The organism is Sphaerisporangium cinnabarinum (assembly GCF_055567015.1).
The window spans coordinates 55,280-170,622 of sequence record NZ_JBVHRG010000009.1 but is presented as its reverse complement, the minus strand read 5'-3'; the positions used below and the strand labels follow the sequence as shown (position 1 = coordinate 170,622).

General features: G+C 72.7%; 89 protein-coding genes and 2 tRNA genes. 40 read left to right on the top strand and 51 right to left on the bottom strand.

Going from position 1 to position 115,343, the window contains the following annotated elements; all coding sequences use genetic code 11:
- Window positions 1–102 precede the first annotated feature (102 nt).
- The 7 genes from ACZ4MO_RS14190 to pknB all read left to right on the top strand — a co-directional run bounded on the left by ACZ4MO_RS14190 (window position 103) and on the right by pknB (window position 9,744).
- Window positions 103–810, top strand: coding sequence for an FHA domain-containing protein (locus tag ACZ4MO_RS14190; protein WP_021480387.1), 708 nt, complete (start codon window positions 103–105; stop codon window positions 808–810).
- Window positions 811–820: 10 nt separating this feature from the next.
- Entirely contained in the window at window positions 821–1,324 is a 504-nt protein-coding gene (locus tag ACZ4MO_RS14185; protein WP_175009407.1) for an FHA domain-containing protein FhaB/FipA, read from the top strand.
- A gap of 6 nt (window positions 1,325–1,330) precedes the next feature.
- Window positions 1,331–2,758: a Stp1/IreP family PP2C-type Ser/Thr phosphatase gene (locus ACZ4MO_RS14180; protein ID WP_108050900.1), complete on the top strand. Its 1,428-nt coding sequence runs from the start codon at window positions 1,331–1,333 to the stop codon at window positions 2,756–2,758.
- On the top strand, window positions 2,758–4,398 hold the full coding sequence (locus ACZ4MO_RS14175; protein WP_175009408.1) for an FtsW/RodA/SpoVE family cell cycle protein: 1,641 nt from the start codon (window positions 2,758–2,760) through the stop codon (window positions 4,396–4,398). Before ACZ4MO_RS14180 ends, ACZ4MO_RS14175 begins: the two co-directional genes overlap by 1 nt.
- Window positions 4,395–5,861 carry a penicillin-binding transpeptidase domain-containing protein gene (locus ACZ4MO_RS14170; protein WP_175009409.1) on the top strand — a complete coding sequence of 489 codons (1,467 nt, stop codon included), beginning with the start codon at window positions 4,395–4,397 and terminating at the stop codon, window positions 5,859–5,861. The genes ACZ4MO_RS14175 and ACZ4MO_RS14170 overlap by 4 nt, the downstream gene beginning before the upstream one ends.
- Window positions 5,858–7,555 carry a protein kinase domain-containing protein gene (locus tag ACZ4MO_RS14165; protein ID WP_175009410.1) on the top strand — a complete coding sequence of 566 codons (1,698 nt, stop codon included), beginning with the start codon at window positions 5,858–5,860 and terminating at the stop codon, window positions 7,553–7,555. The genes ACZ4MO_RS14170 and ACZ4MO_RS14165 overlap by 4 nt, the downstream gene beginning before the upstream one ends.
- A gap of 113 nt (window positions 7,556–7,668) precedes the next feature.
- Window positions 7,669–9,744, top strand: a complete 2,076-nt coding sequence (pknB, locus tag ACZ4MO_RS14160) for a Stk1 family PASTA domain-containing Ser/Thr kinase (protein WP_499279096.1) — start codon at window positions 7,669–7,671, stop codon at window positions 9,742–9,744.
- A gap of 116 nt (window positions 9,745–9,860) precedes the next feature.
- Here pknB and ACZ4MO_RS14155 read toward each other — a convergent pair whose 3' ends face one another.
- From ACZ4MO_RS14155 to ACZ4MO_RS14140, 4 genes are read right to left on the bottom strand one after another with little or no spacing between them, the layout of a single operon-like run.
- The gene (locus tag ACZ4MO_RS14155; RefSeq protein ID WP_175009412.1) at window positions 9,861–10,520 is read right to left on the bottom strand and encodes an aminodeoxychorismate/anthranilate synthase component II; all 660 of its coding nucleotides are present in this window, start codon (window positions 10,518–10,520) and stop codon (window positions 9,861–9,863) included.
- Window positions 10,517–10,711 (bottom strand): hypothetical protein, encoded by a 195-nt coding sequence (locus ACZ4MO_RS14150; RefSeq protein ID WP_175009413.1) that lies wholly within the window; start codon window positions 10,709–10,711, stop codon window positions 10,517–10,519. Before ACZ4MO_RS14150 ends, ACZ4MO_RS14155 begins: the two co-directional genes overlap by 4 nt.
- Complete coding sequence (locus ACZ4MO_RS14145; protein ID WP_175009414.1) at window positions 10,711–11,490, bottom strand: class E sortase; 780 nt, start codon at window positions 11,488–11,490, stop codon at window positions 10,711–10,713. Before ACZ4MO_RS14145 ends, ACZ4MO_RS14150 begins: the two co-directional genes overlap by 1 nt.
- Complete coding sequence (locus ACZ4MO_RS14140) at window positions 11,487–12,287, bottom strand: DUF881 domain-containing protein (RefSeq protein ID WP_255437305.1); 801 nt, start codon at window positions 12,285–12,287, stop codon at window positions 11,487–11,489. The genes ACZ4MO_RS14145 and ACZ4MO_RS14140 overlap by 4 nt, the downstream gene beginning before the upstream one ends.
- A gap of 333 nt (window positions 12,288–12,620) precedes the next feature.
- Between ACZ4MO_RS14140 and ACZ4MO_RS14135 the strand changes: the two genes are divergently transcribed.
- A complete protein-coding gene (locus ACZ4MO_RS14135; protein WP_074804014.1) occupies window positions 12,621–12,872 on the top strand; it encodes a cell division protein CrgA in 252 nt (83 codons plus the stop codon).
- A gap of 107 nt (window positions 12,873–12,979) precedes the next feature.
- Here ACZ4MO_RS14135 and ACZ4MO_RS14130 read toward each other — a convergent pair whose 3' ends face one another.
- A complete protein-coding gene (locus ACZ4MO_RS14130; protein WP_342779596.1) occupies window positions 12,980–13,789 on the bottom strand; it encodes a rhomboid family intramembrane serine protease in 810 nt (269 codons plus the stop codon).
- Window positions 13,790–13,896: 107 nt separating this feature from the next.
- The gene (locus ACZ4MO_RS14125; protein WP_499279092.1) at window positions 13,897–14,445 is read right to left on the bottom strand and encodes a peptidylprolyl isomerase; all 549 of its coding nucleotides are present in this window, start codon (window positions 14,443–14,445) and stop codon (window positions 13,897–13,899) included.
- 131 nt (window positions 14,446–14,576) lie between these two features.
- On the opposite strand from ACZ4MO_RS14125, the gene ACZ4MO_RS14120 reads away from it, so the two are divergent.
- The gene (locus ACZ4MO_RS14120; RefSeq protein ID WP_175009416.1) at window positions 14,577–15,743 is read left to right on the top strand and encodes a hypothetical protein; all 1,167 of its coding nucleotides are present in this window, start codon (window positions 14,577–14,579) and stop codon (window positions 15,741–15,743) included.
- 209 nt (window positions 15,744–15,952) lie between these two features.
- Here ACZ4MO_RS14120 and ACZ4MO_RS14115 read toward each other — a convergent pair.
- From ACZ4MO_RS14115 to gyrB, 6 genes are all read right to left on the bottom strand, one after another.
- Window positions 15,953–16,028: transfer RNA gene (locus ACZ4MO_RS14115), tRNA-Ala, on the bottom strand.
- Between the two features lie 38 nt (window positions 16,029–16,066).
- On the bottom strand, window positions 16,067–16,186 hold the full coding sequence (locus tag ACZ4MO_RS14110) for a DLW-39 family protein (RefSeq protein WP_021483216.1): 120 nt from the start codon (window positions 16,184–16,186) through the stop codon (window positions 16,067–16,069).
- A gap of 27 nt (window positions 16,187–16,213) precedes the next feature.
- Window positions 16,214–16,287: transfer RNA gene (locus ACZ4MO_RS14105), tRNA-Ile, on the bottom strand.
- Between the two features lie 128 nt (window positions 16,288–16,415).
- Entirely contained in the window at window positions 16,416–17,426 is a 1,011-nt protein-coding gene (locus ACZ4MO_RS14100) for a DUF3566 domain-containing protein (RefSeq protein ID WP_255437306.1), read from the bottom strand.
- Window positions 17,423–19,990 (bottom strand): DNA gyrase subunit A, encoded by a 2,568-nt coding sequence (gene gyrA, locus ACZ4MO_RS14095; RefSeq protein WP_499279127.1) that lies wholly within the window; start codon window positions 19,988–19,990, stop codon window positions 17,423–17,425. The genes ACZ4MO_RS14100 and gyrA overlap by 4 nt, the downstream gene beginning before the upstream one ends.
- A 255-nt stretch (window positions 19,991–20,245) precedes the next feature.
- A complete protein-coding gene (gyrB, locus tag ACZ4MO_RS14090) occupies window positions 20,246–22,309 on the bottom strand; it encodes a DNA topoisomerase (ATP-hydrolyzing) subunit B (RefSeq protein WP_255437315.1) in 2,064 nt (687 codons plus the stop codon).
- A 619-nt stretch (window positions 22,310–22,928) separates the two neighbouring features.
- Between gyrB and ACZ4MO_RS14085 the strand changes: the two genes are divergently transcribed.
- A complete protein-coding gene (locus ACZ4MO_RS14085) occupies window positions 22,929–24,416 on the top strand; it encodes a hypothetical protein (protein WP_175009419.1) in 1,488 nt (495 codons plus the stop codon).
- Between the two features lie 104 nt (window positions 24,417–24,520).
- Here ACZ4MO_RS14085 and ACZ4MO_RS14080 read toward each other — a convergent pair whose 3' ends face one another.
- The 5 genes from ACZ4MO_RS14080 to dnaA form a co-directional block, all read right to left on the bottom strand.
- Window positions 24,521–25,141, bottom strand: coding sequence for a DciA family protein (locus ACZ4MO_RS14080; RefSeq protein ID WP_342779597.1), 621 nt, complete (start codon window positions 25,139–25,141; stop codon window positions 24,521–24,523).
- Window positions 25,128–26,432 (bottom strand): DNA replication/repair protein RecF, encoded by a 1,305-nt coding sequence (gene recF / locus ACZ4MO_RS14075; protein ID WP_175009420.1) that lies wholly within the window; start codon window positions 26,430–26,432, stop codon window positions 25,128–25,130. Before recF ends, ACZ4MO_RS14080 begins: the two co-directional genes overlap by 14 nt.
- A 37-nt stretch (window positions 26,433–26,469) precedes the next feature.
- Window positions 26,470–27,408 carry a phosphogluconate dehydrogenase (NAD(+)-dependent, decarboxylating) gene (gene gnd, locus ACZ4MO_RS14070; RefSeq protein ID WP_175009421.1) on the bottom strand — a complete coding sequence of 313 codons (939 nt, stop codon included), beginning with the start codon at window positions 27,406–27,408 and terminating at the stop codon, window positions 26,470–26,472.
- A 53-nt stretch (window positions 27,409–27,461) separates the two neighbouring features.
- A complete protein-coding gene (dnaN, locus tag ACZ4MO_RS14065; protein ID WP_175009422.1) occupies window positions 27,462–28,592 on the bottom strand; it encodes a DNA polymerase III subunit beta in 1,131 nt (376 codons plus the stop codon).
- Between the two features lie 1,291 nt (window positions 28,593–29,883).
- Window positions 29,884–31,305, bottom strand: coding sequence for a chromosomal replication initiator protein DnaA (gene dnaA, locus ACZ4MO_RS14060; RefSeq protein ID WP_074803999.1), 1,422 nt, complete (start codon window positions 31,303–31,305; stop codon window positions 29,884–29,886).
- 541 nt (window positions 31,306–31,846) lie between these two features.
- Between dnaA and rpmH the strand changes: the two genes are divergently transcribed.
- The 8 genes from rpmH (at window position 31,847) to ACZ4MO_RS14020 (ending at window position 38,023) form a co-directional block, all read left to right on the top strand.
- Window positions 31,847–31,984, top strand: coding sequence for a 50S ribosomal protein L34 (gene rpmH / locus ACZ4MO_RS14055; RefSeq protein ID WP_034225701.1), 138 nt, complete (start codon window positions 31,847–31,849; stop codon window positions 31,982–31,984).
- Between the two features lie 6 nt (window positions 31,985–31,990).
- Window positions 31,991–32,359: a ribonuclease P protein component gene (gene rnpA, locus ACZ4MO_RS14050; protein ID WP_175009423.1), complete on the top strand. Its 369-nt coding sequence runs from the start codon at window positions 31,991–31,993 to the stop codon at window positions 32,357–32,359.
- On the top strand, window positions 32,356–32,691 hold the full coding sequence (gene yidD, locus ACZ4MO_RS14045; RefSeq protein WP_175009424.1) for a membrane protein insertion efficiency factor YidD: 336 nt from the start codon (window positions 32,356–32,358) through the stop codon (window positions 32,689–32,691). Before rnpA ends, yidD begins: the two co-directional genes overlap by 4 nt.
- 61 nt (window positions 32,692–32,752) lie before the next feature.
- Window positions 32,753–33,844, top strand: a complete 1,092-nt coding sequence (gene yidC, locus ACZ4MO_RS14040; RefSeq protein WP_175009425.1) for a membrane protein insertase YidC — start codon at window positions 32,753–32,755, stop codon at window positions 33,842–33,844.
- Between the two features lie 39 nt (window positions 33,845–33,883).
- Window positions 33,884–34,411: a R3H domain-containing nucleic acid-binding protein gene (locus ACZ4MO_RS14035; protein WP_175009426.1), complete on the top strand. Its 528-nt coding sequence runs from the start codon at window positions 33,884–33,886 to the stop codon at window positions 34,409–34,411.
- A gap of 326 nt (window positions 34,412–34,737) precedes the next feature.
- Window positions 34,738–35,400 (top strand): 16S rRNA (guanine(527)-N(7))-methyltransferase RsmG, encoded by a 663-nt coding sequence (gene rsmG / locus ACZ4MO_RS14030; protein ID WP_175009427.1) that lies wholly within the window; start codon window positions 34,738–34,740, stop codon window positions 35,398–35,400.
- A 227-nt stretch (window positions 35,401–35,627) separates the two neighbouring features.
- Entirely contained in the window at window positions 35,628–36,689 is a 1,062-nt protein-coding gene (locus ACZ4MO_RS14025) for a ParA family protein (protein ID WP_255437317.1), read from the top strand.
- 464 nt (window positions 36,690–37,153) lie between these two features.
- Entirely contained in the window at window positions 37,154–38,023 is an 870-nt protein-coding gene (locus ACZ4MO_RS14020; protein WP_499279125.1) for a ParB/RepB/Spo0J family partition protein, read from the top strand.
- 2,681 nt (window positions 38,024–40,704) lie between these two features.
- On the opposite strand, the gene ACZ4MO_RS14015 is transcribed toward ACZ4MO_RS14020, so the two are convergent.
- The 8 genes from ACZ4MO_RS14015 to ACZ4MO_RS13980 all read right to left on the bottom strand — a co-directional run bounded on the left by ACZ4MO_RS14015 (window position 40,705) and on the right by ACZ4MO_RS13980 (window position 51,980).
- Window positions 40,705–41,625 carry a D-alanine--D-alanine ligase family protein gene (locus ACZ4MO_RS14015; protein WP_255437318.1) on the bottom strand — a complete coding sequence of 307 codons (921 nt, stop codon included), beginning with the start codon at window positions 41,623–41,625 and terminating at the stop codon, window positions 40,705–40,707.
- A 203-nt stretch (window positions 41,626–41,828) separates the two neighbouring features.
- Complete coding sequence (locus ACZ4MO_RS14010; RefSeq protein WP_499279124.1) at window positions 41,829–43,160, bottom strand: aminotransferase-like domain-containing protein; 1,332 nt, start codon at window positions 43,158–43,160, stop codon at window positions 41,829–41,831.
- A gap of 131 nt (window positions 43,161–43,291) precedes the next feature.
- The gene (gene trxA, locus ACZ4MO_RS14005; RefSeq protein ID WP_175009432.1) at window positions 43,292–43,624 is read right to left on the bottom strand and encodes a thioredoxin; all 333 of its coding nucleotides are present in this window, start codon (window positions 43,622–43,624) and stop codon (window positions 43,292–43,294) included.
- Between the two features lie 40 nt (window positions 43,625–43,664).
- Window positions 43,665–44,693, bottom strand: coding sequence for a thioredoxin-disulfide reductase (trxB, locus tag ACZ4MO_RS14000; protein ID WP_175009433.1), 1,029 nt, complete (start codon window positions 44,691–44,693; stop codon window positions 43,665–43,667).
- A gap of 339 nt (window positions 44,694–45,032) precedes the next feature.
- A complete protein-coding gene (locus ACZ4MO_RS13995; protein WP_255437307.1) occupies window positions 45,033–46,892 on the bottom strand; it encodes a protein kinase family protein in 1,860 nt (619 codons plus the stop codon).
- A gap of 107 nt (window positions 46,893–46,999) precedes the next feature.
- Complete coding sequence (gene murJ, locus ACZ4MO_RS13990; RefSeq protein WP_342779599.1) at window positions 47,000–48,922, bottom strand: murein biosynthesis integral membrane protein MurJ; 1,923 nt, start codon at window positions 48,920–48,922, stop codon at window positions 47,000–47,002.
- On the bottom strand, window positions 48,919–51,264 hold the full coding sequence (locus ACZ4MO_RS13985) for a DUF6049 family protein (RefSeq protein ID WP_175009435.1): 2,346 nt from the start codon (window positions 51,262–51,264) through the stop codon (window positions 48,919–48,921). The genes murJ and ACZ4MO_RS13985 overlap by 4 nt, the downstream gene beginning before the upstream one ends.
- Window positions 51,261–51,980 carry an NUDIX hydrolase gene (locus ACZ4MO_RS13980; protein ID WP_175009436.1) on the bottom strand — a complete coding sequence of 240 codons (720 nt, stop codon included), beginning with the start codon at window positions 51,978–51,980 and terminating at the stop codon, window positions 51,261–51,263. Before ACZ4MO_RS13980 ends, ACZ4MO_RS13985 begins: the two co-directional genes overlap by 4 nt.
- 83 nt (window positions 51,981–52,063) lie before the next feature.
- Here ACZ4MO_RS13980 and ACZ4MO_RS13975 point away from each other — a divergent pair, with 83 nt between their 5' ends.
- A complete protein-coding gene (locus ACZ4MO_RS13975; protein WP_186810461.1) occupies window positions 52,064–53,587 on the top strand; it encodes a CCA tRNA nucleotidyltransferase in 1,524 nt (507 codons plus the stop codon).
- A 131-nt stretch (window positions 53,588–53,718) separates the two neighbouring features.
- Here the strand turns inward: ACZ4MO_RS13975 and ACZ4MO_RS13970 are convergent, their stop codons facing one another.
- From ACZ4MO_RS13970 to ACZ4MO_RS13955, 4 genes are all read right to left on the bottom strand, one after another.
- Entirely contained in the window at window positions 53,719–55,266 is a 1,548-nt protein-coding gene (locus ACZ4MO_RS13970; RefSeq protein ID WP_255437308.1) for an MDR family MFS transporter, read from the bottom strand.
- A 328-nt stretch (window positions 55,267–55,594) separates the two neighbouring features.
- The gene (locus ACZ4MO_RS13965) at window positions 55,595–56,926 is read right to left on the bottom strand and encodes an MFS transporter (RefSeq protein WP_175009438.1); all 1,332 of its coding nucleotides are present in this window, start codon (window positions 56,924–56,926) and stop codon (window positions 55,595–55,597) included.
- A gap of 212 nt (window positions 56,927–57,138) precedes the next feature.
- Window positions 57,139–58,230, bottom strand: coding sequence for an inositol-3-phosphate synthase (locus ACZ4MO_RS13960; RefSeq protein ID WP_021482832.1), 1,092 nt, complete (start codon window positions 58,228–58,230; stop codon window positions 57,139–57,141).
- A complete protein-coding gene (locus tag ACZ4MO_RS13955; RefSeq protein ID WP_021482833.1) occupies window positions 58,227–58,922 on the bottom strand; it encodes a PadR family transcriptional regulator in 696 nt (231 codons plus the stop codon). The genes ACZ4MO_RS13960 and ACZ4MO_RS13955 overlap by 4 nt, the downstream gene beginning before the upstream one ends.
- 414 nt (window positions 58,923–59,336) lie before the next feature.
- Between ACZ4MO_RS13955 and ACZ4MO_RS13950 the strand changes: the two genes are divergently transcribed.
- The 5 genes from ACZ4MO_RS13950 to rplI all read left to right on the top strand — a co-directional run bounded on the left by ACZ4MO_RS13950 (window position 59,337) and on the right by rplI (window position 63,697).
- Entirely contained in the window at window positions 59,337–61,748 is a 2,412-nt protein-coding gene (locus ACZ4MO_RS13950) for a transglycosylase domain-containing protein (protein WP_175009439.1), read from the top strand.
- A gap of 154 nt (window positions 61,749–61,902) precedes the next feature.
- Window positions 61,903–62,193: a 30S ribosomal protein S6 gene (gene rpsF / locus ACZ4MO_RS13945; RefSeq protein WP_009863694.1), complete on the top strand. Its 291-nt coding sequence runs from the start codon at window positions 61,903–61,905 to the stop codon at window positions 62,191–62,193.
- Window positions 62,194–62,348: 155 nt separating this feature from the next.
- Window positions 62,349–62,894 carry a single-stranded DNA-binding protein gene (locus ACZ4MO_RS13940; RefSeq protein ID WP_021481583.1) on the top strand — a complete coding sequence of 182 codons (546 nt, stop codon included), beginning with the start codon at window positions 62,349–62,351 and terminating at the stop codon, window positions 62,892–62,894.
- A 101-nt stretch (window positions 62,895–62,995) separates the two neighbouring features.
- A complete protein-coding gene (gene rpsR, locus ACZ4MO_RS13935) occupies window positions 62,996–63,232 on the top strand; it encodes a 30S ribosomal protein S18 (protein ID WP_021481584.1) in 237 nt (78 codons plus the stop codon).
- An 18-nt stretch (window positions 63,233–63,250) separates the two neighbouring features.
- Window positions 63,251–63,697: a 50S ribosomal protein L9 gene (rplI, locus tag ACZ4MO_RS13930; RefSeq protein WP_047230914.1), complete on the top strand. Its 447-nt coding sequence runs from the start codon at window positions 63,251–63,253 to the stop codon at window positions 63,695–63,697.
- An 83-nt stretch (window positions 63,698–63,780) separates the two neighbouring features.
- Here rplI and ACZ4MO_RS13925 read toward each other — a convergent pair whose 3' ends face one another.
- On the bottom strand, window positions 63,781–65,211 hold the full coding sequence (locus ACZ4MO_RS13925) for an MATE family efflux transporter (protein WP_175009440.1): 1,431 nt from the start codon (window positions 65,209–65,211) through the stop codon (window positions 63,781–63,783).
- Between the two features lie 337 nt (window positions 65,212–65,548).
- Between ACZ4MO_RS13925 and dnaB the strand changes: the two genes are divergently transcribed.
- Complete coding sequence (dnaB, locus tag ACZ4MO_RS13920; protein WP_175009441.1) at window positions 65,549–69,040, top strand: replicative DNA helicase; 3,492 nt, start codon at window positions 65,549–65,551, stop codon at window positions 69,038–69,040.
- Between the two features lie 283 nt (window positions 69,041–69,323).
- On the opposite strand, the gene kduI is transcribed toward dnaB, so the two are convergent.
- The 9 genes from kduI to ACZ4MO_RS13875 form a co-directional block, all read right to left on the bottom strand.
- On the bottom strand, window positions 69,324–70,160 hold the full coding sequence (gene kduI, locus ACZ4MO_RS13915) for a 5-dehydro-4-deoxy-D-glucuronate isomerase (RefSeq protein ID WP_175009442.1): 837 nt from the start codon (window positions 70,158–70,160) through the stop codon (window positions 69,324–69,326).
- Between the two features lie 79 nt (window positions 70,161–70,239).
- Window positions 70,240–71,004, bottom strand: coding sequence for a 2-dehydro-3-deoxy-D-gluconate 5-dehydrogenase KduD (kduD, locus tag ACZ4MO_RS13910; protein ID WP_209829313.1), 765 nt, complete (start codon window positions 71,002–71,004; stop codon window positions 70,240–70,242).
- Complete coding sequence (locus tag ACZ4MO_RS13905; protein WP_255437309.1) at window positions 71,001–71,909, bottom strand: fumarylacetoacetate hydrolase family protein; 909 nt, start codon at window positions 71,907–71,909, stop codon at window positions 71,001–71,003. The genes kduD and ACZ4MO_RS13905 overlap by 4 nt, the downstream gene beginning before the upstream one ends.
- On the bottom strand, window positions 71,906–73,081 hold the full coding sequence (locus ACZ4MO_RS13900) for a glycoside hydrolase family 88 protein (protein WP_175009444.1): 1,176 nt from the start codon (window positions 73,079–73,081) through the stop codon (window positions 71,906–71,908). The genes ACZ4MO_RS13905 and ACZ4MO_RS13900 overlap by 4 nt, the downstream gene beginning before the upstream one ends.
- Window positions 73,082–73,134: 53 nt before the next feature.
- Window positions 73,135–73,887 carry a DUF624 domain-containing protein gene (locus tag ACZ4MO_RS13895; protein ID WP_175009445.1) on the bottom strand — a complete coding sequence of 251 codons (753 nt, stop codon included), beginning with the start codon at window positions 73,885–73,887 and terminating at the stop codon, window positions 73,135–73,137.
- Window positions 73,888–73,891: 4 nt separating this feature from the next.
- A complete protein-coding gene (locus ACZ4MO_RS13890; RefSeq protein WP_175009446.1) occupies window positions 73,892–74,791 on the bottom strand; it encodes an ABC transporter permease subunit in 900 nt (299 codons plus the stop codon).
- Window positions 74,791–75,738 carry an ABC transporter permease subunit gene (locus ACZ4MO_RS13885; RefSeq protein WP_175009447.1) on the bottom strand — a complete coding sequence of 316 codons (948 nt, stop codon included), beginning with the start codon at window positions 75,736–75,738 and terminating at the stop codon, window positions 74,791–74,793. The genes ACZ4MO_RS13890 and ACZ4MO_RS13885 overlap by 1 nt, the downstream gene beginning before the upstream one ends.
- A 77-nt stretch (window positions 75,739–75,815) precedes the next feature.
- On the bottom strand, window positions 75,816–77,132 hold the full coding sequence (locus ACZ4MO_RS13880; protein WP_175009448.1) for an extracellular solute-binding protein: 1,317 nt from the start codon (window positions 77,130–77,132) through the stop codon (window positions 75,816–75,818).
- 87 nt (window positions 77,133–77,219) lie between these two features.
- Entirely contained in the window at window positions 77,220–79,169 is a 1,950-nt protein-coding gene (locus ACZ4MO_RS13875; protein ID WP_175009449.1) for a DUF2264 domain-containing protein, read from the bottom strand.
- Window positions 79,170–79,432: 263 nt separating this feature from the next.
- Between ACZ4MO_RS13875 and ACZ4MO_RS13870 the strand changes: the two genes are divergently transcribed.
- Together ACZ4MO_RS13870 and ACZ4MO_RS13865 are read left to right on the top strand one after the other, a co-directional pair.
- Entirely contained in the window at window positions 79,433–81,475 is a 2,043-nt protein-coding gene (locus ACZ4MO_RS13870; RefSeq protein WP_175009450.1) for a heparinase II/III domain-containing protein, read from the top strand.
- Window positions 81,472–82,569 (top strand): substrate-binding domain-containing protein, encoded by a 1,098-nt coding sequence (locus tag ACZ4MO_RS13865; RefSeq protein WP_255437310.1) that lies wholly within the window; start codon window positions 81,472–81,474, stop codon window positions 82,567–82,569. The genes ACZ4MO_RS13870 and ACZ4MO_RS13865 overlap by 4 nt, the downstream gene beginning before the upstream one ends.
- Window positions 82,570–82,704: 135 nt before the next feature.
- Here the strand turns inward: ACZ4MO_RS13865 and ACZ4MO_RS13860 are convergent, their stop codons facing one another.
- From ACZ4MO_RS13860 to ACZ4MO_RS13850, 3 genes are all read right to left on the bottom strand, one after another.
- Complete coding sequence (locus ACZ4MO_RS13860) at window positions 82,705–86,583, bottom strand: hypothetical protein (protein WP_186810462.1); 3,879 nt, start codon at window positions 86,581–86,583, stop codon at window positions 82,705–82,707.
- A 94-nt stretch (window positions 86,584–86,677) separates the two neighbouring features.
- Window positions 86,678–89,119: a discoidin domain-containing protein gene (locus ACZ4MO_RS13855; RefSeq protein WP_175009451.1), complete on the bottom strand. Its 2,442-nt coding sequence runs from the start codon at window positions 89,117–89,119 to the stop codon at window positions 86,678–86,680.
- A gap of 465 nt (window positions 89,120–89,584) precedes the next feature.
- Entirely contained in the window at window positions 89,585–90,457 is an 873-nt protein-coding gene (locus ACZ4MO_RS13850; protein ID WP_175009452.1) for an oxidoreductase, read from the bottom strand.
- A 134-nt stretch (window positions 90,458–90,591) separates the two neighbouring features.
- On the opposite strand from ACZ4MO_RS13850, the gene ACZ4MO_RS13845 reads away from it, so the two are divergent.
- Together ACZ4MO_RS13845 and ACZ4MO_RS13840 are read left to right on the top strand one after the other, a co-directional pair.
- The gene (locus ACZ4MO_RS13845) at window positions 90,592–91,017 is read left to right on the top strand and encodes a winged helix-turn-helix transcriptional regulator (RefSeq protein WP_175009453.1); all 426 of its coding nucleotides are present in this window, start codon (window positions 90,592–90,594) and stop codon (window positions 91,015–91,017) included.
- A gap of 118 nt (window positions 91,018–91,135) precedes the next feature.
- Window positions 91,136–93,091 (top strand): glucoamylase family protein, encoded by a 1,956-nt coding sequence (locus ACZ4MO_RS13840; protein WP_175009454.1) that lies wholly within the window; start codon window positions 91,136–91,138, stop codon window positions 93,089–93,091.
- Window positions 93,092–93,128: 37 nt separating this feature from the next.
- Here ACZ4MO_RS13840 and ACZ4MO_RS13835 read toward each other — a convergent pair whose 3' ends face one another.
- From ACZ4MO_RS13835 to ACZ4MO_RS13825, 3 genes are read right to left on the bottom strand one after another with little or no spacing between them, the layout of a single operon-like run.
- The gene (locus ACZ4MO_RS13835) at window positions 93,129–94,145 is read right to left on the bottom strand and encodes a substrate-binding domain-containing protein (protein ID WP_175009455.1); all 1,017 of its coding nucleotides are present in this window, start codon (window positions 94,143–94,145) and stop codon (window positions 93,129–93,131) included.
- Window positions 94,142–94,801 carry a hypothetical protein gene (locus ACZ4MO_RS13830; protein WP_175009456.1) on the bottom strand — a complete coding sequence of 220 codons (660 nt, stop codon included), beginning with the start codon at window positions 94,799–94,801 and terminating at the stop codon, window positions 94,142–94,144. Before ACZ4MO_RS13830 ends, ACZ4MO_RS13835 begins: the two co-directional genes overlap by 4 nt.
- Complete coding sequence (locus ACZ4MO_RS13825; RefSeq protein ID WP_167405690.1) at window positions 94,798–95,748, bottom strand: sugar-binding transcriptional regulator; 951 nt, start codon at window positions 95,746–95,748, stop codon at window positions 94,798–94,800. The genes ACZ4MO_RS13830 and ACZ4MO_RS13825 overlap by 4 nt, the downstream gene beginning before the upstream one ends.
- A gap of 151 nt (window positions 95,749–95,899) precedes the next feature.
- Here ACZ4MO_RS13825 and ACZ4MO_RS13820 point away from each other — a divergent pair, with 151 nt between their 5' ends.
- From ACZ4MO_RS13820 to ACZ4MO_RS13795, 6 genes are read left to right on the top strand one after another with little or no spacing between them, the layout of a single operon-like run.
- Window positions 95,900–96,904, top strand: a complete 1,005-nt coding sequence (locus ACZ4MO_RS13820; protein ID WP_175009457.1) for an ABC transporter permease subunit — start codon at window positions 95,900–95,902, stop codon at window positions 96,902–96,904.
- 23 nt (window positions 96,905–96,927) lie between these two features.
- On the top strand, window positions 96,928–97,938 hold the full coding sequence (locus ACZ4MO_RS13815) for a substrate-binding domain-containing protein (RefSeq protein ID WP_074803940.1): 1,011 nt from the start codon (window positions 96,928–96,930) through the stop codon (window positions 97,936–97,938).
- Window position 97,939: 1 nt separating this feature from the next.
- The gene (locus tag ACZ4MO_RS13810) at window positions 97,940–99,499 is read left to right on the top strand and encodes an ATP-binding cassette domain-containing protein (protein WP_175009458.1); all 1,560 of its coding nucleotides are present in this window, start codon (window positions 97,940–97,942) and stop codon (window positions 99,497–99,499) included.
- Between the two features lie 32 nt (window positions 99,500–99,531).
- Window positions 99,532–100,191, top strand: coding sequence for a KpsF/GutQ family sugar-phosphate isomerase (locus ACZ4MO_RS13805; protein WP_074803937.1), 660 nt, complete (start codon window positions 99,532–99,534; stop codon window positions 100,189–100,191).
- Window positions 100,192–100,193: 2 nt separating this feature from the next.
- The gene (locus tag ACZ4MO_RS13800) at window positions 100,194–101,669 is read left to right on the top strand and encodes an FGGY family carbohydrate kinase (RefSeq protein ID WP_175009459.1); all 1,476 of its coding nucleotides are present in this window, start codon (window positions 100,194–100,196) and stop codon (window positions 101,667–101,669) included.
- 22 nt (window positions 101,670–101,691) lie between these two features.
- Window positions 101,692–102,339 (top strand): transaldolase family protein, encoded by a 648-nt coding sequence (locus ACZ4MO_RS13795; RefSeq protein ID WP_175009460.1) that lies wholly within the window; start codon window positions 101,692–101,694, stop codon window positions 102,337–102,339.
- A gap of 96 nt (window positions 102,340–102,435) precedes the next feature.
- On the opposite strand, the gene ACZ4MO_RS13790 is transcribed toward ACZ4MO_RS13795, so the two are convergent.
- From ACZ4MO_RS13790 to ACZ4MO_RS13775, 4 genes are read right to left on the bottom strand one after another with little or no spacing between them, the layout of a single operon-like run.
- The gene (locus ACZ4MO_RS13790; protein WP_499279080.1) at window positions 102,436–103,605 is read right to left on the bottom strand and encodes a glycoside hydrolase family 1 protein; all 1,170 of its coding nucleotides are present in this window, start codon (window positions 103,603–103,605) and stop codon (window positions 102,436–102,438) included.
- A gap of 23 nt (window positions 103,606–103,628) precedes the next feature.
- Window positions 103,629–104,522, bottom strand: a complete 894-nt coding sequence (locus ACZ4MO_RS13785) for an ABC transporter permease subunit (protein ID WP_175009461.1) — start codon at window positions 104,520–104,522, stop codon at window positions 103,629–103,631.
- A 1-nt stretch (window position 104,523) separates the two neighbouring features.
- Window positions 104,524–105,447, bottom strand: a complete 924-nt coding sequence (locus tag ACZ4MO_RS13780) for a carbohydrate ABC transporter permease (protein WP_021481814.1) — start codon at window positions 105,445–105,447, stop codon at window positions 104,524–104,526.
- Between the two features lie 15 nt (window positions 105,448–105,462).
- Window positions 105,463–106,752: an extracellular solute-binding protein gene (locus ACZ4MO_RS13775; protein WP_074803927.1), complete on the bottom strand. Its 1,290-nt coding sequence runs from the start codon at window positions 106,750–106,752 to the stop codon at window positions 105,463–105,465.
- A gap of 141 nt (window positions 106,753–106,893) precedes the next feature.
- Here ACZ4MO_RS13775 and ACZ4MO_RS13770 point away from each other — a divergent pair, with 141 nt between their 5' ends.
- From ACZ4MO_RS13770 to ACZ4MO_RS13755, 4 genes are all read left to right on the top strand, one after another.
- Window positions 106,894–107,631, top strand: a complete 738-nt coding sequence (locus ACZ4MO_RS13770; protein ID WP_175009462.1) for a TetR family transcriptional regulator — start codon at window positions 106,894–106,896, stop codon at window positions 107,629–107,631.
- Window positions 107,628–111,059 carry a GH36-type glycosyl hydrolase domain-containing protein gene (locus ACZ4MO_RS13765; RefSeq protein WP_175009463.1) on the top strand — a complete coding sequence of 1,144 codons (3,432 nt, stop codon included), beginning with the start codon at window positions 107,628–107,630 and terminating at the stop codon, window positions 111,057–111,059. The genes ACZ4MO_RS13770 and ACZ4MO_RS13765 overlap by 4 nt, the downstream gene beginning before the upstream one ends.
- Window positions 111,060–111,191: 132 nt before the next feature.
- Window positions 111,192–112,151 carry an ATP-binding cassette domain-containing protein gene (locus ACZ4MO_RS13760; RefSeq protein ID WP_175009464.1) on the top strand — a complete coding sequence of 320 codons (960 nt, stop codon included), beginning with the start codon at window positions 111,192–111,194 and terminating at the stop codon, window positions 112,149–112,151.
- Window positions 112,148–112,963, top strand: coding sequence for an ABC transporter permease (locus ACZ4MO_RS13755; RefSeq protein WP_175009465.1), 816 nt, complete (start codon window positions 112,148–112,150; stop codon window positions 112,961–112,963). Before ACZ4MO_RS13760 ends, ACZ4MO_RS13755 begins: the two co-directional genes overlap by 4 nt.
- Here the strand turns inward: ACZ4MO_RS13755 and ACZ4MO_RS13750 are convergent.
- Window positions 112,960–114,045, bottom strand: a complete 1,086-nt coding sequence (locus tag ACZ4MO_RS13750) for a 3-keto-alpha-glucoside-1,2-lyase-like domain-containing protein (RefSeq protein WP_175009466.1) — start codon at window positions 114,043–114,045, stop codon at window positions 112,960–112,962. The two genes, ACZ4MO_RS13755 and ACZ4MO_RS13750, sit on opposite strands and share 4 nt — an antisense overlap.
- 90 nt (window positions 114,046–114,135) lie before the next feature.
- Here ACZ4MO_RS13750 and ACZ4MO_RS13745 point away from each other — a divergent pair, with 90 nt between their 5' ends.
- A complete protein-coding gene (locus ACZ4MO_RS13745; protein ID WP_175009467.1) occupies window positions 114,136–114,789 on the top strand; it encodes an FCD domain-containing protein in 654 nt (217 codons plus the stop codon).
- Window positions 114,790–114,850: 61 nt separating this feature from the next.
- On the opposite strand, the gene ACZ4MO_RS13740 is transcribed toward ACZ4MO_RS13745, so the two are convergent.
- Entirely contained in the window at window positions 114,851–115,282 is a 432-nt protein-coding gene (locus ACZ4MO_RS13740; RefSeq protein ID WP_114553709.1) for a hypothetical protein, read from the bottom strand.
- Between the last annotated feature and the right edge of the window lie 61 nt (window positions 115,283–115,343).

Sequence of the window (115,343 nt, the reverse complement as noted above, 5' to 3'; positions counted from 1 at the left end):
GCGGGTGCGCGCGGGGGGCCACCGGAGAGAGGGCGCCGGCAGAGCAGACGAGATCCGCGCGGCGCGAGCCGCGGCACGAGCGAGCACGAGGGAGGAGGTGGCATGGGAGTCCTGGACCGCTTCGAGAAGGGCGTCGAGCGGGTCGTGAACAACGCCTTCGCCAAGGTGGGACGCAGCGAGGTCAAGCCCGTCGAGCTCGCGAGCGCGCTGCGGCGCGAGGTCGACGACCGCGCCGCCGTCGTCGACCGCGAGCGCACGGTCGTGCCCAACGAGTTCACCATCGAGCTGTCGGTGGACGACTTCGGCCAGGTCGAGGGGTGGGGCGCGGAGACCCTCGCCGACGAGCTGGCGTCGAACGTCACCCAGTACGCCGCGTCGCAGCACTACGCGTTCGTCGGGCCCGTGAGCGTGAGCTTCGAGCAGAACGACACGCTCGACGTCGGCCGCTTCCAGCTCCGCTCGGCGAGCGTGCGCGGCAACGTCGCACCCGCCACGACGGCGTCCCCGAGCACGCGCCACCCGCTCGTCGACATCGACGGGCAGCGCTACCTGCTCACCGGCCCGGTCACGGTGATCGGCCGCGGCTCGGAGGCCGACATCGTCGTCGACGACCCGGGCGTCTCGCGGCGCCACCTGGAGATCCGGGTGACCCCGGAGGGCGTGATCGCGACGGACCTCGGCTCCACGAACGGCCTGTTCGTCGAGGGGCACCAGGTGCCGGCAGCGACGCTGCTCGACGGGAACTCCCTGACGATCGGCCGGACCCGCATCATGTTCTGGACCGGCGCGTCCGACAACGAGGAGTGGTGATCCGGCCCGCATGACCGATCTCACGTTCACCCTGCTCCGGCTGGGCTACCTGGTGCTGCTCTGGGTGTTCGTGCTCTCCGCGATCGGCGTGCTGCGTCGGGACCTGTACGGCACGAAGATCACGCCGCGCCGCGGCAAGAAGGGCGGTCCCGCACCCGCCGCCCGCCCGACGTCGGGCCCCACCCCGGCCGCGCCGGAGCCCTCGCGGCCCGTCGCGCCCGCGGGCCCGTCGCGGCTCGTCGTCACCGCCGGCCCGCTGACCGGCACGACGATCCCGCTCACGACGTCGTCGATCCTCATCGGCCGCGCGCCGAGCTGCACGCTCGTCCTCGACGACGACTACTCGTCGTCGCGCCACGCCCGCATCTTCCCGCAGCACGGGTCCTGGTTCGTCGAGGACCTCGGCTCCACGAACGGCACCTACGTCGAGGACCAGCGGATCGCCCAGGTCACCCCCCTGGGCCCGGGGACGCGGGTGCGGATCGGTCAGTCCGTCGTCGAGCTGCAGAGGTAGCCCGCAGTGAACATCGCCCTGCGCTACGCCGCGCGCTCCGACGTCGGGCTCGTGCGCTCCAACAACCAGGACTCCGGCTACGCGGGCCCGCACCTGCTCGTCGTCGCGGACGGCATGGGCGGCCACGCGGGGGGCGACGTCGCCTCCTCCATCGCGATCGCCGCGCTCGCGCCGCTCGACGGCGAGTCGCACGGCCCGGACGACGCGCTGGCCGAGCTCGAGCGCTCGATCGACCACGCCCGTCAGGACCTCGTGGACCGCAGCGTGACCGACCCGGAGCTGGTCGGCATGGGCACGACCGTCACCGCGATCCTGCGCGCGGGCAACAAGCTCGCCATGGCGCACCTCGGCGACTCGCGCGCCTACCTGCTGCGCGACGGCGAGCTGAACCAGGTCACGACGGACCACACGTTCGTGCAGCACCTCGTCGACACGGGGCGCATCTCGGCGGACGAGGCGGAGACCCACCCCCAGCGCAACGTCGTCATGCGCGTGCTGGGCGATTTCGACATCGACCTCACGCCGGACATGTCCGTCCGCGAGGCGAAGCCGGGCGACCGGTGGCTCCTGTGCTCGGACGGCCTCTCGGGCTTCGTCAGCCAGGAGACCATCGCGCAGACGCTCACCGAGACGGACGACGTCGACGCGTGCGCCGACCACCTGCTCCAGCTCGCGCTGCGCGCGGGCAGCACGGACAACGTGACGGTCGTCGTCGCGGACGTCGTGGACGTCGACGCCCTGCCCGACGGCGGGGCGCCCGGCACGGGCGCGCAGGTCGTGGGGTCCGCGGCGATCGACCGCGACGCCCCGACGTCGGCAGCGGACGGCCCGGCGGCCCGCGCGGCCGCGCTCATGGCGAGCACCAAGGCGACCGCACCGACCGAGGAGCCGGACGCCGACGCGCCGGACGAGGACGGTGCGGAGGCCCGGACCGCCGTCGAGGGCTCCGGCGACGACGAGGACGACGTGCGCCCCGGTCGCGCCCCCCGGCGCTGGATCACCGTGGTCGCGATCCTGCTCGTGGTCGCGGGCCTGGGTGCCGCCGGCTGGGCGGGGTACCGCTGGACGCAGTCGCAGTACTACGTGGGCGTCGCCGACGGCCAGGTCGCGGTGTTCCGCGGCATCCCCGAGAACGCGGGCCCGGTCACGCTGTCGACCCCGATCGAGCTCACGGGCACGCGCGTCGACGACCTGCCGGGCTACGTCGTCGACCGCCTGGAGACCACGATCCCCGCGGAGTCGCTCGAGGACGCCCGCGCCCGCGCGGAGCGGCTGGTCGCCGAGGCCGCGGAGGACACCACCGAGACCCCCGCGACCGACGGCTCGACCGACACGCCGGACGGGACCACGGACGGCGCGGCGACGGGGACCCCGGAGGCCGACGCGCCGAGCGTGACCCCGGCGCCCGCCGACGGCGCCGGCTCGGGGGCCTGATGGCCACGGTGGAGACCACCGAGGTGCGCCCCGGCCGGGGTGCGGAGCTCGGTCTGCTCGTCCTCGCGCTCGCGCTGGGCATCGGGGCGTACGCGCTCGTGGGTCTGCAGCTCACGGGCGAGCTCCCGGGCCGCTTCTACGTGTACAGCATCGGGACGGTGGTGCTCGCGGGCGCCGCGCACGTGCTGCTGCGCTTCAAGGCGCCGTACGCGGACCCGGTGATCCTGCCGATCGCCGTCGCGCTCAACGGCATCGGCCTCGCCATGATCTTCCGCCTCGACCTGGGCTCGCAGGTCACGGGCGGCACCCAGGACCTCGCGCCGCGCCAGCTCCAGTGGACGGCGCTCGGCATCCTCTGCGCGTTCGCCCTCGTCTGGTTCCTGCGCGACCACCGCACCCTGCGCCGCTACACGTACACCGCGATGATCGCGGGCATCGTGCTCGTCGCGCTGCCGCTCGTCCCGGGCCTGGGCACCCGCATCAACGGCGCCCAGATCTGGATCAACCTGTTCGGCTTCTCGCTCCAGCCGGCCGAGTTCGCCAAGGTCGCGTTCGCGATCTTCTTCGCGGGGTACCTCGTGACGAACCGCGACACGCTCGCGCTCGCCGGCCCCCGCGTGCTCGGCCTCCAGCTCCCGCGCCTGCGCGACCTCGGGCCGATCATCATCGTCTGGCTCGTCTCGCTCGCGATCCTCGTGTTCGAGCGCGACCTCGGGACCTCGCTCCTGTTCTTCGGCCTGTTCGTCGCGATGCTCTACATCGCGACCGAGCGCGTGAGCTGGGTCGTCATCGGTCTGCTCCTCATCGCGGTCGGCGCGGTGCTGGCAGCCTCGACGTTCGGGCACGTGCAGGCGCGCGTCGACGTGTGGCTGCACCCGTTCGACCCGGAGATCTTCGGCCGCAGCCCGGGTGGCTCGGGCCAGCTCGTGGGCGGCCTGTTCTCGCTCGGCAACGGCGGGCTCTTCGGCACGGGCTGGGGCGCCGGCTACCCGCGCACGGTCCCGTACGCGTTCTCCGACTTCATCTACGCGTCGCTCGGCGAGGAGCTCGGGCTCACGGGCCTCATCGGCATCCTGCTCGCCTACCTCGTCCTCGTGGAGCGCGGCCTGCGCACCGCGATCGGCGTGCGCGACGGGTTCGGCAAGCTGCTCGCGGGCGGGCTCGCGTTCGTCATGGCGTGGCAGCTCTTCGTCGTGGTCGGCGGGATCACGCGGATCATCCCGCTCACCGGCCTGACCATGCCGTTCGTCGCCCAGGGCGGGTCGTCGCTCCTCGCGAACTGGCTCGTCGTCGGGCTGCTGCTGCGCATCTCCGACGACGCGCGCCGCCCCTCCTCCCTGCCCGTGCGCGGGCAGGTCGCGCCCGGCGGCGCGCGCAGCCGCACCGACTCGGACCCGGTCGCGGTCGTGGGCGGCGGCGCGGCCGTGGGCGCCCTGCCCGACGACGCACCCACCACGGTCGGCGCGCCCACCGTCCCCGGTCCCGCCACCGGCCCCACGCGCGCGACGACGGGCGTCCAGCCCGCGGTCGGCCGCACCGGGGAGGTCTCCGACCACCCCGACGACCTGCGCACGGAGGTCGTCCGCCGGCCGGACGCCGCCACCGAGACCGACCGCGACCCCTGGGGAGGAGCCCGGTGAACGTCCCCCTGCGTCGCGTCGCGACCGTCGTCCTCGTGATGTTCCTCGCGCTCATGGTGTCGACGACGTACATCCAGTTCGTCCAGGCCGACTCGCTCAACAACGACTCGCGCAACGCCCGCACCATCTACCGCGAGTACAACAAGTTCCGCGGCCCGATCGTCGTCGCGGGCGACGCCATCGCGTCCTCGACCCCGGTGGACGACGCGTTCGGCTTCCAGCGCCAGTACTCGAACGGCCCGCTCTACGCGCCCGTCTCGGGCTTCCTGTCGCTCACCAACGGGCGCACGGAGATCGAGGACAAGGAGAACGACTACCTCAACGGCGAGGCGAGCTCGCTGTGGCTCGACCGCCTGAGCGCGCTCTTCACCGGGCAGCAGCCGCAGGGCGCGTCCGTCGAGCTGACGATCGACCCGGCGGCCCAGCAGGCCGCGTGGGACGCGCTGGGCGACCAGCGCGGCGCCGTCGTCGCGATCGAGCCGAAGACGGGCCGCGTCCTCGCGCTCGTGTCCAAGCCCAGCTACGACCCGAACGAGCTCGCGACGCACGACACCGCCCTCGCGCGCCAGCGCTACCAGGAGCTGCTCAACGCCGAGGGCAACCCGATGTCGAACCGGGCTATCCGCGGCAACACGTACCCGCCGGGCTCGACGTTCAAGATCGTCACCTCGGCCGCGGCGCTCGAGAGCGGGCAGTACACGGCCGACACCGTGATCCCGGCGCCGGACGAGCTGCCGTACCCCCAGTCGACGCAGACGATGAAGAACTTCGGCGGCACGCGCTGCTCGCCCACGGGCGAGATGACCCTCGCGGACGCGCTGCGCATCTCGTGCAACACCGCGTTCGGCGACCTCGCCATGACCCTCGGCGAGGACGCGATGCGCGACCAGGCCGAGGACTTCGGCTTCGACGCCTCGCTCGAGATCCCCATGGACGTCACGCCGAGCCGCTTCCCCGCCGAGGGCACGCCGGGCGCGGACGCCGCCGGGATCGCGCGCGCCGGCATCGGCCAGGGCGAGGTCAAGGTCACGCCGCTCCAGATGGCGATGGTCGCCGCCGCGATCGCGAACGACGGCGTGCAGATGGCCCCGTACACGGTGGCGACGATCCGCAACCCCGACCTCGACGTCGTCCGGCAGTCGGAGCCGCGCCGTCTGCGCACCTCGGTCTCCCCGTCGACGGCGGAGCAGCTCACCCAGATGATGGTGGGCGTCGTGCAGAACGGCTCCGGCAAGTCGGCGCAGATCCCGGGCGTGCAGGTCGCGGGCAAGACGGGCACCGCCGAGACGGGCGGCGAGGCCGCTCCGCACGCGTGGTTCACGAGCTTCGCCCCCGCCGACGACCCCCAGGTCGCGGTCGCGGTCATCGTCGAGAACGGCGGCTCGATGGGCAACGAGGCGACGGGCGGCGCGATCGCCGCGCCGATCGCCCGCGCCGTCATGGAGGCGGTGTTGAACGGATGAAGCCGGTCCGGGGGCTGACGCTCGGCAACCGCTACCGCCTGGTGCGGCGCATCGCCGTCGGCGGCATGGGCGAGGTGTGGGTCGCGGCCGACGACGCGCTCGGCCGCGAGGTCGCGGTCAAGGTCCTGCGGAGCGAGTACGCGGGCAACGAGGACTTCCTCAACCGCCTGCGCACCGAGGCCCGCAACAGCGCGGCGCTCTCGCACCCCAACATCGCGCAGATGTACGACTACGGCGAGACCAACGGCTCCGGGTACCTCGTCATGGAGCTCGTCGTGGGCGAGCCCATGGCGGACCTGCTGGAGCGCGAGCCGGTGCTCCCGCCCGCGCGGCTCCTCCCGATCCTCGCGCAGACCGCCCGCGCGCTGCACGCCGCCCACCTGTCCGGCGTCGTGCACCGGGACGTCAAGCCGGGCAACATCCTCATCGACCGCTCCGGCACGGTGAAGATCACCGACTTCGGGGTCTCCCTCGCGGCCAACCAGGTCCCGATGACGGCGACGGGCATGGTCATGGGCACGGCCCAGTACCTGTCGCCCGAGCAGGCGGTCGGCCAGGCCGCGACCGGGGCCTCGGACATCTACGCGCTCGGCATCGTCGCGTACGAGTCGATCGCGGGGAACCGGCCGTTCACGGGGTCCACGCCGGTCGACATCGCGGTCGCGCACGTCAACGAGCCGGTGCCGCCGCTGCCCACGTCGGTCGACCCGGAGCTCGGCGAGCTCGTCATGGTCATGCTCGCCAAGGACCCGCTGGCGCGGCCTCACCCGGCCGACGCGCTCGCGCGCGTCTTCGAGGGCATCGGCGCGCGTCTCGCGAGCGACCCCTGGTCCGCCCGCACAGGGGCGCCCGCCCCGACGCGACGCGCGCGCCGGGCCCGCACCACCGCCGACGACGTCCCCGCGCCCGAGCCGGACCCGGCACCCGTCATCACCCCGCTCGTCATCCCGGCCGCGGTGCGCGACCCGCACGCGCCCGACCCGACGAGCCCGTGGGTCGCCCCCGCGCCGCGCCGTGCCGCGCACGCCGCGGCGGCGGGGGAGACGGCGGACGTGCCGCCGCCGTCGGCCGGCACCCCGCCCGGGCCGCCCGACGACGACGCGACCCACGTCCGGCCGCTCGGCCGGCACGGCGGGACGGTCCCGGCGACCGCCGAGCCCGTCCCCCCGGCACCGCCCGCCCCGGACGACGCCGCACCCGGCCCCGCCCTCCCGTGGGAACGCCCCGTCCCCGCCGCCCCGGCGGACGACCCGGGGGCTCCGCGGTCGTACCCGCCGCGTCGCGAGATGCACGGCCCGACGCGCTCCTCACGACGACCGCAGCCCACCCGCGCGGGCACACGCCCTGCCGGTGCGCCCGGGCGTCCGGCGAGCCCGACGCACGCCGAGCCCGTCGCCCCCGCGACCCGCGCCGAGGCGCGCCGTCAGTCGCAGTCGGCACCCGTACCCTCACGCTCCGCGGGACGCCGCACGTCGACCACGACGGGCCGCCGCCTGGGTGGCCTGCCCAACGGCCTGACCTGGCCCCTCGTCGCCCTCCTGGGTCTCCTGCTCGTGCTGGTGATCGCGACGATCGCCACGCTCGGGGACCGGGACGGCGACGGCGGCGACACCGCCCCCGTGCGGGGCGCGGAGACCTCCGTCGAGGTCGTCGCGTCCGACGCCGAGAGGCTCCCCGGACGGGTGACATCGTGACGACATCGTGCTGTTCCCTGCGTGACCGCAGGGCCCCGGGTGGGATGATTGCGCCAGCTGTGCCACGGGCGGACGCGCCCGCGGCTCCGACGACACCGAAGGACGAATGAGTGGTGGACAACGCTCCCCGAGTGCTTGCCGGGCGCTACCAGGTCGGTGAGCTCATCGGCCGTGGTGGCATGGCCGAGGTGCACATCGGCCACGACAACCGCCTCGGTCGTACCGTCGCGATCAAGATCCTGCGCTCCGACCTCGCGCGCGACCCGTCGTTCCTCGCACGCTTCCGGCGCGAGGCGCAGGCGGCGGCGTCGCTGAACCACCCGGCCATCGTCGCGGTCTACGACACGGGCGAGGACGTGCACGAGGACGCCACCGGGAACTCGGTGCACGTCCCGTTCATCGTCATGGAGTACGTCGAGGGCCACACCGTGCGGGACATCCTGCGCGACGGCCAGGCCGTGCCCATCGACGAGGCCGTGGAGATCACCGCGGGCGTCCTGGCGGCGCTCGAGTACTCGCACCACGCCGGGATCGTCCACCGCGACATCAAGCCCGCCAACGTCATGATCACGCCGACCGGCGCCGTGAAGGTCATGGACTTCGGCATCGCCCGCGCGGTGGCCGACTCCGCAGCCACCATGACGCAGACGCAGGCCGTCATCGGCACCGCCCAGTACCTCTCCCCGGAGCAGGCGCGCGGCGAGACGGTCGACGCGCGCTCCGACCTGTACTCGACCGGCTGCCTGCTCTACGAGCTGCTCACGGGGCGCCCGCCGTTCATCGGCGACTCGCCCGTCGCGGTCGCCTACCAGCACGTGCGCGAGGCGCCCGCCACGCCGAGCGCGATCGCTCCCGACGTGCCCGAGGTGCTCGACCGCATCACGCTCAAGGCGCTCGCCAAGGACCGCACCGCGCGGTACTCGAGCGCAGCCGAGTTCCGGGCCGACCTCGAGAACGCGGTGCGGGGCGGGTCCATCACGGCCCCCGCGCTCGGGGTCGCGGCCGCCGCCGCAGGCCTCGGTGCCGCCGCCGCGGCCGCCGACCTCCAACCGACGATGGTCGAGTCCGCGACGCAGGTCATGACCCCGGCCGCCGCGGCGGCGAACCCCTGGGCGACCAGCGCGGCGCCCGCCGTCCCGCCGGGGGAGCAGCCTCCCGGCGAGGACGAGGAGCAGCCCAAGAGCCGCAAGGGCCTCATGTGGGCGCTCATCGCGGTCGGCGTCCTCGCCATCGCGGCGATCGTCACGATGCTGCTCATCAACCAGAACAAGGACGCCGAGCCGGAGCTCGTCACCGTGCCGACGGTCCAGGCGGGCATGACCCAGGAGGAGGCCGCCGCGCTCTTCGACGGCCTGGACCTCGAGTTCAACCCGCTCCTCGAGGAGAACTCCGACGTCCCGGAGGGCGAGTTCATCCGCCAGAGCCCCGCCGGGGACGCCCAGGTCGACCCGGGCACCTCGGTCGACGTCTGGTTCTCGACCGGGCCTGACGCCGTCACGATCCAGGACCTCAAGGGCAAGACGCAGGAGGAGGCCCGGCAGTATCTCGCCGACGCCGGGCTCAACGTCGGCGACGTCAACACCGAGGACTCCCCGGACGTCCCGAAGGGCTCGGTGACGAAGACCGACCCCGGCGCCGGGCAGTCCGTGCCCGCGGGCTCGACTGTCAACCTCTACGTGTCGAGCGGCCTCGTCGCCCTTCCGGACGTCACGGGCCAGCAGTTCGACGCCGCGAAGTCGACCGTCGAGGCTCTCGGCCTGAAGGTCGACCGCAGCGAGGAGGAGTCCGACGAGCCGGAGAACCAGGTCCTCTCGCAGCAGCCCAACGCGGGCAGCGTCCCGCAGGGGTCGACCGTGACCCTCAAGGTCGCCATCCCGCGCGCGGCGGAGACGACGACGGTGCCGACGAACCTGGCCGGCATGACCGAGGAGCAGGCCATCGAGGCGCTCAACGGCGCCGGCCTCAATCCGAGCGGCAACCGCATCACGCAGGAGTCCGAGCAGTGGCCGGCAGGCACGGTTATCGGGTCCGACCCGCGGGGCGGGACCGAGCTCGAGGTCGGCTCAGAGGTGCGGCTCATCGTCTCCACCGGCCCCGGACCGTCGACCGGTGGCGGCGAGAACGGCGGCGGGAACAACGGCGGTGGCAACGGGAACGGCGGGGGCAACGGCGGAGACGGCGAGGGCTGACACACCGCCCACCCGGCGCTCATGACCGACGGGCCCTCACCTCCACGGAGGTGAGGGCCCGTCGTCGTGCGGAGGGCTGCGGGGTGACGGCCGGGGTCGGCGCTGCGCCGTGCTCGCTACTGGCGCACGAGCGGGGCCATGCCCGCGGAGCGCTCGACGGCTCCCTCGAGGCCGCACGCCTCGAGCCAGTTCGCGAGCAGGCGGTGGCCGCCCTCGGTGAGCACCGACTCCGGGTGGAACTGGACGCCGTGCAGCGGCAGCTCCTTGTGCTGGAGGCCCATGATGACGCCCCCGGCGGTCGTCGCCGTCACCTCGAGCTCGGAGGGCACGGTGTCGCTCACGACGGCGAGCGAGTGGTACCGCGTCGCGGTGAAGGGCAGGGGGAGGCCCGCGAGCACGCCTTCGCCCTCGTGCTCCACGAGGCTCGTCTTGCCGTGCATGAGCTCGGGCGCGTGCGTGACCGTCGCGCCGTACACCTCGGCGAGGGCCTGGTGGCCGAGGCAGACCCCGAGCATCGGCGTGCGCGACGCGGCGCACGTCCGGATGACCTGCTCGCTCTGCCCTGCCTCCTTCGGCGTGCCGGGCCCGGGGGAGACGAGGACGCCGTCGAACACCGTGCCGTCGGCGTCGCGGAACCGGCCGTCGGCGTCCGGCTCCGGCACCGCGTCGTTGCGCACGACGACGGTCTGCGCGCCCAGCTGGTCGAGGTAGCCGACGATCGTGTAGACGAACGAGTCGTAGTTGTCCACGACGAGGATGCGGGTCGGGTGGGTCATCGCGTGGCCTCCACGGACGCTGCGCCGGCGGCGTCGGTCTGGATGTTGGGGTCGTTGAACGGCATGTACTCGGACACGAGCGGGAACAGCCACTCGAAGCACGCGAGCACGACGGCGGCCGCGAGGACGAGCAGGATCAGCACCCGCAGCCACGCCGGGCCGGGCAGCACGCGCCACAGCGCCCCGTACATCACGAGCCTCCTTCGGCGGCGGGAGCGGTCTGGCCGACGAGCTCCGGCGGCGTGCCGTCCTCGACGGGCATCCAGTAGTCGAACTTCGCGTTGACGATGTACCGCGCGACGAGCGAGTTGAGGCCGATCGGGTGGCACGTCGTCAGCGTGAGGTACCGCTCGGTGGGCTCGACGCCGGGCTGCCACGGGACGGGAGCGATCGCCTCGACCTGGTCGGGCTTCACGGCCTGCATGTGGTCGACGCGGTAGACGTACCAAGTGCCGTCGGCCTCGACGACGATCGGGTCGCCGATCTCGAGCTCCTCGACGTCGTGGAAGATCTTGCCGTACGTCTGCCGGTGCCCGGCCAGGGAGAAGTTCCCGACGCCGCCGGGCATGACCGTCTCGGGGTAGTGCCCGGCCATGGCCCGGTCGAGGATCGACCGCTTGTCGGTGCCCTCCGCGATCGGCATCATCTTGCCGTCCCACCGCGGCACGTAGAGGGTGCCCCACACCTCGCCGAGCGCCGGCGCGGCGGGCACGGGCGGGTCGTCGCGCAGGATCGTCGTGCCGACGTCCGCGGCGTCCGGGGTCGGCGCCTGGATCTCCTCGAGCACCTGCGCCTGGACCCGGTCGGCCTGGACGTCCGTCCACCAGAGCTGCCAGACGACGTACAGGCCGAGCAGGATCCCCAGCGTGATGAGCAGCTCGCCGAGCACCCCGACGACCGCGGACACCGGACCACGGCTCGAGCCGCGCTGCCCGGCGTGCCGGGCCGGTGCGGGGCTCGTCGCGGTCACGACGCCACCGCGTCGGACGGGCGCGCGTAGCGGAGCTCGAGCGCGCCCTGGTAGCCCGGCATCTCGATGTCGTCCTCGTCCTCGACGGACCAGCCGAGGTTCACCGCGTCGACGTACTCCTTGTACACCTGGACGCCCGGCGAGCGGTCGAGCGCGTCGCGCAGCGCCTCGGGGTCGCCCACGGCCTCGACGACGTAGGGCGGGGAGTAGACGCGCCCGTGCAGGAGCAGGATGTTGCCCGCGCAGCGGAACGCCGACGTCGCCGTGACGCGCTGCCCCTGGAGCGTCATCGCCTCGGCACCGCCCGCCCACAGCGCGTTGACGACCGACTGGATGTCCTGCTGGTGCACGACGAGGTCGTCGGGGCGGATCCCCGCGGGGTAGCTGCCGTCCGGGGGCGCGTCGTCGAGCGAGACGGACACGCCGGCGCCCCGGACCGGCGTCGTGCCGGCGGAGACGGCCGTCCGCGCCGCGAGGTCGGGGTCGACGCCGGTGGGCGCGTCCTCGGACCGCGACAGGTCCGCGACCTCGGCCGTCAGGGCGTCGACCTGGGTCGCGAGGTCGGCCACGCGGTCGGACTCGCGGTCGACGAGCTGCGCGAGGTTCTCCGGGTGGCGCGACTCGTCGCCGCGCGCGAGCCGGGCGTTGGCCGTGAACATGAGCCCCGCGAGCGCGAGGACGAGCGCGACCGTCACGGCGGACCGCACGCGGCGCGCGCGCGGCGTACCGCCCGGGCCCGGCGACGGCACGTCGGCGGGATCGTCCGGGCCCGCGGCGGCGGGGTCCGTGGTGCTCACGCGACCGTCTCCTTCCTGGGGCGGACGCGGTCGTCGACCGGTCTGCGTCGTGCGTCTGCGTCGTGGGCTGTGTGGTGCTCGAGGTCGTGCGCGGCTCACCTCGCGGCACGTCCTCCGCGCGCGGTGTCCGTGCCTATTGTGTGCGCCCACTACGCTAGTCGACGAACGTCGTCCACGATCGTGACGGACCCGTGCTCCGGCAGAGTCTCGCGGCGCGTCGACGACCTTCGCCCGACCCATGCACGGTTCCTGCACGACGACGGCAGGCGTCCGCTCCCGCGGTGCGTCCCGGCGTCGGCGCAGCGAGCCCCACCAGGACAGGAGCCCACCCTCGTGCCCGAGTCGAAGTCGCGCAAGAAGCCCAAGCCGCAGCGTCCGCCGAGCGTGCCGAAGCCCGAGTCGGGCAACCCGCGCTGGCTCGTGCCCACGATGCTCGGGCTCATGCTCGTCGGGCTCGCCTGGATCGTGCTGTTCTACCTCAGCGGTCCGAAGCAGCTCCCCGTCCCGCCCCTCGGCGCGTGGAACCTCGGGGTGGGCTTCGCCTTCATCATCGCCGGGTTCGCGCTCACGACGCGCTGGAAGTAGCCGCGCGCCGGGCAGGGCCTCGGCCCCGCCCGGCGACGTCGGGCCTCACACCGGTGTAGTTCCACACCTGTGAGTAACCCTGGGGATAACTCTCGCGGCGGGCCCGGTCAGGCGACGTGGCCGAACTGGTCCGCCGCCGCGTAGGTGAGCCACGAGGCGGCGACCAGCGCCACGACGACCACGACCGTCGCGCCCACGGACACCAGGGTGCGGCGCTCCCGCGGCGCGTACGCGTAGGCCGCGCCGAGGGCGAGGCCCACCACGAGACCGCCCAGGTGCGCCTGCCACGCGATCCCGGGGAAGAACAGCCCGATCGCGAAGTTGATGCCGATGAGCACGACGATCTGCATCGCGTTGCGGCCCGTCCGGCGCAGGACGAGCAGGATCGCCCCGAAGAGCCCGAACACCGCGCCCGAGGCGCCGACGACGGGCTGGTACCAGGCCTCCGACGTCGGGCCTCCCGCGAGGAGCAGGTACCCGACGGAGCCTCCGAGGGCGGAGAGCAGGTAGAGCGCCGTGAAGCGCAGCCGTCCGAGCTGCTGCTCGAGGAACGGGCCCGTGATCCACAGGGCGTACATGTTGAAGAGGATGTGCACGGGGCTCGTCGAGTGCAGGAACGCCGCCGTGAGGAAGCGGTAGGGCTGCAGCTCGCCGACCCACGGCGCGAACGCGAGCATGTTCGTCCACGTGCCGCCCGTGACGAGCTGGAGCAGCCAGCTCACGACGCACAGCCCGATGATCGTGAACGTCACGACGGGCGGGCCGCCCCGCACCTTCCCGCCCAGCGCGGTGCGCGCCGTGGGCGCCTGACGGGCGGCCTCCCGCACGCAGTCCACGCACTGGACGCCGACCGCCGCGGGGCGCTGGCACTCGGGGCATGCCGGGCGCCCGCAGCGCTGGCAGCGCACGTACGACACGCGGTCGGGGTGCCGCGGGCACACCGGCGGGACGGCGGGACCGTCGTGCGGTCCGGCCGTCCCGTACGCCGGCGGGCCGGGTGGCCCGGGAGGTGTCGTCGAGATGGTCAGTCCTCGATGGTGACGGACGTGATGACGATGTCCTCCTGCGGGCGGTCGCCCGGACGCGTGGGCGTCGCGTTGATCGCGTCGACGACGGCGCGGGACTCGTCGTCCGCGACCTCGCCGAAGATCGTGTGCTTGCCGTTGAGCCACGGCGTGGGGACCGTCGAGATGAAGAACTGCGACCCGTTGGTGCCCTCGGCCTCGCCCGTCACCGGGTTGCGGCGCACGCCCGCGTTCGCCATCGCCAGCAGGTACGGGCGGTCGAACTGGAGCTCGGGGTGGATCTCGTCGTTGAACGTGTAGCCCGGGCCGCCGGTGCCCGTCCCGAGCGGGCAGCCGCCCTGGATCATGAAGTCCTGGATCACGCGGTGGAAGATCAGGCCGTCGTAGAAGGGCTCGGTGCGCTCGGCGCCGGTGCGGGGGTCGGACCACGTCTGGGTGCCCTGGGCGAGCCCGACGAAGTTCGCCACCGTCTTCGGGGCGTGGTTCGGCAGGAGCTCGATCCGGATGTCACCTGCGGTCGTGTGGAGGGTTGCGAACATGGGCACCATCTTCCCACGAGACCCGCGCCCGACCCGTCCGGGGCGATGTCTCGCGGCGTGGCCGGGGTGGTGGCAGAGTGGGCGGAAACGCATCGCATCCGCACATTCGTCCCGTCGGACGACGACCCCGGGGAGCACGCATGACCCGTTCTCGCTCAGCGAGCGACTCCGTCAAGGACACGCTCGAGTCGATCGACACCGAGAAGCTGAAGGAACAGGCCGCGCAGGCCGCCGCGACGGCGCAGAGCGCCGCGACCCAGCTCGCGGACCAGGCCAAGGACGCCGCGGTGCACGCCAAGGAGTGGGGCACGCCCAAGGTGGAGGCGTTCCTCGAGTGGCTCCAGCCGCGCGTCGAGAAGGCCTGGCAGGACAGCATCCAGGCCGCCGCGCCGCGCGTCGAGAAGGCCGCGACCAAGGCCGCGCCGGCGATCGACACCGCGCACGACCGCCTCGTGGAGGACGTGCTGCCGAAGATCGTCGCCAGCTTCAACGCCGCAGCGGCCAGCGCGGCGGACTCCGCCCAGCGTGCCGCGGACAACGCCGCCGAGGCGACCGCCGCCGCGACTGCCGCGGCCGCCGCGGCGTCGGGCAAGAAGGCGCGCAAGCTCGCGAAGCAGGCCAAGAAGGCCACGACGGAGGCCGCGAAGCAGGCGCAGAAGTCGGCCGGCAAGGCCGGCAAGAAGGCCGCGAAGCACGCCGACAAGACCGCGGAGAAGGCGGCCGCCAAGCTCGCCGCGGCGGCGGACAAGGCAGCCGCGAAGGCCGCCGAGGCCGACTCCTCGAAGGGCAAGGGCCGCACGCTCTGGTGGATCGCCGGTGGCGTCACCGCCGCGGGCGTCGGCTACGTCCTCTACCGCCGCGCGCAGCCGACGACCGACCCCTGGGCCGAGCCGTGGGAGCAGGAGCAGCAGCAGGTCCACTTCGACGACGTCGTCGGCGACGCCAAGCACGCCGTCGGGGACGCGGCCGAGTCGCTCGGCGAGGCGGCGGGCGCCGCCGTCGCCAAGGGCCGCGAGGCCACCGACAAGCTGGCCGAGCGTGCCGCCGAGGTCCGCGACGACGTCACGGACCGCGTCACCGAGGCCGTCTCGGACGCGAAGGACGCGGCGAAGAAGGCGACGAGCCGGGCCCGCAGCACCACCCGCGGCGGCGCTGCCGGCGCGAAGGACGCGGTGAAGGACACGGCGGAGGACGTCAAGGACGCCGCGGCGGACGCCAAGGACGACCTGGGCGACGCCGGCAAGAAGGCGCGCGAGGCTGCCGAGTCGGCAGCCGAGGACGCCGCGAAGAAGGCCGACGACGCCTGACCCTCCACCCGCCGTACCCGGACGGTGACAGACGACCGAGGGGCCCGTCCCGGCAGGGACGGGCCCCTCGTCGTCCCTCCGGGCAAAGACCTCGCGAGCACGCGGACGCGGCCGTGGGACGCGGCCGCGGCCCGCGGCGCCGGGTACGCCGACGTCGGACGCACGAAGACCCCGTCCGCAGCCGGACGGGGTCTTGGTGGTCGTGACGATGGTGGAGCCAGGGGGACTCGAACCCCCAACCCCCTGCTTGCAAAGCAGGTGCGCTACCAATTGCGCCATGGCCCCGGGTGACGCGGCCGGGGCCGGTCAGCAGCGAGAGGTGCTCACTCGAAGGTGTCGGTGACCTCTGCCCAGAGGTCGCGCTCGGCGTTGTCCTCCGTGTACTTGCGCCACACGAGGTACCCGGCGCCGGCGGCGAGGAGCAGGAGCAGAAGCTTCTTCATGGTGTTCCCCCTCGAGTGGGTTGGCAGTGGGCCTAAGAGGACTTGAACCTCTGACCTCTTCCTTATCAGGGAAGCGCTCTAACCGTCTGAGCTATAGGCCCGAACGCGCCTCGCCGGACAGCCCCAGGAGGGCTGCTCCGCTCGCAGGCAGCGATTGAGGTTACCCCACCGGGAGCCGCAGACCCAAACCGAGGGGCCTGTGCCTCCCGGTCGGGGAGCCGGTGCGTGGTCAGTCGTCGGTGAGCGTGAGGTGCACGCCACCCACGAGCGCCGCGACGATGTTGTAGAGGAACGCCATGATCGTCGAGAGCGCCGTGATGATCACGACGTTCACGACGCCGAGCAGCGTGGCGATCGAGATCACGCGGCCGAACGCGACGTACTGGCGGATGTCGACGTCCGTCTCCGTGCCGACGATCTGCGTGAACAGCTCCTCGATCTTGAAGAAGACCTGCATGCCGTCGAGCACGTACCAGACGACGGCGGTCGCGACGACGGTCATGATCCCGATCGCGACCGCGAGGAGGAAGCCGAGCTTCATCGCGGACCACGGGTCGATGCGCGAGACCGCGAGCCGCACGCGGCGCGGGCCGCCGTCGGGCCGGACGGCCGGGGTCGCGCCCGTCGCGGTCCCCACGGCCGGCGTGGCGCCGGTGAGCGGGCTCGCCGTGCCCGTCACCCCGGCGGCGGAGTAGTGCATGGAGGCCCCGGCGGGAGCGCCGGCGGTCGCCGCGCTCGTGGGGGCCGAGGTGGTCGTGGGCACGCGCCTCACCGTCTCGTCGTCGATCTCGTCGTGCCCACGCTCGGGCTCCGTCTCTGCGGGCGCGGCGGGGACCGCCGCCGACACCTTCTTCGCGGCCGTCTTCGCCGCCGCGATCGCCGCGGCCGCCGCCTTCACGGCCCCGGCCCGGGCGACCGCGACACGGCTCTCGCCCGACGCGCGCTCCATGCCGTCGTCGTCCACCGTGCCCTGCGCGGGCGCAGCCTGGGCCGACGGACCCGGCGGAGGCGGGGGAGGCGGCGGGACCGCGGCCGCGGCCCCGTCACGCGGGGTCGCCGGTGCCGAGGAGCCCTGGGACGCACCCTTCGTCGAACCCTTCGACGAGCCGTTCGACGACGTGCCGTCCGCCTCGCCGTGCCGGCTCGGGGACGTGCCCCCGGAGCGGGCCGCGTCCGTGTCCGGTCGCGGCACGGTCAGCCGCGGCGTGATGGTCGGCGGTGCGTTGTTCTCGCTGCTCATCTGGTTTCCTCGGTGGTTCCGGGGGCCGGGTCGGTCCCGCCCGCCCCGTCGGACGAGGCGGGCGCGTCGGTGGTCGGTGCGCTGCTCGTGTCGGTGACGCCCGGGGCCGTGCCGGTCCCGTCCTCGCCCTCCACGGTATCCCGATCCTCTCCGAGGCGACGCTCGACGTTCCGCGCGACCGCGATGATGCGGTCGCCCTTGTCGGGCTTCGCGAACGTCACCCCCTGCGTGTTCCGACCGGTGAGGTTCACCTCGCCGACCGCGGACCGCACGATCTTCCCGCGTTCCATGATGACCAGCACCTCGTCGTCGGCCTCCGTCACCAGAGCCCCCACGAGATCTCCACGAGCCTCCACCAGGTTGGCGACCTTGATGCCCAGACCGCCGCGGCCCTGGACGCGGTACTCGTCGATCCGCGTGCGCTTCGCGAACCCGCCCTCCGTCACGACGAAGAGGTCGGAGCCCTCCTCGACCACGTCGGCCGAGAGCAGCTCGTCGCCGTCGCGGAACTTCATGCCTGTGACGCCCGACGTCGCGCGGCCCAGCGGCCGCATCGTGTCGTCGTCGGCGGGGAAGCGGATGGACTGGCCCTTGCGTGACACGAGGATGAGGTCGTCGTCGGCGTCCACGAGGAGCGCCGCGACGAGCTCGTCGGGCGTGCCGGACTCGTCCTCGCGCAGGTTGATCGCGATGAGGCCGCCCGAGCGCGGCGAGTCGTACTCCGACAGCCGCGTCTTCTTCACGAGGCCGCGACGCGTCGCGAGCACCAGGTACTGCGCCGCGTCGTAGTCGCGCAGGTCGAGGACCTGCGCGATCTTCTCGCCCGGCTGGAACGCCAGCAGGTTCGCCACGTGCTGACCCTTGGCGTCGCGCCCGCCCTCGGGGAGCTCGTACGCCTTCGCGCGGTAGACGCGGCCGAGGTTCGTGAAGAACAGCAGCCAGTGGTGCGTCGTCGTCACGAAGAAGTGGTCGACGATGTCGTCCTCGCGCAGCTGGGTGCCGCGCACGCCCTTGCCGCCGCGCTTCTGGGCGCGGTAGCTGTCGCTGCGCGTCCGCTTCACGTACCCGCCGCGCGTGATGGTGACGACCATCTCCTCCTCGGCGATGAGGTCCTCGATGGAGACCTCGCCGTCGAACGGGAGGATCGTCGTCCGACGCTCGTCGCCGTACTTCGCGACGATCTCGCCCATCTCGTCGCCGACGATCGACCGCTGCCGCTCCGGCTTGGCCAGGATGTCCTGGTAGTCGAGGATCTGGCGCTCGAGCGCGTCGTGGTCGTCGAGGATCTTCTGCCGCTCCAGGGCCGCCAGACGGCGCAGCTGGAGGTTGAGGATCGCGGTCGCCTGGACCTCGTCGACGCCCAGCAGCTCCATGAGGCCCGTGCGGGCCTCCTCGACGTCGGGCGAGCGCCGGATCAGCGCGATGACCTCGTCGAGCGCGTCGAGCGCCTTGAGGTACCCGCGCAGGATGTGGATGCTGCGCTCGGCCTCCGCCAGCAGGTACCGCGTGCGGCGCACGACGACGTCGAGCTGGTGCGTCGTCCAGTGCCGGACGAACGCGTCGAGGCTCAGCGTGCGCGGCACCCCGTCGACGAGCGCCAGCATGTTCGCGCCGAACGTGTCCTGGAGCTGGGTGTGCTTGTACAGGTTGTTGAGGACGACCTTCGCCACGGCGTCGCGCTTGAGGACGACGACGAGGCGCTGGCCCGTGCGGCCCGACGTCTCGTCGCGGATGTCCGCGATCCCCTGGACGCGGCCTTCCTTGACGAGGTCCGCGATCTTCGCGGCCAGGTTGTCCGGGTTCACCTGGTAGGGGAGCTCCGTGACGACCAGGCACACGCGGCCCTGGATCTCCTCCACGTTCACGACGGCGCGCATGGTGATCGAGCCGCGACCCGTGCGGTACGCCTCCTCGATCCCCTTGTGGCCGAGGATCGTGGCGCCCGTGGGGAAGTCCGGGCCCTTGATGCGCTGGAGCAGCGCCGCGAGGAGCTCCTCGCGCGAGGCGTCCGGGTGGTCGAGGTGCCACTGCACGCCCGCCGCGACCTCGCGGAGGTTGTGCGGCGGGATGTTGGTCGCCATGCCGACGGCGATGCCCGCCGAGCCGTTGACCAGCAGGTTCGGGAACCGCGCGGGCAGGACCGACGGCTCCTGGGTGCGGCCGTCGTAGTTGTCCTGGAAGTCGACGGTGTCCTTGTCGATGTCCCGGACCATCTCCATGGCGATCGGGGCCATGCGGCACTCGGTGTACCGCGGGGCGGCCGCCGGGTCGTTGCCGGGGGAGCCGAAGTTCCCCTGCCCGGCGACGAGCGGGTAGCGCAGCGACCAGTCCTGCACGAGGCGCACCAGCGCGTCGTAGATCGCGCTGTCGCCGTGCGGGTGGAACTTGCCCATCACGTCGCCGACGACGCGCGAGCACTTCGAGTACGAGCGGTCCGGGCGGTACCCGCCGTCGTACATCGCGTACAGCACGCGCCGGTGCACGGGCTTGAGGCCGTCGCGCACGTCGGGGAGCGCACGGCCCACGATGACGCTCATCGCGTAGTCGAGGTACGACCGCTGCATCTCGAGCTGCAGGTCCACCTGCTCGATGCGCCCGTGGTGCACCGCGACCGCCGACCCGTCGGCGTGCACGGTCTCCTCGGACCCGTCGCCGGGAGCCGTGGGCTCGTTCTCGGGGTTCTGCTCGTCCGTCACGGTCTACCTCGTTCGTTCGTCTCTGCGTGCGTCGTCGACCTGGAAGCCCTCCGGACCCGCCCGGGAGGGCGGGCCGCGCCGGGGCGTGCGGTCCTGCCGCCCCCCGGCTCCGCGAGGAGCGGGTCAGATGTCAAGGAACCGCACGTCCTTCGCGTTGCGCTGGATGAAGCTCCGGCGGGACTCCACGTCCTCGCCCATGAGGACGGAGAAGATCTCGTCCGCCGCCGCGGCGTCGTCCAGGGTCACCTGGTTGAGCGTGCGGTGCTCGGGGTCCATGGTCGTGTCCCACAGCTCCGAGTAGTCCATCTCGCCCAGACCCTTGTAGCGCTGGATCCCGTTCTCCTTGGGGATCCGCTTGCCGGCGGCCTGACCGGCGGCGAGGAACGCGTCGCGCTCCTTGTCGGAGTACACGTAGTCGTGCGGGGAGTTCGACCACTTGAGCCGGTAGAGCGGCGGCTGCGCGAGGTAGACGTGCCCGTTCTCGATGAGCGGGCGCATGTACCGGAACAGCAGCGTGAGCAGGAGCGTCGCGATGTGCTGGCCGTCGACGTCGGCGTCGGCCATGAGGACGATCTTGTGGTACCGGAGCTTGGTGAGGTCGAAGTCCTCGCCGATGCCGGTGCCGAACGCCGTGATGATCGACTGGACCTCCTGGTTGGACAGGGCCCGGTCGAGGCGCGCGCGCTCGACGTTGAGGATCTTCCCGCGGATCGGGAGGATCGCCTGCGTCCGGGGGTTGCGCCCGCGCACGGCAGAGCCGCCCGCGGAGTCACCCTCGACGATGAAGATCTCGCACTCCTCCGCGCGGTTCGACTGGCAGTCGCGCAGCTTGCCCGGCATGCCGCCCGACTCGAGCAGGCCCTTGCGGCGGGTGGCCTCGCGCGCCTTGCGGGCGGCGAGCCGCGCCTGCGACGCCTGGATCGCCTTGCGCAGGACGTCGCGGGCCTCGTTCGGGTGCGAGTCGAACCAGTCGTTCAGCCGCTCGTTGACGACGCGCTGGACGAACGTCTTCGCCTCGGTGTTGCCGAGCTTCGTCTTCGTCTGGCCCTCGAACTGCGGCTCGCCCAGCTTGACGGAGATGACCGCCGTCAGGCCCTCGCGGATGTCGTCGCCCGTGAGGTTCTCGTCCTTGTCCTTGAGGATGCCCTTGTCGCGCGCGTAGCGGTTGACCAGCGAGGTCATCGCCGCGCGGAAGCCCTCCTCGTGCGTGCCGCCCTCGGTCGTGGAGATCGTGTTGGCGAACGTGTGGACGGACTCCGAGTAGGCGCTGGTCCACTGCATCGCGATCTCGACGGAGATGCGCCGCTCGGTGTCCTCCGACTCGATGTCGATGACGTCGGGGTGGACGAGCTCGACCTTCTTGGCGCCGTTGAGGTGCTTCACGTAGTCGATGAGGCCGCCGTCGTACTTGTAGCTCACCGTGCGCGCTGCGGGCGACGCGCCCGACGACGTCCCGTCGCCGCTCGCGGGCGTGCCGTCCTCGGCCTCGCCCGTGACCTCGTCCCCGGTGTCGAGGTGCGCAGGGCGCTCGTCGGTGAGCGTGATCCGCAGCCCCTTGTTGAGGAACGCGTACTGCTGGAACCGCGCGCGCAGGGTCTCGAAGTCGTACTCGGTGGTCTCGAAGATGGTCGGGTCGGCCCAGAACGTCTGCGTCGTGCCCGTCGCCTCGGTCGCCTCGCCGCGGTGCAGCTCGCCCACGGGCTTGCCGCCGTCGGCGAACTCCTGGCGCCAGGCGTAGCCGTCGCGCTGGACCTCGGTGACCACGCGGGACGAGAGCGCGTTGACGACCGAGATGCCGACACCGTGCAGACCGCCGGAGACGGCGTACCCGCCGCCGCCGAACTTGCCGCCCGCGTGGAGGATCGTCATGACGACCTCGACGGTGGGCCGGCCCTCGGTGGGGTGGATCGCGACGGGGATGCCACGCCCGTTGTCGACGACGCGCACCCCACCGTCGGCGAGGAGCGTCACGTCGATCGTGTCCGCGTGGCCGGCGAGAGCCTCGTCCACAGAGTTATCCACAACCTCGTACACAAGGTGGTGGAGGCCTCGCTCACCGGTGGAGCCGATGTACATGCCCGGACGCTTGCGGACTGCCTCGAGGCCCTCGAGGACGGTGATGTTGCTCGCGTCGTAGCCGCCGCCCGCCGAGGGTGCCGCCTCCGCGGACGCCGTCGGGTCGGGGATGGCGGTGTCGGTGTGCTCTGCCACGGGCAGGACTGCTCCTCGTCGTCGTGCGCGCGGCCGCCGTGTCCGTGCCGGACCGGCCGCCGCTGCTCAAAGGTTCCGGGCCCGCACCGCCGCCTGCGCCGGCTCCGTGGGGGGAGCGTCCGACCTGCCGCGGACGGCTGATGGAGGCGCCGCGGACGGGCTGCGCGGGCGGGTGGTGACAAGACCCGGAATGACCTCCCCAGTCTACCCGCCACGAGCCGAATTCCGCGGATCTCGGCCGTCCTGAGGTCATCTCGCGAGACATTCGCGACGCGATCCGCGCCGCCCGCCCGAAAGTTCTCCACACGGTTGTCCACAGGCGCTGTGGGCGCCGCCCGGACTACCTGGGGAGCAGCCCGAGAAAGTGCCCACGGCAACCGTCTGGGCGGGCGGATGGGAGCGCTACCGCAACTGACAAGTCGGGAATCGGCGTTTCACGCGGAAAGTGGTCTAATACCACACACCATCCTGATTCGCGCGTCGTCCGCGCAGCAGTGATCGCCACGCGGGCGGCTCGACCCCGAAGGGACCCCACTCAGTGAAGAGACTCCTCGCGAGCGCTGCGGCGACAGCGCTCGCACTCGGTGGCCTGATCGTGGCCACCGCGGCACCCGCCTCCGCCCACACGCCCGTCGTCACGGCCGACTGCACGACGCTCTCGGTGAAGCTCTGGGCCTACTCGCAGAAGAGCAACCAGCTCACCGTCACCGTGGACGGCAAGGAGGTCGAGTCGACGACCTTCCAGCGCCAGCTCACGCGGTCGTACGACCTCGACCCCACGCAGGACCACACCTGGACCGTCTCCGTCGACGCGTCCGACGGTCGCCAGTACGACCACGAGCAGTCCGGCTCGACCCGGGCCTGCGAGACGCCCGACGCCCCGGTGCAGGTCGGCGTCTACGTCTATCCCAAGACCGACCCCGCGAAGCCGGCGGCCTGGGAGAACTCCGGCCCGCAGAAGATCGTCACGAGCGCCGAGTTCCCCCTGCCGGAGAAGCCGTGGGACAAGGCCTGGGTCGTGCAGCCCCTCGACCTGGAGGCCGTCCGCGAGGTCGCCCGCACGATCCAGCCGGACGTCGACACGCCCGAGCTCTGCACCGCCTGGGCCGTCCAGCAGGACCTCGTGAACCTGCCCGACGGCCTCGACGGCCTCCCGACGGACATCCGCTACTCGCCCGACGGGAAGCACCTCGGCGAGTTCCCCGAGGGCACGCTCATCGCGTGGGACCACCAGGACCTCGCCGACCTCCTCCCCGAGGGCGCGTGCGAGACGCCGGAGCCCGTCGAGGAAGAGGTCGACGCCGTCGTCACGCCGGCCGTGCCGACCGCCGTCGAGGTCTGCGGCACCGAGCTCACGGAGCAGAACCTCCCCGCCGAGTCGGAGGACGTCCGGTACACCCTCACGGACGAGGGCGTCGTCGCCGAGCCGAAGGACGCCGCGGCGACCTTCTCCCCCCAGACCGAGGAGCTGGGCTACCTCGTGACCGAGGACGGCCGGTTCGCGCTCTTCCCGCTCGAGGACCTCGTGCCCGACGACGAGGCGTGCGCGCTCGTGCCCGGCGAGATCGGCGCCGTCTGCCAGGGCGACGTCCCCTACCTCGGCTACGAGGTCGCCCTGCCCGAGGGCGTCACGGTCGACTCGGCGACACCGCTGACGATCACCTTCCTGCACCCGAACGGCGGCGAGGACTACGTCGTGACGGACCAGCCCCTCAGCGGGACCCTCCTGTGGCCGGGAGCCTCTGCCGAGGAGCCGAAGCAGTGGCCCGGGTTCGTCCGCAACGAGGACGGGTCGTACACCGAGACCGACGGCAACTACGCCTGGACCCGCGACGGCGCCGAGGTGCTGTTCGAGGTCAACCCGTCGTACTCGACCGTGGTCGAGTACCCGCCGGCGACGAGCGCGTGCGCGAACCCGACCGTCGCGCCCGTGGCCGTCGAGGACGTCGCCGGCCCGGCGGAGCCGAGCGGCCCGGCGCTCGCCGCGACCGGTGCGACGGTCGCGGGTGCGGCCGCGTTCGCCGCGCTGCTCGTCGGCGGCGGTGCCGTGGTGCTCTGGCTGCGTCGTCGAGCGCAGGCGTGACCCCCTGACGACCCCATGACGTGGTGACCAACGCCCCGGTCACCACCCGCGCGAGGCCCGCCGTGCCCCCTTCACGGCGGGCCTCGTCGTCGGTCCGGGCGGGCTCAGCCCCAGGTGTCGCGTGGGCCCGGGCCGCGCACGGACTTCTTCCCCCGGCGGAAGCTCGGCCCCGCCGGCCCGAGGACGGTCACCGTCTCGACGACCCCCTCGCCGACCTCGCGCGCGAGCCGCTCGAGCAGCTGCGGCGTGAGGAGCCGCACCTGCGTCGCCCACGCCGTCGAGTCGGCCCGCACGACGAGGACCTTGTCCTCGAACGTCTCGGGCTCGCAGTGGTCGGCGACCTGGTCGCCGACGACCTCGCGCCACCGCCCGACGACGCCCCCCACCGACACGTCCGCGACCCAGTCCCGCTCGCGCAGCAGGCGCGCGACGACGTCACCCAGGAGCTGCGGGTCGCGGCCGCCCGGGCGCGCGCCCGACGTCGGCGGGTCCGCGAGGATGCGTCGGCGAGGCTCCTGCCCGGGCCGGAGCCCCTTCGCGCGCGCCGCCGCCTTGGCGCGGTTCAGAGCCTGGCGCGCCACCTCCGCGGGCGGTGTCAGGTCCACGACGTGCCCCACGGGCAGCCCCGTGGGGCGTCGCTCCGGGAGGTCGTCGGCCGCAGCGGGACGCGCGTCGTCGTCCTGACCTCGAGAGCCGTCCCGGTCCGCGTGCTCAGTCCTCGACACGGTCCACCGTCCCGTCGTGCACGGCGAACCGCGCGCCGTCGAGGAGGCTCGGGACGTCGTCGGGCACGGCCGCGGTGATGATCACCTGGCCCGCGTCGGCCACGAGCTCGGCGAGCCGCTCACGCCGCCGGACGTCGAGCTCGGCGAACACGTCGTCGAGCACGAGGATCGGCTCGCCGTCGGGCCCCCACTGGTCCGCCCACAGGAGCGAGTCGAGGCCCGCGGGGGCGCCGTCGCGCAGCAGCCGGTACGACGCGAGCCGCAGCGCGAGCGCGAACGACCACGACTCGCCGTGGCTCGCGTACCCCTTCGCCGGGAGGCCGCCCAGGGTCAGGACGAGGTCGTCACGATGGGGACCGACGAGGTTCACCCCGCGGTCGACCTCCTTCGCGCGCACGGCCTCCATGGCCTCCAGCATGCGCCTCTCGAGCGTCGCCACGTCGGGGATGCCCGACGCCGGCGCCTCACCCGGGTCCGCGACGTCGCCCGCCGCGGGCCCACCTGCCGGGCCGTCGTCCGCGTCGAGCGCCTCGTCCACGGACGAGCGGTACGCGATGCGTGCCTCGCCCTGCCCCGCGCTGACCTGCTCGTACGCCTCCGCGACGTAGGGCGTGAGCGCGGCCACGAGCTGCAGGCGCAGCGCCGTGATCTCCGCGCCGAGGCTCGCCAGGCGCGCGTTCCACACCTCCAGGGTCGCCAGGGGCGAGGCGGTGGTCTCGGGCGCGTCGTCGTCGGGCGGCGGCTCGACGGCGGACGGCCTGCGCCGGCCGCGGCCGCGCAGCGCCGTCGCCGACTTGAGCAGAGCGCCGCGCTGGCGCAGCACCCGGTCGTAGTCCGCGAGCAGCGCCGCCACGCGCGGCACCAGGAGCACCGCGAGCTGGTCGAGGAAGCGGCGCCGCCCGTCCGGGTCGCCCTTGACGAGCGCCAGGTCCTCCGGCGCGAAGAGCACCGTCCGGACGATGCCGAGGACGTCGCGCGGCCGCTGGGCCGGGGAGCGGTTGATCCGCGCCCGGTTGGCCCGACCCGACGCGATCTCGAGCTCCACGGTGCTCGCCCGGTCACCTCGCACGACGCGCGTGCGCACGACGGCGCGCGCGGCCCCCGCACGGACGAGCGCGGCATCGCCCGCGACGCGGTGGCTCGTGAGCGTCGCGACGTACCCGATCGCCTCGACGAGGTTCGTCTTGCCCTGCCCGTTCTGCCCGACGAGCGCGTTCACGCCCGGGACGAGCTCGACGTCGACGGACTCGTACGAGCGGAAGTCGACGAGGGAGAGGTGCGAGACGTACATCGGTGCGGCGCGGGTCGAGGGGGTCGGACGGGACCGGTCAGGCCGGGGGTTCGAGCGGCCCGGCTCCCGGGGAGGCCGGCCCGGCCGCCTTGACCGCGTGCCCGCCGAACTGCTGGCGCAGGGCGGCGACGGCCTTGAGCGCGGGCGACTGCTCCTGGCGCGACGCGAAGCGCGCGAACAGGGCAGCGGAGATGACGGGCAGCGGGACGGCGTTGTCGATCGCCTCGTCGACCGTCCAGCGGCCCTCGCCGGAGTCGTCGACCCAGTCGTCGATCGCGGCGAGCTGCGGGTCCTCCTCGAGCGCCTTGACGAAGAGGTCGAGGAGCCAGGAGCGCACGACCGTGCCGCGGGTCCACGCCTTCATCGTGCCGTGCACGTCCTTGACGAGCCCGCTCTTGGCGGCGAGGAGCTCGTAGCCCTCGGCGTACGCCTGCATGAGCCCGTACTCGATGCCGTTGTGGACCATCTTCGCGAAGTGCCCGGCGCCGACCTCGCCCGCGTGGACGAAGCCCTCCTCGCGCGGGCCGTCGGGGCGCAGGGCGTCGAAGACCGGCATGGCCGCGTCGACGTACGTCCGGTCCCCGCCGACCATGAGGCCGTAGCCGTTCTCGAGGCCCCAGACGCCGCCCGAGACACCGACGTCGAGGTAGCCCACGCCCTTCTCGGCCAGCTCAGCGGCCCGCGCCTGGTCCTCGGCGTAGTACGAGTTCCCGCCCTCGATGACGAAGTCACCCTCGGCGAGCAGAGCGCCGAGCTCCGTGACCACGCCACGGGTCGCGTCGCCCGCGGGGACCATGACCCACACGATGCGCGGGCCGTCGTCGGGCAGCGCTGCCACGAGGTCGGCGAGCGTCGCGACGTCCGACACCTCGGGGCGAGGGTCGTACCCGACGACCTCGATGCCGGCGGCGCGGACGCGCGCCCGCATGTTGTTGCCCATCTTGCCGAGGCCGACGAGGCCGATGCGCGTGACCATACGAGTCCTCCGGGGTGCGGTGGTGCGGTGCGAGCCGTCCGGCTCCGTCGGGATCAGCCGGCGAAGCGGATCGGCACCAGCAGGTAGCGGTAGTGGGACGAGTCCTCGCCGTCCAGCGAGTCCTGACCCGTGAACTCGACCGGCTTGTTCGGGTGCGTGAAGCTCAGGCGCACGAAGTCGGTGCCGAGCGCGCCCAGGCCGTCGAGCAGGAACTGCGGGTTGAACGCCACCGAGATGTCCTCGCCGACGAGCACCGCCTCCAGCGCCTCGGACGCCTGCGCGTCGTCGCCCTGACCGGCGTCCAGGACGACCTGGCCGTCCGTGAACGAGAGACGGATCGGCGTGTTGCGCTCGGCCACCAGCGACACGCGCTTGGCGGCGTCGATGAGCGGGGCGGTGGGGACGACGGCGTGGATCGGCGTCTCGTCCGGGAAGAGCCGGCGCACGGCGGGGTAGTCCCCGTCGACGAGCTGCGACGTCGTGTGACGACCCCCGGCCTCGAAGCCGATGAGGTCCACGCCGGCGCCCGTGTTGAGCCCGATGTTGACGAGGCCCGAGCTGCCGAGGGACTTCGCCACGTCGTTGAGGGTGCGCGCGCGCACGAGGGCGACCGCGGAGTAGCTCGGGGTCACGGGCGTCCAGGTGAGCTCGCGCAGGGCGAGGCGGTACCGGTCGGTCGCGAGGAGCGTGATCTTCTCGCCCTCGATCTCGACGCGCACGCCCGTGAGGAGGGGCAGCGTGTCGTCGCGGCTCGCCGCCACCGTGACCTGCGCGACGGCGTTCGTCAGCTCGTCGCCCGAGACGGTGCCGGAGAGCTCGGGCATCGCGGGCAGCGCCGGGTACTCGTCCACCGGCATGGTGAGGAGCGTGAACCGGCTCGCGCCGCACGTCACGGTGACCTTGTTGCCCTCGAGGACGACGTCCACGGGCTTCGCAGGCAGCGCCCGGGAGATCTCGGCGAGCAGCCGGCCGGAGACGAGCACCGTGCCGGGCTCGCTGACCTCGGCGGGGATCTCGGAGCGCGCGGAGACCTCGTAGTCGAAGCTCGACAGGCCGATGGTCCCGGACGCGTCGGCCTCGAGCCGGACCCCGGCGAGGACGGGCGCCGGCGGGCGGGTCGGCAGGGTTCGCGCCGTCCAGGTCACCGCGTCGGCCAGGACATCACGCTCAACCCGGAACTTCATCCCACACCCTCTCGTCCCCACGTCTCGATCGGACCCGATCTTCACATGTGTCGTCCTGCGTCGCCGCGACGCCGGGCTCGCCGTCGGGGCCGCTCGTCCTCCGTCGTCCACGGGGCAGGTCTGCCGCTGTGGACGTGAGGAGCCGGGTCGCAGGTCCGCGCACACGTGTCGTGCATGAACCCTACGCGAGGAGGCGGGTGGGAGGAACTGGAACGACAGGCCTGGGGACCTCGGCGACGTCGCGCTCTCGGCGTGGGTCGGTGAGGATCGGAGCGAGGCTCGTCGGGGCACAGGTCGCACCGTCGGCGCCGGAGCCTGATGAAGGCGTGTGGAATTTCCCCTCTGAGAACACTTTCGTCGTCGTCATAGGGGTTGTGGATCTCGTGGAAAACCGGTGTCTGCGCAGGTCAGCGGGCAGAAATGCGTGTGGACGAACCGGTGCGTCCAGTGTGGGAAAGTCGCAGCCCCTGTGGGCGGGCGATCTGTCCCCACACGTCGTCCACCGATCGAGGGTGCCCCGTCCACACGGAGAGCACCTTCATCCACAGCTGTCCACAGAACTGTGCACAGACCGGGCGTGGTGATGCCGTCCACAGGGTGTGTACGAGCTGGCCCGTCCACAGGTTTCGGGGGGAAAACCATGATCTTGTCGGGATTTGTCGCGCCAGGTAGGCCTCTGTGGTCGACCGCCGGCGCCCGCATTCTGCGGATGTGAATACCCACAGGAACCCTGTGGATGACTGTGGACAACTCCACCCACATGCTGTGTACGAGTGCGGTTCGCAGCAATGATGCGCGGAGGCGGTCGCTCGCTGAGGGCGATATCCACAGCTGAGAGCACCGCAGTGGGGAAACGTGTGGACAGTGAGCGGGAGGGGCGAGGACGGGGCATCCCGCTCGACGACGACGCTCCGAGGACCGCTCGAAGGCGCGCGGAAGTCCGACGGCCGCTCGCCGTCGTGGGCGTGCACGAGCTCGTCCGGGCACGGCAGAGGTCGGGTGAGAGGACGTCGCCGACGCGAGACGGCCCGACGCCGTCGACGGACGGTCCGTTGCCTCGCGTGTCCCGCTCCGTCGGGGATCGTCGGGGATCGTCGGGGATCGTCGGGGATCGAGGTCGAGGTGGCCGACGGGGGTCGACGCAGAGCGTGAGCGATCGCGGGGCCGGGGCGCTCGGGTGTGGTCGCGGGTGGCCTGCGCGCCACGGCTGGAGCCGGGCGGCAGAGGCGTCCACCGTGGGGCGCGGCGAAGTCGTCGGGAGCAGCACCGTCAGGACCACGGCGGCGCCGCCTCAGCCGCGGTGCTGCTGCTTGATCCGGCTCGTGAGCTCCGTGACCTGGTTGTACGTGGAGCGTCGCTCCGCCATCTGCTCGGTGATCTTGCGGTTCGCATGCATGACCGTCGTGTGGTCGCGGCCGCCGAACTGCTGACCGATCTTCGGGAGCGAGAGGTCGGTCAGCTCGCGGCACAGATACATGGCGATCTGCCGTGCGGTGACGAGGACGCGCGAACGGGAGCTGCCGCAGAGGTCGTCGATCGTCAGGCCGAAGTAGGCGGCCGTCTGCGCGATGATCGCAGCGGGCGTGATCTCCGCGCTGTCCTCGTCGGTGATGAGGTCCTTGAGCACGATCTCCGCGAGCGGGAGGTCGACCTGCTGGCGGTTCAGGTTCGCGAACGCGGTGACACGGATCAGCGCGCCCTCGAGCTCGCGGATGTTGGTCGAGATGCGCGAACCGATGTAGGACAGCACGTCGTCCGGAGCCGCGAGACGTTCGCTCGACGCCTTCTTGCGGAGGATCGCGATGCGCGTCTCGAGGTCCGGCGGCTGGACGTCCGTGATGAGGCCCCACTCGAACCGCGACCGGAGACGGTCCTCGAACCCGTTCAGCTGCTTGGGAGGCAGGTCGGAGGTGATGACGACCTGCTTGTTGGCGTTGTGCAGAGCGTTGAAGGTGTGGAAGAACTCCTCCATCGTCTGCTCCTTGCCCTGCAGGAACTGGATGTCGTCGATGAGGAGCACGTCGACGTCACGGTAGCGCCGCTGGAACGCCCCGGCCTTCCCCTCACCGATGGAGTTGATGAAGTCGTTGGTGAACTCTTCGGAGTTCACGTAGCGCACCCGCACGTTCGGGTAGAGGTTGTGCGCGTAGTGCCCGATCGCGTGCAGCAGGTGCGTCTTGCCGAGTCCGGAGTCGCCGTAGATGAACAGCGGGTTGTAGGCCTTGGCCGGCGCCTCCGCCACTGCGACGGCGGCAGCGTGCGCGAACCGGTTCGACGAACCGATGACGAACGTCTCGAAGACGTACTTGGGGTTCAGCCTGCTGGGCTCGGCCTGGGGACGCGGCGGGGGAGGAGGCGGCAGGTCGGGGAGGAGCACGTCGTCGGGCTCGATGTAGGGGCGCTCGACCGCCGGCCGCGACGCGGGCGCGAGGACCGGGTCGGAGCTGAGCTCCGGGTCGACGGTGATCCCGAAGCGGACGTCGCGCCCCAGGCACGAGGACATCGCGGTCACCAGCTCGTCGCGGACGCGCGTCTCGAGGTACGTGCGGGTCTGCTCGTGGGGGACCGCGATGAAGACGGTGTCGTCGAGGATCGCCAACGGCTTGGCCAGCCGGATGAACGCGATCTGCCGCGGGGTGATGTCCGGGCTCGCCTCGAGGATGCTCAGGGTCTGTGCCCAGACGTCGGCGATGTTCTCGTCCGGGTTGGCCACGGGCAGTTCCTCACGGGGGTTGACAGCGTGCGCCGGGCACAGCTCCGGCCGTCGAGCGCGCTGACGGGCCGGGCGGGGTGCGCCGACGAGAGAAGGTCACGGATGGGATGATGCTGGGGTCGATCGTGCCACGGGAACCCCTCATCCACATAGTTGTCCACAGGCTGTGGGTTGTAGGGTGGGGTTCCTCCCCCGGCAGGTTGCCGGGATTCGGGACGACGCCGCGCCATCGTCGCACGCGGCGGACGTCACCCGTCGCGGTTTGACCCGGAAGGGTCGCGCAGCGTAACGTCAGACAGCCGTTCCAGGTGTTCTTGGCGCGCCCGCGTGGAGGAAACTCGACACGAGGCCTCACGCCACGAACTGCCTGCGAGGACCCGATGCCCCCAGCAATGGCCATCCGGTCCGCGTGCCTGAGCGGCGACCGGGCGGGGAACCGTCCGGCGCACGACCTGAACCACCGGCAGGAGCCAACCGGATCCTGTCACTGCATCGTCGAGGACATAGACGGTGTACCTCCCCGACGTTCTTGGAGTACCTCGTGAGCAAGCGGACCTTCCAGCCGAACAACCGGCGCCGGGCGAAGACCCACGGCTTCCGGCTGCGCATGCGGACCCGCGCCGGCCGCGCCATCCTGGCTGCCCGCCGCCGCAAGGGCCGCACCGAGCTCTCTGCCTGATCGCACGTGCTTCCCGCGGCGCACCGACTGCGCCGTTCCGTCGATTTCGAGCGGGCGGTGCGCCGCGGCGTGCGTGCGGGTAGGTCGACCGTGGTCGTGCACCTCTCGGAGGACCCCGAGGGTGCTGCGCAGCCGCAGGTCGGCTTCGTCGTCTCCAAGGCAGTGGGAAACGCGGTGCACCGCAACCTCGTGAAGCGCCGACTGCGCGCCGCCACGGCGTCGCGCCTCTCCGTGCTGCCCGCGCACGGGCGCGCCGTCGTCCGCGCGCTTCCCGGCGCGGCGCTCGCCTCCTTCGAGGAGCTCAGCGCCGACCTCGACAGCGGTCTCGTGCGTGCGACCCGTCGGCTCCACGATCGAGCGGGCGAGCGTCGATGACGACGACCCACCCGCCGCGCGTCCCGGCGCCGTCCTCGCCCGAGGAGCCCGGAAGCGACGAGCGCGGCGTCGTCCGCCGGGTCGTCGACCTGCTGCGCCGTGTCCCCGCCCTCACGCTGATCGGCGTGATCAGGGCCTACCAGTCGGTGATCTCGCCGATGACGGGGCCCACGTGCAAGTACTACCCGTCCTGCTCCCAGTACGCCCTCACGGCGGTGCGTCGGCACGGCGCCCTGCGCGGAACGGGCCTCGCCCTCTGGCGGCTGCTGCGCTGCAACCCCTGGAGCCTCGGTGGGGTCGACGACGTTCCGCCGGCACGACACACGCACTAGTCCGTAGCCCGATCCCCGGGCGATTCACACGCTTTGTCTGAAGTTGAGGGAGCAGTCACCGATGGACTTCTTCGCGTTCCTCGCCCCGATCGAGTGGGTCGTGGCGTGGATCATGTACCTCTGCCACCAGGGGCTCGTCTTCCTCGGGTTCTCCGACGGCCCAGGCCCGGCGTGGGTCCTGTCGATCGTCGGCCTGGTCATCATCATCCGTATCCTCCTGATCCCCTTGTTCTTCAAGCAGATCAAGGCGTCGCGCGGTATGCAGATGTTGCAGCCGGAGATGCAGGCGATCCAGAAGAAGTACAAGGGAAAGACCGACCCGGCGTCCCGCGAGGCCATGAGCCGCGAGACGATGGACCTGTACAAGAAGCACGGGACGAACCCGTTCGCCTCCTGCATGCCGATCCTGCTCCAGTCGCCGATCTTCTTCGCGCTCTTCCGGGTGCTGAACGGCCTGGTGCCGATCTCCGACGGCTCCTCGAAGCCGATCGGTCCTATCGACGCGTCCGTGGCGTCTGACATCGAGAGCTCGTCGGTGTTCGGTGCGCAGCTGTCGGACGTCTTCCTCCGCACCGACGACCTGCAGACGAAGATCGTCATCGCGGTCCTCATCATCGCGATGTGCGCGACGACGTTCTTCACGCAGCGCCAGCTCACGATGAAGAACATGCCGAAGGCCGCGCTCGAGGGCCCGATGGCGTCGACGCAGAAGATGATGCTCTACGTCTTCCCCTTCATCTTCGCCGTCTCCGGCGTGAACTTCCCGGTCGGTGTTCTCGTCTACTGGACCACGACGAACCTCTGGTCGATGGGGCAGCAGTTCTACACGATCCGGCGCATGCCGGCTCCGGGTTCGGAGGCGGAGCGCCTCCTCAAGGAGCGTCAGGCGCGCAAGCGCGCCGCGAAGGGCGTGGTCGAGGACGCGACGCCGGTCATCGAGCAGCCTCGCGGCCAGCGCCAGCAGCCCAAGCGCAAGGACCGCCAGAAGAGCGCTCCTCGTCCCGTTAGAACGGTGGCGGCGACCACCCCGGAAGATGCTCCGGTGGAGGACGCCCCGGCGGACAAGCCGTCGCCCGGCGGTACCGCGAAGGGCGGGCCCGGGTCCGGGACCGGCGCGACGAAGCCCGCGCCCAAGAAGAAGAAGCAGAAGTAGCCCTGCGCCCGAGCGCGCACGTGCCGTGAGGAGCAACGCATGACGCCTACCGAGACGCCCGCGCCCGACGCGACGTCCACCGAGGAATCCGCCCCGGAGACCACCCGGCTCGAGGAAGAAGGGGAGATCGCGGCGGACTACCTCGAGGAGCTCCTCGACATCGCGGACCTCGACGGTGACATCGACATCGACGTCGAGCACGACCGGGCCGCAGTCGAGATCGTCGCGGACGACCCCTCCGCTTTGAGCTCGCTCGTGGGCGACGACGGCGAGGTGCTCGATGCGCTGCAGGAGCTGACCCGCCTTGCCGTGCAAGCGAGGACGGGGGAGCGGAGTCGCCTCATGCTTGATGTCGCCGGCTTCCGGGCGGGCCGCCGTCGTGAGCTCACGGCGCAGGCCGCGGAGGCGATCGAGCGCGTCCGTGCTGAGGGCGCCAAGGTCTCGCTCGAACCGCTCAACGCGTTCGAGCGGAAGGTCATCCACGATGCGGTAGCCGCCGCCGGGCTGCGCAGCGACTCGGAGGGCGTCGAGCCGCAGCGCTACGTCGTCATCTACCCGGCGGACTGACACCGACGGCGACAGCAACCGCACCACCACCCCGCCCCGCGTTTCACGTGAAACGCGGGGCGTAGTGCATGGTGCGAGGGCTCGTGCGTCGTCCCGGCCCCCGTGGGCCGGGACGCGCTGGCACGACGGGAAGGCCGACATCCCCACGGCGCGCCAGCGCGGGAGTCGCCACGGCCCTGCGGGACGGACACGGCGGTCCTCGGACCGCGGTGCAACCGCGACGGCAAGAGTCGACCCCGGTCTCACCGCTTCGGTGGGCCGCGCACGCTTGCCGTCGTTTCACGTGAAACGATGAGGCGTTCGCACACAAGGAGGCAGACGACCCGATGCAGCACGAGGCCGCAGGCAACGAGGAGCCGGAGATCCCCCGGGAGGCGCTGATCGAGTACTTCGGAGAGTCGTTCCCCGCCGTCGAGAAGTTCGCGGAACGTCTGCGTGACGAAGGCGAGCTGCGTGGCCTCATCGGTCCGCGGGAGGTTCCGCGCATCTGGGATCGTCACATCCTGAACTCGGCCGCCGTCGTGCCCTTTCTGCCCAGGACGGGCCTTGTTGCGGATGTCGGATCGGGTGCCGGCCTCCCGGGCGTCGTGATCGCCGCGATGCGGCCGGAGGCGACGGTCTACCTCATCGAACCGATGGAGCGACGCTGCGCCTGGCTCACGGAGATCGCCGAGGATCTCTCTTTGCCGAACATCGAGGTCAAGCGCGGGCGAGCCGAGGAGTATCACGGCGCTTTCGAGTGCGACGCGGTGACGTCTCGCGCCGTCGCGGCACTCGACAAGCTCGCGCGGCTGTCGCTCCCGCTGGTTCGTCCTGGCGGAGAGATGATCGTGCTCAAGGGTCGCAACGTGAGCCGTGAGGTCGATCCGGCACGGAAGGTTCTGCGCAAGCTCAAGGCATCGGAGCCGGAGATCCTTGAGGCGCCGACGCTGCCTGGTGTGGAGACCACGACCGTCGTTCGTATCGTGCGGCAGACTGGTTCACGCTGATCCTGGGAACAGGTGGCCGAGCACGTGAGCGACACGCGAGATCTCGGCCCCGATATCCGTCGGACGCCATGGCGTACGGCGGATGCTGAGAGGCGACGACGGAGAGGATGAGACGCGTGACGCAGAGCCCTGTGGGTCCCGACGGATCCGAGGAGCGAGCGGCGCTCTCCCACGACGGGGAGGGTGCACAGAGCATGGGAACCGAGGACGACCGTCGAGCTGCACTGATGGCCAGTCTTCCCGTCGCTGACGACTCGACGCCGCTCGCCGCCCAGCTCGCGGAGGATGCTCGCCGCCGGATCGACCTCCACGGGCGGCGTTTCCCTCGACCGGTGACGACACGGATCATCACCGTCGCCAACCAGAAGGGCGGCGTCGGGAAGACGACGACGACGGTGAACCTCGCCGCTGGGCTGGCCATGGCCGGGCTCAACGTGCTGGTGATCGACAATGATCCCCAGGGGAACGCTTCGACGGCTCTCGGGGTCGAGCATCGCGCGGGGACACCGTCGGTCTACGAGGTTCTCGTCGATGGAGACCCGTTGGCGAGCGCCGTCCAGCAGTGTCCTGACATCCCCACGCTCTGGTGCGTCCCGGCGACCATCGACCTCTCTGGTGCAGAGATCGAGCTCGTGTCGCTGGTTTCACGTGAAACACGACTTCGCCGCGCCCTCGATGAGTACCTGGCGCAGCGTGAGCGGGACGGTCTGGAGCCGATTGACTACGTTCTGGTCGACTGCCCTCCGAGCCTCGGCCTCCTGACGGTGAACGCCTTCGTCGTCGGCCGGGAGGTGCTCATTCCGATCCAGTGTGAGTACTACGCCCTAGAGGGTCTGAGCCAGCTCCTCAAGACGATCGAGCTGATCAAGGCGCACCTCAATCCGGGTCTGCACGTGTCGACGATCCTGCTCACGATGTATGACGGGAGGACGAACCTCGCGCAGCAGGTCGCGTCGGAGGTTCGTGAGCACTTCCCGGAGCAGACGCTGCGGACCACGGTCCCGCGTTCGGTGCGTATCTCCGAGGCCCCGAGCCACGGACAGACGGTCATGACCTACGACCCGGGGTCGACCGGCGCGCTCGCCTACCTGGAGGCGGCCCGCGAGCTCACCCAACGCGCGGAGAACCGAAGCGACGAGGGGACGGATGACGACGGGCAGAGGAACGCCGCTTCGCCGCCGCCGCAGGACCCTCCGCAGTCAGCACACACGGGATCGACGTCTCACCACGACCATGAGTTTGCCGGCACCATCGGTGGTCCCGGCCTGCGGCAGGAGGAACAGCGATGAGCGAGAAGCGCCGAGGGCTCGGGCGAGGACTGGGCGCCCTGATCCCGACGAGCTCCGAGGGCAGGCGGCCCGTCGACGTCTTCTTCCCGAGCCCTGTGTCGGAGGAGGCGACCAGCGGGGAGAAGCACCGCGAGGCGGCTGGGTCGGCCGACGAATCAGCCACCGCGGTGGCTGAGGGGACCGACTCCGCGACGAGCGTCACGACGCTCGTGGCGGACGCGGACTCCGGACCCGCTGATCTTGCCTCGCTCACGTCACTCTCGGAGGCTGACCTCGCCGAGCTGGATGCTGTGGTCGCGGACGCGAGTGCGGTACCCGTGACCCCGCGCGACGAATCGACGAGCGATAGGCCGACGACGGACGCCGTTTCACGTGAAACGACATCCGACGCGAGCCGAAGCACGGGGGAGGAGCAAGCTCCCGCTCGGGATCTCGACACGTCTTCGCCCGCTGAGTCGACAACGGTGGAGGAGTGGGCGGGTGGGGCGGCCGAGGATCTGGTTCCGGTCCCGGGGGCGCGGTTCGCTGAGCTTGCGACGTCCTCGATCCGACCTAACCCGCGTCAACCGCGCACCGTTTTCGACGAAGGCGAGCTCGACGAACTGATCGGCTCCATCCGCGAGATCGGGGTGCTCCAGCCGATCGTGGTGCGTCCGGTGCCGGGGGAGTCCGGCACCTACGAACTGATCATGGGCGAGCGCCGTTGGCGCGCGACGCAGGCAGCGGGACTCGACGTCATCCCGGCCATCGTCCGCGAGACCGACGACGCCGATCTGCTGCGTGACGCGCTCTTGGAGAACCTGCACCGCAGCGCTCTCAATCCTCTCGAGGAGGCTGCCGCATACCGCCAGCTCCTCGACGACTTCGGCTGCACGCACGAGGAGTTGGCAGACCGCATCTCGCGGAGCCGCCCCCAGATCTCCAACACCCTGCGTCTGCTGCGTCTACCTCCCCTGGTGCAGCGGCGAGTTGCTGCCGGAGTGCTCTCGGCAGGGCACGCGCGCGCTCTTTTGGGTCTCACCGACGGTGCGGAGATCGAGCGTCTGGCGCAGCGCATCGTCGCCGAAGGTCTCTCCGTGCGGGCGACGGAGGAGATCGTCGCCATGGGCGGCCTCGACGGTGAGCGCCGCGCGCCGCGGACACCGCGGGCGGGACAGCGGTCCGCGGCGATCGACGAGCTCGCGCATCGGTTGTCCGACCGTTTCGAGACGCGGGTCAAGGTCGACCTGGGTAAGAACAAGGGGCGCCTGACGGTCGAGTTCGCCTCGGTCGAGGACCTCAACCGGATTCTCGACGTCATGGCGCCCGACGATCCCGGTCTGCTGCGCAAGTAGAGGCATCGCGGGGCGGTACACCGGCGCAGAGTCCCCGTGGCCAGCGTCGGGGACCAGAGCGCAGGGCGGGGCGCGCGCACTCACCACACGGGAGTGCGCGCGCCCCGTCTGTCTCTACGGACGAGGAGCGTCCGCCCAGTTCGCCGATTCTCTGCGAGCAGCTTGCGTGCGCGCACACGCGCTCACTCGACAGTAGATGACCTGTGTTTCGCCTCGACGGGTGGCCGCGCCCGTGCCGCGTCCGACGGTGCGTGGCAGAGGAGCGACTGACGGGCGCCGCGACCAGCGTCGCGTGCGGACAAGCGCTCGGACCCGCATTCTCGTTCTCTCTGACACGCAGGCGTCTGCGCGGGAAGGGTCGACCGCACGACGAGGCCCTCCCACAGGCCGGCGGTGCGCCTCGTTTCACGTGAAACACCACGGCCGAGGGCTCCACGACGGGGAGGACGGCTTCTCGGTGCCACGTTTCACGTGGAACACGCCTCCGGTTCCGTTGTCGCGAACCGGAGTCCACGGCCGGGACCGGCGCCACAGATCACAACACCCGATCGGATCGACGGCATTCGACCAGCTTTGAATTCACCTCGAGGTTCACCTTTCAAGGACCACCGGTCAAGCCCAGCGCGCAGGGCCACACACACGGGGCACGGATGGCGCGGCCTGCGCCGCCGGTGATCTTCGTGCTCTGGGCACCCGCCGAGGAGCAGCGATACGCCCCGCTCCTGAGTTGCGCGGCCGCAGCGCACAGAATGATGCGCCTGCGGTACTGCGGCGGGCCTTCTCGCCTCCGACGCGTCGAGCACGTCGTGACCTCTCCTAGTCTCCACCGATGCGCGAGGAGGAGGTGGGCAAGGATCCGGCGTTCGTGCATGCGAACTGACGGGGTCGCTGGCGCCCCAAGCGTCCACCAACGGTGAGCGCTGTCGGGTAGGCCCTGAGGTCGGCGTGCTGGGGCGCGCGTGTCACTCGCCAGCTCCGAGACGGATGAGCAGTCGCGACGTCGCCAGAGGAGTGCGCCAGACCGGCATGGGCCGCAACGGCTTCGAGGTGGGCGTGCTCTCGGCAAGAGAGAGGGGCTGTCGTGCTCTGCTCTTTGGCGATGCAGTCGATCGTTTCACGTGGAACATCGGACTGGCATAGTGCCGATGAACGGGGTCTCGGCGTGCGCGGGGCAGCACCCGGAACTTCAGGGTCGTCCTGCTGGCGACGATCCCCGTGCCCACGGCGGGGGAGGGGAGCGGTCCCGCTAGACCGAGCCCGGTCGGAACGGCGGCGGTCAGCAACACGAACTGAGGGGTCTCCCGGGGTGGGGCGGTGGTGAGTGATCGCCTCCCACCACAACCGTGTTCCCACCAACCGCCGCACCTTGCGAAGGTGGAGGGGTCTCAGAGCGTCACGACGCGACGTCGGCGACTGGCGCCGTTGTTCAGTGCGCATCCGCTCGCCTCACACCTCGCATCGGAGAGCCGGTCAGTGCAGCTTGCCGGCGCAGTTGACACGGTGGGTCCGGTCTCCCGGGCCCCGACGTAGTGGACAGCTTCAACCACGCCCAGTCCCGTGGCGATCACCGCGATGCGACGGTGTTTCACGTGAAACGGCCAGGGCGATGCGGTCGAGGACCCGGCGCGGCTGGACGGGGGCGAAGGCACAACCGAGACGGCTGTCGGAACTGTGGGTCCGTGCTCGCGACGGTGTCAAGGAAGTCACGGTTCCGGAGGCCGAGCGCGGCGAGCGCGGCGAGCGCGTGGACGGTCTCGGTCTGACGGAGCGCGGCACGCGCGGGACCGTCAGGCATGAGGAGCCCGACACTCGTGGGGTCAGTGAGATGTCGAACCACACGGCGGAGTCGCGCGGCCGCGACGCCGCCAGCCGCGCCGGTCGCGTTCGACGCCATCCTGGAGGACCGCACGGGGCTACCCGTCGAATCCGTCGACCGCGAGGGCCGCGGGGGTCCCTCGCGAGACGGCTCGGCGGCGATCCCGGCCGGTTGGAGACGGGTGTGCGCAGGACTTGAGAGAGTTGCGGCATCAATTCGCATCGGGTGGTGCTGAGGAGACGACGGAGGACGACGAGCCGTACGACCGCGAGGCGGTACCACGAGCGGTGGCGGCGGGTTATGCAGAGCGGGAGACCACCACGGCGCGTACGGGCTGGCGCCCCACGGCGGCGCGGCGCGTGGTGCGAGGGTGTGATAGGTCCGGCCTCTCGCCACCCGGTTCGAAGTCGCCGCCGCGGACGCAGTCCCGTCGCGAGGGGCGAGGGGCCGGAGGCGAGAGCGAAGGGCGGGAGGCGGGAGGCGACGGCACCCCCAGACCACTTTCTGTCCCGGCACGGCCGCACGGCCGCACGGCGGCACGGCGGCACGGCGGCACCAGGATCAGGCGCGCGCGGAGCGCTGGCCCTGCTCGTCGGAGCGGTCGGGGTTTCCTCACCGGCGACGCAGCAGCAGCCGTGAGAGTGAGCCCGTGCCACGAGGCAGACGAAGAGTCTGCGAGCAGGACAAGGCGTGCGCTCATGTCGGTGCACCAGCGAGGCGACCGGTGGTGCTCGAGCGGCAGCGTGGAGGCCCCACCATCACCGGTGCCCGGCTTGAGCCAGCTCTCTCCGTCGACGGGGCAGAGACGGGAAACGCCCCTGTTTCACGTGAAACAGGGGCGTCGCCACGTCGCGCACGCGACGAACTAGTGGCGTACGTGGGCGTTGACGAGGGACCGGTAGAGGTGTCCGAGGTCGAGGCCGGCCGCACGGGCTGCCTGGGGGAGGAGAGAGGTCTCGGTCATCCCCGGCGCGACGTTGACCTCGAGGAACTGCACGACCCCGTCGGCGTCGAGGATGACGTCGGTGCGCGACAGGTCGCGGAGACCGAGCGCGGTGTGTGCCCGGACGGCGACCTGGCCGACGACGCCGAGGATGTCGTCGTCGAGCCGGGCCGGCGCGAAGTACTCCGTGCGGCCGGGGTTGTAGCGCGCGTCGAAGTCGTACGGTCCGGTCGTGACGATCTCGACCGGCGGCAGCGCCTGCGGCCCGCGGCCCAGGTCGACGACGCTCACGGCCAGCTCGACGCCCCGGACGGCCTGCTCGATGAGCGCGACCTCCCCGTACGCGAAGCAGTCCACCATGGCGCGAGGAAGCTGGTCGGCGCGCTCGACGAGCGTCACGCCGAGCGCCGACCCGCCGTGCGTCGGCTTCACGACGAGCGGGAGCCCGAGTCGCGCGACGACCGCGTCGAGCACGGGCTGGGCACCGAGCTCGCGGAACAGGCTCTGGGGGAGGGTGACGTACTCGGGAGTGCACAGGCCGGCGCCGAGGACGACGTTCTTCGCGACGGGCTTGCTCCAGGCGGCGCGGCTCTCCCGCGGGCCTGTCCCGACGTAGGGCACCCCGACGAGCTCGAGGACGTCGCGGATGGAGCCGTCCTCCCCGCTCGCGCCGTGGAGCAGCGGCCAGACGACGTCGGGGTGCGCGGAGTCGAGGAAGGGCAAGAGGTCGGCGTCGACGTCGTGCACGGTCACCTCGAGACCAGCGGCGCGGAGGCTCTCCGCGACCCGGCGGCCGGAGCGGAGCGAGACGTCGCGCTCGTGCGAGAGGCCGCCCGCGAGGATGGCGACGTGCCCGCCGGGGGGGACGTCGTCGTCGGGCCGGAGGAGGTGAAGGTGCTGGTCAGGGCGCTGCGCGTCCGTCGAGGTCGTGCTGTCGGCTGCGCCGGTCGTCGTCGGGCTGCCCGTGGTCGTGTCCACTGGTGACGGACTCCTGTTCGGTGCCGCTGCCGCCCGTCCGGGGCGCAGCGGCGTGGGTGGTGAGTGCTTCAGGCCAGGTTCGGCGAGGGGTTCTCGACGTCCGTGACGTCGGGGTCGAGCTCGGCGTTGGTGCCGAAGATCTCGACGAGCTCCTGCTCGGCGTTCACGACGCCCGCGAGACGGCGGACGCCCTCGCGGATCCGCTCCGGGGTCGGGAAGCAGTAGGAGAGGCGCACGTGGCTCGCGCCCGTGCCGTCGGCGTAGAACGCGGTGCCGGGGACGTAGGCGACGCGCGCGGTGACCGCGCGGGGGAGCATGGAACGCGCGTCGAGGCCGTCGGGGAGCTGGACCCACGTGTAAAAGCCGCCGTCCGGCACGGTCCAGCTCGCCGAGGGGAGGTGCTCGGCGAGGGCACCGATCATGGCGTCGCGTCGCTCCCGGTAGAGCTCGCGGAACTGCTTGATCTGGCCCTTCCAGTCGCACGTGTCGAGGTAGGCGGCGATGGCGAGCTGCGACGCGTTGGACGGGCACAGGATGGCGGACTCGCTCGCGAGCACGAGCTTCTCGCGGACGGCGTGCGGCGCGACGACCCAGCCGACGCGGTAGCCCGGGGCGAAGGTCTTCGAGAACGACCCGAGGTAGAGGACGCCGTCCTCGTCGAGCGACCGCAGCGCGGGGAGCGTCTGGCCGTCGAAGCCGAGGAGCCCGTACGGGTTGTCCTCGATGACGAGGACGCCGTAACGCTGCGCGATCTCGAGGATGCGCGGGCGGCGCTCGGCGGTGAGGGTCACGCCGGCGGGGTTGTGGAAGTTGGGCACGGTGTAGAGCAGCTTGACGCGGCGCCCGTCGGCGGCGAGGCGCGCGAGGGTCTCTTCCAGCGCCTCCGGGACGAGCCCGTGCTCGTCGAGGGGGACGTGCACGACGTCGGCCTGGTAGGAGCGGAACACGCCCAGCGCGCCGACGTAGCTCGGCGCCTCGGCGACGACCACGTCGCCCGGGTCGACGAAGATCCGCGTGACGAGGTCGAGAGCCTGCTGCGAGCCGGTCGTCACGACGACGTCGTCGGGGTGGCACTCGATGCCCTCGAGTCGCACGACGTCGAGGATGCGCTCCCGCAGGGTCTCGTCGCCCTGCCCGGAGCCGTACTGGAGCGCCGTGGCGCCACGCGTCGCGACGAGGCGCTGCATGGTGTCGGCGATCTGGTCGAGGGGGAGGCCTTCGAGGTAGGGCATGCCGCCGGCGAGCGACACGACCTCCGGCCGGTTCGCGACCGAGAACAGCGCGCGGATCTCCGACGCTCGCATCCCGTGCGCTCGCTCTGCGTAGGCACCGAACCACGGGTCGAGGCGGGTGCCGCTGGGAGCGGGCTGCTGCGAGGGAGTCGTCGGTCCAGTCACGATCCCCAGTGTGGCACGGAGGATCGGGGGATCGCGTGAAGACGCCGGAGGGCGGACCACCGTGCTGGTGGCCCGCCCTCCGGCGTGCGTGGTGCGAGGTCGCTCGCGGTCCGTGCGGTCGCGGAGGCGACGGCTCAGACGGCCGTGGCGAGGACGGCGTCGATCTCCTCCGTGAGCGCGCGCTTGGGGCGCGCCCCGATGATCGACTTCTGCAGCTCGCCCCCGACGTAGACGTTGAGCGTCGGGATCGACACGATGCCGTAGGCGGCGGTCGTCTCGGGGTTCGCGTCGGTGTCGAGCTTGGCGATCTTGATCTTGCCGTCGTACTCCTCGGCGAGCTCCTCGAGGATCGGCGCGACCTGGCGGCAGGGGCCGCACCAGGTCGCCCAGAAGTCGACGAGGACGGGGACGTCGGACTCGAGGACCTCCGCGCGGAAGGTGGAGTCGGTGACGGGGACGGTCGACATGGTGTACCTCCTGGGGGGCGTCGGTGGCTGCGGTGCGGGGTCAGGCCTGGAGCTCGGCGAGCGCCTCGGGCAACTCGTCGGGGTTCGGCGTCTGCGGGGTGCCGGCCAGGTCCGCGAGGCCCGCCGCGTCCGCGAGCTCCGTGAGGTAGCGCTGCGCGTCGAGGGCGGCAGAGCACCCCGATCCCGCCGCGGTGATCGCCTGGCGGTAGGTGTGGTCGACGGCGTCGCCGCACGCGAACACGCCCTCGAGGTTGGTCGCGGTGGTGCGCCCGACGACCTGGATGTAGCCCTCGTCGTCCAGGTCGATCTGCCCCTTGACGAGCTCGGTGCGGGGCTCGTGACCGATCGCGACGAACAGGCCCGTGGCGGGGAGCTCGCGCTCCTCACCCGTGACGGTGTCGCGCAGCGTGACCGCCTCGACCTTCTTGTCGCCCTCGATCCCGGCGACCTCGCTGTTCCAGGCGAACTCGATCCTCGGGTCGTTGAGCGCGCGGTCGGCCATGATCTTCGACGCGCGCAGCTCGTCGCGACGGTGCACCAGCGTCACCTTCTCGGCGAAACGGGTGAGGAACGTGGCCTCCTCCATCGCCGAGTCGCCGCCGCCGACGACCGCGATGTGCTGGTCGCGGAAGAAGAAGCCGTCGCACGTCGCGCACCAGGACACACCGCGGCCGGACAGGCGCTTCTCGTCGTCCAGGCCGAGCTCGCGGTACGCGGACCCGGTCGCGAGGATGACGGCGCGGGCGCGGTAGGTGTCGCCGTTGCCCGTCACGACGGTCTTGACCGGCCCCTCGAGGTCGAGCAGCGTGGCGTCGTCCCACTCGATGCGCGCGCCGAAGCGCTCGGCCTGCTTCTGCATGTGGTCCATGAGCTCCGGGCCCATGATCCCGTCGGGGAAACCGGGGAAGTTCTCGACCTCGGTGGTGTTCATCAGCGCACCACCGGCGGTGACCGACCCCGCGAGCACCAGCGGGGCGAGGCCCGCGCGCGCCGCGTAGATCGCCGCGGTGTACCCGGCGGGACCGGACCCGACGATGATCAGGTTCTGGACGGCTGACTGCTCGGTCACGTGCTGCTCCTCGGATGCTCGATGCGTGGCGGCCGACCACGCGAGAGTGTGAACGCCGCCGGGGCGGCTTCTGTTCCACGGTACGGGGGTTCGCCGGTCGACGGGCGCTCGGCTCACCGTGAGCGCGATCCCACCGGCGCCCGTCCCGCAGCGTGGTGGTCCCCGGCGCCTCGACGCCCCGTCCGCCGCGACCCGGCGCGGACGCTCCGCGTCCCGTCCGGCGCCCGAGCGACCGGCCACGCCGGGCTTGTCGACGACGAGCGCCGCACCGCGGGCACGGGCACGACGGCGGGCGAGGCCGCGGACCGTGGGGACCTGGCGGCGTCGGCCCCCACGACGTCAGGAGACGAGGATCTCGTTGATCTCCGCGCGGTACTCGCCGGCCGGGTTCTGCGGCAGCTCGGTGAACCACAGGACGATGGACTCGGCCTCGACCGGCTGCTCGAACGTGAACGTCGCGCCGGGCGACAGCGGCCCGGACGCGAGCACGGTGCCCTCGGTCGGGGTGTCCGGGCTCGTCGCGCGGATCTCGACGTTGCCGCCGTTCGTCGCGGTGTCGATGACGATCGACGAGACGGGCGCCTTCTGCTCGAGGGTGACGGCGAAACCGATCCCCGAGCGCAGCCCGGCGAAGTCCGCCGCGTTGTAGCGGCGGGAGATCCACGTCGTGTCCGGCTGCTGGTCGTAGGCCAGCGACGCGAGCTCGGGGTGCTCGCCGTCGTTGTTGCCGGCGGCGTCCCCCTCGGGGTCGAGGGCCGTGCCGGACGCGATCATCGGGCGGACCTCGGGCGCGGCCGGGGCCTCCTCCCCGCCGGAGCCGGTGCCCTCACCGCCCTCGGCCGGTTCCTCCGACCCGCCCGCGGTGGGCTCGTTCGTCTGCACGGCGGGCCCGAAGCCGTCGAACGCGGTGTTGACGGCCCACACGACACCGCCCACCACGAGGGCCAGGACGAGCACGAGGACGATCGGGGTCGCGTTGAACCGGCGCGGCCCGCGCCGCGACGGGACGGGCTCGCTCCACGCCGCCGCGGCGTCGGGACCGGCGGGCGGGGGCGGCGGGGACGCCGGGTCGTATGCCAGGGGAGCGGTTCCCGCGTCGTAGCCGACGGGCGGCGGTGGGACGGAGTACGCCGCGGCGGTCGGGGCGGGTGCGGGCGGCGGGACGGCGGCGGTGGCCCCGGTCGCGGCCCCGGCGGCGTAGGCCACCCCCGGGCCTGCGGACCCGGGCACCGCGCCGACGCGGTGGATGCGTCCGGTCGTCGGACGGCGGACCGGCGGGGCGGGCGGCGGCGTCCCGGGCGGCGCGCTGGCCGCGCCGTCGAACGCCGAGCGCACCGACTGACGGCTCACACCGGCGGCGGCGGGCTGCACGAACGCGGGCAGCGCCGCGACGACGGAGACCTCACCCCAGGGCTCGACCGCACCGACGACGTCGGCGGGCGAGCGCGGCCCGTCGCCCAGGGGCGTCGTGGTCCACTCCTCGGCGGTGCCGTGGGTGCCGGCGAAGGTCTCGGTGCAGAGGTCGTCGAGCTCGGCCGGGACGTCGGGGCGGACGGCGGAGAGGGCGAGCACGCCCTCGCCCGCGCGCTGCGCGGGGAGCGGGTGGATGGCGTCCGCGGCGATCCAGGGGACGTCGAGGGACGGCCCGGCCCACCGGGCGGTCATCGCGTAGTAGAGGAGCGCGACGAGCCCGACGGCGTCCGCGCGGGAGGTCTGCTCGGCGTCGTGCTGCTCGTGGCCGGCGACGCCGGCGTCGAGACCGAGGCCGGTGACGAGCACGCGGCTGCCGTCGACGCGGACCGCGTCGGGGCGCAGCGCGAGGTGGTGGACACCGCGACGACGCGCGACCTCGAGGGCGGCGGCGGCCTCGCCGACGATCGCGCGCGCCTGCTGCGGGTCGACGATCCCGCCGGCGACGACCTCGCTCAACGTGATGCCCGTGTAGCGCTCGGTCACGACGTACGCCACGCCGTCCTCGGACCCGACGTCGAGGACGCGCGTGAGGCGGGGGTCGACGACGAGCGCGGCGCGCCGTGCGGAGTCGAGCGCCTCGGCGACGTGCGCGCCGGTGACGACCGAGAGCCGCACGGGCCGGTCGAGGATCTGGTCGTGCGCCGACCATGCCGTGACGTCCGACAGGTCGGACGCGAGCTGTTCGTCGAGCCGGTAGCGCGCGACGAGCAGCGTTCCTGGGGCCACGCCGTTCACCGGACCTCCTCCGTGTGGGACTCGTGGTCGAGACCCCATGGTACGCGGGCCCGGATTGCCCCCGTATCACCGGATCCGCGCACGTCAGACGTGTCGTGTCACCGTCGGACGAGGCGTCTGACGCGCCCCACGATCGGTCCCGCGAGCTGGTCGAGCTCCCGGACGCGCATGAGCTTGAGACCGCCCGCGTAGACGAGGCCCATCACGGTGCCGGCGACCGCCACGACGACGACGGACTGCCACCACGAGAGCCCGTAGATCCCGTCGGCCGGATCGCCCGACAGCACCACGAAAGCCCGCAGCACGCCCCACCCGGCGACGGCGCTGACGAGTGCCGCGAGGCCGGCCTTGACGTGCAGGCGCAGGATCCGTGCGCCGTCGAGCCCGCGGAGGGTGCGCCGCAGGCCGACCGTGCGGAGCCCGACCGCCACGAGGTTGGACAGGCTCATCGCCAGGCCGATGCCCACGACCCACAGCTGCGGAGGGAGGAGCTGCGTGCCGAGCCACGACACGCCGACGAGCACGAGCGTGCCCGGCACCTGGATCCAGAAGACCGTGCGCCCGTCCTCGAACGCGTAGTAGACCCACTTCATGAGGACCATGCCGCCGAGCGGCACGAGCCCGAGCGCCATCGCGCGCAGCACCATGGACACGGCCTCGCCCGAGGCGGCGTCGACCGAGGGTACGAGCAGCTTGGTGACCGGCAGGGCGAGGACGACGAGGACCGCCGTCGCGAACACCGTGAACACGCCGACGGTGCGCACGCCGCGCGAGAGGTCGTGCCGCACGCGCGCGAGGTCGCCCGCGTGGGCTGCCGCGCTCATGCCCGTGAAGAGCGCCGTCGCGATGGAGACGGTCACGAGCGAGTGCGGGAGGAGGTAGATCATCAGGGCCTGCGTGTAGGCCGCGTTGCCCGCGACGGCGAGCGCGCCCGAGAAGGCGTCGGGGGCGCCCGTCACGAGCCCGGTGACGGCGCCCAGGGTCCCGGGGTCGTCGCGGTAGGCCCCGAACGTCTGGGCGAGCGCCGCACGGGGCGCCTCGCTCGCGAAGCGCGTCGTGAACAGGACGCCGACCTGCTCGAGGATGACCGCGGCGAACGTCCACAGGGCCACCTGGCCCGCGGACCGCAGGCCGATGCCGTGGAGGCCGAACCGCAGGTGCCAGCGGAAGCCCGCGCGCCACAGCGGGACGACGAGGATGAGCGCCTGGGCGGCGACGCCGAGCGTCGCGGTGCCCGCGAGCAGCGCGATCTTGGTCCCGTCCCACTGCGTGAGGTCGTCGACGTTCCCGGTCGCCGCCGGGCCGTACAGCGCGATGAACGCGGCGAACCCGGCGATCGACACGACGTTGTTCAGCACGGGCGCCCACATGAACGGGCCGAACTGGCCGCGTGCGTTGAGGACCTGACCGAGCAGGGTGTAGAGGCCGTAGAAGAAGAGCTGGGGCGTGCACCAGAAGGCGAACGCGACGGCGAGCGACGTCTGCGGTGCCGTCCAGCCCGGGCCGGTGTACAGCGCGACGAGGATGCTCGAACCGGCCGTGAGCAGCGCGGACAGCGCCAGGAGGATCACGCCCGAGAGCGTGAGCAGCTTGTCGAGCCGCTCCTGCGTGTTGCGGGCGCGGTAGGCCCGCACGATCTGCGGGACGAGGACGGCGTTGAGGACGCCGCCCGCGAGGATCGCGAAGAGGACGTTGGGGATCTTGTTCGCGACGTCGAACGCGTCCGCGACGAGGCCCGTCGTGCCGATCGCGGCGACCAGCAGGACGTTGCGCACCAGGCCCAGGCCGCGCGAGACGAACGTGCCCGACGCCATGAGCGCCGACGACCGGCCGAGCCCGCCCGTGCGCGGTGCAGGAGCCTCCGTCGCGCCGGCCTCCGCGGTCTCGTCGGGGGTGCCCGGCGCCGCCGGGTCGCCGGGGAGCGCGCCTGCGACCCGGGGGACGGCGTCGCGCGTCGTCCCGGGGCGCGGACCCCGCCCGGCACCTGCGGGGCGGACGTGCCGCGGCTGGTCCGGGCTCACTCGGGGCGCTCCGCGTCCGGGTGGCGCGGCCTGCCGGGCGCGACGTCGACCTGGCGGTCGGGCGCGCCGCCCTCTCCCGCCGCGACGGACGCGCGAGCGCTCGGCCCGGGCGCGCCGGCGTCTCCGGCGGACGGCTCCCGCGGCGACGGCTGGTCGAGCGTGGCCCCCGCCAGGCGACGGGGCGAGCGGCCACGACGCACGGTGCGCCAGATGCCGGCGAACAGGGCGATGACGAGCAGGACGGCGACCACCACCGTGCCGACCGACTCCCAGTCGGCCCGGACCCGGACGACGAACTGCTGCGGCTCCGCGACCCGCACCTGGGGCTGCGCGGCGCTGACGAGCTCGACCTCGACGGTGACGTTGCCGCTCCCGAAGCCCTCGACCGGCACCCCGACGCTCGCCTCGGTCGGGACGAGGTCGCCGTCCGCGTCGCGCGTCGCCGCCGGGATCGTCACCGTCGTGCGCTCCGGGGCCCGCAACCGGGGGTCGTCGGGCCGGAGCACGACCTGGACCGTCGCGTCCTGCGTGAGGGTGCTGCGCACCCGGACCGGCAGGTCCTCCTGCTCGGCGACGAAGAAGAACGACGAGCGCGTCTCCACCGAGAGCCCGCCCCGCACCGCGGCGGACCGCTGCTCGGCCTGCTGGACGGCGAGCGTGCGCGACGGCGGCGCCGCGCGGTAGGCGACGGCCGTCGGCGTGACGAACGCCGGCTCGAGCGGGCGCGTGAGCGCCGTCGGGTCGGCCGCGACCGTCGCGAACGTCGCGAGCTCCGCGCGCGACCGGTCGAGGGACCGGAGCTCGGCGGCACCGATCTCGCCCTCGCCCGGGGCGTCCTCCGGCAGCGCCGCGCGGTCGACGGCGGGCGGCTCGACCCCGAGGAGCTGGTCCACGGGCGCGAGGTCGACCCAGCCGGAGTCGCGCAACGCGTCGAGCCGCGCCGTGAACAGGCCGGGCTCGGGCTCCCACGACCGCGGCAGCGCCGCGAGGACGTGCCGCTGGTCGGCAGGGCGTTCACGGGCGATCACGGCCGTCTCGGCGAGCAGGCGCTGCGTGGCGGACACGCCGGAGCCGTCGCCGGCGGAGAGCAGCGCCGTGAGCACCGGGTCGGCGACGAGCGCCGTGACCGGCCCCGCGGCCGTCGTGACCGTGGCGACGCCCGACGGCGTGTAGGTGAGCGAGTCGTCCGGCGCGAGGCCGCCCGGGCCGACGACCGTCGCGGTCGCCCCCGACGCGGCGGCGAGCGTCGTGGTCGCGAGGTCGGGCACGGCGTCGGCCGGCCAGGCGAGGTCGGTGCGCCACCCGCTCGTCGGGTCCGTGGGGGTCGAGGCCGCCGTGCCGGTGCCGGCGTCCGCGGCGTCGGTGGTGCCGTCCGTCGTGGTGCCCGACGCCGGGTCGGACGAGGAGCCCGACGACGGCAGCGGCGTCCCTTCGGGCAGCGCGAGGCCCGCGTGCGCGAAGGCCGCGACGTCCGGGTCGTAGGCGCGCAGCGCGAACGTGGAGCGGCCGGCGGTCGCCCCGCTCACCGCGTCCCCCCAGGCGTTCACGGCCGGGTCCGCCGCCACGGCGGCCGCCGCGAGCAGCGCCGGGTCCGCGACCCAGCCCACCTCGGGCCGCTCGCCCGTCGCGGCGAGCAGGCGGCCGAGCCGCCCGTCGCTCGCCACCGCCGCCGAGAGCGCGTCGTCGTACGCGACCGGGTCCGGGTCCACCGGGGGTCCGGTCAGCGCCGCGACCACGCTCAGCCGGACGGGCGACACCTCGCTCGCGGGTGCGCGGAGGACGAACGTGCGCTGCGCGGCCAGGCGCGCGCCGCCGTCGGACACGGCGACCGCCACGCCGCGCGGGCCCCAGTCGTTGCCCGCGCCGAGGCCGAGCTCGGCGGCCGTCGCCGAGAGCGTCACGTCGGCGCTCTGGCCCGGCGCGAGCGGTCGCCCGACGTCCTCGGAGGCGACGGTGGCGCCGACGCGCCCGTCGAGACCGGTCGTCGTCCAGCTCTCGAGCGCGGACCGCGTGCGCAGCGCGCGGCGGTCGACGCCGAGGGTCACCGCGGGGGAGCCGAGCGTCTGCTCCGTCCCGTTCGTCACCCGTGCCGTGACGGTGAGGGTGCCGTCCGGCGCGAGGACGGTCGGTGCGAACGACGTGAGCTCGAGCGTCACCGCGTCCTCGCCCTCGGGGACCGTGTCCGCCGCGGCGGGCGGGGCCGCCGTCGTGCCGCCGAGCAGGAGGCCGGCCGCGACGACCAGCGTCAGGAGCAGGGCGACGAGCAGCCGTGCGGACGGACCGCGGAGCGAGACCGGCGCGGCGCCGGGAGGGCGCGCACCGCTGCGGGAGGAGGGCGTCATGAGTGGTCGGTCGAGCTCCGTGGGGCGGGCGGTGCCGGGCCGCCGCGGCCGTCGTGCGGGTGGCCGTGCGGGCGGACGATCGTCCGGGTCACCCTACTCTCGACCACCCCGTGGAACCGCGTGCGCCGACCCTCGAGAACGCCCTGCGCGACGACGGCGATGCGCCGCTCGTTCGGGTACGCGAGGCGCGCCGGGAGGTCCGCGACCGGGATCCAGGCGACGTCCTCCGCCTCGCCGTCCGGGTCGCCCTCGACCGTGAGGTACCCGCCCGTCGCGCGGAGCAGGAAGTGGTGGACGACCTTGTGGACGCGCCGGTCGTCGCCCGTGAACCAGTAGTCGATGACGCCGAGGGGTTCCTGCACCGCGCCGCGGATGCCCGTCTCCTCCGCGATCTCGCGGACGGCCGCCTGCTCCGGCGTCTCGTCGCCCTCGAGGTGGCCCTTCGGCAGGCACCACTCCAGGCGGCCGCCGCGGTTGCGCCGCGCGATGATCGCCGCGCACGGCTCGCCGCCGGCGAGCGTGATGACGAGACCGCCCGCCGACACCTCGTCCACGACCGGGAGCGGCGCGGGCGCGGGGCCCGGTCGCGAGCGCGGGTCGATGCGGAGGGCGTGACCGCCCGGCGGGGCCGGGACGGGGGCGGGCTGCCCACGGCCGTCGCCACGCCCGCCCGCCGGATCCCTCCGGGGGTCGTCGGCGTGCGCGGGGGTGGACATGGATTCAACTTTACCGAGTGGGCACCCACCTCCCCGGGACCGGCTCCCCGGCGCGGGCGCGGCATCTGGCAGGCTTGGGTGTCGTGCCCCAGCCTTCGTCCTCCTCGCCGTCGCCCCAGCCGACACCGCCCGCGACGCCGCACGCGCTCGAGCTGCAGCGCCGGGCCCTCGCGGTGCTCACCGAGATGGCTCCTGCGGCGATCGAGCTCGGCGAGGCGTTCCGTGCCGCGGGCCACGAGCTCGCGCTCGTCGGGGGACCGGTCCGCGACGCGTTCCTCGGGCGCGCGAGCAACGACCTCGACTTCGCCACCTCCGCGTCGCCCGACGAGACCGAGGCGATCCTGGCGCGCTGGGGCGACGCGCACTGGGACATCGGCAAGGAGTTCGGCACGATCGGCGCGAAGCGCTTCGGGCGCGGCGGGCCGGGGGACGACCTCGTCGTCGAGGTGACGACGTACCGGACGGACGAGTACGACCCGACGTCGCGCAAGCCCGTCGTCGCGTTCGGCGACACGCTCGAGGGTGACCTGTCGCGCCGCGACTTCACCGTCAACGCGATGGCCGTGCGGGTGCCCGACATGACGTTCGTGGACCCGTTCGACGGCCTGGGCGACCTCGCCCGCCGCGTCCTGCGCACCCCGATCGCCCCCGAGCGGTCGTTCGACGACGACCCGCTCCGCATGATGCGCGCGGCGCGCTTCGCCGCGCAGCTCGAGTTCGACGTCGACGGCGGCACGCTCGCCGCGCTCGTCCTCATGACCGAGCGCATCGAGATCGTCTCCGCGGAGCGCGTGCGCGACGAGCTGTCGAAGCTGCTGTGCGGCGCTGCGCCGCGGCGTGGGCTGGAGGTGCTCGTCGACACGGGCCTCGCCGACCACGTGCTGCCCGAGCTGCCCGCGCTCAAGCTCGAGATCGACGAGCACCACCGGCACAAGGACGTGTACGAGCACTCGCTCACCGTCCTCGACCAGGCGATCGCGCAGGAGACCGGGCCCGACGGCGCCGTCCCCGCGCCCGACCTCGTGCTCCGCCTCGCGGCGCTCCTGCACGACGTCGGCAAGCCGCCCACGCGTCGGTTCGAGGCCGGGGGCGGCGTGAGCTTCCACCACCACGAGGTCGTGGGGGCCAAGATGGTCGCCAAGCGCCTCAAGGCCCTGCGGTACGACAAGCAGGTGGTCAAGGACGTCGCGCGCCTCGTCGAGCTGCACCTGCGTTTCCACGGCTACGGCGACGGCGCGTGGACCGACTCGGCGGTGCGCCGCTACGTGACCGACGCCGGCCCGCTGCTCGAGCGCCTGCACCGCCTCACGCGCGCCGACTGCACGACCCGCAACCGGCGCAAGGCGCAGCGGCTCCGCGAGTCGTACGACGACCTGGAGCGGCGCATCGCCGAGCTCCAGGCGAAGGAGGAGCTCGACGCCGTCCGGCCCGACCTCGACGGGCAGCAGATCATGGAGATCCTCGGGATCCGCCCCGGACCGGTGGTGGGCAAGGCGTACAAGCACCTCCTGGAGCTGCGCCTCGACCGCGGGCCGGTCGACGAGGAGACGGCGCGCGCCGACCTCCTGCGGTGGTGGGCCGAGCAGCCGGAGTCGTCGGCGTCCTGAGCGTGGCCCGCCCGCGTGCGCGCGGGCGAGCGCTCGGGGTCGAGAAGGAGCGGAAACAGCGAAGGGGCGCCGCTCTCGGGCTGAGAGCGGCACCCCTTCGTGCCCAAGGGCGCGACGTCGTGCCGGACGCCTCAGACGTCGTCGGTGGCCAGGGCGGCCTCGACCTTCACGTCCTCGGTGCGGGCGTCCTCGACCGGGGCGTCCTGCGTCCCGGCCTGGGCCGGGCCGGGGCCGTGCGCCGGCGGCGCGCTGCGGCGCAGGAGGAACGACAGGCCGACGGCGACGAGCATGACCGCCGTGCCCCAGACGAACGCGTCGCCGACGCCCTCGGCCAGCGCGACCTGGGGCGACGCCCCCGCCTCGCCGTAGGCGATCGAGCGCGACGTCATGACCGCGACGAACATCGCGGTCCCGGCGGCGCCCGCGAGCTGCTGCACCGTGCCGATCGACGCCGAGCCGTGCGAGTACTGGTGCGGCTCGAGCGACGAGAGCGCGGACGTGAACAGCGGCGTGAACATGAACGCGAGGCCCAGGCTCAGCGTGACGTGCAGGGCCAGGACGAACCACGGCGACGAGTCCGCGTGGATCGTCGTGAAGGCCGCGAGGGCGACCGCGACGACGCTCACGCCCGGGATGACGAGCGGGCGCGGCCCCACCCGGTCGTAGAGCCGGCCGACGGTCGGGCCGAGGAGACCCATGAGGAGCCCGCCCGGGAGCACGATGAGCCCGGTCGCGAGCGGCTCGAGGCCCATCGCGTCCTGGAGGAACAGCGGCAGGAGGATGAGCGAGCCGAACATCGCGACCATGCCGACGGCCATGATGCCGAGCGGCACGCTGAACCCGCGGTGCGTGAACACGCGCAGGTCGAGCAGCGCGCGGTCCTCGCGCTGGAGGACGATCTGCCGCCACGCGAACGCGGCGAGCGCGAGGACGCCGAGCGCGAGCGGCACCGCGGGCGGGACGACCGGCGTGTGACGCGCGGCCTCGCCGATGCTCGACAGCCCGTAGACGAGCCCGCCGAACGCGAACGCCGCGAGGACGAGGGAGGACGGGTCGAGGCGCGAGTGCGTACGGTCCGCGACGTCCCGGATGTACAGGAAGCCCAGGACGAGGGCGACGAGACCGATGGGCAGCACGATGCCGAAGACCCAACGCCAGCTCAGCGAGTTGAGGATGAGCCCGGAGAGCGACGGGCCGAGCGCGGGCGCGGCGGCCATGACGATCGAGATGTTGCCCATGACCTTGCCGCGGATGGCCGGCGGCACGAGCGTCATGATCGTCGTCATGAGCAGCGGCATCATGATGGCGGTGCCCGACGCCTGGACGACGCGCCCGACGAGCAGCCACGCGAAGCCGGGGGAGAGCGCGGCGAGCAGCGTGCCAGCGCTGAACAGCGACATCGCGAGCAGGTACGCGCCGCGCGTCCCGAGCCGCTGGAGCAGGAACCCGGTCGCCGGGATGACGACGGCCATGGTCAGCATGAACGCCGTCGTGAGCCACTGGCCCGTGCTCGCGGTGATCCCCAGGTCCGCCATGAGCGGTGCGAGCGCCACGCTCATCGTGGTCTCGTTGAGGATCACGACGAACGCCGAGCCGAGCAGCAGCGCGATGACGAGGAAGTCCGCCCGGGGCAGGCGGTCGACGGCGGCCGAGGTGTCGTGGGTGGGGGAGGCTGTCACGGTGTGTCTCCGCTCGCGTCGGTGGCGGCCCGGGCGCAGGGTCGGACCCGGTCGGGGGGCAGGGTGCGCTGCGGGGCAGCGCGACGGTCGCGTGCGGGGGCACGCGACGACGGTGTCGGTTCGGTCGGCGGGGTCACGAGCAGGGTGACGCGACCCGGGACGGCCCGCGCGGTGCTCGCCGCAAGATCCGTACCCTGTACGACCATTCACCATCCTGCGTTATTCCCACCGACGGTGACGACCTCTTTTCCGCCCCGGACTCATCGGTACGCGGACGGCAGAAGGAGGTCCGCGCGCGTCGCGCGGGCGGTCGAGGAGGAGGGGCGCGTCAGGCGGGGGACGTGCGCGGGGAGGCCCCGGCGTCGGGCACGACGTCGCCGCCCGGCTCGGACGGCGTGCGCGCGCCCCGCGTCCACAGGACCAGCGCGGCGACGCAGTACGCCACCGCCAGCGCGACGAAGACACCGCGCGACCAGCCCGTGTCGGGGAGCGTGAAGGCGGCGAGGGCCGCCGCGCCCACGAACGCCGCGTTGTACAGCACGTCGTAGAAGGCGAACGCGCGGCCGCGGAACTCGTCGTCCGTGTCGCGCTGGACGATGGTGTCCACCGCGATCTTCGTGCCCTGGGCAGCCAGGCCGAGCAGCGTCGCCCCCGTGAACACGACCGCGCGCGACGGCGTCGTCACCAGCAGGAGCTGGCTCGCCGCCGCGAGCAGCAGCATGATCGCGATCCACACCTGCGGGCCGGTGCGGCGCGACAGGAACGGGGTGATGACCGCCGCCGCGGCGCCCCCCACGCCGGTGAGCCCCACGACGAGCCCGAACGTCACGAAGCCCGCGTCCTGGTCGCCGGGGCTCAGGAGGTTGCGCGCGATGAGGATCGACGCGATGAACACCACGCCGTAGAGGAAGCGGTGCGTCGCCATCGCGAGCAGCGCCTGCCCGGGCGTGCGGCGCGCGACGAGGTACCGGGCGCCGTCGGCCAGACCGCGCGCGACCCGCGCGATCTCGGAGCTGATCGCGGACTCCGCCGGGCGCTCCGGGCCGAGCTGCGTGCGCCCGAGGCGCAGCGCGAGGAGGGACGCGACGCCGAACACGAGCGCCGCGCACACGAGCGCCGACGAGTCCTTGACCCGGCCCGGCTCGAACGCCAGCCCGAGCACGACGCCGATCCCGCCCCCGACGAACGCCGCTCCCGCGCCGAGCGTCGGAGTGAGGGAGTTCGCCGTGAGGAGCAGCGGCCCGTCGACGACGCGCGGCAGGCCCGCAGAGAGCCCCGCGAGCAGGAAGCGGTTCACCGACAGCGCGGCCAGGCCCAGCGCGTAGATCCAGCCGCTCACCCCGCCCGACAGCATGAGCACCGCCATGCCCAGCGTGATGACGACGCGCACCGCGTTGCCCCACGCGAGGACCTGACGGCGCTGCCAGCGGTCGAGGAACACCCCGGCGAACGGGCCGACGATCGTGAACGGCGCGAGCATCACCGCGAACGCGCCCGCGATGGCCGCCGCCGTGCCCTGCGACTCGGGGGAGAAGAACAGGAGCGACGCCAGGCCGACCTGGAACATGCCGTCCCCGGCCTGCGACACGAGCCGCACGGCGAACAGCTTGCGGAAGCCGTCCAGACGCAGCAGCGCCCGCAGCTCGGAGATCACACCCACGCGGTCACCCTACGTTCGTCGTCGTGCGGTCGGACATGTGGTTGTCCCCCGTGCCGCGTCGTGCGGGTTCGGGGGCCCGGGTCGCGCTGGGAGGTCGGGCGGGGAGGCGCGCCTCGGGCGTGCCCGCGGCCGACGGCGAACCGTTGCCGGGCGAGGTAGAGCCCTGGTCATCCGGCGGGACGACCAGGGCTCTACCGCTGCCTACTCAGAGCTCAGCGCTCGACCTCACCGGCGATGAAGGCCTCGAGCTGCGCACGGCCCTTCGTGTCCTCCATCTGGACCGGCGGGGACTTCATGAAGTACGTCGAGGCCGAGAGGATCGGGCCGCCGACGCCGCGGTCCTTGGCGATCTTCGCGGCGCGGACGGCGTCGATGATGATGCCGGCGGAGTTGGGGGAGTCCCACACCTCGAGCTTGTACTCCAGGTTCAGCGGGACCTCGCCGAACGCACGGCCCTCGAGGCGCACGTACGCCCACTTGCGGTCGTCGAGCCACGCGACGTAGTCCGACGGGCCGATGTGGACGTTGCGGTCCTCCTTCTTGCCGCCGAGCGGGCCCTCGAGGTTCGAGGTCACGGCCTGCGTCTTGGAGATCTTCTTGGACTCCAGGCGCTCGCGCTCGAGCATGTTCTTGAAGTCCATGTTGCCGCCGACGTTGAGCTGGTACGTGCGGTCCAGGACGACGCCGCGGTCCTCGAAGAGCTTGGCGAGCACGCGGTGCGTGATCGTCGCGCCGACCTGCGACTTGATGTCGTCGCCGACGATCGGGACGCCGGCCTCCTCGAACTTCGCGGCCCACTCCGGGTCGGACGCGATGAAGACGGGGAGCGCGTTGACGAACGCCACGCCGGCGTCGATCGCGGCCTGCGCGTAGAACTTCGCGGCCTGCTCCGAGCCCACGGGGAGGTAGCAGACGAGCACGTCGACCTGCGCCTCGCGCAGCGCGGCGACGACGTCGACCGGCTCCGCGTCCGACTCCTCGATCGTCTGCGCGTAGTACTTGCCGACGCCGTCGAGGGTCGGGCCGCGCTGGACGGTCACGCCGAGCGGCGGGACGTCCGCGATCTTGATCGTGTTGTTCTCGGAGGCGTTGATGGCCTCCGAGAGGTCGAAGCCGACCTTCTTCGCGTCGACGTCGAACGCCGCCACGAACTCCAGGCTCGACACGTGGTAGTCGCCGAACTGGACGTGCATGAGGCCCGGGACGGTGCTGCTCGGGTCGGCGTCACGGTAGAAGTGCACGCCCTGGACGAGGGACGATGCGCAGTTGCCTACGCCGACGATGGCGACGCGGATGGAGGTCATCCTCGCTCCTTGGTGTTCGTTGTTCCAGGGTCCTCGGGACGCCTCGCGCCGTCGGGCTCCTGCTCGGATGGTTCCGCAGGATGCGGGGTGCTGCTGGACCGCGCGCGGGCGGCGCCCCGGGCGTGCCCGGAGCTCCTGTCGCGCTCGGTGGTGATGAGACCGTCGAGCCAGCGCACCTCGCGCTCGACCTGCTCGAGTCCGTGACGTTGCAGCTCGAGCGTGTACTCGTCGAGCCGCTCGCGCGTGCGAGCCGCGGACTCCCTGACCGCCTCCAGCCTCTCGGTGAGCCGGGTGCGCCGGCCCTCGAGGATGCGGATGCGGGTCTCGGCGTCGGTCTGCGCGAAGAACGCGAACCGGACGTCGAAGCTCTCGTCCTCCCACGCCGCCGGCCCGGAGGAGGCCAGGACGGTCTGGAGGTGCTCCTTGCCCTCGGCCGTCAGCTCGTAGACGATCCGCGCGCGCTTGCCCGAGAGGGCGGGCGCGAGGGTCGACTGCGCGGCCGACTGCTCCGTGCCGGTGATGAGCCCGCGGGCCACCAACGACTTGAGGGCGGGGTACAGCGAGCCGTAGGAGAGCACGCGGAAGGATCCGAGCATGATGTTGAGCCGCTTGCGCAGCTCGTACCCGTGCAGCGGCGCCTCCTTGAGGAGCCCCAGGATCGCGGTCTCGAGCACAGGCGTCTTGCTCCGCACGATCCCACCTCCTGACGCTCCTCGGCGTGCCCCCGGTGGGGCTCGCTGGGATCTGGTTCGACCCGATGTATCGAGTCGATACATCGACAGGTTAGGTCGTCCCGATGTGTCGTGCAATCCCGATCGGACTGTGACACGCGTCGCCGGGCATGTGAAGAACCCGCGGAGGCGGCGGGACGCCCGGGCGAATCAATGGCGGACGATCCCGCTCACGGTGCGCTGAACCCTTGTCGGGACAGGGTGACGCCCTATTGTTCAGGGTGGTCCGGCGTGCGCCGACCTCGTGCCCGACGGCGGCCCGCCCCCGAGGCAGGGCCCGTCCCGTCGGTCAGGTGGTCCCCGCACGGCGGTCCACGGGCAGGCCCGCGGTCGACGCGAGCCGGCTCCTCGATGCCCCCCAGAGGAAGGTAGACCGTGGCGCGATCCACGAGGACGAACGGACGGACGACCCCGCGCGGGCGCCGTCGGTTCTTCAACTACCCACGCTCGCACGTCAAGGGCGTCCGTCGCTGGCTGCCGTCGTGGCGCGTGGTCGTCGGGACCATGCTGACGGGCATCGCGCTCGTCGCCGGCGTCGGCGTCGCCGCGTGGTTCACGACCGAGGTCCCGACGAAGCTGCCCAGCGTGGGCGCCCAGACGTCGACCGTCTACTGGGGCGACGGCACCACCGAGATGGGCAAGTACGCGGTCGAGGACCGCGAGATCGTCGACTACGCGACGCTGCCGCCGTACGTCGGCAACGCGGTCGTCGCGTCCGAGGACCGCACGTTCTGGACGAACTCCGGTGTCGACGTCAAGGGCATCGCGCGCGCCTTCTACAACAACATCAAGGGTGGCGGTCGTCAGGGCGCGTCCACGCTGACGCAGCAGTACGTCGAGCGGTACTACACGAACACCGTGACCGACTACGCGGGCAAGGCGCGCGAGGCGATCCTCGCCGTCAAGATCACCCAGGAGCAGGACAAGTCCGAGATCCTCGGCAACTACCTCAACACCATCTACTTCGGCCGTGGCGCCTACGGCATCCAGGCGGCCGCGCAGAAGTACTACGGCGTGAACGCCGCCGACCTCACCGTGTCGCAGGCGGCGATGATCGCCGGCATCATCCCCAGCCCCACCAACTGGGACCCGGCCGTCAACCACGCCCAGGCCGAGGAGCGGTGGCAGCGGACGCTGCGGAACATGGAGGAGGACGGCCACATCACCGCCGCCGAGCGCCAGGCGGCGGTGGACGCGGGCTTCCCCGAGGCGGTCGAGTACGTGAAGTCCCAGAAGTACGAGGGCCCCACGGGCTACCTCCTCGCCATGGTGGAGAAGGAGCTGGCCGGCGAGGGGATCGGCATCAGCGAGGACGCCCTCACGAGCAAGGGCTACAAGGTCACGACGACGATCGACCCGGCCATGCAGCAGGCGGCCGTCGCGACGGCGGACTCGCTCCCTCAGGAGGGCCGCGACGAGAACCCGGTCTCCCCGAACCTCCGGACCGCGATCGTCTCCGTCGACCCCAACGACGGGTCGATCCGCGCCCTCTACGGCGGCAAGAACTTCCTCGAGAACCAGTACAACAGCGCGACTCCCGGCGCGGCGCAGGGTGGCTCGACGTTCAAGCCGTTCACGCTCATCGCGGGCCTGGAGAACGGGCACACGCTCGACGAGCGCTTCGACGGCAACTCGCCCAAGACCTTCCCCGGCGCCAACAACGGCGAGGACTGGAAGGTCCGCAACTTCAGCGACCACGACTGGGGGAACGTCGACCTCACCGAGGCGACCGCGCAGTCGGTGAACACCGCCTACGCCGAGCTCAACCTCGAGGTCGGGCCGGAGAAGACCGCCGACGTCGCGGCGCGCCTGGGCATCAAGGCCGACGTCGGGTCGAACCTGGCGAACGTGCTCGGTGACGCGACGGTGACGCCGCTCGAGCTGACCAACGCCTACGCGACCATCGCGGCCCAGGGCATGAAGGCGACCCCGCACATCGTGGCCTCCGTGACCGACTCCCGCGGCAACCTCGTCTACGAGGCGCCGGGGGCCGACAAGCGGACGCAGGAGTTCGACCCCGAGGTGATGGCAGCGGCGACGTACGCGCTCTCCCAGGTCGTCGAGACGGGTTCGGGCAAGCCCGCGCAGGCGATCGGTCGTCCCGCGGCAGGCAAGACCGGTACGTCGACGGACAACAAGTCCGCGTGGTTCGCCGGCTTCACCCCCGGTCTCGCGACGGTCGTGGGCCTCTACCAGTCCGGGCCCGAGGGCGAGCAGGAGCAGATCACGCCGTTCGGCAAGTGGGTCAACAGCGAGATCACCGGTGGCTCGTGGCCGGTCGAGGCCTGGACGTCGTACATGCAGACCGCTACGGCGAACCTGCCCGCGGGGGAGTTCCCGGCATACACCCCGCCCAAGCCGAAGCCGACGGAGACGCCGACCGAGACCCCGACGGAGACCCCGTCCGAGGAGCCGACGCCGGAGGAGACCGAGGAGCCGCAGCAGCCGGAGAACGTGGCCGTGCCGTCCGTCGTCGGCATGGAGGCGCGTGCCGCGCGGGCCCAGCTCGAGGGCGCGGGGCTCAAGGTGCGGATCACCGAGGAGTTCTCCGACCAGCAGCCCCGGGGGTACGTCATCAGCCAGTCCTCGATGGACCAGGTCCCGCCGGGCTCCACCATCGCGCTCGTCGTCTCCAAGGGCACCGACCCGGGCCAGCAGCCGCCGCCCGAGACGCCCGACCCGGAGGACCCGGACCCGTCGCCCACGGAGACCGGGAACCCGGGCGGCGGAGGCAACCCCGGCGGGGGTGGCGGCAACGCCGGCGGCATCATCCCGGGCAGAGGCTGACCCGCCGGTCGGCCGCAGATTTCCGGGCGCCCGCGCCGAGCGGGTACCCTGGGGAGCTGCCGTCCGCCCGTCGGACGGCAGCAGCACGTAGGCATGAACCCTCCTGTCACGGAGAGACCGTGACCGCGAAGACCAGAGGAGGTGGGTTATCCGCATGCGTCAGTACGAACTGATGATCATCCTCGACCCCGAGATCGAGGAGCGCACCGTCGCCCCGTCGCTCGACAAGTACCTGTCGGTCATCAAGACCGACGGCGGCTCCGTCGACAAGGTGGACATCTGGGGTCGTCGCCGCCTGGCGTACGACATCAACAAGAAGTCCGAGGGCATCTACGCGGTCGTCGACTTCACGTCGACCTCCGACACCGCCAAGGAGCTGGACCGTCAGCTCGGCCTCAACGAGGTCGTCCTGCGGACCAAGATCCTGCGCACGGACGCTCGCTGATCCTCCCCGCGTCCCCCCGTTCGACCGTCCCGCACCGGGATGCTGCACGCCGTAGCGCGTGTGGGCGCCGCGTGGTGGGATGAGCGACGCGAGAACGTTACGAGCGAGGCGCGCGGCGCCGTCGACGACACAGACGACACACGAAGGAGCTGGCCATGGCAGGTGACACCGTCATCACGGTGATCGGGAACCTCACGGGAGACCCGGAGCTGCGTTTCACCCCCTCGGGTGCGGCGGTGGCCAACTTCACGGTGGCGTCCACGCCGCGGACCTTCGACCGCCAGTCGAACGAGTGGAAGGACGGGGACACCCTGTTCATGCGCTGCTCGATCTGGCGCGAGGCCGCGGAGAACGTCGCGGAGTCGCTGACGAAGGGCATGCGCGTCATCGTGCAGGGCCGCCTCGTCCAGCGCTCGTACGAGACCCGCGAGGGGGAGAAGCGCACCGTCGTCGAGCTGCAGGTGGACGAGATCGGTCCTTCCCTGCGCTACGCCTCCGCGAAGGTCACCCGCGCCCAGCGCTCGGGTGGCGGTGGCGGCGGCTTCGGCGGCGGTGGCGGCTACGGAGGTGGCGCCAACTCCGGTGGCGCCTCCGGCGGCGGATTCAGCTCCGGCGGCGGTCAGCAGCAGAGCGACGACCCGTGGGCCACGGCTGGTCCCGCGTCGTCCGGTGGTTCGTTCTCCGACGAGCCCCCGTTCTGATCGTCCGCCACTCCCAGAACACACACCCGTCCCCGCGGGTGCCGCGCCGCTCGTCGGCGCGGCCCGCGCGCGGGGATCGCACCTTGTAGAGGAGCAACACCATGGCGAAGCCTGTGGTGCGCAAGCCCAAGAAGAAGTCCAACCCGCTGAAGTCGGCCAAGATCGAGTCGGTCGACTACAAGGACACGGCGCTGCTGCGCAAGTTCATCTCCGACCGCGGCAAGATCCGCGCGCGTCGCGTGACCGGCGTCTCCGTCCAGGAGCAGCGCCAGATCGCCCGTGCGGTGAAGAACGCGCGCGAGATGGCGCTGCTGCCGTACACGTCGACGGCTCGCTGAGCGGGAGGGAGAGAACTCATGGCCAAGCTGATCCTGACCCACGAGGTCACCGGTCTCGGTGAGCCCGGCGACGTCGTCGAGGTGAAGGACGGGTACGCCCGTAACTTCCTCGTCCCGCGCAAGCTCGCCACGCCGTGGTCCAAGGGCGCCGAGTCGCAGGTGACTGCGATCCGCAAGGCGCGCAAGGCCCGCGAGATCGCGTCGCTCGACGACGCGAAGGCGATCCGCGACTCGCTGCAGTCGAAGCCGGTCGTCGTCGAGGCGAAGGCCGGCGCTGCCGGTCGCCTCTTCGGCGCCGTCACGACGGCGGACATCGCGTCCGCCGTGACGGCTGCCGGTGCGTCGGTCGACAAGCGCAAGATCGAGATCGGCCAGCCGATCAAGGCGACCGGGGACTACACGGTCTCCGTCCGCCTCCACCCGGAGGTCTCCGCGACCCTCGCGGTGAAGGTCGTCGCTGCCTGATCTGCTGCTGAGCAGTCCGCGAAGGCCCGGCCCCTCCTCGGAGGGACCGGGCCTTCGTCGCGTCCGGCCGCGGTCTCGACGGCTCAGGCGGCACCGGTGACCATCCAGGCGCTGCCGCGCGCCCGGAGCCCGGTGGTGAGGGCGCGCGCCGCCATGAAGACCCCCGCGAAGGCGAGCCACAGCCACGCGAGGCCCGCTGCGCCGTCGGGCGCCCAGTGCCGGACGGCGAGCGCGAACGGCGCGTAGACGACGAGCGTGAGCATGCCCGCCCAGGCGAGGAAGCGGCCGTCCCCGGCGCCGATGAGGACGCCGTCGAGCACGAAGACCCAGCCCGCCATCGGCAGGAGGGCGCCGCACACCGCCATGCCGACGGCGACGGCGGTGCGCACGTCGGGGTCGGACGTGAAGAGGAGCGCGAACCACCAGCCGCCCGCGGCCATGACGACGCCGAGCCCGGCCCCGGCGGCGACGCCCCACTGGAGGGTGCGGCGCAGGACGGCGCGGACGCGCGGGACGTCGTCGGCCCCCAGCCCGTGCCCGACGAGCGCCTGCGCGGCGATGGCGAGCGCGTCGAGCGCGAAGGCCGCGAGCCCCCAGACCGAGTTCACGACCTGGTACCCCGCGAGCGTGACCTCCCCGAGCCCGGTCGCGACGAACACGGTGAGGAGGATCGAGAGGCGGAGCGACAGCGTGCGGACGAAGAGCGGCGCCCCGGCGCGCGCGTTGGCCCAGATCCCGCCCGCGGCGGGCCGCAGCGACGCACCGTGCCTCCGGGCGCCGCGCACGACGACGACCACGAGCACTGCGCCCATGGTGAGCTGGGCGACGGCCGTGCCGATCCCGGACCCCGCGATCCCGAGCCCTGCCCCGTAGACGAGGACGACGTTGAGGACCGCGTTGAACGTCGCGCCGCCCGCGGCGACCCACAGGGGCGTCCGCGTGTCCTGCATACCACGCAGCACGCCGGTGGACGCGAGGACGAGGAGCATCCCGGGGAGCCCGAGCGCGGACCAGCGGAGGTAGACGACGGCGTGCTCGGCGACCTCGCCCGTGCCGCCCATCGCGCCGACGGCCCACGGCGCGGTCGTCCACAGGACGGCGGCGAGGAGCGCGCCCAGCCCGACGGCGAGCCAGAGGCCGTCGATCCCGGACTGGAGCGCCTCCCGCGTGTGGCCCGCGCCGATGCGGCGCGCGACGGCGGCCGTGGTCGCGTAGGCGAGGAACACGCACAGGCCCACGAGCGTGACGAGGAGGGTCGACGCGAGGGACAGGCCCGCGAGCTGCGCGGTGCCCAGGTGGCCGACGACGGCGCTGTCGACGAGCACGAACAGCGGCTCCGCCACCAGCGCGCCGAGCGCCGGGACGGCGAGGGCGAGGATCTCGCGGTCGATCCGGGACCGAGCGCGGCGACCTGTGGACGACGCACCGGGGCCGGAGGGCGGCTCGGTGTCGCCGGGGTGGCCGGGCGGTGTCCGGCGTGTCGTCGGCGTGTCGCCCGACTTTCTTTCTTCCACACCCCTGAGGGTAGTGATGAGGCTGGTCAGAGGCCGCTCGCGGCGATGTACACAGCAAGATCGTGAGGTTGTCCACACCGTTTTCCACCGGGTGTGCACAGTGTGGGGGACTGTGTCCACAGGAACGGGGGTCCCTGTCCACCGGGTGTGCACAGGGCCGTTTGCAGGGCGTCGGGGAGCGATCTAGTGTCGCGGGGTCGTGCCTGTCGGAGGCGGGGGGCGCGGCCACCGGGACAGTCGTGTGGGTGGCCCGCGGTAGAACACGTGTACGACGAAGAGTGGTCCCGGTCGTGCGGTCCCGCAAGGGCCGTTCCAGTCCCGGGGGAGCGAGGGGCGCATGTCGATCGAGGAGCTCGAGGAGAGCTACGGAGGGCCGGGGCCGTCGGGGTTCGACCGGACGCCGCCCCAGGACGTCGCCGCCGAGATGAGCGTGCTCGGCGGCATGCTGCTGTCGAAGGACGCCATCGCCGACGTCATCGAGCAGATCCGCGGCTCCGACTTCTACCGCCCGGCGCACGAGATCGTCTACGAGTCGATCATCGACCTCTACGGTCGCGGCGAGCCTGCCGACGCCATCACCGTCGTCGCGGAGCTGACCAAGCGCGGCGAGCTCCAGCGCATCGGCGGCGCGCCCTACATCCACGACCTCATGGCCGGCGTCCCGACCGCCGCCAACGCCGGGTACTACGCGCGCATCGTCCGCGAGCGCGCCGTCCTGCGTCGTCTCGTCGAGGCGGGCACGCGCATCGTGCAGCTCGGCTACGCGACCGACGGCGGCGACGTCGACGAGATCGTCAACAACGCCCAGGCCGAGGTCTACGCCGTCACCGAGCGGCGCACGACCGAGGACTACCTCCCGCTCTCGGAGATCCTCGGTCCGACGTTCGACGAGATCGAGGCCGCGCAGGGGCGCGGCGAGGGCATGACCGGCGTCCCCACCGGCTACTCGGACTTCGACCGGCTCACCAACGGCCTGCACCCCGGCCAGATGATCGTCGTCGCGGCGCGCCCGGCCATCGGCAAGGCGCTCGCGCTCGACACGCCGCTGCCCACGCCGTCGGGCTGGACGACGATGGGCGAGGTCGCGGTCGGTGACCTGCTGGTCTCCGCGGACGGGACGCCCACACGCGTCGTCGCCGCGACCGAGGTCATGGTCGACCGCCCCTGCTACGAGGTCGAGCTCGACGACGGCACCGTGATCGTCGCGGACGCGCAGCACCAGTGGGTGACGTCGACCCGTGCTCAGCGACGCGCGGTCCGCGCCGGCGAGACGCCCGAGGCGTCCGTCCGCACGACCGAGGAGCTCGCCGCCACGGTCCGCTGCGCCACGGCGGACAACCGTGCGAACCACTCGATCGCCACGACGGCGCCGCTTGACCTTCCCGAGGCCGACCTCCCGATCCACCCGTACGCGCTCGGGGTCTGGCTGGGCGACGGCAGCTCTCGGCGCGCAGAGTTCACGTCCGCCGACCCCGAGATCGCGATGCGGCTCGAAGGCCTCGGACACGTCGCACACCCGACCTCCGACGACCTGCTCGCGCTCGGCCTGCCGACGGCCGGTGAGATCCCCGTTGCCTACCTGCGTGCGAGCGAGACGCAACGACGAGAGCTTCTCGCGGGTCTGCTCGACACGGACGGGACGGTCACGCCACAGGGAAGCGTCCAGATCGCTCTGACGAGCGAGCGGCTCGCGCTGGAGACGCGAGAGCTCGTCCTGTCCCTCGGGTACCGCACGGGGTGGTCGACGAAGACCGTCCAAGGTCGGACCGAGGCCTCGTCCACGGCGTACACGATCACCTTCACGACCGAGGACGACGTCTTCTGGCTGGAGCGCAAGCGGCTCGTCCACAAGGAGCGCCGTCGCCCCGGGACCGCCCGGCTCACCTCACGGTTCGTGGTCGACGTCCGACGCGTCGACCCGGTCCCGGTGCGCTGCGTCGAGGTGGACCACCCGTCGCACCTGTACCTCGCGGGGCGATCGATGGTGCCGACGCACAACTCCGTCCTCGGCATCAACGTCGCGACGCACGCCGCGGTGCACCACCAGATGGCGGCCGTCATCTTCTCCCTGGAGATGAGCCGCAACGAGATCACCATGCGTCTGCTCGCCGCCGAGGCGAAGGTGCCGCTCACGCGGATGCGCTCCGGGAAGATGGACGAGCAGGACTGGCAGAAGCTCGCCTCGACGATGGGCAAGGTCGCCGAGGCGCCGCTGTTCATCGACGACTCGCCGAACATGTCGCTCATGGAGATCCGGGCCAAGTGCCGTCGGCTCAAGCAGCGGCACGACCTCAAGCTCGTCGTCATCGACTACCTCCAGCTCATGAGCTCCGGCAAGCGCGTCGAGTCGCGCCAGCAGGAGGTCTCGGAGTTCTCGCGCGCGCTCAAGCTGCTCGCGAAGGAGCTCGAGGTGCCCGTCATCGCGATCTCGCAGCTGAACCGTGGTCCGGAACAGCGTGGCGACAAGAAGCCGCAGATGAGCGACCTGCGTGAGTCGGGCTGCCTCACCGAGGACACGAAGATCCTGCGCGCCGACACGGGCGCCGAGACCAGCCTGGGTGAGCTCTTCGCGCTCAACGCGAAGGACGTCCCCGTGTGGGCGCTCAACGACCGGCTCCAGTACGTGCGCCGTCACCTCACGCACGTGTTCCCTACGGGTGTGAAGCCCGTGTTCCGAATGCGACTGGCGTCGGGCAAGGAGATCGAGGCGACGGCGAACCACCCGTTCCTCACCTACGACGGTTGGACCGCGCTCGGGGACTTGGAGGTGGGCTCGCGCATCGGTGTGCCGCGCCACGTGCCGGGGCCGGAGCGGAACCTGGAGTGGGACGACCGCAAGGTCGTCATGCTGGCCCACCTCCTCGCGAACGGTGCCTCGCGTGGCGCCCGCACCGGGCACACGAGGGTGATCGGCGCGGTGCGATCCGCGTCTGCCGAGTGGCTCGAAGACCTCGGACTACGCGCGGCGAGCGCGAGCGAGGGGTTCGTCCCTGCGAGCGTCTTCCACCTGCCGAAGCGGCAGATCGCTCTGTTCGTCAAGCACCTCTGGTCGACGAGCGCCGACGTGCGTATCAGCGCGGACGGGAGCGGCGGCCGGATCCGCTTCACCTCCGGCTCCCGCGCGGTCGCCGACGGCGTCGCTCGGCTCCTGCTCCGCTTCGGAATCTCCACCAACGTGCGACCGGGGCTCGACGGCTCTTCCGTCACGCTCGAGATCACCGAGCGTGACGACCAGCGTCGCTTCCTGCAGGAGATCGGGCTCGAAGGCCCCCAGAGTGAGAACGCCGCTGAGCTTCTGGCGATCGTCCGCTCCCAGCGCTCGGCGACGCACGTCGATACCGGACCACAGCACGTGTGGGACGTCGTCCGCGACCTGCTCGTGGAGGAAGGTCCGACGGTGTCCGCCCGGCCCAGCGTCGTGGAGGGTGCCGCGGGGCCGAGCGACGCACTGTGGCGAAACGGTCTCTCCCGGCACCGCCTCGGCAAGATCGCGGCAGTGCTCGAGAGCGAGGAGCTGGAGATCATGGCGGTCAACGACCTCCTGTGGGACGAGGTCGTCTCGATCGAGCCGGTGGGGGAGAAGCAGGTCTACGACGCCACGGTCCTCGACGGACACAACTTCGTCGCCAACGGCATCGCGGCACACAACAGCATCGAGCAGGACGCCGACGTCGTGATCCTGCTCCACCGCGAGGACGCCTACGAGAAGGAGTCGCCGCGCGCGGGAGAGGCCGACCTGATCGTCGCCAAGCACCGTAACGGCCCCACCGACACGATCACGGTCGCGTTCCAGGGTCACTACCAGCGCTTCGCCGACATGCAGATGTAGCGACCGCTGTCCGCCGATGTCCGCTGCCGAGATGCGGACTGCGGAGCATTGACCGATCCCTTCGCCCAGTCTGGCCGCCGGCGAGTGGCAGCACACCGTTCAGCTGCCCCACCGCCTCCACACGCCTGCTGTGCGTGATCGCTCGGGCGTGGACTGCCGGCACGGGACGTTCGTGGTCGCGCGGCTCGTCGTAGCGCCGACGCACCGTCGCCCCGCGCGAGCCCGGGCCCCTGCCGGTCGGGACGCGGCCGACAGGAGACCCGGGATCGGGGCTCGGAGGGCGTCAGCGCATCGCGGTGACGGGGAATCCGTCCATGTCGTCGAACGACTGGTTCTCACCGGCCATGGCCCAGACGAACGAGTACGCGGCCGTCCCGACGCCCGAGTGCACGGACCAGCTCGGGGAGATGACGGCCTCCCGGTCGCCCACCACGAGATGGCGGGTCTCCGAGGGCTGCCCGCAGAGGTGCACGACCCGCGCGTCGGCGGGGACGTCGAAGTACAGGTAGCACTCGGTGCGGCGGTCGTGCGTGTGCGCCGGCATGGTGTTCCACATGCTGCCGGGGTGCAGCGACGTCACGCCCATGACGATCTGGCAGGACTTCACGCCGTTCTCGTGGATGTACTGGTTGAGCGAGCGGCGGTTCGACGTGACCTGGTCGCCGAGCTCGCGCACCGTGCCCTGGCCGGGCAGCGTGAGCACCGTCGGGTAGGCGGTGTGCGCGGGCGCAGAGAACAGGTAGAACGCGGCCGGGCCCTCGTCGCCCGAGCCGGCGTTCGCGAACACGACCTCGCGCACGCCCCGACCCACGTACAGGCAGGCGCCCTTCGGCAGCTCGTGCACCTCGCCGTCGGTCGTCACGGTGCCCGCGCCCCCGACGTTGACGATGCCGACCTCGCGGTGCTCGAGGAAGTACTCGCTACGGATCTCGTCGTAGGTGGGCAGCGGCAGCGGCGCGTCGCCCGGAACTGCGCCGCCGAGGACGATGCGGTCGTGGTGGGTGTAGGTGACGTTCACCTCGCCTGGGACGAACAGGTCCTGGACGAGGAATCGGTCGCGCAGCTCCTGCGTCGTCGCTCCGGTGATCTGCTCGGGGCTGGTGGCGTAACGCTGTTCCACGGTTCTGCTCTCCTGGTAGTGCGGGTTGGTGCTCGGTCAGGCTTCGGTCGGCCTCGCGGCCGGGGACGGGCCGGTCGGCTCAGCGCACGAGCCAGCCGCCGTCGACGGGCAGGATCACGCCGTGGACGTACCGGGCGGCGTCGGACGCGAGGAACACGAGGGCGCCCGCCAGGTCGTCCGGCGTGCCCCACCGGGCGGCGGGGATGCGCTCGGCGATGGAGCGCTCGCGCGCCTCGTCGGCGCGGATCGGGGCGGTGTTGTCGGTCGCCATGTACCCGGGGGCGATCGCGTTGACGTTGACGCCGCGCGCGGCCCACTCGTTGGCGAGCGCCTTCGTCAGGCCCGCGACGGCGTGCTTGGAGGCGGCGTAGCCGGGCACGAGGATCCCGCCCTGGAACGACAGCATGGAGGCGACGTTGACGATCTTGCCGCTCCCGCGCTCGAGCATGCCCCGTCCCACGGCCTGCGAGAGGTGGAACACCGCGTCGAGGTTCACGGAGAGCACCGCGTCCCAGTCCTCGACCGGGTGCTCGGCGGCGGGCGCGCGGCGGATCGTGCCCGCGTTGTTGACGAGGACGTCGACGGCGCCGAGCGCCTCCTCGACCTCCGCGACGGCCCCGTGGAGCTCGTCCGGCGTCGCCGTCGTGAGGTCCCGCCGGACGGAGTGCACGCGGCGGCCGAGCGCCTCGACCTTCGCGATCGTCTCGGTCGGCAGGCTGCGGTCGAGCAGTGCGACGTCGGCGCCGGCCTCGGCGAGCGCGACCGCGCTGCCCTGCCCGAGCCCGCGGCTCGTGCCCGTGACGAGCGCGACCTTCCCGTCGAGCCGGAACTGGTCGAGGATCATGCGTTCGCTCCTTCGTTCTGTGCGGTGGTGCGGGCGGTGCCGGCGAAGCGGGTCGTCAGCGCCCCCAACCCCGTCACCCGGATCGTCACCGCGTCGCCGTCCGCGAGCGGCCGGTGGGTCGCGAGCGCGTCGGGCAGCTTCTGCGGCGTGCCGGTCGAGACGACGTCCCCCGGCTCGAGCGTCATGACCTGGCTGAGGTAGGAGACGAGGAAGGGGAGGCGGAACACCATCGTCGACGTGCTCTGCGAGACCGTCACCACGTCGTCGCGCACGACCTCGACCGTGAGGTCGTGGAAGTCGGGCACCTCGTCCGCGGTGACGACCGCGGGGCCGAGCTGGCCGAACCCGTCGAAGCACTTGCCCAGGGCCCACTGGCTCTGCCGCCGCTGCCAGGAGCGGTCGGAGACGTCGTCGAACAGCGTGTAGCCGGCGACGTGGTCCATCGCGTCCTCGACGCTCACCGCGTGGGCGCGGCGCCCGATGACGACGGCGATCTCGCCCTCGTAGTCGACGTCGTCCGCGACGGCCGGCAGCGCGACGACGTCGTCCGGCCCGCTGAGCGTGTTCGGCGTCTTGACGAAGACGTCGGGGAACTCCGGGTCGTTCGTCGTCGGGTCCTCGCCGTCGGGCACGTGTCCGCGGTAGTTGTACCCGAGGCACAGGATCGCGCCCGGACGGACCGGGGGAGCGAGCCGGAAGTCGTCGGAGGAGGGCAGCGACGCCGGGTCGGCACCCGCGACCGCGTCGCGTGCCCGAGCACCGAGGGCGGCGTCCGCGAGGACGTCCGTCACCGTGACGCCGGGTCCCAGGGCCGTCGCGAGGTCGAGCAGGCGGTCGCCCGCGCCGTAGGGCACGAGCGCGCCGGGGCGCTCCTCGCCGTCGTGGACGTGCGTGACGAGCCTCACCAGTACCGCACCCAGCCCGGGACGGTGTGGCGCACGAGCGCCTCGAGGTAGAAGTAGTCGCCCCACAGGCATCCCTCGTCGACGCCGACGCTCTTCGGCGCGTCGTAGACGGAGTGGAGCAGGAGCGCGTCGGACTCGACGCCCTCGGCGGCGGGCGTGTACCCGGTGACGAGCGCGCGCAGCATCTCGCGCCCGGCGCTCGCGTAGCGCTCGCGCCGCTCCGGGTCGGTCTCGACCGACGCGAGCTCGTGCAGGCCGGAGGCCGCGATCGCCGCGGCCGAGCTGTCGCGCGGGGCGTCGCTGCCGTCGGTGTAGACGAGGTCCCAGAACGGCACGCCGTCGGAGGGCAGGTGCGCGAGGAAGTAGTCGGCGCAGCGGCGCGACGCCTCGAGCAGCGCGGGGTTCTGCGTGACCTGGTAGTTCATCGCGAAGCCGTAGATTCCCCAGGCCTGGCCGCGGGCCCAGCACGAGTCGTCGCCCGCGCCCTGCTCGGTGCCGCCGCGCAGCGGCTCGCCCGTCACCGCGTCCCAGTAGAACGTGTGGAACGTCGTGTCGTCGTCGCGCAGGATGTGCGCCTCGAGCTGCTCGGTGTGGCGGCGCACGGCGTCGGGGAAACGCGCCTCGCCGGTCTGCTCGCCCGCCCACGTAAGCAGCGGCATGTTCATGAGGCTGTCGATGATCGTGCGGCCGCGCTGGGCCGGGTCGGACAGGTCGCCCCACGCCTGGAGGATGCCCGCCGGCTCGAGGAAGCGGACCATGAGGTGGTCCGCGGCCGCCAGCGCGGCGGTGCGGGCGGTCTCGTCGCCCAGCAGGCGCCACGGCGCGACGCACGACAGCGTGTAGAGGAACCCGAGGTCGTGGGTCTGCAGGTCCTGGCCCTGGGCGACCCGGCGAGCGAAGTCCGCGACGTGCCGCTCGCCCGCGGCGCGGAACGCATCATCGCCGGTCATCTCCAGGGCGAGCCACTGCATGCCCGGCCAGAAGCTCGTGGTCCAGCCCCGGTTCGCGCCCTCGGCGAACTCGGGGGTCGCCGGACGCAGGGGGTAGCGGCCGTCGCGGGTCGTGTCGTCGGGGTAGCTGTCGCCGAACGTGGCGATGTTGCGACGGACCGTCGCGATCGCTGCGTCGAGGGCGGGAGCGAGCTCGGTGGCGAGCTCGGTGGCGAGCGTCATCAGGACTTCCTTCTGGTCGGCGCACGACGGCGCGCCGACGGTCGTGTGCGGGTTCAGTGGGCCGGGGAGGCGGTGGGGGCCGCGTCCAGCACGGAGCGCAGCGCGTGGCGGGCCGCGCCCCAGGCGACGAACAGCAGCGGGGCGAGGGCGAGGCCCAGGCCCACGGCGGGCTGCGCCGCGACGAGCGAGAGGAGCATCCCCAGCACGAGCAGCGAGGGCGCCGTGAGGTACCAGCGGCGCACGCCCGCGAAGAGCGCGACGCGCAGCAGCACGCGAAGCCGGAGGGTCGGGTGGTCGGGCAGGGCCACCGCGGCGACGAGCGCGGTGAGCGACCCGAGGACGCCGAGCGTCACGAAGAACGGGATCGCGACCGCGCCGACGGGCAGGGCCCAGACCGCGCGCACGTCGACGGCGACCACGACGAGGAGCCCGGTCGTCATCGCCCCGAGCGCCGCGGCGCGGCGCCAGTGCGTGCGGTACCCGCGCCAGAACGTGCGCACGGGCTGGACGGTCCCGTCGGCCGAGAACGCCCGGAAGACCTCGAACGCCGCGACGAGCGCCGGGGCGCACAGGGGCGCGACGAGTGCGATCGCCGGCCAGGAGGCGGCCGGGTCCGTCGTCAGGAGGAGCACGACGACGGGCAGCGCGCAGAGCACGACGAGCACGTTCGTGACGAGCCCTGTGTAGACCGTGCCGAACGCGAGCTCGTACATCTCGTGGTTGAAGATGCGTCGGCGTGAGGGCTGCGTCGAGCCCTTCGACGCGCGCACGGGCGTCCTGGCCGGGGTGACGGTCGTGGTGGCCACGGCGTCAGCCCTTCACGCCGGTCGTCGCGATGCCCTCGACGAAGTACCGCTGGCCGAGGAGGAAGATCACGGCGATGGGCAGCACCGAGAGCACCGAGCCCGTCATGATGAGCGCGTACTCCGCGTTGTACTGGCTGATGAACGTCTTGAGACCGAGCTGGACGGTCCACAGCTCGGGGCTGCGCAGGTAGATGAGCGGCCCGAGGTAGTCGTTCCAGGTGTTGACGAACGTCAGGAGCGTGAGGCTGGCGATCGCGGGCACCGACAGCGGCAGCATGATCCGGCGCCAGATGCCCCACTCGGACAGCCCGTCGATGCGCGCGGCCTCGTTGAGCGACTCGGGGATCGACTCGAAGTACTGCTTCATGAGGAAGACGCCGAACGCGCCGAACGCCTGGAGCAGCAGGATCGACCACAGCGTGTTGGCGAGCCCGAAGTCGGACAGCATGACGAACTGCGGGATCATGTACGACTGCCACGGCACGGCGATGGTGCCGATGTAGACCAGGAAGAGCACGTCGCGCCCGGGGAAGCGCATCCGGGCGAACCCGTAGGCGGCGAAGCTCCCGGTGAAGACCTGGAGGAACGTGACGCCGACGGACAGCAGCAGGGTGTTCCCGAGCCACGTCGTCATGTCCGAGCGCGTCCAGATGTCCAGGTAGTTCTGCCAGACCACGGGGTCCGGGACCCACTGGACGGGGACGGTGAAGACCTGGTTGTTGGTCTTCAGCGACGAGACGATCATCCAGACGAAGGGCAGCAGGAGCCCGGCGGCCGCGACCACCATGGCGACGTAGCCGGCGGTCTTGCCGACGGTCGAGCCGAGGCGCCGCTTCTCCGGCCGGAGCAGGGGCTCTGTGGCGAGGGGCGCGCCGGTGGGCGTCGGGCTGTCGAGGGTGGCCATCACGCCTCCTTCTTCTTGTTCCAGAAGAACTGGAAGAGCGTCACGGCGATGCAGATGAGGAAGAGGGAGACCGAGACCGCGGACGCGTAGCCGAACTGGTTCTCCACGAAGCCCTTCTGCCAGATGTACTGGCTCAGGACGAGGGTCGACTGCCCGGGGCCTCCGTTGGTCATGACGAGGATGAGGTCGAAGACCTTGAACGAGCCGATGGTGAGCATCACGGTGACGAAGAACATCGTCGGGCGCAGGCACGGCAGGGTCACGTTGAGGAACCGCTGCCAGGCGCTCGCGCCGTCCATGCGTGCCGCCTCGTGCAGCTCGGCGGGCACGGTCTGCAGCCCGGCGAGGAGGAGCAGCATGTAGTAGCCCATCTCGCGCCACGTGCCGACGATGATGACGGCGGGCATCGACCACGTGGCGGACGTCGTCCATCCGGGCGGGTCGTCGACGCCGAGGGCGGTGAGGAACTGGTTGATCGGGCCGAACTCGGGGCTGAACAGCATGTTCCAGACCACGGCGATCGCGACGATCGAGGTGATGTAGGGGAAGAACGCGACCGTGCGGAAGAACGCGACCCCGCGCATCTTGCGGTTGAGCAGCAGGGCGAGCCCGAGCGCCGCAGCCAGGGTGAGCGGGATGTGCACCACGGCGTAGTAGAGCGTGTTGAGCAACGCCTTGTGGTAGCTGCCGTCCTGGACGAGGCGCGTGTAGTTGTCGAACCCGGTCCAGTCCGCCACGCCGAACACGTTCCAGTTCGTGAACGACATGTAGAACAGGACCAGCACGGGGACGAGCGTCAGGATCGTGAACCCGACGAAGTTCGGCAGGATGAAGCTCCAGCCGATCAGGGTGTTGCGCCACTTCAGCCGGCTGCCCGGCCGGCGGCGCGGGGCGGGTGCGCCGGCCGCGGCGACGAGCTCGCGCTCTTCGACGGCGTTGGTCGCCATGAGGGGGACTCCTGTGGTCGATTCCGGGTGGTCCGCGGTGGTGGCCCGGCCGGTCGGCCGGGCCACCACGGTCGGCGTCAGCTGAGGCCGGCCTCGCTCTGGGCCCGCTTCCCGGCCTCCTCGATCGCGGCGTCGACGGCGGTCGAGCCGGACATCACGGCCGAGTGGAGGTCGTTGAGGATGTTCTGGACGATGGCCGTCTGGGCCGCCACCGGGTTCTCGGGGCGCGTGTCGTGCGTCGAGAACGCGAACTTCGACAGGTCGTCGCCGGGCACGCCCTCGAGCGCGAAGAACGTCTCCGTGACGGTGTCGTTGGTGAGCGCCGGGGTGATGCCGATCTCGGCGAGCGCGTTCGCGCCCTCCTCGCCGGCGGCGAACCGGAGGAAGTCCTTCGCAGCGCCGATCTTCGCCTCGTCGGTCTTGGGGTTGATGCCGAGGCCGGTCGGGTCGCCGAACGTCACCGGCGTGCTGTCGGTGCCGGTCGTCGAGGCGTCGGCCTGCGGGATCGGCGCGATGCCCCACTCGAAGTCGTTGGCCTCGCCCGACGCCTGCTGCGCGATGAGGGTCGCGGTGTACCACGTGCCCATGGGCAGCATGGCGGCCTTCTGGAGGCCGAACTCGCCCTGGTAGGTCAGGGTGTTCGTCGTGATCGTGCCGAAGTCGGCCTGCGCGCCGGCGTCCTGGAGCGCGAGCGCGCGCTCGTAGAAGGGCGCGAGGTACGCGTAGTCGCCCGAGAGGAGGTCCGCGTCCTCGCCCTGGGCCAGGGCGAAGCCCTGGACCGTCGACTGCCAGTTGTGCAGGTACGTGCCCTTGACGCCGTCCGCGGAGAGCGCCTCGGTGATGTCCTGCGCGGCCGTGCCGTAGTCCTCCCACGTCCACGAGCCGTCGGGTTCGGCGACGCCCGCCTGCGCGAAGAGGTCCTTGTCGTAGTACAGGACCCAGGAGTCCTGGCGGTACGGCACGGCGTACGACTTGCCGTCCTCGGCCTCGTACTGGTCGAGACCGCCGGTCGCCGGGTCGAGCTCGCCCACGACGTCGGAGACGTCGAGGAGCTGCTGGCCGTTCGAGTACGTCACGAAGTCCTTGAGGTTCTTCAGGACGTACACGTCAGGAGCGGTCCCCGCGGCGAGGTCGGCGGTCATCGCCGTGGCGTAGTCGTTGCCCGCGGGGTACTCGACGACCTCGACGGTCACCTCGGGGTTGGCCTCGTGGTAGGCGTCGGCCAGCGTCTGGAACTCGGGCGTGGAGTCGAGGCTCCACCCGGCGAGCGTGAGGGTGACGGGACCGTCGGCGGTGGTCTCCTCGCCGCCGCCGCCGGTCCCCCCGCCGCAGGCCGTCAGGGTCAGGGCGATCGCGGCGGTGGCGCCGATCGCGATCGGGGTGGTGCGCTTCATCCCTTGCTCTCCTTCGAGTTCGGCGGCCCGACGTCGGGCCTGGTCCCGCCCGGCTCCTGTCGCCGGGTCGGGGTCGTTCGGGGTGGGTCAGGGCAGGTCGGTGAGGGTGCGTTCGCCGTCCGGCCAGTGCACGACGACAGCTCGGCCTGCCGCCGCGAGCTCGGGTGCCGGCATCGTGCGGCGCGGTACCGAGGGGTAGGTGTCGCGGGGCGGCCCCGCGAGGGTGAGGAGCACCGCGCGCCAGCGCCCGGGCTCGACGGGCAGGTCGACGACGTCGACCGCGGACTCCTCGCCGAGCGGCGAGGCGCCGGTGCGTCGCTCGCGCCCGGTCGCGGCGGTTCCCTCCCCGAGCACCGCGAGCTCGGCGACGAGGCCGTCGCCGGGGACGACGGGCCAGCCGCCGACGCGCAGGTGCAGGGCGGCGGCGTCGACGCCGTCCGCGAGCTCGTCGACGCGCACGAGCCGGACCTCCCAGGGGCCGCGCACGAGCGAGACGACCGTGAGGGTGCCCGCATCGGTCGCGGTGCCGGGCAGCCCGGAGCCGTGGTCGCGCCCGTCCGTGTCGGCGTCCAGCCAGTGCGCGCGCGCCACGGAGCCGGACACGCCGACGGGCTCCTGGTCCGCGCGGGACTCGACGCGCGTGCCGAGCACGCGCCAGCCGGTGCGGTGCGTGGCCCGGCCGCGGGCGTCGACGAGCGTGACGCTCTGGTCGACGGGCGAGACCCGGCTCGCGGGGTCCGACCAGGGCGCGGTCGCGGTCGAGTAGGCGAGTCGTGCGTAGAGCGGGGAGTCGCCGACGCGGTCGCCCTCGCGGGCGTGGTCGGTGCCGTGGTTGACGACGCGCACGACGCCGTCGGCGCGCGTCCCGCTCACGATCCAGCCCGGGGCTGCCACGGCGCGCAGCACGTCGCCGCGCTCGACCGGCAGCGGCTCCTCGGGTGCTGTCCAGACGGGGTGGTCGGCCGGCAGCGCGAGCCCGAGCAGGCCCTTGCTCGCCCAGTAGGGCGACCCGGGACCGGTGTACGACTGCGAGATCGGCGCCCACTCGTGGTGCCAGCCCTGGGTGAGCAGGCCGCGGTCGTCGGGGGCGCCGTGGCGCACGAAGTGGTCGACGACGCCCGACGCGGCCCGGCGCAGCAGCCCGAGGGAGTGCGAGGGCACGTCAGCGATCGCGCCGACCCAGAACGGGGCGGCGGCGGCGAACCGGTAGGTGAGGGAGCGGCCCTGCAGGAGCGGCGACCCGTCGGCGCCGACGAGCGCGAGCGCGTCGTCGAGGAAGCGGTCGAGGAGCTGCACGTCGCGCTCGCGGCGCGGGGCGGCGAGGTCCTGCGCGCCGCGCATGCGTGCCCACAGCGTGGGGTACAGGTGCAGGGCCCACCCGTTGTAGTGGTCGTAGGACCGCTCGTCGCCGTCGGCGAGCCAGGCGTCGGCCCGGACGAACGTGTCGTGCGTCGCGAGGTCCTCGGTCATCTCGTCGAGCGAGTGCGGGCCGCCCACGGAGCGCAGGAACGTCTGCACGACGAGCCGGAACCACACCCAGTTGATGCGCGGGTAGGTGTCGTCGCCGACGGCCTCGGCGAGGTAGTCGACGAGCTGCTCCTGCACGAGCGGCGACAGGCCGTCCCAGACCCACTCGCGCGTGAGGTCGAGCACGAGGGCGAGCGAGGCGGCCTCGACCTTGGCCTGCGCGTGCTCGGACAGGCGCAGCCACCGGTCGGGGGCGTGCGGGTCGGAGCCGGCGGCGAGACCCTGGGCGTACCACTCGGCGTACCCGTGCGGGTCGGCGCCGCGCTCGCCGGCGAGGCGGAACCCCGCGAGCAGGAACGTGCGGGCGAAGCCCTCGAGGCCGTCGACCGCGCGCCCGTACCCGCCCTCGGGGCCGGGCAGCGTGATGCGGGCGTGGCCCGGTGAGGCGTAGGGGAGGACGGACGCGAGCAGGTGGTCGCCGAACGCCGCCCAGCGCGCACGGTCCCACCCGGTGAGGGGGCTCGTGGCGAGCGGCGCGGTCGGCTGCGACCGCGTGCTCTCGAACGTCATCGTGTCCTCCGTCGTGCTCCGCGCCTCCGTGCGCGGCGGCTGTGCAGGGTCGGTGACGCGACTCACGTTGTGCGATCACTCACCGAACATGTTCGGAGTCAATCGTTCACAAACGGACGCTGTCAAGCGCGTGTCGATTCTGTTATGATCGGTTCTGATCGTTATAGCGCTCGTGATGCGCAGGACGCGCCACCTCGTCCGGCACTCACCTGCGAGGACGCCGGGAGTCCCGGGGTCCGGTGCCACCACCTCGACGGAGAGAGATGCCCACGCCCTTCACCGGCCCGCTCGCCGCGACCTTCGCCGCCCGGACGGGCGACCCCGTCGAGCGCGCCGCCTCGCTCGCGTCCCTGCTCGCCGACCCCGCGTGCGCCCTGCCCGTCCCGCCCGCGTCCGACCGCTCGGTGTGGTCCCCGGAGGAGGGGCGCGTCGACCGCGAGACGGTCGCGGCGGTGCTCGCGCGCGCACGGGTCGACCTCGGGACGCCGTGGCCGCTGCCGTCGGCGAGCACCGCCGCGCGCCTGCACCGCGACGGCGACCGGACCGCCCACGAGGAGCTCGTGCACTCCCGGCAGCAGCGGTTGTCGCGCGCCGTCGTCGCGGCGGCGGTCACGTGCGAGGACGCCTGGGTCGACGAGGTCGCCGACGGCGTCTGGGCCCTGTGCGAGCAGTCCTCCTGGTGCTGGCCCGCGCACGACGACGCGTGGGCGACGCGCGGCTGGGTCGTGCCCGACCTGGACCGTCCGTACCTGGACCTGGGGGCGGGCGAGGTCGTCGGCCAGCTCGCGTGGGCCGACCACGTGCTCGGAGACCTGCTCGACGCGCGCTACCCGGGCCTGCGCGCCCGCGTGCGCGCCGAGGCCCGCCGGCGCGTCGTCGAGCCGTTCCTCGAGCGGCGAGACTGGCACTGGATCGGGCTCGACGGCGACGTGCACAACTGGAACCCCTGGATCCACGGCAACGTGCTCGTCGCCGCGCTGCGCCTGCTCGACGACCCTTCCGACGCCGGGCTGCGCGCGCACGTCGTGGACCTCGCGATCGAAGGGCTGGACCGCTACGTCGCGGTCCTGCCGGACGACGGCGCGATCGACGAGGGCTACGAGTACTGGTGGAACGGGGCGTGCCGCGCGCTGGAGGCGCTGGACGTGCTCGCGCACGCGACGGGAGGTGCCCTCGACGCGCTCGACCCCGCCGCGCCCGTGCCGGCGCTGCGCGCGACGGTCGCGTTCCCCCACCGCATGCACCTCGGCGGCGACTGGTACCTCGACCTCGCCGACGGGCGTGCGCGCCCGCCGGCCGAGCAGCCGTGGCACGCGCTGCACCGGGCCGCGCGGAGGGTCGGCGACGAGGACGCGCGGCGCCACGCCGCGTCCTACCGCGTGCCGGGCGCGCCCGTCGCGGACGAGACCGCAGGCCTCGCGCGCCTCCTGCGTGCCCTGACCGACGACGAGTGGCTCGCCGCCGAGCCCGGCGCGGCACCCCTGCCGCGCGACGTGTGGCTCCCCTCGACGCAGGTGCTCCTCGCCCGCGAGGAGGTCGGCAGCGCCCGCGGTCTCACGCTCGCGGTCAAGGGCGGGCACAACGGTGAGCACCACAACCACAACGACGTCGGGTCGTTCGTCGTCGCGTCAGACGGTGTGCCCGTCCTCGTCGACGCGGGTCGGCCCACGTACACGGCCCAGACGTTCGGCCCCGACCGCTACGCGATCTGGACCATGCAGAGCTCGTGGCACAACGTGCCGGAGGTCGCGGGCACGCCGCAGGAGGCAGGTGCCGGGTTCGCCGCGCGCGACGTCGTCGCGGGCGACGGCGAGCTGTCGCTCGACCTCGCGGGCGCGTACCCGGTCGGAGGGCTCGGGTCGTGGCGCCGGGCCGCGCGGCTCGAGCGCTCCGGCGGCCCGGCCCGCGTCGTCGTCGACGACGCGTGGGACCTCGGCGCGGCCGCGCCCGCCGCCGCCGTCGTGCACCTCGTGCTCGCGGGTGACGTGACGACCTCGCCGGGCGCGGCGCGCGTCGTGCCGCTCGGCGGCGCGACGCCGGTCGTCGTGCGCTGGCCGGCGGACGTCCCCGTCGAGGAGACCGTGCGGGTGCTCGACGACCCGATGCTCGGCGGCGTCTGGGGCGAGCGCCTGACGCGCCTCGCGCTCGACGTGACCGGGCGCGAGAGCCTGCGGCTCGTCGTCGCGCAGGACGACACGCCGGGGACCGCGGCGCGCAGGACTCCCGCGCAGGACGCGGCGAGCGGCATCATCGACCCGACCGACGGCACCGACGCCGCCGGGGACACCCAGGAGGGGGCACCGTGACCACCGAGGATGTGCAGCGGGCACCGCTTGCCGCGGAGCGACGGGCGCACCTGCTCGCGTCGCTCGAGCGCGACGGCGTCGTCCGTGTCGCGGACCTGACGGACGAGCTGGGCGTGACCGCCGTGACCGTCCGCCGCGACATCGCCCAGCTCGAGCGCGAAGGGCTGCTGGCCCGCGTGCACGGCGGCGCGGTGCCGGTCGACGGCAAGGAGGACGCGCCCGAGCGCAAGCCGACCGCGACGATCGGGGTGCTCGTGCCGTCGCTCGACTACTACTGGCCGGGCGTGGTGCGCGGCATGGAGGCCGAGGCGCGTCGGCACGGCCTGCGCGTCGTGCTGCGGGGGTCGTCCTACGAGGCGGCCGACGAACGTCCCGCGCTCGAGCGTCTCGTCGCGGCGGAGAACCTGCGCGGCCTCGTCCTCGCGCCCCGCACGGACAGCCCGCACGCGCAGGAGCTCGTGCAGTGGCTCGCGCGGACCGAGGTCCCCTCCGTGCTCGTCGAGCGCGAGGCTGCGCTCGCCCCGCACCGCGAGGCGCTCGAGTCCGTCGTCTCCGACCACGCGCTCGGGGCGCTCATGGCGGTGCACCACCTCGCCGACCTCGGGCACCGGCGCGTCGGGCTCGTCATCTCTCGGCAGTCCCCGACGTCGCGCAAGATCGCGGCCGGATGGCGCGCGGCGTGCGCGGACCTCGGCCTGTCGTCGGAGGAGCACTTCGAGCGGTTGGCCCCGGACCGCCACCGCCCCGAGTTCGCCCAGGCGATCGCGGAGGTCGTCGACACGGCCGTCGCGTCCGGCACGACGGCGCTGCTCGCGCACTCGGACCCCGAGGCGTTCGCGATCGTGCAGAACGCGCAGGACCGCGGCCTGGCGGTCCCGGGCGACCTGTCCGTCGTCGCGTACGACGACGAGGTCGCCGGGCTCTTCAGCCCGGCCCTCACGGCGGTGCGCCCACCGCGCGCCGCCGTCGGGCACGCCGCCGTCGACCTGCTCGCGAAGCGTCTCGCCGACCCGTCGCGTCCCGTCCACCGGATCGCGATCAGCCCGAAGCTCGTCGTGCGGGAGTCGACCGGACCGGTCACGCCGCGCGGCTGAAGGACGACCGCGACCGCCCGACCCGCTCCGGCCGCAGACCCGTGAGACGGCTCACCCCCCGCACCGCGGGGGTGCGAGGGGTGAGCCGCATCGGACGGGGTCCGTGCCGGGCCCCCGCGGGGGCCGGAGGCAGGTTCAGCAGGCGGGCGCCGGGTGGGCGACCTCCTCGACGCTCTCGCGGTCGTCGCCGCCTGCCGTGCGGGCGGTCACGGTCACGGTCCCCTCGGCGGGCGTCGTCCGCACGGCGAACGACTGGTACGCGCTCTTGCCGGGTGCGACGTCCGTGAACGACTTCGACCCGTAGGCGGTCTCGACGTCGACGTCCAGCGCGACGTCGTCGTCGTTCGTCACGCGCACCGCGAGGTACGGCTTGCCCGCGAGGCAGCGCGTCTCGACGACCGCGGTCGTGGCGACCCCGAGGTCGTCCTCCTCGCCCGCGACGGCGACCCAGGAGAGGACCGGTGCCTCGGTGCCGCCGTCGTTCGCCACGGAGTACGTGACGACGGTCTCCTCTGTGAGCGTGAACTCGCCCGAGAGCACCTGAGAGCGCCCGAGGCTGCCGTGGGGGAACGCGACCTTGCCCACGGGCACGGTGACGGCCTGGCCGTCGGTCTCGGTCCACGAGACCGAGGTCTGCATGTTCCGGGCCTTGCCGCTGCCGACGTTCCACCACTCGGTGTGGCCCGAGGACACGGTGTACGTGCCTGCGGGGAGCGTGAACCGGTACTGCAGGGGCGTGCTCGCACCCGAGGTGTACCAGCCGGTCTCGCGCGTCTTGTCGTACGGGGTCTGGTTGAGCAGGCCCTTCGCGGAGTAGCTCGCGACCCGGCCCCAGCCGCGGTCGGCCGACCACGCGGCGTCGGCCTCGGCGTTGCGCAACGTGGCGCCGCCGGCCTCGACGTGGCCCTGCACGGCACCGAACGCCGAGGACGCGGGGACCGCGGGGGCGTTGGCGTCGACGAAGTACTGGACGCCGTCCGGCACGACCTCGACCTGGGCGGAGACGGCGAGCGACACGTTGTCGACGAAGGTCCCGGTGACGGTCGCCATCGCGTACGGCGTGTCGAACGCGCCCGCGGGGACGAACCACTCGACGGGGGCGTCGATCGTCGTGCCGGCCTGCGACGTCGCGCGGACGGTGGCCGGCAGCTCCGGCTTCTCGCCGACCGCGGTCGCGAGACGCGCGACGGGCGTCGCGACGGTGACCGGCGTGGTCTCCGGGTCGGTGACGACCGGGTCTCCGCCACCGACGAGCACGTCGACGCCGTCGAGCGTGAACGTGCCGCTGCGTACCGTGACGGTCACGGTGTGCGTCGTCGACCCGTCGAGCCCGCGCTGCCAGTACGACGTCTGGCGGTCGCCGGTCGATCCGACGTCCACCGTGCGCACCGGCTCCTCGTCGACCGCGACGTCGAGCGTCGCGGCGCCGGTCGCGCCGAAGAGGTTGAACCCGGTGCCCTCGACCTCGAAGACGGCCGAGCGTCCCGTGGACAGCACGTGCTGCGTGCGGTTGAGGTGCGCGTATCCGGCCTGCGTGAACGAGAAGCCGTCGGGGTAGGAGATGCGCGAGTCCGCGTCGTCGATCTTCGCCGACTCCCACGCCTGGCCCTCGATCGGGGTGATCGCCAGGTCGTCGTACTCGGTGTTGTAGTAGCCGCTGACGAGGGACACGCGGCCCGTGAGGACCGGGTTGGTGCTCGCGTCGACGTACCGCGCGAGCGGCTCGCCGTCGAGCGTCACGGTGATGACGGTGTCGCGGGCCTCGACGGACAGCGCGTGCCAGGCGTCGGGGTCGAACCCGGCGATGGTCCCGGACGCGACCGCGGTGCCGAGCTTGCGCAGCTGCCACGACCCGTCGGCGTGCACGCGCACGGCGTAGGTCGCGAGGTCCTCGCCCGTGGGCAGGAGCTGGCGCACGCCGAGGCCCGCGAAGTTCGCGAGCGACGCGTCGCGCACCTGGGTGTCGAGGCGGAAGTCGACCGACGCCGTGTAGTTCGCCCACGAGTGGTCGCCCAGCACGGTGGCCGGGGGAGCGGTGGACGGGCGGTCCTGCGCGTGGCTGCCCCAGACGTCCCACGTGAACCCGCGGTTCTCGGCGTGGATCTTCTGAACGAGCACGTTGCCGCGCTCGCCCTCGCGCTCCTCGACCTCGAACGCGCCGTTCTGGTCGGCCGTGTACCGTGGAGAGCCGCCGCGGCGCTCGACGTAGCCCATCGACGTGCCGTTGACGTCGGCTGCCGGGTAGTCGGCGTACTCGAAGTCGTCCGTGTACGGCAGCCCGAGCACCGTGTCCTGCGCCGGGGAGGCGTAGTCCGCACGGTCGTAGGCCTGCGTCGTGCCGTCGACGCCGAGCGGCAGCGTCGAGAGCGTCTGGATCGAGTACGGCGCGATCTCGACCTGGTAGACCGCGTACTCGGTGCCGTCGACCGTCTCCGTGCGCACGGGCTCGACGTAGCCGGTCGGCCGCAGCCAGTTGGCGTCGTACTCCTCGCCCGCGTCGGGGCCGCGCGTCTCCCACACGGTGAGCGGACGCGGCTCGCCGAGGTTCGCGACCTTGACCTCGAAGTGGCGTGCGGTCTTGGTGTTGTTCGCGTGCACCTGCGTGTAGTCGGGCTCGCCGCCGTCCGCGGCGGGCGTGCGCAGCGTCATGTAGGTGCGGGTCGAGGTGTCGACGTTCGTGCCGCCGTCGCCCTTCGTCCCGTCGCCGTACGTGGCGCCCTCGACGTACTCCCAGCCCGTCTCGGCGAACTGGTGGAAGTGGCGCACGAGCGCGACGCCGACGCCGCCCTCGTAGTATCCGGACCACGGGTCGGACGCGCGGACCAGGTGCTTGGGCGAGTACTGCGTGCCCTCGTACATCGCGCTCACCGCGGGCTGGAAGAGGAACGACGTCATGTGCGCCGGGTCGTCGCCCGCGCCGCTCCAGCGGTACGCGTTGATGAACCGGTCGGCGATGTCGACGGCGCCCACGGTGCCGCCGAGACCGCCACGGGCCGGGTCGGCGTTGATGCGGTACTCGGGGTCGATCATCGGGGCGACGCCCTCGGAGTACAGCACCTCCATGCCGTGCTCCTTGTTGAGCCGCGTGAGGTTCGGCCCGCCCGCGATGTCGTAGTGGTAGCCGATCGCGTCGACCTGTTCGAGCGCGGCCGGGCTCGCGAGGATGGCCGCGGCGACGGGCTCGACGTTGCGGTACGTGTCGAGCGCCACGATCTTGATGTCGCCGTAGTCGTAGCGCGCGTCCTCGGCCTCGGCGTCCTCCTCGAGGCGCTCGGCGAAGTCGACCACCCAGGCGAGCTCGGGCGCGATCGACGCCTGGCGGAAGCTGCCGCCGACCTCGTTCTGCGACGGGGACAGGTAGTCGAGCTCGACGCCGTACGTGTCGTACGCGGCGTCGATCGTCTCCTTGTACCACTGGTAGCGCAGGTCGGGGTCGGTCTTCGTCCACGAGGGCTCGCCCCAGCGCAGGGCCTCGGTCTCGATGTCCGGGTTGATCGACAGCGCGTCGGCGATGAAGTGGAACCCGGCGCCGCGCAGCACGTTGGCGGGCTCGTCGGCGCTGCGCTTCGTCGCGGGCTCGGTGCCGGAGGACGTGTTGTTGTCCGCGCCGAGCTCGACCTTGATGTGCTTGAGGCCGGCGCCCGTCTCCGGGTCGAAGATGAGGCGCATGATGCGCCAGTACGCCTCGGGGTTCTCCTCCTTGTAGTCGAGCAGGAGGTTGCCCGTGTTGTTGCACGACACGGAGCCGAAGCCGCCGAACACGTTGTACGGCGTGCCGTCCGCGCGACGCTCGACGTCCTCGCCGTCGACGAGGATCTGCTTCCAGTCGATCGAGGGGTCGTCGAAGCGCAGCTCCGGCAGGTCTGCGGGGAGCGCGGCGGTGGCGGCGGGCGCGTCCGGCGCGGACGCCGCGGGGGCGGCGGCAGCGAGACCGGTGACGGCGAGCGCGAGCGCGGTCGTCACGGCCGTCGCCGTGCGCCCGCGCCCGCGGCCGGGCGGTGCGTGGAGTCTCATGGGTCTGCCTTCCTGCCGCCGTCGTCGGCGGCGCGTGGGGGACGGGCGCGGAGCCGGGCCGGCGCGGTGCGCCGGCCCGGGCCCGCGGTGAGGCTCAGCCGCAGCTCGCGGCAGAGGTCGTGAGGTCGTGCCGCGCGTCGACGCGCTCTCCGTCGACGACGGCGCTCGCGGTGACGCTCACCTCGTGCGCGCCCGTGCTCGGAGCGCGCGCGGCGAACGACTGGTACGCGTTCTTCCCGGGCGCGACGGCGGCGACCGTGCGGGAGCCGAACGGCGTCGTGAGGGTCACGTCGACCGGCACCGTGTCGTCGTTCGTCGCGCGCACCGCGACGTACGCCGAGCCGGCGAGGCAGCGCACCTCGGCGTCCGTGCTCACCGCGAGGGCGGGCGCCGTGGCGGGGGCGGTGCCCGGGATCGTCAGCTCGCTGATCTTCAGGTACGACCCGGGCGTGTCGAACGTCAGGCGCAGCGCGTCCGTCGTCACCGCGTCGAACGAGACCGTGGTGCGCGACCCGTTCGGTCCCGGCCCGACGGCGCTCGCGGTCGTGGGCAGCCACGTGCCGTCCGCGTCGCGGTGCTCGACCGTGACGCCCGTGATCGTGCCCTCGGTGTTGGTGAGGTGCACGGCGTCGACCGACCACGGCTGCGCGGCGGCCACGGTGAACGTCACGCGGTCCTTCTTCCCCGTGCCGCCGGCCCACGTGGACCACGCGGTCGCGAGGTTGCCGTCGCACGCGAGGGCGGCGGGCATCGTGCCCCACTCGGTCTGGTGGAACGATGCGCTCACCGTCGTGCCGGGCTCGCGGCACACGTCGACGGGGCCGTCCACCTCGACGGTCGCCGTGACGTAGCGGCCCGCGAGCGGGCCGTCGCCGGCGACGTGCCCGACGAGCGCGTGCGTGCCCTTCGCGGCGAACGCGGCGTCGAGGCTCGTCGTGCTCCAGCCGGCGGTGAGGCCGTCGTAGCGGGTGCCGTCGACCGTGACGTCGAACGTCGGGTCGAACGCGTCGCGCTCGTCGACGTGCGCGGTGAACTCCCAGGGCTCCACAGGCTCGAGCGGGTGGAACAGCGTCGTGTTCGCGGGGTCCCACGAGCCGACGTTCTCGACCGTGACCTGGCCGTCGCGCACCTGGATGGGCGCCCACACGTAGCGCGACCGCTCGCCCGCGGAACCGTTGGGCTCGGTGATCCAGCGGTCGCCCATGTAGGCGAACCGGCCGGCCTCCTGGTCGAGCGCGATGACGAACGTCGGCTGGGAGTCGAAGCACTCCACCGGGTCGGCGTTCCCGACGCCGGTGCGCGCCGGGTCGCCGACGCACGGGTTACCGAGCCGCTCCCACTGGCCCGTCGCCGGGTGGCGGTCGCCGTTCCCGACGACGGCCTCGGTCGGTGTGATCATCGACCGGGACCGGTAGGCGACGACGGGCGTGGACGCCCAACCGTCCGTGCCGGACGTGAGCATGTAGTACCAGCCGTCGTGCTTGAAGACGCTCGACGCCTCGCGCGAGAAGTCCGGCAGCACGCGGTTCGAGAAGTCCTGGCCGAGCACGGCGTCGCTGCCCGTCTCGAGCGGCCCCGTGTACTCGGCGTTGAGCCGCGAGACATACATCCACTTGTTCATCTCGGAGGAGTAGACCGCGTAGGCGTCGTCGGCGACCGCGTCGACCGCGTGCTCGCCCGCGTCCTGGAAGATCGTCATGTCGCGCGAGTCGCCCTCGCGGCCCGCGTTCGGCACGCCCGGCGCCCAGTTCATCTTCGTGGTGTTGACGAGCTTGAACGGGCCCCACGGGGTGTCCGACGTCGCGAAGCCGATCTCGGCGCGCGAGTACCGCGATCCGACGTTCTGGTTCGTGGGGTCGCCGCCTCCGCGGACCCAGCGCACGAGGTCCGCGTTGTCCGCGAGCGGCCCGTCCGCGTGGTAGATGACGACGAACTTCTTCGTCCTCGCGTTCCAGAGCATCTTGGGACGCTCCATGATGTTGACGTTGCCGTTGAGGCGGTACGACGCGTTCGACAGCGCGGCCTCGTCGTACGTCGCGGCCACGCCCGCGGCCTCGTCGGCCCACGTCTCGACGTAGGGGGCGACGAAGTCCTTCGCGTCATCGATCTGCGTCTGCGTGGACGTGGCGTCGGGCGCGGTCTTGTTCGCGACCTCCTTGAGCGCGTCCAGCTTGGCCGGGTCCACCTCGACCGACGTCCCGGCGGCGTCCACGCGGAGCGTGAAGTGCTGGTGGCTGGGCAGGACGCGGCCCATGTCGTGCCACGTCACGAGGTCGGTGGACCAGTAGCCGCGCACGCCGTCGACGGGGCGCGTGGCGTTCGTCTTGTCCTCGCCGTACCAGAGGTGGACCTCCTGATCGGTCGTCCCGTCGCCGGTGATGTCGAGACCGACCTCGGCCTCGTCGACCGTGACGACCGAGCCGCCGTGGGCCTTGATCGTCTCGCCGTCCGCGTCGCGCCACGCCGAGCCGTCCGGTGCGGGGACCGTGCCGACGGCGGTCGTCGCTGACGGCGCCGCCGGGTCCGCCTCAGTCACGACGCCCAGGGCGGTCGCCGCGCGAGGACCTGTCACCGTGGGCGAGGCGGTCGCGGGCCCGGTGGCGACGCTGAGCGTGCCACCGAGGGCGAGGGCGAGGGCGATCGCGGTAGCGAGAGCGGGGGCGCGGCGCCGGCGGCGACGCGGTGGTCGGTCGTCGATCGGTCCGGCGGCAGCAACGGGCACGAGGATCTCCTTCGATCATTCGGTGCTCGCACGTGACGATCTCCGGTGATCGTTTCTGTTTGTTCACGTGCTACAACGTTCGTTCATGTCCGAAAGTAGAGGTCGTTCCGGGGAGAATCAACAGCGCCGGTAACGTGAACGGAAACGAACAACCGAGCCGTGGCCGCTCGACGCGCAGCGTCGTCGTCCGCGGACGAGGGCCTCCACCACCCCCTCCCCAGGGCGTGCCCGGCAGGTCCGAGCGGCGGGCGCGGTGCGCGCGCCCGCCGGGTCGTGGAGTCAGCGACCGATGGTGTCGAGCTCGGCGACGTCCTCCGTCGAGAGCGCCAGCGCCGCTCCGGCGAGGTTCTCGCGCAGGTGCGCCACCCGGGAGGTCCCGGGGATGAGGAGGATGTTCGACGAGCGTCGCACGAGCCAGGCGAGGGCGACGGACATCGGGGTGGCGTGCAGTCGCGCTGCCACAGCCGAGAGGGCGCCTGCCTGCAGGGGACTGAAGCCTCCCAGGGGAAAGAACGGGACGTAGGCGACGCCGTCCGCGGCGAGGTCGTCGATCAGCCGGTCGTCCCCGCGGTGGGCGAGGTTGTACAAGTTCTGGACGCACACGATCGGCGCGACCGCACGGGCTTCGGCGACCTGCTCGGCGGTGACGTTACTGACGCCGAGCCGTCGGACGAGCCCCTGCTGCTGGAGCTCGACGAGCGTCTCCATCGCCTCGGTGATCGGACCGGGCTGCGGCCCGTGGGCATCGCCCATGCGCAGGTTCACCAGGTCGAGGTGCTCCACGCCGAGGGACTCGAGGTTCTCTCTCACCTGACGGCGCAGGTCAGCCGGCGTGCGGGCGGTGGGCCAGCCGCCCTCGGCGTCGCGGTCTGCCCCGACCTTGGTCGAGATCAGCACCGACTCCGGGTAGGGATGCAGCGCCTCGCGGATCAGCTCGTTGGTCACGCGCGGCCCGTAGGCGCCGCTGGTGTCGATGTGGGTGATCCCTTGGTCGACGACATCGCGCAGTACCGCGATCGCGCCGTCCCGATCCGTGGGCGGCCCCATCACCCCGGGGCCGGCGAGCTGCATCGCCCCGTACCCGAAGCGGGTGACGGTGCGTCCGCCGAGGTCCCAGGTCCCCCCGGGGAGCGTGGTCGTGTGCGTGGTCATCTCGTCATGCCTCTCGTGTGCGTGGTTCATGAGGCTGGTGCTCCACCTCGTCGTGCACGAGCATGAGAGAGCAGCTCTCCGCAAGGAAGTACGCACTCCGAAGTGCGTTACCTCCCCGACGAACGGCGACACCCATGGCGACGCAGACCGCAGCCGAACGGCGTGCCCGAGCCAGGAGCGCCTACGACGCGTTCCTGGCCGCCTGCCCGAGCCGTCAGCTCCTGGACAGGCTCTCCGACAAGTGGGTCGTCCTGGTTCTGTGCGCCCTGGGCGGCGACGGCCCCGGCGGCGACGGGGAGCCGATCTCGCTGCGCTACTCCGAGCTGTCGCGCCTGATCGCGGGAGTGAGCCAGAAGATGCTCACCCAGACCCTCCGCTCTCTCGAGCGCGACGGGATGCTCACGCGCACCGTGACTCCGACGGTCCCCGTCACCGTCGACTACAGGCTCACCGATCTCGGTCTCTCGCTCCACCGGACCACGCGCGAGCTCAGGGCCTGGGCGCAGGACAACATGGACGCGGTGCACGCCGGCCGTAGCCGGTACGACACGAACGGCTGACGAGATCCGCGGTGATGGCGCCGGCCCGTTGACCGTCCCTGCCGACCGGGCTACTCTCTCGGCCCCCATTCGGAAAGTTCGGCCGAAATTTCGGGGCCGCGACACGAAGGAGTGCCTGATGGATGGATCGACCGACCGCGCGTGCGAGGGAACGCGGCGCCGACGCGGGGCGACGGGACTCGTCGCGGGCGGGCTCGTCGGCGGGCTGGCGCTCGCGGCCGGCCTCGCCGTCCCCGCCGCGGCCGAGAGCGTCCCGGTCGCACCCGACGACGCCCCGCGCGCGGCGCAGAGCGTCCCCGGGGAGGGGGCGCCCGCCGTCGGGCAGCCTGCCCTGACGGGTGCGCAGCGCGCGACGCTGGAGGCGTACCTGGAGGACACGTATACCTCGTTGGAGGCCATGACCGACGAGGAGACCGGCCTGCCCGCGGACAACATCGAGGGTGACCTGGACCCGGCGTCGAGCAGTGCGTACACGTCGCCGACGAACATCGGCGGCTGGCTGTGGTCCACCGTCGTGGCGCGCGACCTGGGCCTGCTCGACGAGGCCGAGGCGCGCGACCGCCTCGCGACGACGATCGACACGGTCGCGTCGCTCGACCGGCACGACGCGAGCGGCATGTTCTACAACTGGTACGACCCCGCGACGGGCGACCGGGTGGAGACGTGGCCCGACGACGGCAACCCGGTGCACCAGTTCCTCAGCTCGGTGGACAACGGCTGGCTGGCCGCGGGCCTGCGCGTCGTCGCGGAGGCGGAGCCGAGCCTCGCGGACGAGGCGCTGGCCGTCTACGACGGCATGCACTTCGGCGCGTTCTACAACGCGGAGGCGCGGCCGGACCTCGGCGTCGGGCTGCTGCGCGGCGGGTTCTGGGACGAGGAGCCGCCCGGGTGCTCGGTCGCCGGCGACTACCTCGGCACGGGCACGGACGTGTACTACACGTGCCACCACTACGACACGACGGTCTCGGAGACGCGCATCGCGACCTACCTCGGCATCGCCGAGGGCGAGGTACCGCCGGAGGCCTACTACGCGAGCCACCGCACGTTCCCGGACACGTGCGACTGGTCGTGGCAGGAGCAGAAGCCGATCGGCGAGACGCGCGAGCACCTGGGCGTCCCGGTCTTCGAGGGGGCGTACCGCTACCGCGACCTCGCGGTCGTGCCGGGCTGGGGCGGCTCGATGTTCGAGGCGCTCATGCCGGACATGCTCGTCCCCGAGGCCGAGTGGGGCCCGACGTCGTGGGGCGTCAACCACCCGCTCGTCGTCCGGGCGCACAAGGAGCACGGTCTCGACGAGGCCGGCTACGGGGTCTGGGGCTTCTCGCCCGCGAGCAACCCCTTCGGCGGCTACGCGGAGTACGGCGTCGACGCGATCGGCCTGCGCTCCGACGGCTACCTGTCCGACGGCGAGACCGACGTCGACCTCGGCTTCGAGGGCTGCCGCGAGGCCACGAACCCCGCGCCGGAGTTCGGTGACGGCGTCGTGACTCCGCACGCGTCGTTCCTCGGGCTCGCGTACGACACCGAGGGCGTGCTCGACAACCTGGCCCACCTCGCCGACGACCTCGGCGCGTACGGGCCGGGCGGGTTCTACGACGCCGTCGCGGTCCGCTCGGGCACGGTCGCCGAGCGCTACCTGTCGCTCGACCAGGCGATGATCGTCGCCGCGATCGGCAACGTCCTCGACGACTCGCGCCTCAAGGACTACTTCGTCGACGACCAGCTCGAGGACGCGCTGCGCCCGCTCATGGAGGCGGAGACGTTCTCGGCGGCGGCCGACCTCACGCCCGGCGTCGGCGCCGACGTCGAGGTCGAGGCGCGCTGCCTGGGGAACCGGGCGGCCGTGGCGGTGCGCGCCACCAGCACGTCCGACGGCCGCACGACCGTGGAGCTCGCCACCCCGTACGGGACGCGGTCGTACGACGACGTCGCCCCGCACCGCAGCACGTACCGGGCGTTCTCGGCGCGCACGGCGGAGATCCCGTCGGGCACCGCGACCGTGACGGTCACGTCCGACGACGGCGCGACCGTCCAGGAGCTGCCCTACCGCTACGCGGGGGTCTCCTGCGGCTGACCGCCCCGCACCGCGGCCGACCGCCGCGCCGCGCGCGTCAGGCGCGCGGCGCGGCGGTCGACGCGCGCACGACGAGACTCGTCGCGAGCTCGGTGCGCAGCGTGCGGCCGCTCGCGGTGCGCGCCCGGTGCACGAGCGCCACGGCCGAGGCGCCCATCTCGACGAGCGGCTGGCGCACCGTGGTGAGCGGGGGGTCGGTCCAGGGTGCGACGGGCAGGTCGTCGAACCCGATGAGCGAGACGTCGTCCGGCACGGAGCGCCCCGCCTCGCGGAGCGCCCGCAGCGCGCCGAGCGCGGTGTCGTCGCTGCACGCGAAGACCGCCGTCGGGGGGTCGTCGAGGGCGAGCAGCCGCTGCGTCTCCTCGTAGCCGGCGGCGACCCCGTAGGTGCTGAGGCGCACGAGGTCGTCGTCGACGGGTACGTCCGCCTGGATGAGCGCGGCGCGGTAGCCCGCGAGGCGGGCGAGCGCGTTGTCCTGCTCGGGGACGCCCGTGATCGTCGCGATCCGCCGGTGCCCCAGGGCGAGCAGGTGCGCCGTCGCCTCCAGCGCGCCCTGGAAGTTGGCCGCGCCGACGCTGAGCACGTCCTCGGGCGGACGGCGGCGCGGGTCGACGACGACGAGCGGCACCCCGGCCGCGGCGAGCGTGGCGCGCGCCTCGGCGTCGGGCACGGCGACGACGCTCACGAGACCGTCCGTGCCCCGCGCGAGCGCGTGCCGGACCCACGCGCCGCAGTCGTCGGGGTCCAGCTCGACGGACAGCACGACGTCGAGCCCGAGGCGCCGCGCCTCGGCGACCGCCCCGCGCACGACCGCCTCGGACCACGGCCCCTCGAAGTCGACGATGCGGACGTCGACGAGCCCGGTCCTCCGGGACGTGGGGGGCCGGATCTCGTAGCCGTGCCGGCGCAGCACGCCCGCGACCCGTTCGCGCGTCGCCGCCGAGACGTCCGGGCGCGCGTTGAGCACCTTCGACACCGTGGGGACGGACACCCCGGCGTCGGCCGCGACCTGCGCCAGCGGGACGCTCCGGCGACCCGGGCGCGCGGCGGTCATCGGGACCCGTCGCGGCAGTCCTGACGGGCGGTCCCCGTCGCGCGTGCCGCCGACAGCCAGCCCCGCGGGTCCTCGCTCGCGACGAGGTCGGTGCCGGACACGAGCCAGGTGGCCCCGGCGTCGAGCGCGCGGGGAGCGATCTCGCGCGTGACGCCGCCGTCCAGGCCGACGTCGTGACCCGCGCCGACGACCTGCTGGACGGTGGTGAGCGCGTCGACCTGGAACGCCGAGCCGGCCTCGCCGGGCGTGATCGACATGACGAGGACGTCCGTCCCGGGCTCGACGGACGGCACGCCGGTACCGGGCGAGAGCGCGACCCCGGCGCGAGCGCCCCGGGCGCGGACCCGGTCGAGGGCGGCACGCCAGTCGCGCGTCCCGGCGTGCACGACGACGAGCTCGCAGAAGTCGGCCCAGCGGTCGACCTCGCGGAGCGGCTCCTCGACCATGAGGTGCGCCTCGGCGGCGAGCCCGCTGCCGGCCGTCACCTCCGCCGCCTCTGCCGCGGTGAAACCTCCCGCCGCGGCGAAGCGCCCGTCGGTGTGGTCCCAGTGGACGGCGCGGAGCCCGGCGCGGGCCAGCCGGTCGGCCTCGGCGGCGACGCGGTCACGCGGCGTCGACCAGAAGGACGCCGCGACGCGGGTGCGGGCCGCGCTCATCGCCCGGCACCGCGCGTGACGGGCGGGAGCTCGAGCAGGGCCTCGGCGCACCGCTGCTCGGTGACGAGCGCGGAGACGAGGCCGGACCGGGTCACCGCGTGCACGGCGGCAGCCTTCTCGTGCTCGGCGGCGACGGCGATCACCTGGGGCACCCGCGCGAGCTGGCGTGCGGAGATCGACAGGCACCGCTCGGCGAAGTCGGGCACGAGGTCGCCCTCGGCGGTGAGGAGGATGCCCGCGATCTCGGCGCGGACCCCGCGTGCCGTGAGGTCGTCCCGCTCGTCGCGCCCGAGGACCTCGCGGAGCTGGGAGATCGGCGGGTCCCACGAGCCGATCGCCACGACGGCGACGTCGACCCGGTCGAACAGCGAGAGCGCGCGGGCGATGTCGGGCTGGCGGCGCAGCGTGGCGGCGGTGGCGGCGTCCTCGACGACCAGGGGCGCGAAGATCGCGTGGGCGTCCCCGCCGGAGCGCAGCGAGACGCGACGGATCACCTCGACGGGGGAGTCGGACAGGTCGGAGCCGACCGCACCGGTGAGCTGCACGACGGTGACCGGGGGCAGCGCGGTGAGACGCTCTGTCATCGCCGTGAGCGTGCGCCCCCACGCGAAGCCGAGGGTGTTCCCGGGGCGCAGCGACCGGGTGAGGAGCTCCGCGGCGGCGGCGCCGACGTCCTCGCGGAGCTCGGCGATCGTCTCGCGCCCCTGGACGACGAGGCACTCGTCGAGGCCGAGGTGCGTGCGCAGGCGTGCCGAGAGGGTGGGGTCGACGACGCCGGCGTCGTCGACGGTGATCGTCACGATCCCGGTGGCGAGGGCCTGCTCCAGCATGCGGGCGACCTTGAAGCGGGAGATCGCGAGCTCCTCCGCGATCTCGACCTTGGAGGCCGAGTCCACGTAGTAGCGGCGTGCCACGTGCGCGAGCTCGTGGCGTGAGAAGTCCGTCATGTCCCTCATTCTTGCTCATCTGAGCGTCCAGTTGCACACATGTTATCGATCCGTGATCGGGGCGTGTTGCCCGCTCTGCCCGCTGCTCCATAGTATCGCCATACGAGCAATCGCGTGCTCATATGAGCACCCGCAAGGAGGCGAGAAGTACATGTCGCGACGACGCGTCCCCGACGAGGTCGGGATCGCGGGGATCTTGATCCTCGTGGTGGTGGTGATGAGCCTGCTGTCCCCGAACTTCCGCACCGCCGGGAACTTCGAGGTGCTGCTCCTGAACGGTGCGGTGGTCGCGCTGCTCGCCCTGGGCCAGACCTTCGTGCTCCTCACGGGTGGCATCGACCTCTCGACGGGGTCCAACCTGGCCCTCACGGGCATGGCGGCCGCCCTGGGGATGCAGGCCGGCCTCCCGTGGTGGGCCGCCACCCTCCTCGCGCTCGTCGTCGGCGTCGTCGTGGGCCTGGTCAACGGCGTCTTCGTGCACTACCTCCGGCTCCCCCCGTTCATCGCGACGTTCTCGATGTTCGGCATCGCCGGCAGCATCCCGATGATCCTCACGGGGGCGGCGTCGGTCACGGTGCGGGACCCGATGTTCGCCTTCCTCGGCCGCGGCAGCGTCTTCGGGATCCCGACGCCGATCCTCGTGGTGGCGCTCGTCGCCGTCGTCTTCAGCGTCCTCCTGGCGCGCACGAGCACCGGCGTCCACATCTACGCGCTCGGCGGCAACAAGGAGACGGCGCGCCTGGCGGGCATCCACACCGGGCGCACGACGCTCTTCGTCTACGCGGTCTCCGGCCTGTGCGCCGCGCTCGCGGGCGTCGTGACGACCTCGCGCCTCATGGTCGGCTACCCGTCCGCGGGATCGGGCAACGAGCTGTTCTACTCGATCGCCGCCGCCGTGGTCGGCGGGGTGAGCCTGTTCGGCGGGGTCGGCTCGATCGGGGGCGCCCTGCTCGGCGCGGTCCTCATCGCGACCGTCTCGAACGGCATGAACGTCGTCGGCGTCGACAGCTTCTGGCAGCCCCTCGTCATCGGCGTGATCATCCTCGCCGGCGTCAGCCTCGACACCTACCGCCGCTCGCTCTCGACCACCGGAGGCAGGGGCAGGCTCCTGCTCCAGCTCCTCTCACCACGCCGCGCCTCGCGCGCCACGTCCTGACCCACCGCTCGAAGGAGAGTTCCATGCGACGCACGACCATCCTCTCGGCCCTCGCCGTGACCGCCCTCGCCCTCACGGGCGCCTGCTCCGCCGTCGACACCGGCACGGGGACGGGGAGCACGGGCGGGAGCGGCTCGACCGACCAGGCCGAGACCACGCTGCCCGCGTCCTGCGACGGGGACGACCCATACGTCGCGGTCAGCCTGCCGAACCTCACCAACCCGTACTACGTGGCGATGAAGAAGGGCTTTGAGGACGGCGGTGCCGCCAACGGGTTCGACGTCGAGGTCCAGGTCGCGAACGACGACGACGCCCAGCAGCTCGCTCAGGTCGAGGCCATGCTGCAGAAGGACCCCTGCGCCCTCGCGCTCAACCCGGTGAAGTCGGAGCCCGCCGCCGGGATCGTCAAGGCGGCGAACGACGCGGGCGTCCCGGTGTTCACGGTGAACGTCATCGTCGACGAGGACGCCCTGGCCGCCCAGGGGGCGACGATCGTCCAGTACCTCGGCGCGGACAACGAGGCGGGCGGGCGGGCCATGGGCGAGCAGGTCCTCGCGGACCTCGGCGCGGACGCCGCGCTCAGCATCGGCTTCATCACCGAGCCCGACGAGCGCCCGGTCGTCATCCGCGACGAGGGCTTCACCGACGCGGTGTCGGCCAACCCGAACGCGGAGGTCGTCGCCAAGGTCGACGGCAACGTCAAGCCCGACGACTCGCTGCGCGTCACGGGCGAGATGCTCCAGGGCAACCAGGACGTCAACGTCATCTGGGCCTCGACCGGACCGGCCGTGTACGGGGCGCTGCAGGCCCTGGGCAACCGCACCGACGTCGCGCTCTACGGGTTCTGCGCGTCCGAGGAGCCGCTCACCGAGGTGTACCGCGGCTGCGTCGCGCAGGAGCCGGAGAGCTACGGCACGCAGGTGACCGAGCAGATCCGCGCGTACGTCGACGGCGAGGACGTCGAGCCGGAGATCCTCCTGCCGCTCAAGGCGTTCACCGTCGGCGAGACCCCTGCGCCGGGGGAGGTCGGCTGACATGACCGACGTCACGACGTCGGCCCCGCGGGGCGCCGCCGGGGGCGGCGCCCTGCGGGCCAGCGGGATCGTCAAGAGCTTCTCGCACGTGCCGGTGCTCCAGGGCATCGACCTGACGCTCGCGGCGGGCACCGTGACCGGGCTCGTGGGTCACAACGGCGCCGGGAAGTCGACCCTGCTCCGCGTCCTCGCGGGGGCGCACCCCGCCGACGAGGGCACGGTGACCGTCGACGGCCAGGCGCTGCCCCAGGGCTCCCCGACCGCCGCGCTCGACGCGGGGATCTCGACCGTCTACCAGGAGCTCTCGCTCCTGCCGAACCTCACCGTCACGCAGAACGTGTTCCTCGGCCGCGAGCTGACGCGCGGGGGAGCGCTCGACCGGCGCGTCATGCGCGAGCAGTCCCGCGCGCTCGCGGACCGGTTCGGCCTCGCTGTGGACGTCGACCGCAAGCTCGGCGCCTACCCCGTCGCGACCCGCCAGCTCCTCGAGGTCGCGGTGGCCGTGGCGCGCGACGCGCGCTACCTGCTGCTCGACGAGCCGACGACGAGCCTCGAGGGCGGGCAGGTCGAGCGGTTCCTCGAGACCGTGCGCGACCTGGCCCGCACCGAGGGCCTGGGGATCCTGCTCGTCGACCACAAGCTCGACGAGCTGTACGCCGTCGCCGACCACGTCGTCGCTCTCGTCGACGGGGAGGTCCGCATCTCCGGCCCGGCCGCCACCGTCGACCGGCAGGCGGTCGTGCACGCGATCGCGGGGGACGAGGCCGTCGCCTCGACGGGTGGCGTCACGGAGGCGGCGCAGCGCACCGACGTCGTCCCGCTGGACGCGGGCGCCCGGCCGTCGCTCGTCGTGCGGAACCTGCGCACGCCCGCGCTCGCCGATGTCAGCCTGGAGGCCTACCCGGGCCGCGTGCTCGGGGTCTACGGGCTCATCGGCGCCGGGCGCACCGAGCTGCTGCGCACGCTCGTCGGGCTGGACAAGGTCCTCGCGGGGAGCATAGAGCTCGACGGCGCGCCGTACCGTCCCGCCGCCCCCGCCGACGCCCAGCGCCGCGGCCTCGTCTACCTCACGGAGGAGCGCAAGGTCGACGGCATCGTCGGGGGGCTGGACGCGACGACCAACGTCGTGCTCCCCGTCCTCGACCGCTACCGCCGGCTCGGCCTGCTGGACAAGCGGCGCATGCGCCGCGAGGCGACGGCCCTCATGGACCGCATGCAGGTCCGCGGCGACCGCGAGGGCCCCGTCGAGCGCCTGTCCGGCGGCAACCAGCAGAAGGTGCTGCTCGCACGCGTCCTCGCGCAGGCTCCCCGCGTGCTGCTGCTCGACGAGCCCACGAAGGGCGTCGACATCGGCGTCAAGACCGAGATCCACCGGCTCCTGCGCTCGCTCGCGCACGACGACGGCCTCACGGTCGTCGTCGTGTCCAGCGAGGAGGAGGAGATCCTCGAGCTCGCCGACGACGTCGTCACCCTCACGGAGGGCCGGTGCGACGGCGACGTCGTCGCGGCCGGCGACCTGTCCTCCGTGGACCTGCGGCACGCGGCGTGGAGCGCCGCGTGACCGCACCGAACACCCCTGGACGAGGAGCACCCATGACCATCCCCGAGATCACGACGCGACGCCGGGCCGCCGTGCTGGAGACCGCCCGGGCCGTCGTCGCGCACGAGGCGCAGGGAGTCGCCGCGAGCGCGACGGACCTGGACGACGTGTTCCTGGACGTGGTCCAGCGGGTGTACGAGTGCACGGGCAAGGTCTTCGTCACGGGGGCGGGCACCTCCGGCGCGGTCGCGCGCCGCATGGCGCACCTGCTCTCGGTGTCCGGCACCCCGTCGGTGTTCATCTCGGGGGCGGACGCGCTCCACGGCACGATGGGCGCGATGGCGCCGGGCGACATCCTCGTCGCGATCTCGCGGGGCGGAGGGAGCGACGAGATCAACGACCTCGTCGTGCGGGCCAAGGAGCGCGGCGTCGACACCGTCGTGGCGGTCACGGCGGACGCCTCGTCGCGCCTCGCCCGGAACGCGGACGTCGTGGTCGAGCTGACGATGATCCCCGGGATCGACCCCGGCGAGGTCATCGCGATGGGCTCGACCCTCGTGACGGCGGCGTGGGGCGACGCGCTCGCCGTGGTCCTCATGCGGATGCGCGGGTACTCGTGGGCGAACGTCCTGCACTCGCACCCCTCCGGGGCGGTCGGCAAGATCGACGAGGCGCCCCAGGAGCTGCCTCCCCTCGAGCCCTACTGGAAGTAGACATGGACCTTGTCGCAGGGGTCGACTCGTCGACCCAGTCCTGCACCGTCGAGCTGCGTCGCCGGGACGACGGCGCGCTCGTGGGGACCGCCTCGGCCCCCCACCCGCGGACCGCGCCCCCGGTCAGCAGACAGGACCCGCGCGCGTGGTGGGCGGCGTTCCGCGCGGCGTTCTCCGGTGCCCTGCGCGACGCCGACGCCGACGCGCGGCAGGTGGTCGCGCTCGCCGTCGGCGCCCAGTGCCACGGTCTCGTGCTCCTGGGCCGGGACGGCGAGCCCTTGGCGACCGCCCCCCTGTGGAACGACACGACGGCGGGCCCGGAGGCGGCGCGGATCGCCCACGAGTACGGCCTCGAGCGGTGGATGCAGGACGTCGGCATGGCGCCGTCGTCGGCGCTCACGATCATGAAGCTCGCCCACGTGGCGACGACCGAACCCGCGCTCCTCGACCGCGTCGCGCACGTGCTCGTGCCTCACGACTACCTCACGTACCGGCTCACCGGGGAGGCGGTCACCGACCGGTCCGACGCCGCCGGGACGGGCTACCTCGACGTCCACCGGGGCGAGTGGCGACCCGAGCTCCTGGAGCGCTTCGTCTCGTCCGAGGTCGGCTGGGCCGACGTGCTGCCGACCGTCCTCGGGCCGGACACCCCGGCCGGGACGGTGCGCCCGCACGTCGCGGCGGAGCTCGGGCTCGGGCCGGGCGTCGTGGTGGGGCCGGGCGGAGGGGACCAGCACCTCGCCGCCGTCGGGCTCGGGCTCGCCGAGGGCGACCTCGGCGTCTCGCTCGGGACCTCGGGCGTCGTCCTGAGCCCGCGCCGCACGTCCGTCGTCGACCCCCTCGGCACGGTCGACTCCGTGTGCGACGCGACCGGCGGGTACCTGCCCCTGGCCTGCACCCTCAACGCCGCCAAGGTCACCGACACGTTCGCGCGGCTCCTCGACGTCGACCACGCGACCCTCGAGCGCCTGGCCCTCGCGGCGCCCGTCCGGGCGCAGCGCCCGACGCTCGTCGCCTACCTCGACGGCGAGCGCACCCCGCGGCGACCGGGCGCGACCGGCGTGCTCGGCGGCATCACCGGCGAGACGACCCGGGAGGACGTGGCGCTCGCCGCGTACGAGGGCGTCGTGGCGGGGCTCGTCGGGGCCGCCCGGGCGCTGGAGCGCGCGGGCGTCGACACGAGCGGCGAGGTCGTCGTCAACGGCGGCGGCGCGCGCTCGCTCGCGTACCGGCAGGTCCTCGCCGACGCGCTCGGACGTCCCGTCGTCCGCCGTGCCGCCCCGGAGGCGACGGCGCGCGGGGCCTGCGTCCAGGCGGTGGCCGTGCTCGAGGGCGCGACCGTGGCCGGCACGGCCGAGCGGTGGCGCCCGTTCGCGCTCGACGCCGTCCCGCCGCGCACGGACCCCGCCACGATCGACGCCGCCCACTACGACCTGCTCGCCACGGTCGCGGACCGTCCGCGGCCGTCCGCGACCTGACCACACCCTCCAGGGAGAACGCATGCTGTACATCGACTCCGCCGACCGCGACCAGGTCGAGCGGCTGCTCGCGACCGGCCTGTTCGCCGGCGTCACCACGAACCCGACGATCCTGCGCCGCGCGGGCCTCACCGTCGACGACGTCCCCACCGTGCTCCGGTGGGCCCGCGCGGCGGGAGCCGGGACGGTGTTCCTGCAGGCCGTCGGGCCGGACGAGACGGCGCTCGAGACCCACGGGCGGCAGCTCGCCGACCTCGGCCCGGACGTCGTCGTGAAGCTGCCGGCGACGCGCGACGGGCTCGCCGTCTCCCGTCGGCTCACGCGCGAAGGGGTGCCCGTGCTCGCGACGGCGGTCTACCACGCGTCGCAGGCTCTCGTCGCGGACGCGGCGGGCGCGGGCTGGATCGCGCCCTACGTCGGGCGGATGAGCGACCTGGGGCTCGACGGGGTCGGGCAGACGGCCGACCTCCACGCCGCGCTGCGCGCGTCGGGCCAGGGCTGCCGCGTGCTCGCGGCGAGCCTGCGCGACACGGCCCAGGTCGCGGCGCTCGCGGCCCGCGGGATCGAGGACCTCACGCTGTCCACCGCGCTCTGCGCGGCGCTCCTGGAGAACCCGGACACCGTCGCCGCGGCGGCGCAGTTCGAGACGGACGCCCGCGCGGCGGGATGACGCGACCCGGGCGAACGCACGACGCGGGGCAGGGACGTCGTCCCTGCCCCGCGTCGTGACGTGCGAGGGGTGCGGCGCGGTCGTGACCGCGGCGCGTCAGCCGTCGAGCGAGACGGTCCCGCGGGCGACGCCGCCGAGCCAGCCGAGGCTGGGCTTGGGCGTGCGCTCGAAGGTCTCCGGGTCCCACGCGACGAGCCCGAACGTCGGCGCGAACGAGCCCCACTCGTAGTTGTCGAGCAGCGACCAGTGCAGGTAGCCGAGCAGCGGGAGGCCCGCCTCCATCTCGGCGTGCAGCGCGCGCAGGGCGTCGCGCGTGTAGTCGATGCGGCGCGCGTCGTCCGCCGTCGCGATGCCGTTCTCGGAGACGAGGACCGGCAGGCCGGTGATCTCGTGGCCGAGGCGCGCGGCCTCCGCGATGGCGGCCGGGTAGTACTCCCACCCGGTGAGCGTCTTCTCCGAGTCCTCCGGGGCGGGCAGCGGCCCGTCCACGGTGATGCGCGTGCGCGTGTAGGCCTGGACGGCGACGAAGTCGTCGCCGCGCGAGGCCTCGAGGAAGACGGTCTCGCGCGGGTAGGCGTACTCGCGCAGGACCTCCTCGGCGCCCGGGTCGGCGAAGAACTGCTGCGGCGCGACGGGCCACCCGACGGGCACCCCGACGGTCCGCACGAGCTCGACGGCCCGGCGGTGCGCGGCGACGAGGTGCTCGGTCGCGACCGGGTCGGGCGCGTGCATGGTGCCGGCCTGGAGCTGCTCGGCGCCCTTGGCGGCCGTGATCATCATCGCGAGGATGTTCGGCTCGTTGATGGTGAACACGTGCGACGCGCGGTCGAGCAGCGGCAGCACGTGCTCGACGTACCGCGCGAACCGGTCGACGGACCGCGGGTCGGTCCAGCCGCCGTCCTCCGCGAACCAGCGCGGCGACGTGAAGTGGTGCAGCGTGACGAGCGGCGTGACCCCGTGCTCGAGGCAGCAGTCGATCATGCGGCGGTAGTGGTCGAGCTCGGCCCGCGAGAAGCGGCCCTCGGCCGGCTCGATGCGCGCCCACTCGATCGAGAACCGGTACGAGGTGAGCCCGGACTCGGCCAGGAGCCGGACGTCCTCGGCGTACCGGTGGTAGGAGTCGGCGGCGTCGCCCGACGGCTCGGCGAGGGTCGAGGCCGGGTCGACCTCGCGCGCCCACCAGTCGCTGTTGACGTTGTTGCCCTCGATCTGGTGGGCCGCCGTGGCGGCGCCCCAGACGAAGGACTCGGGGAAGGTGATCGACACAGGCTCTCCTCGTCGGTCGCCGGTCACTTGATGCCGGTCATGGCGATGCCCTGCACGAAGTAGCGCTGCAGGAACAGGAACAGGATGAGGATCGGCGTCACGACGAGCACGGACCCGGCCATGAGCAGGCCGTAGTAGGTGCCGTTCGAGCCGACCGAGTACAGCGAGAGCGCGACGGGGAGGGTGTACATGTTCTCCGTCTGCGCGACGACCAGGGGCCACAGGAAGTTGTTCCACGACCCGAGGAACGTGAGGATGCTCAGCGTCGCGAGCGGCGGCCCGCACTGGGGGAGCACGATCCGGAAGAAGACCCGGAACTCGCCCGCGCCGTCGATCCGGGCGGCCTCGATGAGCGCGTCCGGGATGCCGAGCATGAACTGCCGCATGAGGAACACGCCGAGCGGGCCGGCGAGGAACGGCAGGATGAGCGCCGGGTAGGTGTTGACGAGCCCCATGTTGGACACGAGCACGAACATCGGCACGAGCGTGACGACGCCCGGGACCATCAGCGTGAGCATGACGAGCGCGAACAGCACCTTCTTGCCGGGGAACTGCATCTTCGCGAGGGCGTAGCCGACCATCGAGCAGAAGATGATGTTGCCGAGCACCACGGCGACGGCGACGACGATCGAGTTGGTGAAGTATTGCCCGTAGTTGAGCTGGGACAGCCACCGCTCGTAGTTGTCGAGCGTCGGGTTCTCGGGCCACCAGGTGATGGGCCGCTGCAGGAGCTCGCCCTGCGTCTTGAAGCTGCCGAGCGCCATCCAGATGAACGGCATGAGCGTCAGGAGCAGCCCGACGACGAGCGCGGTGTACGTGGCGCCGCGCGACCAGCGGACCGGGCGTCGCGGCCGACGGCGCGGCGCGTCCTGGGGGGCCGACGTCGCGGAGGGGGTCCGCGAGGACGTGACGGTCATGTCAATCCTCCTTCGACCGCAGCAGGCGGAACTGGACGGCGGCGAGGGCGGCGATCAGCGCGAAGAGCACGTACGCGGCTGCGGAGGCGAACGCGTAGTTGCCGTACCCGAACTGGTTGTAGACGTAGTAGCTGATGGTCAGCGTCGAGTTGACCGGGCCGCCCTTCGTCATGACGAAGGGCTCCTCGAACACCTGGAGGAAGCCGACCGACAGCAGCACCGCGCCGAGCAGCAGCGTCGGGCGCATCAGCGGGACCGTGATGGAGCGGAAGCGCCGCCACGAGCCGGCGCCGTCGACCTCGGCCGCCTCGTAGACGTCGCGGGGGATCGCCTGGAGGCCGGCCAGGAAGATGATCATGAGCGTGCCCATGTTGCGCCACGCGGCCATGAGGATGATCGACGGCATCGCCCACGTGCTGTCGTTGAGCCAGTCGGGACCGTCGATCCCGACCCAGCCGAGCACGGTGTTGACGAGGCCCGAGTCCTGGAGGATGAACCGCCAGACGACCGCCACGGCGACGATCGACGTCACGACGGGCGTGTAGAAGCCGACCCGGAAGACGCTCCGGAACTTCTCGATGCCCGAGTTGAGCGCGACGGCCAGGGCGAGGCCGAGCACCATCGTCAGCGGGATGCCGACGAGGACGAAGTAGAAGGTGTTGACCAGCGCCTTGCGGAACAGCTCGTCCTGGAAGACGCCGGTGAAGTTCTCGATCCCGACGAAGTTCACCGCGAACGGGGTCTTGATGTCACGGATCGTGAGGTCCGAGAACGACATCCCGAACGACGCGAGCAGCGGCCCCAGCATGAAGACCGTGAAGACCGCGACGAACGGGAGCGCGAACAGCCAGGCGACGAGCGCTTGCCGTCGCCGGTGGACGGCGCCGGCCGTACGCCGGCGCCGTCCCTCGGTGGTGGTGGTCATGACCGACGGGCCCTGTTACCAGCCGAGCCCGAGCGTGTCGGCCTTGGCCTGGATGGCCTTGGCCGCGTCCTCGGAGGTCACCTGACCGTTGGCGACCTTCTCGGCCTCGGTCTCGATGGTGGCCGAGAGCTCGTCCCAGCTCGGGACGGTCGGCGGGGCGATCGTGTTCTCGAGCTGCTCCTGGAGCACCTGCGTGCGGGGGTTCGAGGTGAGCGCCTCGTAGTCCCACGCGCTGTTCAGCGCGGGCAGGTCGCTCGTCGCGTCGAACCACGCCTGCTGCGTCTCGGGCTCGGAGAGCCAGCGGATGAGCTTCCAGGCGCCGTCGGCGTTCTTGGCCTCGGCGAAGACGCCGAGGTGCGCGCCGCCGATGTAGGAGTCGTTGTTGGCGGAGCCGGCAGGCACGGGCACGGTGGCCACGTTCTGCTCGACCCAGTCGTCGCCCTGGAGGTCGGCGAGCACGTTGACCATCCACGGCCCGGAGATGAACGCCGGGTCGGAGCCGTCGACGAACGCGCTGTTCTGCGAGTCGCCGTAGCCGGACAGCGGCGACAGGCCCTCGGTGAAGAAGGACGCGTAGTAGTCGAGCGCGTCGACCATGGCCTGGTTGTCGAGGTCGAACCCGTCGCCGGCCTCGTTGAGGACGGAGCCGCCGGCCTGCGAGTAGAACGGCAGGATGACCTGCGTCGAGTCCTCGGCGTCGCCCATCGGGAGCTGGAGGCCGTAGGTCGAGCCGTTGGCCTTCATGGCCTCCGCGAACGCGGTGAGCTCCTCCCAGCTGGTGGGAGCCTCGACGCCCGCGGCCTGGGCGAGGTCGGAGCGGTAGTACAGGACGCGCGTCTCGACGTACCACGGCACGCCGTACGCGACGCCGTCGGCGACGGTCGAGGCGGCGGCGCCCTCGACGAAGTCGGCGTTGTCGACGAGGCCCTCGGGGACGGGGGCGAGGCCGCCGGTCGCGACCATCGTCGGCATGAAGGACGAGCCGATCATGATCGCGTCGGGCACGGTGCCCGCGGCGACGGCGGTCTGGAACTTCGTCATGACGTCGGCCCACGGGATCGTGGTGACCTCGACGTTCGCGTCGGGGTTCTCCTCCGTGAAGCCCTGGACGAAGTCGGGCAGCTTCTCGCCCTCCTCACCCATCGCCCAGATCGTGATGTCACCCTCCGCGGGCGCGTCGTCCACCGTCGTGGTGGATCCGGCGCTGGTCTCACCACCCGTGGAGTCGTCGTCCGCGCGACCGCACGCGGTCAGGGCCAGGAGTCCGACGACGCCGATGGCGACCGCCTTGCGTCCGAGCTTCATGAGCAATCCTCCTCATCGAGCAGTCGGCTCGTCCGTGTGAGCCGCTGTGGAAACTACCTTAGCGTGCGCTCGGTTAGTATTTTCAACCGGGGCGTCCAGGCCGTACCGTTGGCGCCGACAGACCTGCCGAAGGAGACGGTGATGAACGAGAGCGACCCCGCAGGTGGCGGCGCCACGACGGGGACGGCCGGGGGCCCGGGGACGACGACCGCGACGGGCGCTCGCGGCACGACGGCGGCCGGCCTCCCGGACCGCCGCATCGTCCGCGGCGAGCAGCGCCGCCGCGAGATCCTCCGCACGGCGGTGGAGGTGTTCGGCGAGCAGGGCTTCCGCGGCAGCTCGCTGCGCGAGATCGCGGCCCGCGTCGGGATCTCCGAGGCCGGGCTGCTGCACCACTTCGGCAGCAAGGCCGGTCTCCTCACCGCGACCCTGGAGGAGCGCGACCGGCGCGACCGGGTGCGCCGCGGCGAGGACGAGGCCGCCGGCGCCGACCTGCTGACGACCATCCGCGACCAGGTGCGGCGCAACGCAGAGACGCCCGGCCTCGTGTCCCTCCACGTGGTGGTCGCGGCCGAGGCGACGGACGCGAGCCACCCCGCGCACGACGTCGTCCGCGACCGCTACCGCGCGCTGCGCCACCAGGACGACACCCGCTTCCAGGACGCCGTCGCCCGGGGCGAGCTGCGCCCCGAGGTCGACCCGGCGGCGATCGGCCAGCTCTTCTCCGCCGTCATGGACGGCCTGCAGCTCCAGTGGCTGCTCGACCCCGACAACGTCGACATGGTCGCCCTCTTCGACCAGTTCCTCGCGCTGCTGCGCCCCGACGGCACGTCGCCCGCAGCACCCGAGCCCCGCACCACCGAGCAGGAGACCGCGTGACCCTCACCGCGACCGAGACCCCCGCCCGCGCCACGCTCACCTCGGGCGGGCTGACCGTCGAGCTCACCGGCGGCGGCGACGTGCGCGCCGTCAGCACGGACGGCCTGCTCGTGAACCAGTACCTGCCGGGCGAGCACGACCGCATGCCCGGCGGGATCCTGCTGCGCGCCACGCGCCCGGACGGCACGGTCGAGGTTGCGCGCCTCACCGGCTCGGCCCCCGCCGTGACGGCGGTCGAGGTCGGCGCCGACCGCGTCGTGTGGTCGGGCGCGGCGCTCGGGCTCGCCACGCGCGTCGCGCTCACGCTCGACGGGCGCGCGCTCGTCTGGCGCGTCGACCTCACGGCCGGCCCCGCGACGGACGACGGCACGCGCTACGACGTCGTGCACGCGCAGGACCTGGCGCTCGCGCCGCCCGCCGCGGCGCTGTCGAGCGAGCCGTACGTGTGTCAGTACCTGCTGCACCGCGCGCTCGAGCACCCCGACGCCGGGACCGTGCTCGTCAGCCGGCAGACCATGTCCGCGCAGCCGCGCCTCCCGCTCGCGGTCGCGTTCCTCGTCGAGGGCGCCGTCGCGCACCTCACGGACTCGCTCCAGGTCTTCACCGCGCGCTCGCGCCGCGACGGGCTGCCGCACGGCCTCCTCGGTCCGGTGCAGCCGGGCGTGCTCCAGTACGAGTACGCGATGCCGACGCTCGTCTCGCGCCCGCTCGACCTCTCGGGCGGGACCGCGGTCGTGCACACCGTGACCGTGGTCGACGCCGACGCCCCCGGGCCGCTCGCGGCGCACCTCGACGAGGTGTCCGGCTGGGCCGCCGCCGCGGTCGCCGCCGCGGCCGCCGACCGCCCGACCGCACCCTTCACGCCGACCGCCTCCGCGCTGCGCGACGCCCCGCTCCTCGCGGGCGACGAGCTCGACGAGGCCGGGCTGCTCGCCGCCGTGGGCCTGGGGTCCGACGACGTGCTCCTGCCCGAGCGCGACGCCGACGGCACGCTCCTGTCGTTCTTCACCGCGACGGGGACGCACGTCGTCGACGCGCGCAAGGACACCGTCACCGAGCGCTCGCACGGGCACGTGCTCAAGGCGGGCGACGACGTGCTGCCCACCGACGACGTCCTGTCCACGACCGCGTTCGCGCCCGGCGTCTTCGCGTCGCACGTCGTGCTCGGCAACACCACGGCGAACCGCCTCGCGACGGTGCACCGCCACCACCTCAACCTGCTGCGCAGCAGCGGCCTGCGCGTGCTCGTCGACGACGGGCGCGGGCCCCGGCTCCTCGGCCTGCCGTCCGCGCTCGTGCTCGACGTCGGCGGCGTCCGCTGGCTCTACGAGACGCCGCTCGGGCGGGTCGACGTGCGGACGGTCGCGCACGACCGCGAGAACCGCATCGACGTCTCCGTGCGCTGCGAGCGCCCGCTGCACGTCACCGCGACCCTCGAGCTCGAGGACGAGGCGGGCGGCTGGCTCGCCGAGCACGTCCCCGCGGCCCCGGGCGACGCCGTCGTGGTGCGGCCCGTGCCGGGCGGCGACGTCGACGCGCACTACCCGGACCTGCGGTACGCCCTGGCGTCGTCCGCGCGGCTCGCCGTGGAGGAGACCGCCACGCAGACCGGCTCGGAGACCGGCGCCGGGGGCGCTGCGACCCGCCGCCTCACGAGCACGACCGGCACCGGGTCGCTCACGCTCGCGCTCACCGGCTCGCTGCGCGGGACCGACGCCGCGCTCGGGCTCCTCGCGGGCGCGCACGACCCCCTGGCCGACGTCGACGCGACCCTCGCGCGCCACGTCGAGACCGTCCGCGGCGTGATGCGCGGGCTGCGGTTCGCGCCGCACGCGACGGTCGAGACGCAGGAGCTCGACCTCCTCGTGCCCTGGTACGTGCACGACGCGCTGATCCATCTCCTCGTGCCGCACGGCCTGGAGCAGTACTCGGGCGCGGCGTGGGGCACGCGCGACGTGTGCCAGGGCCCGTTCGAGCTCGCGCTCGCGGGCGGCCGCCACGACGTCGCACGCGAGATCGTGCTGCGCGTCCTGGCCCACCAGCACACGTGGGGCGAGTTCCCGCAGTGGTTCATGTTCGACGCCTACGCGGAGCGGTACAACGACTCCTCGCACGGTGACGTCGTCGTGTGGCCGCTGTTCGCGCTCGCCCAGTACCTGGAGGCGAGCGGCGACCTCGCCGTGCTCGACGAGGTCGTCCCGTTCTGGGACCACGAGCAGCGGCGCCCGGCCGCCTCGGGGCCCGACGCCGCGGCGACCGTCAGCGACCACGTGACCCGCCTGCTCGACCACCTCGACCGGGACCGCCTGCCCGGCACGGCGCTGCCCGCCTACGGCGAGGGCGACTGGGACGACACGCTCCAGCCCGCCGACCCGCGCATGCGCACCGACCTGGCGTCGACGTGGACCTCCGCGCTGCTCGTGCAGGCCGCGGAGCTGCTCGCCCGCACGACCGCCGGCCGCGACGACCTCGCCGCGCTCTCCGGGCGCGCGGGCACGCTCGCGGCGGAGGTCCGCGCGGACCTGCGCGAGCGCGCCCTCGTGGACGGCGTCCTCGCCGGGTACGTGCGCCACGGCGCCGACGGCGACGAGCTCGTCATCCACCCGTCGGACACCGTCTCCGGGATGCGGTACCGCCTCATCCCCATGACGCAGTCGATCATCGCGGGCATCCTCACGCCCGAGGAGGCCGCGGGCCACGAGCGGCTCGTGCTGGAGCACCTGCACTTCCCCGACGGCGTGCGCCTCATGGACCACCCGGCCGCGTTCGACGAGGGCGTGCCGCACACGTTCCTGCGCGCCGAGCAGGCCGCGAACGTCGGCCGCGAGATCGGGCTCATGTACGTCCACGCGCACATCCGCTACGTCGAGGCGCTCGCGGCCCTGGGCCGCGGTCGCGCGCTCGACGAGCTGCTGCGCATCAGCCCGGTCGACCTCGGCCGGCGCCTCGCGCACGCCGCCCCGCGCCAGCGCAACGCCTACTTCTCGTCGAGCGACGCGGACTTCCCCGACCGCGAGAGCTTCGCGCGCGACTTCGACGGGCTCCGCGACGGCAGCGTCGGGGTGCGCGGCGGGTGGCGCGTGTACTCCAGCGGTCCGGGCATCTACCTGCGCCAGCTCGTCCAGGGCGTCCTCGGGCTGACCGAGCGCGGCGGGGAGGTCGTCGTCGACCCGGTGCTGCCCGCGGCGGCGGACGGGCTCGCCGTCGACCTGGACCTCGGCGGCCGCTCGCGCCGGGTGGTCTACCGCGTCGCGGCGACCGCGGACGGCGTGCAGGTGCGCGCCGGGAGCGGCCCGGACGCGCTCGCGCCCGTCCCGGCGACCCCGCGCGCCGGGGACTACCGGCAGCGCGGCGTCGTCGTCGCGACGCGCGACCTCGGGGACGCCCCGCACGTCGAGGTCACGGTGGGCGCGGGCTCGGAGATCTGACCCGGTTCGTGGGGCGGGCGCGGACCGCGCGCTGCGCGGGTCGCTCCCCGTGCGCTGCCGCACATTCCTCAGCAGACTGAGGAATGTGCGGGGTCCGTGGTGCGGCCGCCGCCGGGCACGGAGGAGGAGACCATGCCGGACGCCGCCATCGTCGCGCGAGGCCTGGAGCGCCGCTTCGGTCAGCACCAGGCCGTCGACGGCGTCGACCTCGCGATCGCGGCCGGGGAGGTGTACGGGTTCCTCGGCCCCAACGGGGCGGGGAAGTCCACCGTGACCCGGATCCTGTGCACGCTCCTCGCCCCGACCGCCGGGACGGCGGTCGTCGCCGGGCACGACGTCGCGCGCGACCCCACCGCCGTCCGGCTGCGGATCGGAGCCGCCCTCCAGGAGGCCGCGCTCGACGACAAGCAGACCGGCGTCGAGATGCTGCGCCTCCAAGGACGCTTCTACGGGCTGACCTCCCGGGAGGTGGACCAGCGGGTCGCGGCGCTGCGCGAGCTCATCGACATCGGGGACGCGCTGGACGAGCGTGTCGGCACGTACTCGGGCGGGATGAAGCGCCGCCTGGACCTCGCGCTCGCGCTCGTCCACAACCCCGAGGTCCTCTTCCTGGACGAGCCGACGACGGGCCTCGACCCCACGAGCCGCGCCGCCGTGTGGCAGGAGGTGCGCCGCCTCAACCGCGAGCTCGGCATGACGGTCTTCCTCACCACGCAGTACCTGGAGGAGGCCGACGCGCTCGCCGGCCGCGTCGGGATCATCAACCGGGGTCGGATCGTCGCGGAGGGGACGCCCACCGCGCTGAAGAGCTCCGTCGGCACGGACCTCGTCGTCGTGGAGACCTCCGCCGACGCGGACCGCGCCCGCGCGGCGCTCGACGGTCTCGACGGCATCGACTCCATCGACGTCGCCGAGCGGCGCCTCGTCGTCGCGGTCACCGACGGCGCCCAGGCCGTCAGCCCGGTCGCCCTCGCGCTCGACCGCGCAGGGGTCCCGGTCGACGGGCTCACGCTGCGCCGCCCCACCCTCGACGACGTCTTCTTCCGCGTCACCGGCCAGCGCATCCTCGACGGCGAGGAGGAGCCCTCATGACCGGGACGACGTCCCGCGCCGCGGCCGCCGCCCGGACCATCACGGGCCGGCCCGCCGGGTTCTGGCGCGACCTGGCCTCGGTCGCGATCCGTGCGCTGCGGCAGATCCCGCGCGAGCCGGAGGCGATCGTCCCCGCGCTCGTCATCCCCCTGTTCTTCTTCGTCGTCAACGTCGGCGCGCTGTCCGACGTCGCGACCGCGACCGGGGTGAGCGACTTCCAGGCGTTCCAGATCCCGGTGGCCATCGTCTTCGCGGTGACCGGCGTGTCCCGTGCCAGCGCGCTGGTCACCGACATCACCGACGGGTACTTCGACCGGCTCCTGCTCACCCCGATGCACCGCACCGCGCTCCTGCTCGGCCTCATGGTCGCCGACCTCGTGCTCGTCGTGGCGCTGTCCGTCCCCGTGCTGGTGCTCGGCTTCGCGCTGGGGGTCGAGTTCGCGACCGGGGTGCCCGGCGTCCTGCTCTTCCTGCTGCTCGCCGGCCTCTGGGGCCTCGCCTTCACGGGCTTCCCGTACGCGATCGCGCTCCGCACCGGCAACCCGGCCGCCGTGAACTCGAGCTTCCTGCTGTTCTTCCCCTTCGCCTTCCTCACGACGACGTTCCTCCCGCTCGACGCGCTCACGGGATGGCTCGCGACGATCGCGCGGTACAACCCGGTGACCTACCTCCTCGCTGCGCTGCGCTCGCTGATCATGGACGGATGGGACGCGACGGCGCTGTGGCAGGGCGTCGCCGCGATCGCGCTCGTCGCGGTGGTCAGCTTCACGCTCGCGTTCCGCGCGCTCGTCGGGCGCACGTCCCGCAGCTAGCAGTCGACGCCCTCGTACGGCGTCTCGACGACCACGGGTCCGTCGGCGCCGGGGACCGTGAGCGTCGCGGTGCCCGCGTCGACGGCCGCCGCCCGGGCGCTGAACGACCGGTACGCGTTGCGCCCCGGCGGCACGGCGTCGAACGTGCGCTCGCCGGCCGGCGTGCCGAGCGTGAGGTCGATCGGGTCGCTCCCGACGTTCTCGGCGCGGACGGCGACGTGCGCCGTCCCGCCGAGGCACCGCGCGTCGGCCTCGACGTGGACGGGCGGCAGCTCGCGGACCCGTACCTCGCGGAACGACACGACGTCCGGCGCGGAGCCGTGCGCCTGGAGGCCGACGTACCCGACGAGCCCGCGCGAGCTCGAGTCCGGGTCGAGCGGGCGGTCGGGGAAGGGCACGCCCGGCAGGTTCTCGTACTCGTTGATCACGACGCCGTCGCGGATCACGGTGTAGTGCTGCCCGACGACGCGCACCTCCAGCTCGTTCCACGTGCCCTTCGCGGTGGGGCGGGCCTCGTCGAGGGCGAGGTCGGCGAAGCCGTAGACCGAGCCCGTCTTGCGGGGGTCGTTCGAGCCGCCCTCGGGGGAGTCGTTGACCTGGATCTCGTGGCCACAGTTCACCGCGATCCACGACAGGTTGCCCGTCTCGTTGCCGTTGAACGTCGTGGGGCAGCCCTCGACCGGCCCGGACAGGTCGGGGAACCGCACCTGGATCCCGCTGTTCGCGCGCGCGTCGCCGGGGGCGTCGTCGCGGTACTCGACCACCATCGAGAAGTCGCCGTACTGCCGCACCGGGTACCAGAGGGTCCCGAACCCACCGCCCGCACCGGCGCGGCTGCGCACCGTGCCGTCGTCGAGCCGGTCGAACCCGCCGTCGCCCGCGTACTCCCACGCGTCGAACGACTCCTGCGTGCCGTCGAGGATCACCTCGTAGCCGTCGTCGGCGGGTGCTGCCGCGGGCGCGACCGCCGCGGCGGGTGCCGCGAGCGCGATCGCCGCGGCGAGGGCGGTCGCCCCGGCGACGCGGGCGCGGCGCCCCCGGCTGCGGGCCGGGCGGGCGGGGGTACGGGTGGTGCTCGTCATCGGAACTCCCTCGTTCGACGCGGTCTCGTCCACCCTCGCACGGTCCGCGCGGGCTCTCAACGGCACCCGGGCCGGTGCGAGAATCGACGCGTGGCCGGAGCCGAGGAGCGAGTGCTGGAGTCCGCGCGGGTCGCGTCCCGGCTGCGGGACGAGATCCTCGACGGCGTGCGCGAGCCCGGCTCGCGCCTCGTCGAGCGCGACCTCGCCGCCGGGTTCGGCGTGAGCCGCATCCCTGTGCGTGACGCGCTCAAGGTCCTGGAGGGGGAGGGGCTCGTCGCGCTGCGGCCGCACACGTGGGCCGTCGTGCGGGCGTTCACCGACGCCGACCTCGCCGACCTGGACGAGGTCCGCACCGTGCTCGAGCCGCTCGCGTTCCGCCTCGCCGCCGAGCGCCACGAGGCCGCGGGCCTGGAGCGCCTGCGCGCGGCGCTCGACCGCGAGCAGGAGGGTGCGCGCGCGGCCGACCCGGTGGGGTCGCGCCGCTCGGCCGCCGACTTCCACGAGATCGTCACGGCGCTCGCGGGCAACCGTCTGCTCGACGACATGATGCAGGGCATCCGCAGCCGGATGCGGTGGGCGCTCTCGCAGCACGACGACCTCGCGGACGTCACCGAGGAGCACCTGGCGCTGTTCGAGGCGGTCCGCGCCCGGGACGGCGACCGGGCCGCGGAGCTCGCCACGGCGCACGTCGAGAGCAGCCGACGACGGCGGGCCGCCCTCGCGGCGCGGCGGGGCACGGTCTGAACCCGCTCGACCTCCCGGCGGCGTCCTGCCGCCGTCCCGACCGGTGCCGTCGCCCGACGCGTCAGGCCGGCCCGGGCGCCCCGTCGCCGACCGGCCGACCCGGGATCTGGACCGCCTTGTCCCACGAGCCGACCAGGCGGCCGTCGGTGGTCTCCAGGCGGAAGGGTGCGAGCGGCAGGTTGCCGGCCCGGCGCCGGGCCCGGAGCACGTCGAGCGCGTCCTCGTCCGTCTCGGCGCCGAACGGCTCGCCGCGCCGAGCGCCCGTGGCGGTCACGACGTGGTAGCTCGTCATCAGGTCGTCGTCGTGGTGCACCTCGTCGGCGAGCGCGGCGACCTCCTGGGCGATCTCGAGGTTCGGCAGCGCGGCCCACGTGCGGTCGGGGCCGTCGAGGGTCCAGGTGCCGGTGTCGTCGCGCCGGACGACGTACTCGCGCGAGGCGCTGCGGGCGCGCCAGGTCCGGTGGTCGACGGCGGTCCAGGTGAGCATGTCCATGTGCGGTGAGGTGGGTCGGACGACGGTCGGTCTCTCGTCGGTCGAGCAGTTCCCCCCTGCC

Excerpts from the sequence above, each read along its gene's own strand:
- ACZ4MO_RS14190 (WP_021480387.1), top strand. The coding sequence starts at position 103 with ATGGGAGTCCTGGACCGCTTCGAGAAGGGCGTCGAGCGGGTCGTGAAC.
- ACZ4MO_RS14185 (WP_175009407.1), top strand. The coding sequence starts at position 821 with ATGACCGATCTCACGTTCACCCTGCTCCGGCTGGGCTACCTGGTGCTG.
- ACZ4MO_RS14175 (WP_175009408.1), top strand. The coding sequence starts at position 2,758 with ATGGCCACGGTGGAGACCACCGAGGTGCGCCCCGGCCGGGGTGCGGAG.
- ACZ4MO_RS14165 (WP_175009410.1), top strand. The coding sequence starts at position 5,858 with ATGAAGCCGGTCCGGGGGCTGACGCTCGGCAACCGCTACCGCCTGGTG.
- ACZ4MO_RS14155 (WP_175009412.1), bottom strand. The coding sequence starts at position 10,520 with ATGACCCACCCGACCCGCATCCTCGTCGTGGACAACTACGACTCGTTC.
- ACZ4MO_RS14150 (WP_175009413.1), bottom strand. The coding sequence starts at position 10,711 with ATGTACGGGGCGCTGTGGCGCGTGCTGCCCGGCCCGGCGTGGCTGCGG.
- ACZ4MO_RS14125 (WP_499279092.1), bottom strand. The coding sequence starts at position 14,445 with ATGGTGCCCATGTTCGCAACCCTCCACACGACCGCAGGTGACATCCGG.
- ACZ4MO_RS14120 (WP_175009416.1), top strand. The coding sequence starts at position 14,577 with ATGACCCGTTCTCGCTCAGCGAGCGACTCCGTCAAGGACACGCTCGAG.
- ACZ4MO_RS14110 (WP_021483216.1), bottom strand. The coding sequence starts at position 16,186 with ATGAAGAAGCTTCTGCTCCTGCTCCTCGCCGCCGGCGCCGGGTACCTC.
- ACZ4MO_RS14100 (WP_255437306.1), bottom strand. The coding sequence starts at position 17,426 with ATGAGCAGCGAGAACAACGCACCGCCGACCATCACGCCGCGGCTGACC.
- gyrA (WP_499279127.1), bottom strand. The coding sequence starts at position 19,990 with ATGCAGCGGTCGTACCTCGACTACGCGATGAGCGTCATCGTGGGCCGT.
- recF (WP_175009420.1), bottom strand. The coding sequence starts at position 26,432 with ATGTACGTCTCGCACCTCTCCCTCGTCGACTTCCGCTCGTACGAGTCC.
- gnd (WP_175009421.1), bottom strand. The coding sequence starts at position 27,408 with ATGGTCACGCGCATCGGCCTCGTCGGCCTCGGCAAGATGGGCAACAAC.
- dnaN (WP_175009422.1), bottom strand. The coding sequence starts at position 28,592 with ATGAAGTTCCGGGTTGAGCGTGATGTCCTGGCCGACGCGGTGACCTGG.
- yidD (WP_175009424.1), top strand. The coding sequence starts at position 32,356 with ATGACGACGACCCACCCGCCGCGCGTCCCGGCGCCGTCCTCGCCCGAG.
- yidC (WP_175009425.1), top strand. The coding sequence starts at position 32,753 with ATGGACTTCTTCGCGTTCCTCGCCCCGATCGAGTGGGTCGTGGCGTGG.
- ACZ4MO_RS14035 (WP_175009426.1), top strand. The coding sequence starts at position 33,884 with ATGACGCCTACCGAGACGCCCGCGCCCGACGCGACGTCCACCGAGGAA.
- rsmG (WP_175009427.1), top strand. The coding sequence starts at position 34,738 with ATGCAGCACGAGGCCGCAGGCAACGAGGAGCCGGAGATCCCCCGGGAG.
- ACZ4MO_RS14025 (WP_255437317.1), top strand. The coding sequence starts at position 35,628 with ATGGCCAGTCTTCCCGTCGCTGACGACTCGACGCCGCTCGCCGCCCAG.
- trxA (WP_175009432.1), bottom strand. The coding sequence starts at position 43,624 with ATGTCGACCGTCCCCGTCACCGACTCCACCTTCCGCGCGGAGGTCCTC.
- ACZ4MO_RS13985 (WP_175009435.1), bottom strand. The coding sequence starts at position 51,264 with ATGACGCCCTCCTCCCGCAGCGGTGCGCGCCCTCCCGGCGCCGCGCCG.
- ACZ4MO_RS13980 (WP_175009436.1), bottom strand. The coding sequence starts at position 51,980 with ATGTCCACCCCCGCGCACGCCGACGACCCCCGGAGGGATCCGGCGGGC.
- ACZ4MO_RS13960 (WP_021482832.1), bottom strand. The coding sequence starts at position 58,230 with ATGACCTCCATCCGCGTCGCCATCGTCGGCGTAGGCAACTGCGCATCG.
- rpsF (WP_009863694.1), top strand. The coding sequence starts at position 61,903 with ATGCGTCAGTACGAACTGATGATCATCCTCGACCCCGAGATCGAGGAG.
- ACZ4MO_RS13940 (WP_021481583.1), top strand. The coding sequence starts at position 62,349 with ATGGCAGGTGACACCGTCATCACGGTGATCGGGAACCTCACGGGAGAC.
- rpsR (WP_021481584.1), top strand. The coding sequence starts at position 62,996 with ATGGCGAAGCCTGTGGTGCGCAAGCCCAAGAAGAAGTCCAACCCGCTG.
- rplI (WP_047230914.1), top strand. The coding sequence starts at position 63,251 with ATGGCCAAGCTGATCCTGACCCACGAGGTCACCGGTCTCGGTGAGCCC.
- dnaB (WP_175009441.1), top strand. The coding sequence starts at position 65,549 with ATGTCGATCGAGGAGCTCGAGGAGAGCTACGGAGGGCCGGGGCCGTCG.
- kduD (WP_209829313.1), bottom strand. The coding sequence starts at position 71,004 with ATGATCCTCGACCAGTTCCGGCTCGACGGGAAGGTCGCGCTCGTCACG.
- ACZ4MO_RS13900 (WP_175009444.1), bottom strand. The coding sequence starts at position 73,081 with ATGACGCTCGCCACCGAGCTCGCCACCGAGCTCGCTCCCGCCCTCGAC.
- ACZ4MO_RS13890 (WP_175009446.1), bottom strand. The coding sequence starts at position 74,791 with ATGGCCACCCTCGACAGCCCGACGCCCACCGGCGCGCCCCTCGCCACA.
- ACZ4MO_RS13885 (WP_175009447.1), bottom strand. The coding sequence starts at position 75,738 with ATGGCGACCAACGCCGTCGAAGAGCGCGAGCTCGTCGCCGCGGCCGGC.
- ACZ4MO_RS13880 (WP_175009448.1), bottom strand. The coding sequence starts at position 77,132 with ATGAAGCGCACCACCCCGATCGCGATCGGCGCCACCGCCGCGATCGCC.
- ACZ4MO_RS13875 (WP_175009449.1), bottom strand. The coding sequence starts at position 79,169 with ATGACGTTCGAGAGCACGCGGTCGCAGCCGACCGCGCCGCTCGCCACG.
- ACZ4MO_RS13870 (WP_175009450.1), top strand. The coding sequence starts at position 79,433 with ATGCCCACGCCCTTCACCGGCCCGCTCGCCGCGACCTTCGCCGCCCGG.
- ACZ4MO_RS13860 (WP_186810462.1), bottom strand. The coding sequence starts at position 86,583 with ATGAGACTCCACGCACCGCCCGGCCGCGGGCGCGGGCGCACGGCGACG.
- ACZ4MO_RS13850 (WP_175009452.1), bottom strand. The coding sequence starts at position 90,457 with ATGACCACGCACACGACCACGCTCCCCGGGGGGACCTGGGACCTCGGC.
- ACZ4MO_RS13845 (WP_175009453.1), top strand. The coding sequence starts at position 90,592 with ATGGCGACGCAGACCGCAGCCGAACGGCGTGCCCGAGCCAGGAGCGCC.
- ACZ4MO_RS13840 (WP_175009454.1), top strand. The coding sequence starts at position 91,136 with ATGGATGGATCGACCGACCGCGCGTGCGAGGGAACGCGGCGCCGACGC.
- ACZ4MO_RS13835 (WP_175009455.1), bottom strand. The coding sequence starts at position 94,145 with ATGACCGCCGCGCGCCCGGGTCGCCGGAGCGTCCCGCTGGCGCAGGTC.
- ACZ4MO_RS13830 (WP_175009456.1), bottom strand. The coding sequence starts at position 94,801 with ATGAGCGCGGCCCGCACCCGCGTCGCGGCGTCCTTCTGGTCGACGCCG.
- ACZ4MO_RS13825 (WP_167405690.1), bottom strand. The coding sequence starts at position 95,748 with ATGACGGACTTCTCACGCCACGAGCTCGCGCACGTGGCACGCCGCTAC.
- ACZ4MO_RS13820 (WP_175009457.1), top strand. The coding sequence starts at position 95,900 with ATGTCGCGACGACGCGTCCCCGACGAGGTCGGGATCGCGGGGATCTTG.
- ACZ4MO_RS13815 (WP_074803940.1), top strand. The coding sequence starts at position 96,928 with ATGCGACGCACGACCATCCTCTCGGCCCTCGCCGTGACCGCCCTCGCC.
- ACZ4MO_RS13810 (WP_175009458.1), top strand. The coding sequence starts at position 97,940 with ATGACCGACGTCACGACGTCGGCCCCGCGGGGCGCCGCCGGGGGCGGC.
- ACZ4MO_RS13805 (WP_074803937.1), top strand. The coding sequence starts at position 99,532 with ATGACCATCCCCGAGATCACGACGCGACGCCGGGCCGCCGTGCTGGAG.
- ACZ4MO_RS13800 (WP_175009459.1), top strand. The coding sequence starts at position 100,194 with ATGGACCTTGTCGCAGGGGTCGACTCGTCGACCCAGTCCTGCACCGTC.
- ACZ4MO_RS13795 (WP_175009460.1), top strand. The coding sequence starts at position 101,692 with ATGCTGTACATCGACTCCGCCGACCGCGACCAGGTCGAGCGGCTGCTC.
- ACZ4MO_RS13785 (WP_175009461.1), bottom strand. The coding sequence starts at position 104,522 with ATGACCGTCACGTCCTCGCGGACCCCCTCCGCGACGTCGGCCCCCCAG.
- ACZ4MO_RS13780 (WP_021481814.1), bottom strand. The coding sequence starts at position 105,447 with ATGACCACCACCACCGAGGGACGGCGCCGGCGTACGGCCGGCGCCGTC.
- ACZ4MO_RS13775 (WP_074803927.1), bottom strand. The coding sequence starts at position 106,752 with ATGAAGCTCGGACGCAAGGCGGTCGCCATCGGCGTCGTCGGACTCCTG.
- ACZ4MO_RS13770 (WP_175009462.1), top strand. The coding sequence starts at position 106,894 with ATGAACGAGAGCGACCCCGCAGGTGGCGGCGCCACGACGGGGACGGCC.
- ACZ4MO_RS13760 (WP_175009464.1), top strand. The coding sequence starts at position 111,192 with ATGCCGGACGCCGCCATCGTCGCGCGAGGCCTGGAGCGCCGCTTCGGT.
- ACZ4MO_RS13755 (WP_175009465.1), top strand. The coding sequence starts at position 112,148 with ATGACCGGGACGACGTCCCGCGCCGCGGCCGCCGCCCGGACCATCACG.
- ACZ4MO_RS13750 (WP_175009466.1), bottom strand. The coding sequence starts at position 114,045 with ATGACGAGCACCACCCGTACCCCCGCCCGCCCGGCCCGCAGCCGGGGG.
- ACZ4MO_RS13740 (WP_114553709.1), bottom strand. The coding sequence starts at position 115,282 with ATGGACATGCTCACCTGGACCGCCGTCGACCACCGGACCTGGCGCGCC.